Annotated in this window: 106 protein-coding genes, 10 tRNA genes and 1 pseudogene (1 of these 117 running past the window's edge); 63 read left to right on the top strand and 54 right to left on the bottom strand. The window is 52.9% G+C overall.

The window, feature by feature from the left end; all coding sequences use genetic code 11:
* The 6 genes from ACVXHP_RS00005 to asnB form a co-directional block, all read right to left on the bottom strand.
* Nucleotides 1-77: transfer RNA gene (locus ACVXHP_RS00005), tRNA-Met, on the bottom strand.
* A 21-nt stretch (nt 78-98) separates the two neighbouring features.
* Nucleotides 99-173, bottom strand: a tRNA-Gln gene (locus ACVXHP_RS00010).
* A 37-nt stretch (nt 174-210) separates the two neighbouring features.
* Nucleotides 211-285, bottom strand: a tRNA-Gln gene (locus ACVXHP_RS00015).
* 23 nt (nt 286-308) lie between these two features.
* A tRNA-Leu gene (locus ACVXHP_RS00020) sits at nt 309-393 on the bottom strand.
* Nucleotides 394-401: 8 nt separating this feature from the next.
* Nucleotides 402-478, bottom strand: a tRNA-Met gene (locus ACVXHP_RS00025).
* 223 nt (nt 479-701) lie between these two features.
* Nucleotides 702-2,366: an asparagine synthase B gene (gene asnB, locus ACVXHP_RS00030; RefSeq protein WP_316130203.1), complete on the bottom strand. Its 1,665-nt coding sequence runs from the start codon at nt 2,364-2,366 to the stop codon at nt 702-704.
* 39 nt (nt 2,367-2,405) lie between these two features.
* Here asnB and ACVXHP_RS00035 point away from each other — a divergent pair, with 39 nt between their 5' ends.
* Entirely contained in the window at nt 2,406-2,552 is a 147-nt protein-coding gene (locus ACVXHP_RS00035) for a peroxiredoxin (protein WP_316130204.1), read from the top strand.
* Nucleotides 2,553-2,617: 65 nt separating this feature from the next.
* Here the strand turns inward: ACVXHP_RS00035 and nagD are convergent, their stop codons facing one another.
* The 4 genes from nagD to nagB are packed head-to-tail and all read right to left on the bottom strand — an operon-like array spanning nt 2,618 to nt 6,666.
* Nucleotides 2,618-3,370, bottom strand: a complete 753-nt coding sequence (gene nagD / locus ACVXHP_RS00040; RefSeq protein WP_038638796.1) for a ribonucleotide monophosphatase NagD — start codon at nt 3,368-3,370, stop codon at nt 2,618-2,620.
* A 57-nt stretch (nt 3,371-3,427) separates the two neighbouring features.
* Nucleotides 3,428-4,648, bottom strand: a complete 1,221-nt coding sequence (nagC, locus tag ACVXHP_RS00045; protein ID WP_042309787.1) for a DNA-binding transcriptional regulator NagC — start codon at nt 4,646-4,648, stop codon at nt 3,428-3,430.
* 8 nt (nt 4,649-4,656) lie between these two features.
* On the bottom strand, nt 4,657-5,805 hold the full coding sequence (nagA, locus tag ACVXHP_RS00050) for an N-acetylglucosamine-6-phosphate deacetylase (RefSeq protein ID WP_200007332.1): 1,149 nt from the start codon (nt 5,803-5,805) through the stop codon (nt 4,657-4,659).
* A 60-nt stretch (nt 5,806-5,865) separates the two neighbouring features.
* Entirely contained in the window at nt 5,866-6,666 is an 801-nt protein-coding gene (gene nagB, locus ACVXHP_RS00055; protein WP_003022803.1) for a glucosamine-6-phosphate deaminase, read from the bottom strand.
* Nucleotides 6,667-7,008: 342 nt separating this feature from the next.
* On the opposite strand from nagB, the gene nagE reads away from it, so the two are divergent.
* The 4 genes from nagE (at nt 7,009) to chiQ (ending at nt 13,037) form a co-directional block, all read left to right on the top strand.
* A complete protein-coding gene (nagE, locus tag ACVXHP_RS00060) occupies nt 7,009-8,958 on the top strand; it encodes a PTS N-acetyl glucosamine transporter subunit IIABC (protein ID WP_165408252.1) in 1,950 nt (649 codons plus the stop codon).
* A gap of 187 nt (nt 8,959-9,145) precedes the next feature.
* Nucleotides 9,146-10,813, top strand: a complete 1,668-nt coding sequence (glnS, locus tag ACVXHP_RS00065; RefSeq protein ID WP_447570638.1) for a glutamine--tRNA ligase — start codon at nt 9,146-9,148, stop codon at nt 10,811-10,813.
* Between the two features lie 435 nt (nt 10,814-11,248).
* On the top strand, nt 11,249-12,655 hold the full coding sequence (gene chiP, locus ACVXHP_RS00070; RefSeq protein ID WP_038638807.1) for a chitoporin ChiP: 1,407 nt from the start codon (nt 11,249-11,251) through the stop codon (nt 12,653-12,655).
* Between the two features lie 49 nt (nt 12,656-12,704).
* Entirely contained in the window at nt 12,705-13,037 is a 333-nt protein-coding gene (chiQ, locus tag ACVXHP_RS00075) for a ChiQ/YbfN family lipoprotein (RefSeq protein ID WP_006685501.1), read from the top strand.
* A gap of 51 nt (nt 13,038-13,088) precedes the next feature.
* Here the strand turns inward: chiQ and tcuC are convergent, their stop codons facing one another.
* The 9 genes from tcuC to ybfF all read right to left on the bottom strand — a co-directional run bounded on the left by tcuC (nt 13,089) and on the right by ybfF (nt 20,731).
* A complete protein-coding gene (gene tcuC, locus ACVXHP_RS00080) occupies nt 13,089-14,384 on the bottom strand; it encodes an MFS transporter (RefSeq protein WP_304697020.1) in 1,296 nt (431 codons plus the stop codon).
* Nucleotides 14,385-14,437: 53 nt separating this feature from the next.
* Nucleotides 14,438-15,577 (bottom strand): tricarballylate utilization 4Fe-4S protein TcuB, encoded by a 1,140-nt coding sequence (gene tcuB, locus ACVXHP_RS00085; protein ID WP_447570639.1) that lies wholly within the window; start codon nt 15,575-15,577, stop codon nt 14,438-14,440.
* Nucleotides 15,564-16,967 (bottom strand): FAD-dependent tricarballylate dehydrogenase TcuA, encoded by a 1,404-nt coding sequence (tcuA, locus tag ACVXHP_RS00090; RefSeq protein ID WP_447570640.1) that lies wholly within the window; start codon nt 16,965-16,967, stop codon nt 15,564-15,566. The genes tcuB and tcuA overlap by 14 nt, the downstream gene beginning before the upstream one ends.
* 97 nt (nt 16,968-17,064) lie before the next feature.
* Entirely contained in the window at nt 17,065-17,991 is a 927-nt protein-coding gene (tcuR, locus tag ACVXHP_RS00095; protein WP_447570641.1) for a tricarballylate utilization LysR family transcriptional regulator TcuR, read from the bottom strand.
* Nucleotides 17,992-18,119: 128 nt separating this feature from the next.
* A complete protein-coding gene (gene fur, locus ACVXHP_RS00100; protein ID WP_200007314.1) occupies nt 18,120-18,566 on the bottom strand; it encodes a ferric iron uptake transcriptional regulator in 447 nt (148 codons plus the stop codon).
* The gene (locus ACVXHP_RS00105) at nt 18,559-18,645 is read right to left on the bottom strand and encodes a ryhB-regulated fur leader peptide (RefSeq protein ID WP_137349021.1); all 87 of its coding nucleotides are present in this window, start codon (nt 18,643-18,645) and stop codon (nt 18,559-18,561) included. Before ACVXHP_RS00105 ends, fur begins: the two co-directional genes overlap by 8 nt.
* A gap of 210 nt (nt 18,646-18,855) precedes the next feature.
* Complete coding sequence (gene fldA / locus ACVXHP_RS00110) at nt 18,856-19,386, bottom strand: flavodoxin FldA (protein ID WP_003022839.1); 531 nt, start codon at nt 19,384-19,386, stop codon at nt 18,856-18,858.
* Nucleotides 19,387-19,541: 155 nt separating this feature from the next.
* Complete coding sequence (gene ybfE / locus ACVXHP_RS00115; protein ID WP_304697027.1) at nt 19,542-19,829, bottom strand: LexA regulated protein; 288 nt, start codon at nt 19,827-19,829, stop codon at nt 19,542-19,544.
* Nucleotides 19,830-19,957: 128 nt separating this feature from the next.
* Entirely contained in the window at nt 19,958-20,731 is a 774-nt protein-coding gene (gene ybfF / locus ACVXHP_RS00120) for an esterase (RefSeq protein ID WP_304697028.1), read from the bottom strand.
* Nucleotides 20,732-20,924: 193 nt separating this feature from the next.
* On the opposite strand from ybfF, the gene seqA reads away from it, so the two are divergent.
* Together seqA and pgm are read left to right on the top strand one after the other, a co-directional pair.
* Complete coding sequence (seqA, locus tag ACVXHP_RS00125) at nt 20,925-21,467, top strand: replication initiation negative regulator SeqA (RefSeq protein ID WP_042309768.1); 543 nt, start codon at nt 20,925-20,927, stop codon at nt 21,465-21,467.
* 24 nt (nt 21,468-21,491) lie between these two features.
* Nucleotides 21,492-23,132, top strand: a complete 1,641-nt coding sequence (pgm, locus tag ACVXHP_RS00130; protein ID WP_447570642.1) for a phosphoglucomutase (alpha-D-glucose-1,6-bisphosphate-dependent) — start codon at nt 21,492-21,494, stop codon at nt 23,130-23,132.
* Nucleotides 23,133-23,225: 93 nt separating this feature from the next.
* Here the strand turns inward: pgm and kdpE are convergent, their stop codons facing one another.
* Genes kdpE through kdpF form a run of 6 tightly spaced genes read right to left on the bottom strand, consistent with a single transcriptional unit; the run spans nt 23,226 to nt 31,007 of the window.
* A complete protein-coding gene (gene kdpE / locus ACVXHP_RS00135; RefSeq protein WP_165408258.1) occupies nt 23,226-23,903 on the bottom strand; it encodes a two-component system response regulator KdpE in 678 nt (225 codons plus the stop codon).
* Complete coding sequence (kdpD, locus tag ACVXHP_RS00140; protein WP_042309756.1) at nt 23,900-26,584, bottom strand: two-component system sensor histidine kinase KdpD; 2,685 nt, start codon at nt 26,582-26,584, stop codon at nt 23,900-23,902. The genes kdpE and kdpD overlap by 4 nt, the downstream gene beginning before the upstream one ends.
* Before the next feature lie 10 nt (nt 26,585-26,594).
* On the bottom strand, nt 26,595-27,161 hold the full coding sequence (kdpC, locus tag ACVXHP_RS00145; protein ID WP_200007305.1) for a potassium-transporting ATPase subunit KdpC: 567 nt from the start codon (nt 27,159-27,161) through the stop codon (nt 26,595-26,597).
* An 8-nt stretch (nt 27,162-27,169) separates the two neighbouring features.
* Nucleotides 27,170-29,218 (bottom strand): potassium-transporting ATPase subunit KdpB, encoded by a 2,049-nt coding sequence (kdpB, locus tag ACVXHP_RS00150; RefSeq protein WP_304697032.1) that lies wholly within the window; start codon nt 29,216-29,218, stop codon nt 27,170-27,172.
* A gap of 20 nt (nt 29,219-29,238) precedes the next feature.
* Nucleotides 29,239-30,918: a potassium-transporting ATPase subunit KdpA gene (gene kdpA, locus ACVXHP_RS00155; protein ID WP_447570643.1), complete on the bottom strand. Its 1,680-nt coding sequence runs from the start codon at nt 30,916-30,918 to the stop codon at nt 29,239-29,241.
* Entirely contained in the window at nt 30,918-31,007 is a 90-nt protein-coding gene (gene kdpF / locus ACVXHP_RS00160; RefSeq protein WP_001670793.1) for a K(+)-transporting ATPase subunit F, read from the bottom strand. Before kdpF ends, kdpA begins: the two co-directional genes overlap by 1 nt.
* 308 nt (nt 31,008-31,315) lie before the next feature.
* Here kdpF and ACVXHP_RS00165 point away from each other — a divergent pair, with 308 nt between their 5' ends.
* From ACVXHP_RS00165 to ACVXHP_RS00180, 4 genes are all read left to right on the top strand, one after another.
* Entirely contained in the window at nt 31,316-31,522 is a 207-nt protein-coding gene (locus ACVXHP_RS00165; protein WP_447570644.1) for a YbfA family protein, read from the top strand.
* Nucleotides 31,523-31,611: 89 nt separating this feature from the next.
* Entirely contained in the window at nt 31,612-32,565 is a 954-nt protein-coding gene (locus ACVXHP_RS00170; RefSeq protein WP_447570645.1) for a YbgA family protein, read from the top strand.
* Between the two features lie 20 nt (nt 32,566-32,585).
* Nucleotides 32,586-34,004 carry a deoxyribodipyrimidine photo-lyase gene (gene phrB, locus ACVXHP_RS00175; protein ID WP_447570646.1) on the top strand — a complete coding sequence of 473 codons (1,419 nt, stop codon included), beginning with the start codon at nt 32,586-32,588 and terminating at the stop codon, nt 34,002-34,004.
* A gap of 159 nt (nt 34,005-34,163) precedes the next feature.
* Nucleotides 34,164-35,078 (top strand): Rpn family recombination-promoting nuclease/putative transposase, encoded by a 915-nt coding sequence (locus tag ACVXHP_RS00180; RefSeq protein ID WP_447570647.1) that lies wholly within the window; start codon nt 34,164-34,166, stop codon nt 35,076-35,078.
* A 50-nt stretch (nt 35,079-35,128) separates the two neighbouring features.
* Here the strand turns inward: ACVXHP_RS00180 and dtpD are convergent, their stop codons facing one another.
* Entirely contained in the window at nt 35,129-36,610 is a 1,482-nt protein-coding gene (dtpD, locus tag ACVXHP_RS00185; protein ID WP_137351020.1) for a dipeptide permease DtpD, read from the bottom strand.
* Nucleotides 36,611-36,899: 289 nt separating this feature from the next.
* On the opposite strand from dtpD, the gene ybgI reads away from it, so the two are divergent.
* Genes ybgI through nei form a run of 8 tightly spaced genes read left to right on the top strand, consistent with a single transcriptional unit; the run spans nt 36,900 to nt 43,193 of the window.
* Nucleotides 36,900-37,643: a radiation resistance protein YbgI gene (gene ybgI, locus ACVXHP_RS00190; protein WP_016152273.1), complete on the top strand. Its 744-nt coding sequence runs from the start codon at nt 36,900-36,902 to the stop codon at nt 37,641-37,643.
* Nucleotides 37,644-37,658: 15 nt separating this feature from the next.
* Nucleotides 37,659-38,315 carry a 5-oxoprolinase subunit PxpB gene (gene pxpB, locus ACVXHP_RS00195; protein ID WP_447570648.1) on the top strand — a complete coding sequence of 219 codons (657 nt, stop codon included), beginning with the start codon at nt 37,659-37,661 and terminating at the stop codon, nt 38,313-38,315.
* Complete coding sequence (gene pxpC / locus ACVXHP_RS00200; protein WP_447570649.1) at nt 38,309-39,241, top strand: 5-oxoprolinase subunit PxpC; 933 nt, start codon at nt 38,309-38,311, stop codon at nt 39,239-39,241. Before pxpB ends, pxpC begins: the two co-directional genes overlap by 7 nt.
* Nucleotides 39,231-39,965 carry a 5-oxoprolinase subunit PxpA gene (gene pxpA / locus ACVXHP_RS00205; protein ID WP_304697492.1) on the top strand — a complete coding sequence of 245 codons (735 nt, stop codon included), beginning with the start codon at nt 39,231-39,233 and terminating at the stop codon, nt 39,963-39,965. The genes pxpC and pxpA overlap by 11 nt, the downstream gene beginning before the upstream one ends.
* A gap of 53 nt (nt 39,966-40,018) precedes the next feature.
* Nucleotides 40,019-40,741, top strand: coding sequence for a DUF969 domain-containing protein (locus tag ACVXHP_RS00210; protein ID WP_023185317.1), 723 nt, complete (start codon nt 40,019-40,021; stop codon nt 40,739-40,741).
* A complete protein-coding gene (locus tag ACVXHP_RS00215; RefSeq protein WP_200007272.1) occupies nt 40,738-41,733 on the top strand; it encodes a DUF979 domain-containing protein in 996 nt (331 codons plus the stop codon). The genes ACVXHP_RS00210 and ACVXHP_RS00215 overlap by 4 nt, the downstream gene beginning before the upstream one ends.
* A gap of 9 nt (nt 41,734-41,742) precedes the next feature.
* On the top strand, nt 41,743-42,387 hold the full coding sequence (gene pcp / locus ACVXHP_RS00220) for a pyroglutamyl-peptidase I (protein ID WP_304697496.1): 645 nt from the start codon (nt 41,743-41,745) through the stop codon (nt 42,385-42,387).
* A gap of 14 nt (nt 42,388-42,401) precedes the next feature.
* Nucleotides 42,402-43,193, top strand: a complete 792-nt coding sequence (gene nei, locus ACVXHP_RS00225; RefSeq protein ID WP_200007266.1) for an endonuclease VIII — start codon at nt 42,402-42,404, stop codon at nt 43,191-43,193.
* Here nei and ACVXHP_RS00230 read toward each other — a convergent pair.
* From ACVXHP_RS00230 to ACVXHP_RS00240, 3 genes and pseudogenes are all read right to left on the bottom strand, one after another.
* Nucleotides 43,190-44,236 carry an AbrB family transcriptional regulator gene (locus ACVXHP_RS00230; protein WP_447570650.1) on the bottom strand — a complete coding sequence of 349 codons (1,047 nt, stop codon included), beginning with the start codon at nt 44,234-44,236 and terminating at the stop codon, nt 43,190-43,192. The genes nei and ACVXHP_RS00230 overlap by 4 nt on opposite strands.
* Before the next feature lie 174 nt (nt 44,237-44,410).
* Nucleotides 44,411-45,694 (bottom strand): citrate synthase, encoded by a 1,284-nt coding sequence (locus ACVXHP_RS00235; RefSeq protein ID WP_008784136.1) that lies wholly within the window; start codon nt 45,692-45,694, stop codon nt 44,411-44,413.
* Nucleotides 45,695-45,897: 203 nt separating this feature from the next.
* Nucleotides 45,898-46,008: pseudogene (locus ACVXHP_RS00240) on the bottom strand (hypothetical protein).
* Between the two features lie 383 nt (nt 46,009-46,391).
* Here ACVXHP_RS00240 and sdhC point away from each other — a divergent pair.
* From sdhC to ACVXHP_RS00285, 9 genes are all read left to right on the top strand, one after another.
* Entirely contained in the window at nt 46,392-46,796 is a 405-nt protein-coding gene (gene sdhC / locus ACVXHP_RS00245; protein WP_042309715.1) for a succinate dehydrogenase cytochrome b556 subunit, read from the top strand.
* Nucleotides 46,790-47,137: a succinate dehydrogenase membrane anchor subunit gene (gene sdhD, locus ACVXHP_RS00250; protein ID WP_316130761.1), complete on the top strand. Its 348-nt coding sequence runs from the start codon at nt 46,790-46,792 to the stop codon at nt 47,135-47,137. The genes sdhC and sdhD overlap by 7 nt, the downstream gene beginning before the upstream one ends.
* The gene (gene sdhA / locus ACVXHP_RS00255; protein ID WP_003022919.1) at nt 47,137-48,903 is read left to right on the top strand and encodes a succinate dehydrogenase flavoprotein subunit; all 1,767 of its coding nucleotides are present in this window, start codon (nt 47,137-47,139) and stop codon (nt 48,901-48,903) included. Before sdhD ends, sdhA begins: the two co-directional genes overlap by 1 nt.
* A 15-nt stretch (nt 48,904-48,918) precedes the next feature.
* Nucleotides 48,919-49,635, top strand: a complete 717-nt coding sequence (sdhB, locus tag ACVXHP_RS00260) for a succinate dehydrogenase iron-sulfur subunit SdhB (protein ID WP_447570651.1) — start codon at nt 48,919-48,921, stop codon at nt 49,633-49,635.
* Between the two features lie 266 nt (nt 49,636-49,901).
* On the top strand, nt 49,902-52,703 hold the full coding sequence (gene sucA / locus ACVXHP_RS00265; protein ID WP_151224956.1) for a 2-oxoglutarate dehydrogenase E1 component: 2,802 nt from the start codon (nt 49,902-49,904) through the stop codon (nt 52,701-52,703).
* A gap of 14 nt (nt 52,704-52,717) precedes the next feature.
* A complete protein-coding gene (gene odhB, locus ACVXHP_RS00270) occupies nt 52,718-53,941 on the top strand; it encodes a 2-oxoglutarate dehydrogenase complex dihydrolipoyllysine-residue succinyltransferase (protein WP_200007257.1) in 1,224 nt (407 codons plus the stop codon).
* A gap of 91 nt (nt 53,942-54,032) precedes the next feature.
* Nucleotides 54,033-55,199 (top strand): ADP-forming succinate--CoA ligase subunit beta, encoded by a 1,167-nt coding sequence (gene sucC / locus ACVXHP_RS00275; protein WP_038638897.1) that lies wholly within the window; start codon nt 54,033-54,035, stop codon nt 55,197-55,199.
* Nucleotides 55,199-56,068, top strand: coding sequence for a succinate--CoA ligase subunit alpha (sucD, locus tag ACVXHP_RS00280; protein ID WP_003022929.1), 870 nt, complete (start codon nt 55,199-55,201; stop codon nt 56,066-56,068). The genes sucC and sucD overlap by 1 nt, the downstream gene beginning before the upstream one ends.
* A gap of 226 nt (nt 56,069-56,294) precedes the next feature.
* Nucleotides 56,295-57,185, top strand: coding sequence for a PocR ligand-binding domain-containing protein (locus tag ACVXHP_RS00285; protein ID WP_447570652.1), 891 nt, complete (start codon nt 56,295-56,297; stop codon nt 57,183-57,185).
* Here ACVXHP_RS00285 and cobA read toward each other — a convergent pair.
* Complete coding sequence (cobA, locus tag ACVXHP_RS00290) at nt 57,164-57,952, bottom strand: uroporphyrinogen-III C-methyltransferase (RefSeq protein ID WP_447570653.1); 789 nt, start codon at nt 57,950-57,952, stop codon at nt 57,164-57,166. The genes ACVXHP_RS00285 and cobA overlap by 22 nt on opposite strands.
* Before the next feature lie 405 nt (nt 57,953-58,357).
* Between cobA and ACVXHP_RS00295 the strand changes: the two genes are divergently transcribed.
* Nucleotides 58,358-59,260 carry a LysR family transcriptional regulator gene (locus ACVXHP_RS00295; protein ID WP_200007246.1) on the top strand — a complete coding sequence of 301 codons (903 nt, stop codon included), beginning with the start codon at nt 58,358-58,360 and terminating at the stop codon, nt 59,258-59,260.
* An 82-nt stretch (nt 59,261-59,342) separates the two neighbouring features.
* Here the strand turns inward: ACVXHP_RS00295 and cobO are convergent, their stop codons facing one another.
* The 10 genes from cobO to glmS form a co-directional block, all read right to left on the bottom strand.
* On the bottom strand, nt 59,343-59,945 hold the full coding sequence (gene cobO, locus ACVXHP_RS00300) for a cob(I)yrinic acid a,c-diamide adenosyltransferase (protein ID WP_200007243.1): 603 nt from the start codon (nt 59,943-59,945) through the stop codon (nt 59,343-59,345).
* A gap of 9 nt (nt 59,946-59,954) precedes the next feature.
* Nucleotides 59,955-61,607 carry a class I fumarate hydratase gene (locus ACVXHP_RS00305; RefSeq protein WP_137349212.1) on the bottom strand — a complete coding sequence of 551 codons (1,653 nt, stop codon included), beginning with the start codon at nt 61,605-61,607 and terminating at the stop codon, nt 59,955-59,957.
* Nucleotides 61,608-61,669: 62 nt separating this feature from the next.
* Nucleotides 61,670-62,671: a glutaminase A gene (gene glsA, locus ACVXHP_RS00310; RefSeq protein WP_304697529.1), complete on the bottom strand. Its 1,002-nt coding sequence runs from the start codon at nt 62,669-62,671 to the stop codon at nt 61,670-61,672.
* 70 nt (nt 62,672-62,741) lie between these two features.
* Nucleotides 62,742-64,049 carry a dicarboxylate/amino acid:cation symporter gene (locus ACVXHP_RS00315; protein WP_200007237.1) on the bottom strand — a complete coding sequence of 436 codons (1,308 nt, stop codon included), beginning with the start codon at nt 64,047-64,049 and terminating at the stop codon, nt 62,742-62,744.
* Between the two features lie 168 nt (nt 64,050-64,217).
* A complete protein-coding gene (locus tag ACVXHP_RS00320) occupies nt 64,218-64,535 on the bottom strand; it encodes a DUF4387 domain-containing protein (protein WP_048212245.1) in 318 nt (105 codons plus the stop codon).
* A complete protein-coding gene (locus ACVXHP_RS00325) occupies nt 64,532-65,902 on the bottom strand; it encodes an acyclic terpene utilization AtuA family protein (RefSeq protein WP_200007234.1) in 1,371 nt (456 codons plus the stop codon). Before ACVXHP_RS00325 ends, ACVXHP_RS00320 begins: the two co-directional genes overlap by 4 nt.
* A gap of 3 nt (nt 65,903-65,905) precedes the next feature.
* Complete coding sequence (locus tag ACVXHP_RS00330) at nt 65,906-67,147, bottom strand: methylaspartate ammonia-lyase (RefSeq protein WP_200007232.1); 1,242 nt, start codon at nt 67,145-67,147, stop codon at nt 65,906-65,908.
* The gene (locus tag ACVXHP_RS00335; RefSeq protein WP_200007229.1) at nt 67,147-68,592 is read right to left on the bottom strand and encodes a methylaspartate mutase subunit E; all 1,446 of its coding nucleotides are present in this window, start codon (nt 68,590-68,592) and stop codon (nt 67,147-67,149) included. Before ACVXHP_RS00335 ends, ACVXHP_RS00330 begins: the two co-directional genes overlap by 1 nt.
* 18 nt (nt 68,593-68,610) lie before the next feature.
* Nucleotides 68,611-69,999, bottom strand: coding sequence for a methylaspartate mutase accessory protein GlmL (glmL, locus tag ACVXHP_RS00340; protein ID WP_200007225.1), 1,389 nt, complete (start codon nt 69,997-69,999; stop codon nt 68,611-68,613).
* Nucleotides 69,999-70,448 carry a methylaspartate mutase subunit S gene (glmS, locus tag ACVXHP_RS00345; protein WP_038638933.1) on the bottom strand — a complete coding sequence of 150 codons (450 nt, stop codon included), beginning with the start codon at nt 70,446-70,448 and terminating at the stop codon, nt 69,999-70,001. Before glmS ends, glmL begins: the two co-directional genes overlap by 1 nt.
* 98 nt (nt 70,449-70,546) lie before the next feature.
* On the opposite strand from glmS, the gene ACVXHP_RS00350 reads away from it, so the two are divergent.
* From ACVXHP_RS00350 to pnuC, 19 genes are all read left to right on the top strand, one after another.
* Complete coding sequence (locus ACVXHP_RS00350) at nt 70,547-70,681, top strand: hypothetical protein (RefSeq protein ID WP_447570654.1); 135 nt, start codon at nt 70,547-70,549, stop codon at nt 70,679-70,681.
* A 986-nt stretch (nt 70,682-71,667) separates the two neighbouring features.
* On the top strand, nt 71,668-73,236 hold the full coding sequence (gene cydA, locus ACVXHP_RS00355) for a cytochrome ubiquinol oxidase subunit I (RefSeq protein WP_016152309.1): 1,569 nt from the start codon (nt 71,668-71,670) through the stop codon (nt 73,234-73,236).
* 15 nt (nt 73,237-73,251) lie between these two features.
* On the top strand, nt 73,252-74,391 hold the full coding sequence (cydB, locus tag ACVXHP_RS00360; protein WP_447570655.1) for a cytochrome d ubiquinol oxidase subunit II: 1,140 nt from the start codon (nt 73,252-73,254) through the stop codon (nt 74,389-74,391).
* A gap of 14 nt (nt 74,392-74,405) precedes the next feature.
* The gene (gene cydX, locus ACVXHP_RS00365; protein WP_061381940.1) at nt 74,406-74,519 is read left to right on the top strand and encodes a cytochrome bd-I oxidase subunit CydX; all 114 of its coding nucleotides are present in this window, start codon (nt 74,406-74,408) and stop codon (nt 74,517-74,519) included.
* On the top strand, nt 74,519-74,812 hold the full coding sequence (ybgE, locus tag ACVXHP_RS00370) for a cyd operon protein YbgE (protein ID WP_200007222.1): 294 nt from the start codon (nt 74,519-74,521) through the stop codon (nt 74,810-74,812). The genes cydX and ybgE overlap by 1 nt, the downstream gene beginning before the upstream one ends.
* 275 nt (nt 74,813-75,087) lie before the next feature.
* Nucleotides 75,088-75,492, top strand: a complete 405-nt coding sequence (gene ybgC / locus ACVXHP_RS00375; protein WP_003831439.1) for a tol-pal system-associated acyl-CoA thioesterase — start codon at nt 75,088-75,090, stop codon at nt 75,490-75,492.
* Nucleotides 75,489-76,181: a Tol-Pal system protein TolQ gene (gene tolQ, locus ACVXHP_RS00380; protein WP_003022976.1), complete on the top strand. Its 693-nt coding sequence runs from the start codon at nt 75,489-75,491 to the stop codon at nt 76,179-76,181. Before ybgC ends, tolQ begins: the two co-directional genes overlap by 4 nt.
* Before the next feature lie 3 nt (nt 76,182-76,184).
* On the top strand, nt 76,185-76,613 hold the full coding sequence (gene tolR / locus ACVXHP_RS00385; protein ID WP_003022978.1) for a colicin uptake protein TolR: 429 nt from the start codon (nt 76,185-76,187) through the stop codon (nt 76,611-76,613).
* Between the two features lie 64 nt (nt 76,614-76,677).
* Nucleotides 76,678-77,934, top strand: a complete 1,257-nt coding sequence (gene tolA / locus ACVXHP_RS00390) for a cell envelope integrity protein TolA (protein WP_200007219.1) — start codon at nt 76,678-76,680, stop codon at nt 77,932-77,934.
* A 128-nt stretch (nt 77,935-78,062) separates the two neighbouring features.
* Nucleotides 78,063-79,355, top strand: a complete 1,293-nt coding sequence (gene tolB, locus ACVXHP_RS00395) for a Tol-Pal system beta propeller repeat protein TolB (RefSeq protein WP_038638949.1) — start codon at nt 78,063-78,065, stop codon at nt 79,353-79,355.
* 34 nt (nt 79,356-79,389) lie between these two features.
* Complete coding sequence (gene pal, locus ACVXHP_RS00400; protein WP_006685431.1) at nt 79,390-79,908, top strand: peptidoglycan-associated lipoprotein Pal; 519 nt, start codon at nt 79,390-79,392, stop codon at nt 79,906-79,908.
* A gap of 9 nt (nt 79,909-79,917) precedes the next feature.
* Nucleotides 79,918-80,706 (top strand): cell division protein CpoB, encoded by a 789-nt coding sequence (gene cpoB / locus ACVXHP_RS00405; RefSeq protein WP_447570656.1) that lies wholly within the window; start codon nt 79,918-79,920, stop codon nt 80,704-80,706.
* 165 nt (nt 80,707-80,871) lie between these two features.
* Nucleotides 80,872-80,947 (top strand) — tRNA-Lys (locus ACVXHP_RS00410).
* Nucleotides 80,948-81,084: 137 nt separating this feature from the next.
* Nucleotides 81,085-81,160, top strand: a tRNA-Val gene (locus tag ACVXHP_RS00415).
* Nucleotides 81,161-81,163: 3 nt separating this feature from the next.
* Nucleotides 81,164-81,239 (top strand) — tRNA-Lys (locus ACVXHP_RS00420).
* A gap of 45 nt (nt 81,240-81,284) precedes the next feature.
* A tRNA-Lys gene (locus ACVXHP_RS00425) sits at nt 81,285-81,360 on the top strand.
* A 33-nt stretch (nt 81,361-81,393) separates the two neighbouring features.
* Nucleotides 81,394-81,469: transfer RNA gene (locus tag ACVXHP_RS00430), tRNA-Lys, on the top strand.
* Nucleotides 81,470-81,749: 280 nt separating this feature from the next.
* Complete coding sequence (gene nadA / locus ACVXHP_RS00435; protein WP_447570657.1) at nt 81,750-82,793, top strand: quinolinate synthase NadA; 1,044 nt, start codon at nt 81,750-81,752, stop codon at nt 82,791-82,793.
* A 26-nt stretch (nt 82,794-82,819) separates the two neighbouring features.
* Nucleotides 82,820-83,539 carry a nicotinamide riboside transporter PnuC gene (gene pnuC, locus ACVXHP_RS00440; protein WP_447570658.1) on the top strand — a complete coding sequence of 240 codons (720 nt, stop codon included), beginning with the start codon at nt 82,820-82,822 and terminating at the stop codon, nt 83,537-83,539.
* On the opposite strand, the gene zitB is transcribed toward pnuC, so the two are convergent.
* Together zitB and ACVXHP_RS00450 are read right to left on the bottom strand one after the other, a co-directional pair.
* A complete protein-coding gene (zitB, locus tag ACVXHP_RS00445; RefSeq protein ID WP_304697546.1) occupies nt 83,536-84,477 on the bottom strand; it encodes a CDF family zinc transporter ZitB in 942 nt (313 codons plus the stop codon). The genes pnuC and zitB overlap by 4 nt on opposite strands.
* Nucleotides 84,478-84,590: 113 nt before the next feature.
* Nucleotides 84,591-84,965: a YbgS-like family protein gene (locus tag ACVXHP_RS00450; protein WP_447570659.1), complete on the bottom strand. Its 375-nt coding sequence runs from the start codon at nt 84,963-84,965 to the stop codon at nt 84,591-84,593.
* A gap of 316 nt (nt 84,966-85,281) precedes the next feature.
* Here ACVXHP_RS00450 and aroG point away from each other — a divergent pair, with 316 nt between their 5' ends.
* On the top strand, nt 85,282-86,334 hold the full coding sequence (gene aroG, locus ACVXHP_RS00455) for a 3-deoxy-7-phosphoheptulonate synthase AroG (RefSeq protein WP_137350192.1): 1,053 nt from the start codon (nt 85,282-85,284) through the stop codon (nt 86,332-86,334).
* Nucleotides 86,335-86,407: 73 nt separating this feature from the next.
* On the opposite strand, the gene gpmA is transcribed toward aroG, so the two are convergent.
* From gpmA to modE, 7 genes are all read right to left on the bottom strand, one after another.
* A complete protein-coding gene (gene gpmA, locus ACVXHP_RS00460; RefSeq protein ID WP_003022999.1) occupies nt 86,408-87,160 on the bottom strand; it encodes a 2,3-diphosphoglycerate-dependent phosphoglycerate mutase in 753 nt (250 codons plus the stop codon).
* 233 nt (nt 87,161-87,393) lie between these two features.
* Nucleotides 87,394-88,434, bottom strand: a complete 1,041-nt coding sequence (gene galM / locus ACVXHP_RS00465) for a galactose-1-epimerase (RefSeq protein ID WP_447570660.1) — start codon at nt 88,432-88,434, stop codon at nt 87,394-87,396.
* Entirely contained in the window at nt 88,428-89,576 is a 1,149-nt protein-coding gene (gene galK, locus ACVXHP_RS00470; RefSeq protein ID WP_200007205.1) for a galactokinase, read from the bottom strand. Before galK ends, galM begins: the two co-directional genes overlap by 7 nt.
* A gap of 3 nt (nt 89,577-89,579) precedes the next feature.
* Nucleotides 89,580-90,626 carry a galactose-1-phosphate uridylyltransferase gene (gene galT, locus ACVXHP_RS00475; RefSeq protein ID WP_447570661.1) on the bottom strand — a complete coding sequence of 349 codons (1,047 nt, stop codon included), beginning with the start codon at nt 90,624-90,626 and terminating at the stop codon, nt 89,580-89,582.
* Nucleotides 90,627-90,635: 9 nt separating this feature from the next.
* Nucleotides 90,636-91,652, bottom strand: a complete 1,017-nt coding sequence (gene galE / locus ACVXHP_RS00480) for a UDP-glucose 4-epimerase GalE (RefSeq protein WP_003831462.1) — start codon at nt 91,650-91,652, stop codon at nt 90,636-90,638.
* 217 nt (nt 91,653-91,869) lie between these two features.
* Complete coding sequence (gene modF / locus ACVXHP_RS00485; protein ID WP_316128705.1) at nt 91,870-93,342, bottom strand: molybdate ABC transporter ATP-binding protein ModF; 1,473 nt, start codon at nt 93,340-93,342, stop codon at nt 91,870-91,872.
* Nucleotides 93,343-93,409: 67 nt separating this feature from the next.
* On the bottom strand, nt 93,410-94,198 hold the full coding sequence (gene modE, locus ACVXHP_RS00490; RefSeq protein WP_200007196.1) for a molybdenum-dependent transcriptional regulator: 789 nt from the start codon (nt 94,196-94,198) through the stop codon (nt 93,410-93,412).
* 130 nt (nt 94,199-94,328) lie between these two features.
* On the opposite strand from modE, the gene ACVXHP_RS00495 reads away from it, so the two are divergent.
* From ACVXHP_RS00495 to modC, 4 genes are all read left to right on the top strand, one after another.
* A complete protein-coding gene (locus ACVXHP_RS00495; RefSeq protein ID WP_003023026.1) occupies nt 94,329-94,478 on the top strand; it encodes an AcrZ family multidrug efflux pump-associated protein in 150 nt (49 codons plus the stop codon).
* Between the two features lie 198 nt (nt 94,479-94,676).
* A complete protein-coding gene (modA, locus tag ACVXHP_RS00500) occupies nt 94,677-95,450 on the top strand; it encodes a molybdate ABC transporter substrate-binding protein (RefSeq protein WP_316128704.1) in 774 nt (257 codons plus the stop codon).
* Nucleotides 95,450-96,139 carry a molybdate ABC transporter permease subunit gene (modB, locus tag ACVXHP_RS00505; RefSeq protein ID WP_047025492.1) on the top strand — a complete coding sequence of 230 codons (690 nt, stop codon included), beginning with the start codon at nt 95,450-95,452 and terminating at the stop codon, nt 96,137-96,139. The genes modA and modB overlap by 1 nt, the downstream gene beginning before the upstream one ends.
* A gap of 2 nt (nt 96,140-96,141) precedes the next feature.
* Nucleotides 96,142-97,200 carry a molybdenum ABC transporter ATP-binding protein ModC gene (gene modC, locus ACVXHP_RS00510; protein ID WP_047025493.1) on the top strand — a complete coding sequence of 353 codons (1,059 nt, stop codon included), beginning with the start codon at nt 96,142-96,144 and terminating at the stop codon, nt 97,198-97,200.
* Here modC and ACVXHP_RS00515 read toward each other — a convergent pair whose 3' ends face one another.
* Nucleotides 97,201-98,019: a pyridoxal phosphatase gene (locus tag ACVXHP_RS00515; protein ID WP_316128703.1), complete on the bottom strand. Its 819-nt coding sequence runs from the start codon at nt 98,017-98,019 to the stop codon at nt 97,201-97,203.
* Between the two features lie 165 nt (nt 98,020-98,184).
* Here ACVXHP_RS00515 and pgl point away from each other — a divergent pair, with 165 nt between their 5' ends.
* The gene (gene pgl / locus ACVXHP_RS00520; RefSeq protein ID WP_316128702.1) at nt 98,185-99,180 is read left to right on the top strand and encodes a 6-phosphogluconolactonase; all 996 of its coding nucleotides are present in this window, start codon (nt 98,185-98,187) and stop codon (nt 99,178-99,180) included.
* A 58-nt stretch (nt 99,181-99,238) separates the two neighbouring features.
* Here pgl and ACVXHP_RS00525 read toward each other — a convergent pair whose 3' ends face one another.
* Nucleotides 99,239-100,189, bottom strand: a complete 951-nt coding sequence (locus ACVXHP_RS00525) for a LysR family transcriptional regulator (RefSeq protein ID WP_047025496.1) — start codon at nt 100,187-100,189, stop codon at nt 99,239-99,241.
* A gap of 178 nt (nt 100,190-100,367) precedes the next feature.
* Between ACVXHP_RS00525 and ACVXHP_RS00530 the strand changes: the two genes are divergently transcribed.
* The 3 genes from ACVXHP_RS00530 to ACVXHP_RS00540 all read left to right on the top strand — a co-directional run bounded on the left by ACVXHP_RS00530 (nt 100,368) and on the right by ACVXHP_RS00540 (nt 105,261).
* Complete coding sequence (locus ACVXHP_RS00530) at nt 100,368-101,420, top strand: 4-oxalomesaconate tautomerase (RefSeq protein ID WP_316128701.1); 1,053 nt, start codon at nt 100,368-100,370, stop codon at nt 101,418-101,420.
* Nucleotides 101,421-101,502: 82 nt separating this feature from the next.
* Nucleotides 101,503-102,936 carry an anion permease gene (locus tag ACVXHP_RS00535; RefSeq protein WP_047025498.1) on the top strand — a complete coding sequence of 478 codons (1,434 nt, stop codon included), beginning with the start codon at nt 101,503-101,505 and terminating at the stop codon, nt 102,934-102,936.
* Nucleotides 102,937-102,999: 63 nt separating this feature from the next.
* Nucleotides 103,000-105,261: a hydratase gene (locus tag ACVXHP_RS00540; RefSeq protein ID WP_316128700.1), complete on the top strand. Its 2,262-nt coding sequence runs from the start codon at nt 103,000-103,002 to the stop codon at nt 105,259-105,261.
* A 95-nt stretch (nt 105,262-105,356) separates the two neighbouring features.
* On the opposite strand, the gene ACVXHP_RS00545 is transcribed toward ACVXHP_RS00540, so the two are convergent.
* On the bottom strand, nt 105,357-106,640 hold the full coding sequence (locus ACVXHP_RS00545; RefSeq protein ID WP_316128699.1) for a putative acyl-CoA thioester hydrolase: 1,284 nt from the start codon (nt 106,638-106,640) through the stop codon (nt 105,357-105,359).
* Between the two features lie 224 nt (nt 106,641-106,864).
* Between ACVXHP_RS00545 and hutI the strand changes: the two genes are divergently transcribed.
* The 5 genes from hutI (at nt 106,865) to hutH (ending at nt 113,177) form a co-directional block, all read left to right on the top strand.
* A complete protein-coding gene (hutI, locus tag ACVXHP_RS00550; RefSeq protein WP_316128698.1) occupies nt 106,865-108,088 on the top strand; it encodes an imidazolonepropionase in 1,224 nt (407 codons plus the stop codon).
* On the top strand, nt 108,085-109,026 hold the full coding sequence (hutG, locus tag ACVXHP_RS00555; protein ID WP_316128697.1) for a formimidoylglutamase: 942 nt from the start codon (nt 108,085-108,087) through the stop codon (nt 109,024-109,026). Before hutI ends, hutG begins: the two co-directional genes overlap by 4 nt.
* An 86-nt stretch (nt 109,027-109,112) precedes the next feature.
* Nucleotides 109,113-109,832, top strand: a complete 720-nt coding sequence (locus ACVXHP_RS00560; RefSeq protein WP_047025502.1) for a histidine utilization repressor — start codon at nt 109,113-109,115, stop codon at nt 109,830-109,832.
* Between the two features lie 137 nt (nt 109,833-109,969).
* Nucleotides 109,970-111,655: a urocanate hydratase gene (hutU, locus tag ACVXHP_RS00565; protein ID WP_316128696.1), complete on the top strand. Its 1,686-nt coding sequence runs from the start codon at nt 109,970-109,972 to the stop codon at nt 111,653-111,655.
* Between the two features lies 1 nt (nt 111,656).
* The gene (gene hutH / locus ACVXHP_RS00570; RefSeq protein ID WP_200007168.1) at nt 111,657-113,177 is read left to right on the top strand and encodes a histidine ammonia-lyase; all 1,521 of its coding nucleotides are present in this window, start codon (nt 111,657-111,659) and stop codon (nt 113,175-113,177) included.
* 93 nt (nt 113,178-113,270) lie between these two features.
* Here hutH and ACVXHP_RS00575 read toward each other — a convergent pair whose 3' ends face one another.
* Nucleotides 113,271-113,747: a kinase inhibitor gene (locus ACVXHP_RS00575; protein ID WP_038639028.1), complete on the bottom strand. Its 477-nt coding sequence runs from the start codon at nt 113,745-113,747 to the stop codon at nt 113,271-113,273.
* 57 nt (nt 113,748-113,804) lie between these two features.
* On the bottom strand, nt 113,805-115,094 hold the full coding sequence (bioA, locus tag ACVXHP_RS00580; RefSeq protein ID WP_447570662.1) for an adenosylmethionine--8-amino-7-oxononanoate transaminase: 1,290 nt from the start codon (nt 115,092-115,094) through the stop codon (nt 113,805-113,807).
* A 76-nt stretch (nt 115,095-115,170) separates the two neighbouring features.
* On the opposite strand from bioA, the gene bioB reads away from it, so the two are divergent.
* Nucleotides 115,171-115,343 carry the start of a biotin synthase BioB gene (gene bioB / locus ACVXHP_RS00585; protein WP_042309634.1) on the top strand. It continues 868 nt past the right edge of the window, so 173 of the gene's 1,041 nt are visible here — the first part of the coding sequence; it begins with the start codon at nt 115,171-115,173; its stop codon lies beyond the right edge, outside the window.

Below are 115,343 nucleotides of genomic sequence, written 5' to 3' on the forward strand. Positions count from 1 at the left end.
TGGTGGCTACGACGGGATTCGAACCTGTGACCCCATCATTATGAGTGATGTGCTCTAACCAGCTGAGCTACGTAGCCTGATACTATCATATTCTTCGATGGCTGGGGTACCTGGATTCGAACCAGGGAATGCCGGTATCAAAAACCGGTGCCTTACCGCTTGGCGATACCCCAATGACCGTTGCGGTGAACCGCTATATCGAAGAAAAAATGGCTGGGGTACCTGGATTCGAACCAGGGAATGCCGGTATCAAAAACCGGTGCCTTACCGCTTGGCGATACCCCATCCGTGCAACGCTTACGGGTGAATGGTGCGGGAGGCGAGACTTGAACTCGCACACCTTGCGGCGCCAGAACCTAAATCTGGTGCGTCTACCAATTTCGCCACTCCCGCAAAAAAGATGGTGGCTACGACGGGATTCGAACCTGTGACCCCATCATTATGAGTGATGTGCTCTAACCAGCTGAGCTACGTAGCCATCTTTTTTTCGCGTAACCTTATCGGCGTTGCGGGGCGCATTATGCGTATTGAGCCTTGAAGCGTCAACCCCTTTTTCATTGAAAATAGCTGGAATGTGACTGTTTGGTTAGGTTGCGAACAGCATGGCGCAATATTCGGCAATTATTAGTTATTAATTGTTTTTTTGCACAGAAAACAGGCATAAAAAAAGAGCCCCGCAGGGCCCTTTTCTAAGGATTAACTTATTTATAAGCGGACTGATGCACGCCAACCGCACGACCAGAGGGATCGTTCATGGTTTTAAACGCTTCATCCCATTCAATCGCTTTGGCAGAAGAACAGGCTACAGATGGCCCGCCAGGCACACATTCCGCCGCGCTGGCAACCGGGAACAATTCTTCAAAAATCTCACGGTACAAATACGCTTCTTTAGACGATGGCGTGTTGTAAGGGAAACGGAAGCTGGCGGTTTCCAGTTGTTGGTCAGAAACTTGCTCAGCCGCCACCTCTTTCAAGGTATCAATCCAGCTGTAACCGACACCATCAGAGAACTGCTCTTTCTGACGCCATGCGACGCTGGCTGGCAGGTAAGATTCAAAACATTCGCGCAGAACATGTTTTTCCATTTTTCCGTTGCCGCACATTTTATCCTGCGGGTTGATGCGCATCGCCACATCAAGGAATTTCTTATCCAGGAAGGGTACGCGAGCTTCCACACCCCAGGCAGACATCGCTTTGTTGGCACGGGCGCAGTCGAACATGTGCAGCGCCTGCAGCTTACGCACGGTTTCTTCGTGCAGCTCTTTCGCGTCTGGTGCTTTGTGGAAATAGAGATAGCCGCCGAATACTTCGTCAGAGCCTTCACCCGACAGCACCATTTTAATGCCCATCGCTTTAATTTTACGCGACATTAAGTACATTGGCGTCGAGGCGCGGATCGTTGTGACATCGTAAGTTTCGATGTGATAAATCACGTCGCGGATAGCATCCAGACCTTCCTGCACGGTGAAGTGGATCTCATGGTGCACGGTACCCAGATGGTTCGCTACCTCTTGCGCTGCTTTCAGATCCGGTGCGCCTTCCAGGCCGACGGCGAAGGAGTGTAACTGCGGCCACCAGGCTTCGCTACGTTCCTGATCTTCAACACGGCGCGCCGCGTATTTTTTTGTAATCGCGGAAATGACGGAGGAATCCAGACCGCCGGACAGCAGTACACCGTAAGGCACATCTGACATCAGGTGGCTTTTCACGGCATCTTCCAGCGCCTGACGCAGCTCGTTTTTATCAGTCACGTTGTCTTTGACCGCATCGTATTCAAACCAGTCGCGCTGATAGTACTGACGAATTTCGCCGTCCTTACTCCACAAATAGCTACCGGCCGGGAATTCTTTGATCGTGCGGCATACCGGAACCAGGGCTTTCATTTCAGACGCAACGTAGAAATTACCGTGTTCGTCGTAACCCATATACAGCGGGATGATCCCGATATGATCGCGACCAATCAGATAAGCGTCCTGTTCGCTGTCGTACAGGGCAAAAGCAAACATGCCTTGCAGGTCATCCAGGAACTCTGGGCCTTTTTCCTGATACAGCGCGAGGATAACTTCGCAGTCTGAACCGGTCTGGAACTGATAGCGATCGCCGTATTCCGCGCGCAGCGCCTGATGGTTATAAATTTCACCGTTAACGGCCAGAATATGCGTTTTTTTCACGTTATACAGCGGCTGAGCGCCGGCGTTGACGTCGACGATGGACAGGCGTTCGTGCGCCAGAATGGCGTTATCACTGGCGTAAATACCTGACCAGTCCGGGCCGCGATGGCGCATCAGACGAGACAATTCCAGGGCTTTTTTACGCAGTTCAACTGTGTCAGTTTTAATATCGAATACGCCAAAAATAGAACACATAACCTTCTCCATTAACCTGTTGCGTGGTGCTTTTTATGTTTGCTTGATAAAGAAAATGCCGCAAAGCGGGAGAGGGCGCAAGCGAATTACGGTGCAGAAAATAAAAAACGCAATGGTCATTGCCGATTGATAAAAAAAGATTATGTAATGAGCGCTGTTATTGATGAATCAGCAGTGAAACGGTGATTTTATTGAATGGGTGTATTTTTCAGGCCGGATAACGTGCAGATGTTGTTATCCGGCGAAAGAGATTAAATGACGTCTATTTCAGCAACGGACGGGTAAATCCAGCTCGGTCTGAATGGCATGCTGTCGATGTCGTCAAGCGTTGAGACGCCAGACAATACCAGGATGGTTTCCAGACCGGCCTGGAAGCCCGCCAGAATATCGGTACGCAGGTTATCGCCAACGATAACGGTCTCTTCCGAGTGCGCCTGCATTTTGTTGAGCGCCGCGCGAATAATCCACGGGCTGGGTTTACCGACATAAAACGGCTTACGGCCAGAGATTTTCTCGATACCGGCGCACAGTGCACCGCAGGCGGGATAAAAACCGCGACCGTGGGTATCCGGGTTTGTGGCGATGAAACGCGCGCCGTTTGCGACAAAATATGCCGCTTTATGCATCATGTCCCAGTTATAGGAGCGTGTCTCGCCAACAATCACAAAATCGGGGTTAACGTCGGTAATGGTAAACCCGGCTTTATACAGTTCGTGAATTAATGCGCCTTCCCCTACCACGTAGGCCTTTTTCCCTTCCTGACGACGAAGAAAATCAGCGGTAGCCATGGCGGAAGTATAAAAGACGCTATCGGGGACATTCACACCCGCGGTGGCGAAGCGGTTTGCCAGATCTTGCCCGGTCTGTGAAGGATAGTTAGTCAGTAGAACTAACGGCAGGCCTTTTTCCAGGATCCCGGTCAGAAATTCTGCCGCACCCGGTACGGCAACATTGTCGTGCATCAGCACGCCGTCGATATCACAAATTACATTCTTAATGGTCATGAACAACCCAGGGAATTCGTTATGAGTATGAAAATAATCCACTACTATATGAGAGCATTAGTTTTCCAGCAAACGTTGCAGCAATGTCCCGTTGAGCATCGCACGCTTCACCAGCGCAAAGGCGCCAATGGCTGAACGGTGATCCAGCGTGGAACGCACCACCGGTAAATTGTGGCGAAACGCTTTCAACGCCTGCGTGTTGATACAGCTTTCTATTGCAGGCAGCAGCACTTTATCCGCCTCAGTAATTTCGCCTGCAATGACGATTTTTTGTGGGTTAAACAGGTTGATGGCGATGGCAATGGTTTTACCCAAGTGGCGACCAACGTGTTCAATGACTTCTGCCGCCAGGTTATCGCCTTTATTCGCCGCCTTACAGATAGCTTTAATGCTGCAATCATCCAGCGTGAGTCGGCTGGGATAACCCTGTTTCAGTAAATTTTGCACGCGGTGTTCAATAGACGCATTGGCGGCAATGGTTTCCAGACAGCCGAAGTTACCGCAGTGACAGCGCTCACCCAGCGGCTCTACCTGAATATGACCAATCTCCCCCACGTTGCCATTGCGACCGATAAAAATTCGGCCATTGGAAATAATACCCGCCCCGGTACCGCGGTGAACACGCACTAAAATGGAGTCTTCGCAATCCTGGCTTGCCCCGAAATAGTGCTCGGCCAGCGCCAGGCTGCGGATATCGTGACCGACAAAGCAGGTGACCTTAAAGCGTTTTTCGAGCGCTTCGACCAGCCCCCAGTTTTCGACCTGAATGTGCGGCATATAGCGGATGACGCCGCTTTCAGGATCAACCAGGCCGGGCAGGATGACGGAAATCGCAATCAACTCGCGGATTTTCCGCTGGCAGCTGTCAATAAAAGTGGCAATGGTGTTGAGCAGCGCATACTCCAGCGTTTCCTGGGTGCGCTCCGGGAGAGGGTAATGCTCTTCGGCGACCACTTTACTGCTCATATCATAGAGCGTGAGCGTGGTGTCGTGGCGGCCCAGACGTACGCCAATGGCGTGAAAATTGCGAGTTTCGGTGACGATAGAGATAGCGCGGCGGCCCCCGGTGGAGGCCTGCTGATCGACTTCTTTGATCAGCCCGCGTTCGATCAACTGACGCGTAATTTTGGTTACGCTGGCGGGGGCAAGCTGGCTTTGTTCGGCAATCTGAATGCGCGAGATTGGCCCATGCTGGTCAATCAGGCGATAAACCGCCGCGCTGTTAAGCTGTTTTACGAGATCAACATTACCTATTTGAGCTTGTCCGCCTGGTGTCATTCTTTCTCTTACTCAGTAACGACCTCGTTGCCATTAACGATGGTCTTGATGATTTTAAAGTCGTGCGTGAACGCAGTCAGGTTGGCTACTTTGCCTGGCGCGATGCTGCCGAGTCGTTTGTCGACGCCAATGGCGCGAGCAGGGTAGAGCGTTGCCATGCGTAAAACTTCGTCGAGCGCGATATTCGCATGTTCGACCAGATTGCGTACGCCTTCAATCATGGTTAATGATGAACCGCTCAATGTACCGTTCTCATCAACGCACAATCCATTCCGGTAGTATATTGTTTTACCAGCGAAAATGAACTGTTCAATATTTGCACCTGCCGGCGCGGTTGCGTCGGTGACCAGGCACAGCTTGTCGCCTTTCAGGCGCTTGGCGTTACGGATGTTAACGTAGTCAACATGCAGACCATCAGCGATGATACCGCAATAAATATCGGCTTCATCAAGAATAGCGCCCGCCAGGCCAGGTTCGCGGCCCGTTATATAAGGCATGGCATTAAACAGATGCGTCGCGAAGGTAATCCCTGCACGGAAGCCGATTTTGGCCTCTTTTACCGTCGCATTTGAGTGACCGGCGGAAACCACAATACCTGCATTTACCAGTTTGGTGATGACCTCTACCGGGACCATTTCTGGCGCCAGCGTGACTTTGGTTATCACGTCAGCATTATCGCACAGGAAATCCACCAACGCAGCGTCCGGTTGACGGACAAATCCCGGATTATGGGTTCCTTTTTTCACCAGATTCAGCCACGGACCTTCCAGATGAAGCCCTAATGCCTGATTCGGGTGCTTCGCCAGGTATTCACGCATGACGCGAACGCCTTGCTTCATCAGGTCGTCGCTGGTGGTGATAAGCGTAGGCAGATAGTTAGTGCAGCCTGATTTTTCATTGGCTTTCTGCATGATTTCCAGCGTTTCAACGGTCACGGCTTCTGCCGTATCGTTAAACTGTACGCCGCCGCAGCCGTTTAGCTGTACATCGATAAAACCGGGGGAAACAATGGCCCCATTCAGTGAGCGCTGTTCAATTCCTGACGGTAACTCAGCCAGTGGGCAAACGCTGTCAATCAGGCCATTGGCGACAACAATCGCATGGTCATCAAGAATTTCGTGACCGGTAAAGATCCGGCCCTGGGTTAAAGCATACATTCCGACCCCCGATTTCAAAAAATGCCGCCCTGCAACTTATCGACAGGGCGGAGACATCAATTACAGACCTTTAATATTTTCCGCTTCTAACTCGTTAAAGTATTTCAGCGTTTTCACTTTCAGTTCCATGGTGGAAGGCTCGTCGCACACCACAACGGCTTTTGGATGCAGCTGCAGACAGCTGATGGTCCACATGTGGTTAACGTTGCCTTCAACAGCGGCTTGCAGCGCCTGCGCCTTCTGGTGACCCAGTACCAGGATCATCACTTCTTCGGCATCCAACAGGGTGCCCACGCCAACGGTCAGGGCATACTTAGGCACCTGGCTTACGTCGCCGTCAAAGAAGCGTGAGTTAGCAACACGTGTGTCGTGAGTCAGCGTTTTGATGCGGGTACGGGAAGCCAAAGAGGAGGCTGGTTCGTTGAACGCGATGTGACCATCGTTGCCTACACCGCCCATAAACAGGTGGATTTTACCGTAAGAACGGATTTTTTCTTCATACTGACGGCATTCTGCATCAATATCCGGCGCGTTACCATTGAGGAGGTTGATGTTTTCTGCTGGAATATCAACGTGATCAAAGAAGTTGCGATGCATGAAGCTGTGATAGCTTTCCGGATGCTCTTTCGGCAGGCCAACATATTCGTCCATATTGAAAGTAACAACATGTTTGAAGCTCACCTGGCCCGCTTTGTGCATTTCTACCAATGCTTTATACGCTGTCAGCGGAGTACCGCCCGTCGGCAGGCCCAGAACGAACGGGCGATCTGCCGTTGGTTTGAACGCGTTAATACGGTTAACGATATGGCGAGCAGCCCATTTGCCGACTTGTTCAGCGGTATTCAGGGGAATCAGTCTCATTCTTCACCTCAAAAGTAAATGTAAGCAATTGGCGGATTGAGTCTCTGTGCAGTATTAAGCGTAACCTGGTTTTGCATCGGTAAGGATCAATCCGTTTCGATTTTTTGAATGATAAAATAAGTTTTCGTAGTTAGCCAGTGCAAGGGAGGGTTAATAACGATATTTGGTGACTGGAATCACAAAAAACACGCGTTTAATTTGCGATACGAATTAAATTTTCACACACTCTGAATGCAGATGAATGGTTAATATCGTCGATCCAGAATCTTGCTGTCAGGAATGGTCGCACAATAAAAATATGGCTTCAAAGAAGCCTAATCGGGGTCTCGTAGGGGGAATAAAATGAATATTTTAGGTTTTTTCCAGCGGCTGGGTAGGGCGTTACAGCTCCCCATCGCTGTGCTGCCAGTCGCGGCACTGTTGCTGCGATTCGGCCAACCAGATTTACTAAACGTACCTTTCATCGCGCAAGCGGGCGGGGCTATCTTCGATAACCTGGCGCTGATTTTCGCTATCGGTGTGGCTTCCAGCTGGTCAAAAGACAGCGCGGGTGCGGCAGCGCTGGCGGGTGCGGTCGGTTATTTTATATTGACCAAAGCAATGGTTACCATTAACCCGGCCATCAACATGGGTGTGCTGGCGGGTATCATCACCGGTCTGGTCGGCGGTGCGGTGTATAACCGTTGGTCTGGTATCAAACTGCCTGATTTCCTGAGCTTCTTTGGCGGCAAACGCTTCGTGCCGATCGCCACTGGCTTCTTCTGTCTGGTGCTGGCTGCTATCTTCGGCTACGTGTGGCCGCCGGTGCAGAACGCCATCCATGCGGGTGGTGAGTGGATCGTAGGCGCTGGCGCACTGGGTTCCGGTATCTTTGGTTTCATCAACCGTCTGCTGATCCCAACCGGTCTGCATCAGGTTCTGAACACCATCGCCTGGTTCCAGATTGGCGAATTCACTAACGCCGCTGGTACCGTATTCCACGGTGACATCAACCGCTTCTACGCGGGTGACGGCACTGCGGGTATGTTCATGTCTGGTTTCTTCCCGATCATGATGTTTGGTCTGCCGGGTGCGGCGCTGGCGATGTACTTCGCTGCTCCGAAAGCGCGTCGTCCGATGGTTGGCGGTATGCTGCTGTCTGTTGCGATCACCGCATTCCTGACCGGTGTTACCGAGCCGCTGGAATTCCTGTTCATGTTCCTGGCGCCATTGCTGTATCTCCTGCACGCACTGTTAACCGGTATCAGCCTGTTCGTTGCGACGCTGCTGGGGATCCACGCGGGCTTCTCCTTCTCCGCAGGTGCTATCGACTACGTGTTGATGTACAACCTGCCGGCAGCAAGTAAGAACGTCTGGATGCTGGTTGCGATGGGTCTGGTGTTCTTCGTTATCTACTTTGTGCTGTTCAGCGCGGTTATTCGTATGTTTAACCTGAAAACGCCGGGTCGCGAAGATAAAGAAGACGATATCGTTACAGAAGAAGCAAACAGCAACACTGAAGAAGGTCTGGCTCAACTGGCAACCAGCTACATCGCTGCGGTTGGTGGTACCGATAACCTGAAAGCAATTGATGCCTGTATCACCCGTCTGCGTCTGACCGTGGCTGACTCTGGTCGCGTAAACGATGCGATGTGTAAACGTTTAGGCGCATCGGGTGTCGTTAAGCTGAACAAACAAACAATCCAGGTCATCGTGGGTGCGAAAGCGGAATCCATCGGCGACGAAATGAAGAAAGTTGTGGCGCGTGGCCCGGTTGCGGCAGCGTCTGCAGAAAGTGCACCGGCAGCAGCGGCCCCGGTTGCAAAACCGCAGGCTGTAGCGAACGCAGTCACCGTTGAAGCGCTGGTTTCTCCGATTACCGGTGACGTTGTTGCGCTGGAGCAGGTTCCTGATGAAGCCTTCGCCAGCAAAGCAGTAGGCGACGGCGTGGCAGTGAAACCAACGGATAAAATCGTGGTTGCTCCGGCTGCGGGCACCATCGTGAAAATCTTCAACACTAACCATGCGTTCTGTCTGGAAACCGTTAAAGGCGCGGAAATCGTCGTCCATATGGGTATCGATACCGTAGCGCTGGAAGGTAAAGGCTTTAAGCGCCTGGTTGAAGAAGGTGCGGAAGTGACTGCGGGCCAACCGATTCTGGAAATGGATCTGGATTTCCTGAACGCCAATGCACGTTCCATGATTAGTCCGGTTGTGTGCAGCAACAGCGATGACTTCGGCGCTTTGGTCATTAAAGCCGAAGGTCATGTGGTTGCCGGTCAGACACCACTGTATGAAATTAAAGGTAAATAACTGCTCCTGAGTAAAGTGAGTTAAATGCCTTAAGCGGCGGGGGATATTCCTCCGCCGCTTTTTTTTGCAGCAAATACCCTCATATATCCTGTTGAAACACCTTTTTTGTGCAACTAATAGTTGTCTCCTGACGTCGCTTATAAGATCATGTTCCGTTATACGTTGTTTACGCTTTGAGGAATCCACGATGAGTGAGGCTGAAGCCCGCCCGAGTAACTTTATTCGTCAGATCATCGATGAAGATCTGGCCAGTGGTAAGCACACCACGATCCATACCCGTTTTCCGCCGGAGCCAAATGGCTATCTGCACATTGGCCACGCGAAATCCATTTGTCTGAACTTTGGCATTGCGCAAGATTACCAGGGCCAGTGCAACCTGCGTTTTGATGATACGAACCCGGTTAAAGAAGATATCGAGTACGTTGAGTCGATTAAAAACGACGTTGAATGGTTAGGTTTCCACTGGACTGGCGACATTCGCTACTCGTCGGATTACTTCGATCAGCTTCACGCCTATGCGGTAGAACTTATCAATAAAGGTCTGGCGTACGTTGACGAACTGTCAGCAGACGAAATCCGCGAATACCGCGGTACGCTGACTCAGCCGGGTAAAAACAGCCCATTCCGCGATCGCAGCGTCGAAGAGAACCTTGCGCTGTTCGAAAAAATGCGTACCGGTGGCTTTGAAGAAGGTAAAGCCTGCCTGCGCGCGAAAATCGACATGGCGTCGCCGTTTATCGTGATGCGCGATCCGGTGCTGTACCGTATTAAGTTCGCTGAACACCACCAGACCGGCAACAAGTGGTGCATCTACCCGATGTACGACTTTACCCACTGCATCAGCGATGCGCTGGAAGGCATTACGCATTCACTGTGTACGCTGGAGTTCCAGGATAACCGCCGTCTGTACGACTGGGTGCTGGACAACATCACCATCCCGGTTCACCCGCGTCAGTACGAATTCTCGCGCCTGAATCTGGAATATACCGTGATGTCCAAGCGCAAGCTGAACCTGCTGGTTACCGACAAGCACGTTGAAGGCTGGGACGATCCGCGTATGCCAACGATTTCTGGTCTGCGTCGTCGCGGTTATACCGCTGCCGCTATCCGTGAATTCTGCAAACGCATTGGTGTAACCAAGCAGGACAACACCATTGAGATCGCCTCGCTGGAATCCTGCATTCGTGAAGATCTGAATGAAAACGCGCCGCGCGCGATGGCGGTTATCGATCCGGTGAAACTGGTTATCGAAAACTACCCGCAGGGCGAGAGCGAAATGGTGACCATGCCTAATCATCCGAATAAACCGGAAATGGGCAGCCGTGAAGTGCCGTTTAGCGGTGAAATCTGGATCGATCGCGCTGACTTCCGCGAAGAAGCGAACAAGCAGTACAAGCGTCTGGTGATGGGTAAAGAAGTACGTCTGCGTAATGCTTACGTGATCAAGGCCGAGCGTGTAGAGAAAGATGCAGAAGGGAATATTACCACCATTTTCTGCACCTACGATGCCGACACTCTGAGCAAAGATCCGGCCGATGGTCGTAAAGTAAAAGGTGTTATTCACTGGGTCAGCGCGGCTCATGCGCTGCCGATTGAAATCCGCCTGTACGATCGTCTGTTTAGCGTACCAAACCCAGGTGCGGCAGAAGACTTCCTGTCCGTAATTAACCCAGAATCACTGGTGATTAAACACGGCTATGGCGAGCCATCGCTGCAGGCCGCGGTTGCAGGCAAAGCGTTCCAGTTTGAACGTGAAGGCTACTTCTGCCTCGACAGCCACTACGCGACTGCTGATAAGCTGGTGTTTAACCGCACCGTTGGTCTGCGCGATACGTGGGCTAAAGCGGGCGAATAAGCCGCAACGCATCCTGTCTAAACGCCGCTACATGCGGCGTTTTTTTTACGCCAAAAAACGTGTGCCAGGCTCCGTTTGCGGAGCGAATTAATTACATGTCTGTAATAATGAATTGGCTGAATGTTTTTACCTTTAAATAACTTACCTCAATATGGAATGGGCTGAAACCGATTTCATCCTTATGGAAAACAAGCGGTTTTTTCATTTTTTCAACGCTTTTTTATCTCCCGATGAAAATGTAACAGAAAGCAATGAAATATGTGCGGTTGCTCATACTATTACATACTCGTTACAGAAAGAGATTGATAATTCGCGTCGCGAAAAATAGTCTATTCATTGTAGTCACTGAGGTTTTCTTGGCGCTACTTTTTTAATTTTTGTTTTTTCGCTGACCGCTTTTATCGGCAGCATTTTTAAGTCAAAGAGGATTAACATATGCGTACGTTTAGTGGCAAACGTAGTACGCTGGCGCTGGCTATCGCCGGTATCACAGCAATGTCGGGTTTCGTTGTCGCTCCCCAGGCTCACGCCGAAGGTTTCATTGATGATTCCACTTTAACCGGCGGCATCTATTACTGGCAGCGTGAGCGTGACCGTAAAGATGTCACCGATCATGACAAATACAAAACCAACCTTTCTCACTCCACATGGAACGCCAACCTCGACTTCCAGTCCGGTTATGCGGCCGATATGTTTGGTATTGATATCGCAGCATTTACCGCGATTGAAATGAACGAAAGTAGCGAAAGCGGCCATCCAAACGAAATCGCATTCTCTTCAAAAAATAAAGGCTATGACGAAGATTACTCCGGCGATAAGAGCGGAATTAGCCTTTATAAAGCAGCAGCTAAATTTAAATACGGCCCAACCTGGGCGCGCGCCGGTTACATTCAACCAACCGGACAGACGCTATTGGCTCCGCACTGGAGCTTTATGCCAGGTACCTATCAGGGTGCCGAAGCCGGTGCCAACTTCGACTATGGTGATGCTGGCGCACTGAGCTTCTCCTATATGTGGGCCAACGAATATAAAGCGCCATGGCACACCGAAGTCGATAAATTCTATCAGGCCGATAAAAAGACCAGCGTAGATTACCTGCACTCAATTGGCGCGAAATATGACTTCAAAAATAACCTGTTGCTGGAAGCGGCATTTGGTCAGTCTGAAGGCTACGTCGATCAGTACTTCGCGAAAGCCAGCTACAAATTCGATTTAGGCGGGAACCCGTTTACCACCAGCTATCAGTTCTATGGCGCGCGAGACAAAGTTGATGATCGCACCGTGAACGATATTTATGACGGCACGGCCTGGCTGCAGGCGTTGACCTTCGGCTACAAAGTGGCGGAAGTGGTTGACCTGCGCCTGGAAGGGACCTGGGTTAAAGCGGACGGTCAACAGGGTTACTTCCTGCAGCGTATGACCCCGACCTACGCCTCATCCAACGGTCGCCTGGATATCTGGTGGGACAACCGTTCTGACTTCAACGCCAACGGCGAAAAGGCTGTCTTCTTCGGTGCAATGTATGACCTGAAGAACTGGAACCTGCCGGGTTGGGCAGTCGGTGCGTCCTACGTTTACGCCTGGGATGCCAAGCCATCTACCTGGCAGCTCAACCCGGATGCGTACTACGACAAAAACCGGACTATCGAAGAGTCTTCTTACAGCCTGGATGCGGTCTATACCCTGCAGGATGGTCGTGCGAAGGGCACTATGTTCAAACTGCACTTCACCCAATACGACAACCATTCAGACATTCCGAGCTGGGGCGGTGGTTACGGCAACATCTTCCAGGATGAACGCGACGTGAAGTTCATCGTTATTGCTCCGTTCACCATCTTCTAATGCCAACAGCGGCAGGCCTGGTGCCTGCCGCCTCGTTGAGGAAAGTGCTATGAAAAAACTGATACTCATCGCCGTTATGGCATCTGGGCTGGTGGCTTGTGCGCAATCCCCGTCACCTAAAGAAGACAGTCGCCTGAAAGAAGCTTACAGCGCGTGTATTAACACCGCGCAAGGATCGCCGGAGAAAATTGAAGCCTGCCAAAGCGTGCTGAATGTGTTGAAGAAAGAAAAGCAGCACCAGCAGTTTGCTAATGAAGAAAGCGTACGCGTACTGGATTATCAGCAGTGCATCCAGGCCACGCGCACGGGTAACGATCAGTCCGTTAATGCTGACTGCGATAAGGTCTGGCAGGAAATTCGTAGCAAGAACGCTGCGCAGTAATTCGAGAAAAGAAAATGACAACGGGCGGAGAATATTCCGCCCGTTTGCCTTTCAGAGCTTATGTTCCACTGGTTGATAGCCCCGGCTCAGTCGGACAAACAGCATTGCCGTGGCGGCGAGTCCGCACAGTGCTGCGCACATCAGCCACCATCCCGGAGAGCTTTTATCCCCGGTTAGCTGGACCAGCGCCGTGGATATGACTGGCGTCAGACCGCCAAAAATTGCCGTGGCAAGACTGAATGCCAGTGAAAAACCTACCGTACGGACATAGACAGGCATCACCTCGGTGAGTGCCGCGACCATTGCCCCGTTGTACATGCCAAAAAAGAACGAGAACCAAAGCAGGACCAGCGTCATGCGCATGAAGTCTGGCGCGGCGGTGAGCCAGTGCATTACCGGCCAGGTGGTGATCAGTGCCAGTACGGTAATCCCCATCAATACCGGACGACGACCAATTCGGTCAGAAATCGCCCCGCCAATCGGCAGCCAAATAAAGTTAGAAATACCGACCAGCATGGTGACTATCAGGCTATCGCGCGCGCTCAGGTGGAGTACGGCCCTGCCGTAGGTTGGGGTATAGACGGTAATAAAGTAAAACGTGGTGGTGGTCATCGCTACCAGTAGCGTACCCGCAGCGATCAGACGCCAGTTTTTGATGATCGTGGTGAAAATTTCCCTGGTGTCGGGACGGTGCGTACGTTGTAAAAATGCGTCTGTCTCCTGAAGCGAACGGCGCAGGACGAAGATCAACGGAATAATCATGCAACCAATAAAGAACGGAATGCGCCAGCCCCATTCAGATATCTCATCGTGCCCCAGCGTGGCGTTCAGAGCGTAGCCAATCAGCGCCGCTACCACAATGGCGACCTGTTGGCTGGCGGACTGCCAACTGGTGTAGAAACCTTTATTGCCAGGCGTGGCGATTTCAGAAAGATAAACCGAAACGCCTCCCAGCTCCACGCCCGCAGAGAATCCCTGCAATAACCGACCGACTAATACCAGCACAGGAGCCAGCAGGCCAATACTTTGATAACCGGGAACCAGGGCAATCAGCAGGGTCCCGCAGCCCATGATCGCCAGCGTCACCATCAGTCCTTTGCGGCGACCAATTCTGTCGATGTAAGCACCCAGCACGATTGCGCCAACGGGCCGCATTAAAAAACCCGAACCGAAAACCGCAAAGGTCAACATGAGCCCGGCAAATTCACTCTCCGCGGGGAAGAACGTCTTTGCGATATAGGTGGCGTAAAACCCGAACAGAAAAAAGTCGAACTGTTCGAGAAAATTACCGCTGGTTACCCGCAGTATTGCGCCGAAAGTTCCGGCGCGCGATGGTTGTTGTGTCATTGGGTTTGCTCCACTGTCTTATCATAATATTTATAGAGGTAAGAGTTTGCGGGTTAGTCGCCTGCGACCCCCGCCTGTTTGCCGCGCCGTTTCTCAATCGCCCACTTGAGTAAGGCTGCGCAGCGGTAAAATCCGTGGGCAAATTTTCCGTAAGGAATGGTCAGAAAAAGCGCCATGACCACGCCGAGATGAATGGCCAGTAAAATAGCCATCCATGAGGTGTCTCTTCCCACCAGCAGCGCCAGACCAGTCAGACTGGTCAGCAGCAGCAGCAAAATAAAACCGCGATCCATCGGTTTTTGCCGGGCGTCGCCATGCAGCGGTGAACGCTTAAGATTCAGCCATAGCAAGCCCGCCGGGCCGACAACCAGACCAATGCCGCCCAACGTGCCCAGCATCACCGGCACGCTGAAGAACGGGTAGGGCGCTTCTATACCTGCAAAGTAGTGATAGCCCGTTGCCACCACGGTGGCGGCAAAGCAGAGCATAAAACCGTAGAAGGTAAAGTGGTGGAAACGGCGGCGCATCAGGGTGAAAGCATCATCCGCTTCGTTACAACCTTTGCCGTGGCCACCATCGAGATATTTCAGCGTCAGCGCATCGTGTGAGGCTTCAGCAATCTCGGCGGAACGCGGCATACCCGGAGAGATCTCGCGCCAGAAGCGGATCACGCCGGCCATCAGCAAACCGATCGCCAGAATAAACACTGAACCAAACATCCATGCCAGCAGGTTATGCGGGAAAATTTGATAGAAATCCCCGGCCAGCGGAGGATGGAATAGTGAGCCTTTCAAACCTATAGCGAGGAGTAAAAACAGGATCAGACCGAAAACCAGCGCCAGCGTCACGGTGACGCCTGCGCGACGATAAAGCGCGCCAAAGGCGGCGGGTTGCGCGTAATGCTGATAGGTTTCGAGCCGGACTTCCGCCATCGCCTTCGGTACGTTGATGGCAAATTCATGAGGCGGGGCATACTGACATGCGTGCAGGCAAGCGCCGCAGTTATGGCACAAGTTTGCCAGGTAATTGATATCCGCTTTACCGAATTCCAGACGCTGCGTCATGGCCGGGAATACGGCGCAAAAACCTTCACAATAGCGACAGGCATTGCACACTTGCATCACACGTTCAACTTCAGCTTCCGGTTCGGTGATAATTTGCGCTTCGATGATCAGTTTCTCAAGCTGCTTCATGACGTGTCTCCTTACGTGCGGCCAGCGCGGCTTCTTTTCCGGCAATGCGACCAAAGGTCGTGCCGATCGACATCCCCACGCCTGCGGTGTAGCCCTTACCCAGCACGTTGCCCGCCATCATCTCTCCGGCGACAAACAGATTACGGCTTGGAAGCCCGGCAAAATGCACCGCGGCGTGTTCGTTCACTTTTAACCCAAGATAAGTGAAGGTGATCCCTGGCCGCAGGGCATAGCCGTAGTATGGAGGCTGGTCCAGCGGTCGCGCCCAGTGCGTTTTCGCGGGTAGCAAACCTTTGGTGGCGCAGTTATCCAGAACGGTGTGGTCGAACTGACCAGGCTGGCAGGCGTTGTTGTATTCCGTCACGGTGTGGGTAAAACGTTCGGCGTCCAGTCCTAACTGAAGGGCCAGCTCTGCCAACGTATTGGCCTGCGCGCCGGGAAAGACCGGAGGCATGAAGTGGCCGATAGCTTTACCATCGATGATGGAGTAGCCAATCTGCCCTGGCTGTTGCGCGACCAGACGCCCCCAGATGGCGTAGCGTTTCGGCCAGAAATCTTCGCCTTCATCATAAAAGCGCGCTGCGTCACGGTTTACCACTATGCCGAGCGAGACGCAGTCCACGCGGGTGCAAATTCCGCCATCATATAATGGTGCTCTGGCATCAATGGCCACGCAGTGTGACTGGGAGGGATCGCCGATAATGTCTGCTCCGGCATCCATCATAAATTTGAGCAGTACGCCCTGGTTAAAGCGCGTGCCGCGAATCAGGAAGTTATCCGCAGGCCACTCGCCGCGCTCGTTCTCTCCCCACGCTTCTCGCAGCCATTCGCGGTTTGACTCAAACCCGCCCGCGGCAAGCACGCAGGACTTAGCGGTGATGCGCTCTTCGCCTGCCAGCGCCGCCACGAACTCGCCATTACGCAGTTCAAGCGCCTGAACGGGAGTGTTATAGCGAATTTGAACGCCCAGCTTTTCTGCGCTGCGATAATAGGCATTCACCAGGGCCTTTCCACCGCCCATAAAAAAGGCGTTGGTTCGTGCCACGTGCAAAGCGCCAGAGAGCGGAGGCTGAAAGTTAACGCCGTGCTGGCGCATCCAGTCGCGGCATTGTGAAGAGGTACGGATCACCAGACGCGCCAGCGCTTCGTTGGTATTTCCTTCCGTGACGCGCCACAGATCTTGCCAGAATTCTTCTTCAGGATAGCTTTCCACCAGCACATCCTGCGGTGCGTCATGCATACAACGTAAATTACGTGTGTGTTGGGAGTTTCCCCCGCGCCATTCGCGGGGCGCCGCTTCGAGCAGGAGTACCGAAGCTCCTTGCTCCCGGGCGGTCAAGGCTGCACATAAGGCGGCATTGCCACCGCCAATCACCAGAACATCAACCATCGTATACTCCATTACCATTTAACTAATTGTTAAATTTGTAATTGAAATGTATACGCACAGGCTGTGTGGGCGCTATGACGTGACGCTAAACAGTGCTTTAGTTATTGTAAAGTGTAGCGCCAGGCCAGCTTCCGGCTTCCACCAACTGATGCATAACTTTCGTCAGCACCACACGGGCGGCGAGGCCTGCCGGGGTAAGTTCATCGTCAGAGAGGCTGACCAGAAAGTTAGGGCGGCTAAGTATCGGATTATGGACGCCGATCACTCTTAGGGTTTCTTTATCGAGATGCGAGATTGCCGCGCCAGGCTGAAGAGTGGCGCCAATGCCACTGCGCACGGCGCGCATCAGTAACGCCAGACCATCAATTTCGGTAGCGATCTCAATGTTCAGTGTGTGTTCCTGGCTGATGGCATCCAGCCTGCCGCGCAGACCGTGGCCCGGGCTTGGCATGATCAATGGAATATTTGCCAGTTGGGCAGGAGCAATATTGTCATCGACAATATCAGCCAGTAGGGCATGGGTCCCAATCAAAAACAGTCGCTCTTCAAGAATCGGTCTGGCGCTCCAGCGCAGGATCTTTTCTTTTTGAAACACGACAGCCAGATCAATCTGGCGGGTATTAATCATTCGTTCCAGGTTGCCAGAGAGACTTTCCACGACATGCAGGCGAACATCAGCATAGCTTTCCCGCATGGCGTGAATAAAAGGCATGCCGAGAACGGAAGCGGTACTGGGGGCCATACCGACGCTGACGTGTCCGGAAAGTCGGGCCTCGCGGGCGGCGAGGATTGCATCGTCTGCATGCCGGAGCGCCAGCTGCGCCTGGGAGTAAAAAGCCAGTCCGGCGCTGGTGGGCGTCACACCGCGCGAGGTGCGTTGTAGCAGGCGAATAGCAAGTTCATTTTCCAGACGCGTCATTTGCTGACTGAGCGCCGAAACGCCGATATTGAGATCGAGCGCCGCGCTACCCATGCTGCCGGTTTCTACAATACGCACAAAATAGCGTAGCTGGCGAAGTTCCATTTCAACTCTCCGGAAGGGCAATTGATTTTTACATTAAAGCAACATTGATGCAGAAGGAAGAGGGGGCTGGTCAAATTCAGCGCATAAAAAAAGCCAACCGGAAGGTTGGCTTTTCAGAAAGCGTCACATTATTTGCCGTCGTGCGCATGCTCATCTTCGCGGCAATCGCCTTCGGCGCAGTGGCCGTAAAGATAGAGGCTATGGTTGGTTAAGCGAATACCATGTTTAGCCGCAATCTCACGCTGACGCGCTTCAATGGATTCATCGCTGAACTCGACCACTTTGCCGCAGTCGAGGCAAATGAGGTGATCGTGGTGATGCTGTTGAGTTAGTTCGAAGACGGATTTACCACCTTCAAAATTATGGCGGGTCACGATACCGGCATCATCAAACTGGTTCAGCACACGATACACGGTCGCCAGACCAATTTCTTCACCCATATCGATCAGGCGTTTGTATAAGTCTTCCGCACTGACGTGATGGTTATCCGGTTCCTGAAGAACTTCCAGAATTTTTAAACGAGGAAGCGTTACTTTCAGGCCAGCCTTCTTTAATGCGGTATTATTGTCAGTCATGCGGAATCTGTCCTGTAGCTAAACGATTCACTTCATTAACAGAAGTGACAGAAATTGCACTTGAGAAATTGCATATCATTATAGAACTGCCATGGTTAAATGAAAACTGCAAGTCTCTGGCATATATTGTTAATCAAAACGTGGTATCGCCGACAAACACACTGCGCAACACCCGATTGGCATCCAGCCATTGTACAGGGTCACACGGAAAAGTTACAAATTTGTAGCAATTATTTTGATTGGTTTTATCTATTGATGCGGCGTAGATGACGATCTACGCCGCGCGAAATCAGGCATTGATGATTTCGTCGAGGTGCAGTTCTTCAGAGATCTGCTTAACCCATTTTTCTACGCGTTCTGCGGTCAACTCCGGCTGGCGATCTTCATCGATAGCCAGACCGACAAAGTGGTCGTCGTCAGCCAGTCCTTTGGACGCTTCAAAGTGATAACCCGCCGTTGGCCAGTGACCGACGATGGTGGCGCCGCGTGGCTCAATGATGTCGCGAATGGTGCCTAACGCATCGCAGAAATATTCTGCGTAATCTTCCTGGTCGCCGCAGCCGAACAATGCAACCAGTTTGCCGTTAAAATCAATGTCTTCGAGGGTAGGGAAGAAATCGTCCCAGTCACACTGCGCTTCACCGTAGTACCAGGTTGGAATCCCGAGCAGCAGAATGTCATACCCTTCCAGGTCTTCTTTGCTGCTTTTTGCAATGTCATGAACATCGGCAACGTCTTTACCAAGCTGTTTTTGAATCATTTTTGCGATGTTTTCGGTATTACCGGTGTCGCTGCCGAAAAAGATGCCAGTGATTGCCATGAGTAAAATAACCTCTTGAAACTTATTGAAATGGTGGTGGCGCATTGCCCACGGATAAGGGCAATCATAGCAGAACAGTCAGGCATGCGGAAACAGCAAACACGCGGGACTGCACTCTGTGCTACACGATTTATGATTTAGAGCAGAAATTCAGACTATGCCTGACCGCGCAATGTGGTGAGTTGGGTCATCAGCATCTCTTCGATGAGTTCACTGCGACTCATGTTGCGCGCCTCGGCCAGCTCGTTTAACGCGTCAACGGCATCAGCGTTCAGTTTCAGTTCGACACGCTTAAGCCCGCGAACTTTGTCACGTTTAAGCTGATTACGTTTATTTATACGTAACTGTTCATCACGCGAGAGCGGATTAGTTTTGGGTCGTCCCGGGCGACGCTCCTGCGCGAACAGATCTAATGTCGTACGGTCCGTTTGTTCTTTGGCCATGATCTTGGTGACTTCGGGGAAACAATCAGCCAGGCGTCTGCCCGGATGGATAGCGCGCCATAATACATCAGCAGGGGAGGCACGCCAACGCCCACGCGCGTAATCGCGCACGGACGCTGAGTTTTTAATCAGTTAGCCTGCTCGTGCAGATAACGACGGATGGCCCGCAGCACTGCTTCAGGTTTTTCCGCATGTACCCAGTGCCCCGCGCCTGCAATAACGTGCGCCCGAGCCTGCGGGAATTGTGCCAGCAACTGCTCGCGATACGCTTCGGTGACATAAGGGGAGTTACCGCCTGGGATAAACAATGCCGGGTGCTCCCACGCCGGGACGGTTTCCCAACCAACGATATGGGGATATTGATCCCACAATACGGGAACGTTAAAGCGCCACTCGCCGTCAACAAAGGATTTCAGCAGAAACTGGATGACACCTTCCTCTTGCAGATGCTGGCGCATGACGCTTGCCGCCTGCTGGCGCGAGGACGCTTGTGCATCGGTTACGGCATTGATTGCCGCAAAAATTTCATCGTGACGGCGCACATGATAGTCAACCGGCGCAATATCAATAGCCACCAGCCGCTCGATACGATCGGGGGCCAACGCGGTTAACGCCATGACGGCTTTTCCCCCCATCGAGTGACCAATAAAGATCGCTTTATCGATCTGTTGATCGTCCAGCGTATCCACCAGGTCTTGCGCCATGGCCGCATAATTCATCTCAGGCGATCGGGGCGAGAGGCCATGATTTCGCATATCAACCTGGATGATATCGTGATCGACCACCAGATCGCGTGCCAGGATCCCCAGGTTATCCAGACTGCCAAACAGACCGTGAACCAGGACGATGGGAGAATTATTGTGCAGGTTTTGCGCAGATTGCGCTCGGATATTCAATTTCATGGCAAAGTTCTTTTTTTCACACTCACGGGTTAGGGTATCATGTTGACCATTCTGCCACATGGCTGCAACAACTACGGTTACTCCGAGTTTTATCAGCCACCAGGCTTGACGCTATCCGCTGTTGGGATTTGCCTTTACACTACGTGTGTTAACCCAACAACTTGTATTCAGCTAAACACTGCACTGGATTAAGATGAAAACGATTGAAGTTGATGATGAACTCTATAGCTATATTGCCAGCCACACCAAGCATATCGGCGAGAGCGCATCCGACATTTTACGGCGTATGTTGAAATTTTCCGCCGCATCACAGCCTGTCACTCCGGTAGTAAAAGAAGTCCGCGCTGTGCAACCTGTCGTGGAAGCCAAGCCGGTTAACCCCGTAAAAGATAAAGTGCGCGCGATGCGTGAACTGCTGTTGTCCGATGAATATGCGGAACAGAAGAAAGCAGTAAATCGCTTTATGCTGGTGCTGTCTACACTCTATTCTCTGGATCAAAACGCGTTCGCCGAAGCTACGGATTCGTTGCATGGCCGTACGCGCGTTTATTTTGCAGCCGATGAACAGACGCTGCTGAAAAATGGTAATCAAACCAAACCGAAACACGTGCCAGGCACGCCGTACTGGGTGATCACCAATACCAATACCGGCCGTAAATGCAGCATGGTGGAGCACATCATGCAGTCAATGCAATTCCCTGCGGAATTGATTGAAAAGGTTTGCGGAACAATTTAATCCTTGCATTAGAAGGACCAGGCAATGGCAATCCACAACCGTGCAGGTCAACCTGCGCAACAGAGTGATTTGATTAACGTCGCCCAACTGACGGCACAGTACTATGTACTGAAACCAACGGCAGGGAACGCTGAGCACGCCGTCAAGTTCGGTACGTCCGGGCATCGCGGCAGTGCAGGTCGTCATAGTTTTAACGAGCCGCATATTCTGGCTATCGCCCAGGCGATTGCTGAAGAACGTGCGAAAAACGGGATTACTGGCCCGTGCTATGTGGGTAAGGATACCCACGCGCTGTCTGAACCGGCTTTTATCTCTGTGCTGGAAGTGCTGGCGGCGAATGGCGTTGACGTCATCGTGCAGGAAAACAACGGCTTTACGCCAACTCCTGCCGTGTCGAATGCCATCCTGGTCCACAACAAAAAAGGCGGCCCGCTGGCTGACGGTATTGTGATCACACCGTCCCACAACCCGCCGGAAGATGGTGGCATTAAATACAACCCGCCAAACGGTGGTCCGGCAGATACCAACGTCACCAAAGTGGTGGAGGACAGAGCTAACGCGCTGCTGGCTGACGGTCTGCAAGGCGTGAAGCGTATGTCGCTGGATGCCGCGCTGGCATCGGGTCATGTGAAAGAGCAGGACCTGGTTCAGCCGTTTGTTGAAGGACTGGCGGATATCGTCGACATGGCGGCGATCCAGAAAGCGGGTCTGACGCTGGGTGTCGATCCGTTGGGTGGTTCCGGTATCGAATACTGGAAGCGTATTGCCAAACACTACAACCTGAACCTGACTATCGTTAACGACCACGTTGATCAGACTTTCCGCTTTATGCATCTCGATAAAGACGGCGCAATCCGTATGGACTGCTCCTCCGAGTGCGCGATGGCGGGTCTGCTGGCGCTGCGTGACAAGTTTGATCTGGCCTTTGCCAACGATCCGGATTACGACCGTCACGGTATTGTGACTCCGGCCGGGTTGATGAACCCGAACCACTACCTGGCGGTGGCGATCAACTACCTGTTCCAGCATCGTCCGCAGTGGGGCAAAGATGTTGCCGTCGGTAAGACGCTGGTTTCCTCGGCAATGATTGACCGCGTGGTGAACGATCTGGGCCGTAAGCTGGTGGAAGTGCCGGTCGGTTTTAAATGGTTTGTTGATGGTCTGTTCGACGGCAGCTTTGGCTTTGGTGGTGAAGAGAGTGCGGGCGCATCTTTCCTGCGTTTCGACGGTACACCGTGGTCGACCGACAAAGACGGCATCATCATGTGCCTGCTGGCGGCAGAAATTACCGCTGTGACCGGTAAGAACCCACAACAACACTACAACGAACTGGCTGCTCGCTTCGGCGCGCCGAGCTACAACCGTTTGCAGGCGAGCGCGACCTCCGCGCAGAAAGCGGCGCTGTCTAAGCTGTCTCCGGAAATGGTAAGCGCCAGTACGCTGGCGGGCGATCCGATCACCGCACGTCTGACCGCAGCACCTGGCAATGGTGCTTCCATCGGCGGTCTGAAAGTGATGACTGACAACGGCTGGTTTGCCGCGCGTCCGTCAGGCACGGAAGACGCTTACAAGATCTACTGCGAAAGCTTCCTCGGTGAAGAACACCGCAAACAGATCGAAAAAGAAGCCGTTGAGATCGTCAGCGAAGTGTTGAAAAACGCGTAAACACTGGCCGGATAAGACGCTAGCGTCACTATCCGGCATGAATAAAAAAGCCGGATAGCATGTCTGCTGATCCGGCTTTTTTTTGACGAAGGCTTACGGCATAAACCGATAGCCGATCCCGGTTTCGGTCAAAAAATGACGTGGACGAGCCGGGTCCAGCTCCAGTTTCTGGCGCAGGTGTCCCATATAAATTCGCAGATAATGGCTGTGCTCAACGGCGTTCGGCCCCCAGACCTGGTTCAACAGCTGGCGTTGCGTCAGTACCTTCCCGGCATTATTCAGCAGTACCGCTAACAGGCGAAATTCAATCGGCGTCAGATGGATTTCCTCGTCACCACGGTGTACGAGGCGGGCGGCGAGATCCACTTTTACGTTGGAAAAATGCACCACCGGTTCGGGAGACGCGCCGCTGGCGTGGCGCCGCAATGCCACGCGCAATCGCGCCTGTAGCTCGCCAATACCAAAGGGTTTACTGAGATAGTCATCGGCACCGGCATCCAGTGCGGCGATTTTATCGCTCTCTTCGCTGCGGGCTGAAAGCACGATTACTGGAATTGCACTCCATTGTCGCAGGTCACGAATAAAATCAATGCCGTCGCCGTCTGGCAGGCCGAGATCGAGAATGATGAGATCGGGTTTTCGCGTGGCGGCTTCCAGTAGACCACGTTGCAGCGTTTCCGCTTCATACACACGTAGGCCATCGGCTTCCAACGCGGTGCGCAGAAAGCGGCGAATGGCCTGTTCATCTTCAACAATCAGAACGTTTGTCACATATCCTCATGAAAATCTTCTAGTTCAGGGGGGATTTCCTGGGGCAGTGTAACACGGAAACAGGCTCCTCCTTGGGCACGATTATGGGCTGAAATGGTACCGCCGTGCACGTCCACAATCGCCTGACAAATTGCCAGTCCCAATCCCACGCCGGGTACCGATGATTCTTTGTTTCCTCTGGAAAATTTGTCAAAAACACGCTGTTCCATACCCGACGGAATACCCGGTCCATTATCCCAGACGTCCAGTTGCAGGTGCTCGCCATTGACGCTGGCATCAATGCCGATTTGCGCCTGCGGACCCGCGTATTTTACGGCGTTCTCCAACAGATTAATTAACACCCGTTCAAAAAGCGGGCCATCGACATGGATCAGCGTCAACGGTTCGGGTAACGACAGATTAATCGGGGCGGAGAGTCCCGGCTCCAGCATCTGCAAGGCGCTACCCACCACCTCTTCCAGCGTTAACCACTCCTTCTTAAGATTAAAGCCGCCAGACTGAATTCGCGCCATATCTAACAGATTATTGACCAGCCGGGTGGTATTCAGCACGTGCTGGCGAATCTCACTGGCCTGGCGCGCATGCGGCGAACCTTCACTGGCCAGATCCAGCGTTAAAATCTCAGCCTGACCGAACAGCACCGTCAACGGCGTGCGCAAATCGTGGGACAGGGCGGCAAGCAGCGCATTGCGAATACTTTCACGCTCACTGGCAAACCGGGCCTGCTCTTCGCTGGCGGTCAGCGTCAGACGTTCAAGCGCACTGGCGACCAACAGGGTAAAAGTTTCCAGCAGACGTTGCTGCTCGGGGATCATCAACTGACGCAGATTTCCCGGTTCCACTACCAGTAGCCCATGCGTTTTATCGGCGCTTTTTAGCGGTAAAATTTGGTACGGGACTCCCGGTAAGGTATCCGTGCCCGCGCCAGCCGGTTGCCCTTTGTCAAAACTCCATTGGGCAATGGCATCGTCCCATGGCGTCATGCCCTGTTGATGGGTGAGGGGAGCCAGCTTACCGTGTTCATCAGGTAATAAAACCTGACTACGGGCCTGAAACGTTGAGGCGATAAACTGTTCACTGGTCGCGGCGATATCCTGCTGACTCCGGCCAACGGCTAACGCTTTCGACATCTCATACAGATGACGCGTACGTTGTTCCCGATAGCGCGCTACCCGCGCCTGATAACGGACGCCGGCGGTCAGATTACCGATAACCAGCCCGACCGTTAGCATTACGGTAAAAGTGAGCAGGTACTGGACGTCGGAAACGGCCAGCGTCCCACGCGGGGCAATAAAGAAGAGATCGAAGCTGGCGACGTTAATAAAGGTTGCCAGCACGGATGGCCAGCGTCCATAGAAGAGGGCGATAACCACCACCCCCAGCAAATAGAGCATTACCAGGTTAGCGGCATCAAAGGCCATCAGCCACTGCATCGCGATCAGCGTAATGATGGCGCATAGCGCGACGGCAACTACACAACCCTGAATTTGTACCCGCCATTTATCTTTAAAGGTGCGGCTATCCGTCGTGGGTAGCGTTGGGCGTGAAGGCGGTTCGTCCAGCGCGACAATCATCAAATCGAGATCCGGTGCGCGATGGGCCAGTTTGTCGGCAAAGGAATCGCTGCGCCACCAGCGACGCGTTGTCGGACGCCCGAGCACAATTTTTCCCAGATTATGCTCGCGGGCGTAGCGGATTACCGCTTTATCTTCAGCGGGATCGGAAAGCGTGGCGGTTTCCGCGCCCAGCTCCTGGGCTAATCGCAGGGCGCTTAAGATCGCGCGGCGCTGTTTTTCGGGGAGGCGGTGCAGCGCCGGCGTTTCGACATATACCGCATGCCAGACGCTACCGAGACGCGCCGCCAGGCGTGCTGCGGCGCGTACCAGTTTTTCGCTGCCGGTGTTGTGCCCAATGCACAGCAAAACGGCGTCGCGGGTATGCCAGACTTTCTCTTCCCCTGGACGCCCGCGCCAGGCGCGCATTTGATCGTCCACCCGATCGGCCGTACGGCGCAGGGCCAGCTCGCGCAGCGCGATCAAATTACCTTTGCGAAAGAAATGCTCGATGGCTCTTTCCGCCTGACCGGCGATATAGACCTTGCCTTCATTCAGGCGCTGGCGTAAATCATCGGGGGGAAGATCGACCAGCACCACATCGTCAGCGGCATCGAAAAAAGGATCGGGGACGGTTTCGCGAACCTGAATACCGGTGACGCCGCTGACCACATCATTGAGACTTTCCAGATGCTGCACGTTAACGGTGGTAAAGACGTCGATACCGGCTTCCAGCAGCTCTTCAATATCCTGCCAGCGCTTTGGATGGCGTGATCCTGGCGCATTACTGTGCGCCAGTTCATCCATTAAAATGAGCGCCGGACGGCGGGCCAGCGCGGCATCGAGGTCGAACTCGCTGATGTGACGACCATGACGCGCGTGTCGCTTTAGCGGCAGGATGCTGAGACCGTCCAGCAGCGCGGCGGTCTCTTTGCGTCCGTGGGTTTCCACCACGCCAATCAGCACATCTAACCCCTGCGCCCGCAGCCGCTGGGCTTCCGTTAGCATGGCCCAGGTTTTGCCAACGCCCGCGCAGGCACCGAAGAATATTTTTAGTTTTCCGCGGTGCGGGGCGGTGGTCTGCTCCAGCAGGCGATCGGGGTCGGGACGTAAGGGTTCGCTATGCATGTCCTTTTTCTCAGTGCTTATCCAGCGCTAAATTAAGTTCCACAAGGTTCACCACCGGCTGGCCGATAAAACTGACCAATGGTTTTTGCGTGTATTGTGCAACCAGGCGCGACACTTCTTCAACGCTGAGGTTGCGGGCCTGTGCCACGCGGGGAATTTGCCAGGCCACCGCGGCGGGCGTCAGGTTGTTATCCAGCCCGCTGGCCGACGCGGTTACCAGCTCTAGCGGAACGGCAGGATTAGCCTGTGGATTGGCAGCACGCAGCGCGGCAATCCGGCTTTGCAGCTGTTTATCCAGTTCCGGATTGCTGACGGCCAGGTTACTGCCGCCAGAAGCCATGGGATTATAGGGCATTTCCGCCGTCGCAGACGGACGCCCCTGAAAATAACCGGCGGCGGTAAAATGTTGCCCAATAAGCGCAGAGCCGCGAACAACCTGATCTTCGCGGATCAACGAGCCGTTTGCCTGATGGGGAAACCACCACTGCCCCAGCGCGGTGGTCAGCAGCGGGTAAGCCCCGCCGGTAATAAGCATCAGGAAAACCAATGTTGATAATGCAGGACGTAATCCACTCATCTGAAACCTCACACCAGACCCAGCAGGGTCAGCAGTAAATCAATCGCTTTAATACCAATAAATGGCACCACCAAACCGCCCAGACCGTAGATCCACAAATTGCGGCGCAACATTGCAGATGCGGATAACGGCTTGTAGCTGACGCCTTTAAGTGCCAGTGGGATCAGAAAAACGATTATCAGCGCATTAAAGATAACCGCACTGAGGATCGCTGAGTCCGGTGAATGCAGTCCCATTACGTTAAGTGCATTGAGCTGCGGATAGGTGGCGGCGAACGCGGCCGGGATAATGGCGAAATACTTTGCCACGTCGTTGGCGATACTGAAGGTGGTCAGCGAGCCGCGCGTCATCAGCATCTGTTTACCAATATGCACCACTTCAATCAGTTTGGTGGGGTTGGAATCAAGATCCACCATGTTGCCGGCTTCCTTCGCCGCCTGGGTCCCGGAGTTCATGGCGACCGCGACGTCCGCCTGCGCCAGTGCCGGGGCATCGTTGGTTCCGTCGCCGGTCATCGCCACCAGACGGCCTTCCGCCTGATACTGACGAATCAGCGCCAGCTTAGCTTCCGGCGTGGCCTCCGCTAAGAAATCATCTACCCCGGCTTCAGCGGCGATCGCGGCGGCGGTCAGGCGGTTATCGCCGGTGATCATCACCGTTTTGATGCCCATTTTGCGCAGTTGAGCAAAACGTTCTTTGATCCCGCCTTTCACAATATCTTTCAGGGCTATCACGCCCAGTACACGGGAGCCTTCGGCTACCACCAGCGGCGTAGCGCCAAGGCGAGCGACATTCTCCACCTTTTGCTCTACATCGGCGGGGAAGTGACCGCCGTTGGCTTCAACGTGACGACGAATAGCATCGACCGAACCTTTGCGGATCATACGGTTGTCGATGTTGATACCGCTCATCCGACTTTGCGCGGTAAATGGCACAAAGGTAGCGTGCAGCGATTGCACGTCGCGAATACGCAGATTAAAGCGCTGTTTTGCCAGAATCACGATGCTGCGACCTTCCGGCGTTTCATCGGCCAGCGATGAAAGCTGTGCGGCGTCGGCCAGCGTTTTTTCGTCCACGCCCTGGGCGGGCAGAAAATCTGAAGCCTGACGATTACCCAGCGTAATGGTGCCGGTTTTATCCAGCAGCAGGACGTCCACGTCACCTGCGGCTTCGACCGCACGTCCGCTGGTGGCAATGACGTTCGCGCCCAGCATACGGCTCATCCCGGCCACGCCAATGGCAGAAAGCAGACCGCCGATGGTGGTGGGGATCAGACAAACGAGCAGGGCAACCAGTACCGTGACGCTGACCGCGCTGCCACCCCAGGCGGAAAACGGCCACAGCGTGGCGGTCGCCAACAGAAAAACGATGGTCAGGGCAATCAGCAGGATCGTCAGGGCGATTTCGTTGGGGGTTTTACGCCGCTGCGCGCCTTCGACCATGGCGATCATCCGGTCGAGGAACGTTTCACCGGGATTTACGCTGCATTCTATTACCAGCCAGTCGGAGAGGATGCGAGTCCCGCCGGTGACCGAGGCAAAATCGCCACCGGATTCACGAATGACCGGTGCAGACTCACCGGTAATCGCGCTTTCGTCCACCGATGCGCCACCTTCGATCACCTCGCCGTCACACGGGATAATATCGCCAGCTTCCACCAGCACAATATCGCCTTTACGTAAATCATCGGCCGGGACGTGATCCATGGCCGCGCCGTATTTCGGTTCGCGAAGTTTGCGGGCAAAGGCGGTTTTTTTCACCCCTTTCAGGCTGTTCGCCTGTGCTTTACTACGTCCCTCAGCCAGCGCTTCGGCAAAGTTGGCGAACAGGACGGTGACCCATAGCCACAGACTTATCGCGCCGGTAAACCACGGATTGCCAGGCATATAACCTGTTGCCATCGCCAGCGTTAACAGCGTGGTCAGCAGACTGCCCAGCCAGACGAGAAACATCACCGGATTACGCCATTGGGTATGTGGGCTTAATTTTTTCACGGCATCCATCAGCGCTTGCGCGACCAGAGAAGGTTCGAACAGCGCCAGTTGCTTGCGACTCATAGTAATGTGCTCCGCATCACTCAGTGTAATGACAGGTATTCTGCGACCGGGCCAAGGGCCAGGGCAGGAACAAAGGTAAGAGCGCCAACCAGTAACACCGTACCGATTAACAACCCGACAAACAGCGCGCCGTGGGTGGGTAGCGTGCCTGGGCTTGCTGGCTGGATCTTCTTACTGACCAGCGACCCGGCAATAGCCATCACGGGAACGATCACGCCGAAGCGACCAAAGAACATGCACAGAGCTAGCAGGCAGTTCCAGAACGGGCTATTGGCGCTTAATCCGGCAAAGGCGCTACCGTTGTTGTTCGCGGCAGATGACACGGCATATAGCACTTCACTAAACCCATGCGGACCAGGGTTGAGCATGGCGCTGCGCCCGGCATCGGTCATCATTGCTATTGCTGTGCCGAGCAGGACCAGCGCAGGTGTGACCAAAATGGCCAGTGCGGTCATTTTCATTTCGCGCACGTCGATTTTCTTACCCAGATATTCCGGTGTTCGGCCAATCATCAGCCCGGCTATAAACACAGCCAGCAGCACGAACAGCAGCATGCCGTACAGACCTGAACCCACACCGCCAAAGACCACTTCGCCAATTTGCATCAGCCACATCGGCACCATTCCGCCGAGTGCGGTAAAGGAGTCATGCATCGCAATCACTGCGCCACAGGATGCCGCGGTTGTGACGACGGCAAACAAACTGCTGACCAGTACGCCAAAGCGGCTCTCTTTGCCTTCCATGTTGATATTGCTGTCGGCGCCTAACTGCATCAGATGTGGGTTACCCTGAACTTCGGCCCACATCACGACGGCTACGCAGATGACAAAAATGAGCGACATGGCCCATAACAGGGTCCGGCCCTGACGACGATCGCCCACCACCTCGCCAAAGGCAAAACACAGCGCGGTAGGAATCAAAAAGATCGCCAGCATCTGGACCAGATTGGTCAGCGCGGTTGGGTTTTCAAACGGATGGGCTGAGTTAGCGTTAAAGAAACCGCCCCCGTTAGTGCCGAGCATCTTAATCGCTTCCTGTGAAGCGACTGGTCCCATCGGCAGCAATTGTTTCACCCCTTCAAGCGTTGTGATGGGCTGATAGGGCAATACGTTTTGCAGCGCGCCTTGTTGAATAAAAAACAGGGCGATGAGCAGCGCAATCGGCACGAGGATCCACAGCGTAATGCGAACCAGATCGACCCAGGCATTACCCAGGGTATCCATGCTCTGGCGCGTGAAGGCACGAATCAGGGCAAAAATCACCGCAATCCCGGTCGCCGCGGACAGGAAGTTCTGCACGGTCAAGCCAGCCATCTGGCTGAAGTAGCTTAAGGTGGTTTCACCGGCATAGGATTGCCAGTTAGTATTAGTGACAAAACTCACCGCCGTGTTGAGCGCCAGATCCCATGAAAGCCCTGGTAGCTGCTGAGGATTCAGCGGCAGCAGGTTTTGCGCCATCAGCATCGAAAACAGGACCAGCAGGCCCAGCACATTGAGCGCGAGGATTGCCAGCAGATACTGCCGCCAGTTCATCTCCTGCTGCGAAATACCCAGACCACGCCAGAGCATACTCTCCACGCCAGCGAGGCCCGGCAGAGACGTATTATTGATGAGTCGGGCCAGCGCAAACCCCAGCGGTCTGGCGATGACAAACAGCGCCAGCAAGAAACTGGCAATGAGTAAAAATCCTTGAGCCGCCATCAGAACGCCTCCGCATTAATCAGGGCATACACAAGGTAACCTAATAATAAAAAGACCAGCACAATGCCGGTTATCACGCCTGCACTCACAGTGCACCTCCAGTGGCATAAATGTGATAACCAGAGCGTAGGTTTTTGCTTGCAAAGATTTCGCAAAAATCGGCGGGCAGGGTGTAAAAAAAGTATAAAAATGGCAAAGACCATTATTTAACTGATGATTAGTATTAATTTAACTTTTATGTAACTTAATTACAGATTTAAGCTAAATGGAGCATAAATAGATAAAAATAAGTGGTCGGATGAGTAGCAAAATTACACACAAGTCGGTATTATTTTCATCAGTTAACCAACTTTATTTTTCCGGTGCGATTCACCGAACAGTTATATGGGAGAGGATTATGGACTTTTATAAAGAATATCCAGCACACATTGTTTTCTTACGTCGTACCTTTGCCGTAATGGCGGGCGTACTGGCGCTGCCGGTCATGCTGTTCTGGAAAGACCGCGCCCGTTTTTACAGCTATCTGCATCGCGTCTGGTCTAAAACCAGTGATAAGCCGGTGTGGATGGAGCAGGCTGAAAAAGCCACCTGCGATTTCTACTGATAGCTAATAAATCCCCAAAAGCCGCTGATATCAGCGGCTTTTTTGTTGATGATAGCTACACTTATCTCAGGAATGAGAAAGGAGCGATCATGAGCGAGAAAATCCCTATTGGAATCAGTGCCTGTCTGTTGGGGGAGGCGGTTCGCTATGATGGTGGGCATAAGCGGCTGGCCTTTGCTGTGGAAGAACTGTCGCCGTGGGTCGCATTCGAACCCGTATGCCCTGAAATGGGTATCGGGTTACCGGTCCCGCGACCTGCGCTGCATCTGGTCAAAGAGGGCGAGGCTGTTTCCCTGCGTTTTAGTGATAAGCGCGAGGGTGATTTGACAGACGCCATGACGGCTTTTAGTCAGCGACAAAGCGATCGTCTGGAGCATTTGTGCGGCTATATAGTCTGTGCGAAATCACCCAGTTGCGGTATGGAACGGGTGCGAGTCTACGACGCGGAAGGCAAAAACAACCGTAAAGCCGGACGAGGGATCTTTACGTCTGTGCTGATGTCGACGTTACCCTGGCTTCCCGTGGAAGAGGACGGGCGTTTGCACGACCCGCAGATTCGGGAAAATTTTGTGGAGCGCATTTATGCCTTGCACGAGCTCAACGGAATCCGGCAGCAAGGGTTAACGCGTGGCGCATTAATCGATTATCACAGCCGTTACAAGCTATTGCTGTTGGCCCATTCCCAGCCTGACTATCGTGAACTCGGGCGTTTTGTCGCGGCGATTGGCGAATGGCAAGATTTGCAGGCCTATTTTGTCGAGTATCGCTTAAGGCTGATGAGTTTGCTGGCGCATCTTCCCTCCCGGCGCAACCATACCAACGTGCTGATGCATGTCCAGGGCTATTTCCGTACGCAATTAAATTCTCGTCAACGGCAGGAGCTGGCCTCTCTCATTGACGGGTATCGACGTGCGACTCAACCGCTGCTTGCGCCAATAACATTACTCAAACACTATATGGCGGAATATCCGGATGCTTATCTCTCCGGGCAGCGCTATTTCAATCCCTGGCCAGAGGCTCTGCGTTTGCGCTACGGGCGTTAAGTTTTTTCTTCAGGAGTGTTATGACCACCCATTTGGTCTGGTTTCGGCGTGATTTACGCCTGCACGACAACCTCGCGCTCGCAGCGGCTTGTCGGGATCGTTCTGCGCAGGTGCTGGCGTTATATATCGCTACCCCCGAGCAGTGGAAGGCCCACGATATGGCCCCGCGCCAGGCGGCTTTTACCTGCGCGCAGCTGAATGCGTTACAAACGGCGCTGGCAGAAAAAGGCATTCCTCTACTGTTTCATGAAGTGGCTGATTTTGCGGCCAGCGTGGACACCGTCAAAAGTGTTTGTCTGCAGCATGACGTCAGTCGATTATTTTATAACTATCAATATGAAATAAACGAACGACAGCGTGATGCAAACGTAGAAAAATCATTACCCCAGGTGGTGTGCGAAGGGTTTGATGACAGCGTGATCCTGCCTCCGGGGGCGGTGATGACCGGCAATCATGAGATGTATAAAGTGTTCACGCCGTTTAAAAATGCCTGGCTGAAGCGGATTAAAGACGGTATTCCAGAATGTGTGAGCGCGCCGAAAGTGAGGGACAGCGGTGCGCTCAGCACGTCGTTAAGCGCAATAACGCTGAGCTATCCGCAGCAAGATTTTGATGCGCAGAGGTTTGTGGCAGATGAAAAGTTGGCCATCGCGCAATTACGCCAGTTTTGCCAGCAGGCTGCGGGAAAATACGAGCAGCAGCGTGATTTTCCCGCGATTGACGGGACCAGTCGATTATCCGCAAGTCTGGCGACAGGTGGGTTATCGCCGCGCCAATGCCTGAACCGACTGCTTGCAGAGCAGCCGCAGGCGCTTGAGGGCGGGGCTGGCAGCGTCTGGCTGAACGAGCTTATCTGGCGTGAATTTTATCGCCATCTGATGACCTATCATCCGGCGCTGTGTCGGTATCAACCCTTTATCGGCTGGACCGATCGCGTGCAATGGCAGAATAACCCAGCGCATTTGCAGGCCTGGCAAGCGGGTAAAACGGGTTACCCGATTGTGGATGCGGCGATGCGCCAGCTCAACGCCACGGGCTGGATGCATAATCGTTTACGCATGATTACGGCCAGTTTTTTAGTGAAAGACCTGCTGATCGACTGGCGTAAAGGCGAGCAGTATTTCATGTCGAACCTGATTGATGGCGACCTGGCGGCCAATAACGGCGGCTGGCAGTGGGCTGCATCTACCGGTACCGATGCCGCACCCTATTTCCGCATATTTAACCCCACGACGCAGGGTGAAAAATTTGACCGTGACGGCGAGTTTATCCGCCAATGGGTACCAGAACTGCGTGACGTGCCGGGTAAAGCCATTCATGACCCGTGGCTGTGGGCGGAAAAAGCGCAGGTTACGCTTAACTATCCTCGCCCGATTGTCGATCATAAGCAGGCCAGACTGGCGACGCTGGCGGCATATGAGGCGGCGCGTAAGGGATAAGCGCGAGGTGGATTTTGCGTAATGCCTTCCAGCAGAATGAACATGTTGCAGCCGGGTGCTTTTAGCGCTGAAGCGTGCGCTCAGGACCGTGAATACTCTGCTGCATAAGTTTTCCCTCAGCAGTAAATTTCCGTCATCTGAATGAAAGTGACGGAACTAATGACAACGCCAACGACCCCTACACCGCACGATGCGGTGTTTAAAACGTTTCTACATCATCCCGAAACTGCACGGGATTTTCTCGACATTCACCTGCCAGCTGAACTGCGGATGCTTTGCGATTTGAACTCGCTGAAGCTGGAGTCAGAAAGCTTTATTGAAGAGGATTTACGTTCGCGCTACTCCGACGTGCTCTGGTCTTTGCACACACGCAACGGTGACGGTTATGTCTATGTGGTGATAGAGCATCAAAGTTCAGCCGAGCCGCATATGGCTTTTCGTCTGTTGCGTTATGCGATGGCGGCGATGCAGCGCCATCTTGACGCAGGGCACAAGGAACTGCCGCTGGTGATACCGATGCTGTTTTATCATGGCTGCCGAAGCCCCTATCCGTACTCATTGTGCTGGCTGGATGCCTTTGCCGACCCCGTGGCGGCAAGACAACTTTATTCCAGCGCATTTCCGTTGGTAGACATAACGGTGGTGCCCGATGACCAGATCATGGCCCACAGGCGAATGGCGCTGCTGGAACTCATGCAAAAACATATCCGTCAGCGGGATTTGATGGGGCTGGTAGAGCAACTGGCCACGCTGCTACTTACTGGATGCGCTAATGACACGCAATTACAGGCGATGTTTAATTACATCCTACGATCCGGCGATGAATCTCGCTTTAATGAATTTATGCAAGAGATGGCACAACGGATCCCCCAACACAAGGAGAGACTGATGACTATTGCAGAGCGGTTACGGTTAGATGGATTACAGGAAGGGTTACAGCAGGGATTACAGCAGGGTAAACAAGAGGCCGCATTACGTATAGCGCAAACCATGCTGGAGCAGGGAATAGATCGCGCAATGGTGCTACTGGTGACGGGGCTTACTGAAGAGGAACTCGCAGCAAGTCATGCATAATTGCCCGAAAAAACAGGCCCGAATCATATTACATCATCGGGCCTGTACACTCAGGACTCTACCGCTAACGCACGGTTTCTGAATTTCAGCGACTGGTACAGCCAAATCAGCAGCACCAGTACCACACAGGCCAGTGCACCCCAGGTGATTTCGCTAAAGACATCAATATAGGCATTGATGGAATAGTTGATGGCGCCGGCAGCGTCAAACGAACCTTGTGACGTCTGGTCGGCGATCACCCCAGCCAGGTAGTTGGCGATTGCGCCGGAAAGCAGCATATAAATGCCGGTTAATACGCCGGTTACACCGGGGATCTCAATGCGCGTAATTTGTGACATTGCCACCGGGTCGATAAACAGTTCGGCAAAGCCCATGACCGCCAGCCCTAATACCATCAGCGGCATGGAAGAGTGACCGTAAGCTGCCGACCAGCGGGCGCTTAAGGTCAGAATACAAAAACCAGCGCTCATTAAACCGAGACCAAGGGCAAATTTGCCCCAGATGCGTACGGTGCGATTGCCACCTACGCTCTCTTTGACCACCCATGCCAGCACGATACCGCACAGCATAACCGCAAAGGCGTTAACCGACTGGAACATCGCGGTGGGTACGGAATACCCCAGGATGTCGCGATTAACAAAGCGGTCGATATACAGGCTGATTGAGCTGCCGCCCTGTTGAGCAAAGGCCCAGAACAGCAGGCTAAAAAAGGTCAGCGTGACGATGAGCCCCAGCTCTTTGCGCTGCTTCTGCGTCTGCGCCTGGCGGTAAATCTTCGCCAGAACCGCCAGACCAATAACAGTGGCAACGATCAGGGCGTACACGGACCACTCTTTCCAGAACAAGACAGTAATCAGCAGTGGGGCGGCAACCAGCAGAACTAACAGCCAGGCCCAGTTTGGCAACATGTATTTTTTCGCGCGCAGGACGGCCTTGTTGACGCCGGTGGTATGGGCGAAATGGCGATTGCCACATAAGAAAATCACCAGCCCCGCCAGCATGCCGATAGCGGCCAGCGCAAAGCCCATTGCCCAGCTGTACTCCTCCTGCACGTAGCCGCAGGCTATCGGGGCAATGATTGAACCGATGTTGCCGGCAGCGTAGAGCAGAGAGAACCCACCGTCGCGACGCGGATCTTCAGGCTGGTACAGCTCACCCAGCAGGCAACTGACGTTGGATTTAAACAGACCGTAGCCACAGACGATAATCGCCAGTGATAAATAAAGGAATGCCGGAGCCATTTCGCTGGCACCCAACACCAGATGCCCCACCGCCATCAAAAATGCGCCGATCATCACCGCCATTCGGTTGCCGAGCACTTTATCTGCCAGATACCCCCCGAGGATGGGCGTGACGTAGACCAGCGAGCAGTAGGCGCTGAACAGTTCATAGGCGTGATTATCGTCGTACTTAAGCTGGTTAGTGAGATACAGGATCAGCAGCGCACGCATGCCGTAAAAACTGAAATATTCCCAAATTTGTAGCGCGACAACGTAATAAATCGCCCGCGGTTGAGATGCTTGTTTATTCATTGTTTTCTCGAAGTAAATGTCTCGCAACAGGCTGGATGTGCTGTGCGAGCGTGTTTCCTTAAAGTTGTAACTTTGATACAGATCTGATTATTTTTGCAATATGCTGTCTGATTGCATAAATATACATGAATTAGATCGCGTGGTGGTATGCAAATTACGTTCTACAGCGGTGTGATTGTTTCTTAATGTGTCAGTGAAATGACTATCGACGAACGTAGGCGAGGACGCTATTTTAACCTAAGCTACATTGCTGATTGGGCTGGCAGAATTTATAACGACGAGGACGATGATGAAAAACACCGAACTGGAACAACTGATCAACGACAAACTGAACAGCGCCGCCATTAGCGACTATGCGCCGAACGGTTTGCAGGTTGAGGGCAAAGAGACGGTGCATAAAATCGTGACTGGCGTGACCGCAAGCCAGGCGTTGCTGGACGAGGCGGTACGCCTGCAGGCGGATGCGGTCATCGTTCATCACGGTTATTTCTGGAAAGGCGAATCTCCGGTGATTCGCGGCATGAAGCGCCATCGTCTGAAAACGCTGTTGGAAAATGATATCAACCTGTATGGCTGGCACCTGCCGCTGGATGCCCACCCGGAACTGGGAAATAACGCGCAGCTTGCCGCGCTGTTGGGTATTACCGTGATGGGGGAGATTGAGCCGCTGGTGCCGTGGGGTGAACTCTCTATGCCGGTTCCGGGATTGGAGCTGGCATCGTGGATTGAAGCGCGTCTGGGCCGTAAACCGTTATGGTGCGGTGATACCGGGCCGGAAAAGGTGCAACGCGTCGCGTGGTGTACGGGGGGCGGTCAAAGCTTCATTGATAGCGCAGCCCGGTTTGGCGTCGATGCCTTTATCACCGGGGAAGTCTCAGAGCAAACCATTCACTCAGCCCGCGAACAGGGGCTGCATTTCTATGCTGCCGGTCATCATGCGACCGAACGCGGCGGGATTCGCGCATTAAGTGAATGGCTGAATGAAAACACCGATCTGGATGTCACTTTTATCGATATTCCTAATCCAGCGTAACAAAGAGGGACGAAAGTGCAGCGAGCGCGTTGTTATCTGTTAGGTGAGACTGCGGTAGTGCTTGAACTGGAGCCACCCATTACGCTGGCGTCTCAGAAACGTATCTGGCGACTGGCCCAGCGTCTGGTTGATGCTCCGAATGTGCGTGAGGCTATTCCGGGAATGAACAATATCACGGTGACCTTGCGCGACCCGCAAACGCTGGCGCTGGATGCGATTGAACGCCTGCAGCGCTGGTGGGAAGAGAGCGAAGCGCTGGAACCGGATTCGCGGTTTATTGAAATCCCCGTGACTTATGGCGGTGAGTTTGGCCCGGATCTGGCAGAGGTCGCCCGGCACAGTGGATTAAGCGACAAGCAGGTCGTTGAACTTCATGCGTCAGTCGACTATGTGGTGTGGTTTATCGGTTTTCAGCCAGGGTTCCCTTATCTCGGGAGCTTACCTGAACCATTGCATACCCCAAGACGGGCAGAGCCGCGTCTGCTTGTTCCGGCAGGTTCTGTAGGTATCGGTGGCTCTCAAACGGGGATCTATCCGCTTGCCACGCCCGGCGGATGGCAATTGATTGGGCGTACCCCCATGTCGTTATTTGATCCAAAACGAGAAGAACCGATCCTGTTACGCGCAGGCGATACCGTGCGTTTTGTCCCGCAGAAGGAGGGGATATGTTAAACGTTATTCGTGCGGGCATGTACACCTCGATCCAGGACGGCGGACGCCACAATTTTCGTCAATCCGGCATCAGCCACTGCGGCGCGCTGGATAAACCGGCGCTGAACGTTGCTAACCTGCTGGTGGGAAATGATGCGAATGCCGCTGCGCTGGAAATCACGCTGGGGCAACTGGTCGTGGAATTTGAAGCCGATGGTTGGTTTGCCCTGACCGGTGCCGGGTGCGAAGCGCATTTGGATCGTACTCCCGTGTGGAGCGGGTGGCGGCTGCCGGTGAAAGCGGGGCAGCGCCTGACGCTAAAACGTCCACATCATGGTATGCGTAGTTATCTGGCGGTAGCGGGCGGATTTGATGTACCGGAAGTGATGGGGTCGCGGAGTACCGATCTTAAAGTTGGTATTGGCGGGCTGGAAGGGCGTCTGCTGCGCGATGGCGATCGGCTGGCGATTGGGGCCTCTACCCGGCAATTTAGCGGGCCGCAGGGGGTAAAACAGCTGATGTGGGGAAACCGCATTCGTGCGCTGCCCGGGCCTGAGTATCAGGAGTTTGACGAGGTCTCGCAGGCGTCTTTCTGGCGTTCGCCGTGGCAGCTTAGCCCGCAAAGTAACCGGATGGGATATCGCCTGCAGGGGCAGCCGTTAACACGCATGACCGATCGCGAATTGCTGTCGCATGGCTTACTCCCCGGCGTGGTGCAGGTTCCGCATAATGGTCAACCGATCGTGCTGATGAATGATGCCCAGACGACGGGCGGCTATCCGCGCATCGCCTGCATCATTGAGGCGGATATGTATCATCTGGCGCAGATCCCGCTCGGTCAGCCGATACATTTTGTGCAGTGTTCGCTGGAGGAAGCGCTAAAGGCGCGCCACGATCAGCAGCGTTATCTGCAACAGTTAACATGGCGACTTAACAATGAAAATTGATCTCAACGCAGACCTCGGCGAGGGCTGTGCTAACGATGCAGCGCTGCTGCAACTGGTTTCGTCAGCGAATATCGCCTGTGGATTTCACGCCGGTGATGCGCAAACCATGCTTTCAAGCGTGCGCGAAGCGCTAAAAAATGGCGTCGCGGTAGGTGCACACCCGAGCTTTCCGGATCGGGAGAATTTTGGCCGTAGCGCCATGACTCTGCCTGTGGAAACAGTGTATGCGCAAACGCTGTATCAAATTGGCGCGCTGGCAGCCATTACGCATGCACAGGGCGGCGTGATGCGTCATGTGAAACCCCACGGTATGCTTTATAACCAGGCGGCAAAAGATCCGCAGCTGGCGGATGCGATTGCGAAAGCGGTGCATGCCTGCGATCCCTCGCTGGTTCTGGTGGGACTGGCGGGAAGCGAACTGATTCGTGCCGGAGAACATTATGGTCTGGTGACGCGTCAGGAGGTGTTTGCCGATCGGGGATATCAGGCTGACGGCAGTCTGGTTCCGCGTAGCCAGCCTGGCGCATTGATAGAGGATGAAGAGCAGGCGTTGGCGCAAACGTTAGAAATGGTGCAGTCCGGTAGAGTAAAAAGCCAGAACGGAACATGGGCGAACGTGACCGCCCAGACGGTATGCATTCATGGGGATGGCGAGCACGCACTCGCTTTTGCCCGTCGCTTGCGCAGCGCATTCGATGCATGCAATATTCAAATTAGCGCATAATTTTTTATATACAAAACAATAATATATTACACAACAACATAAGGGATTAAATTATGGGAGAGGCTATTTCTCTCTGGCCATTGACGGGGATCGCCGTCATTGTGGTCGGATTTCTTTTACGTTTTAACCCGGTACTGGTGGTCATTATTGCCGGGATCGTCACCGGACTGGCGGCGCATATGCCAATCGCTACCATTCTCGAAAAGCTGGGTGAGGGATTTCTCAACACCCGCAACCTGCCGTTTATCCTGCTGATCCCACTGGCGGTTATTGGCCTGCTGGAGCGTCACGGACTCAAAGAGCGCGCTCAGGCGTGGATTGCCAAAATCCGCAGCGCCACCAGCGGCCGTCTGCTTATTGTCTATCTGTTTATTCGTGAGGCGACCGCTGCCTTAGGGTTGACCAGCCTGGGGGGACATCCGCAGATGGTGCGTCCGCTGCTGGCGCCAATGGCGGAAGGGGCCGCTGAGAAAAACCACGGTGAGATACCGGGGGCGGTTCGTTATCGTCTGCGCGCCATGTCTGCCGCGACCGATAACGTCGGGCTGTTTTTCGGTGAAGATATCTTTGTAGCCTTCGGCGCGATCATATTCATGCACAACTTTATGCTGGAGTCAGGTGGGATCCAGACCGAACCGCTGCATATCGCCCTGTGGGGGATCCCGACGGCAATTTGCGCCTTCCTGATCCACGGCACGCGTCTGTGGCGGCTGGACAGTTATCTGCAGCGTGAAGTGGCGAAAGCGAATGCCGCAGCACAAGGAGAAGCGAAATGAATTTTCAGCAAAGCTATCTCTACTGGCTGGCAGGTGCGGTATTACTGATTGTGGCGCTGATGTCCTGGCGGGATAAAGCTAACCCGCGTCGCTTAACCACAGGCCTGTTTTGGGGCCTGTACGGCGTTCTCTTTCTGCTTGGCGACTGGACATACTCGCTGTTTGGCGATAAACGCGCGGTGCATATTGCCGTCGGCGTTGCGGTGGTGGTACTGGCCCTGATCGCCGGTTTCGGTGGCGTAAAGCTGGGAAGCTACCATCAACGGACGCCGCAACAGCGTGAAGAGAGCGCCAGTCGGTTGGGTAACCGCTTGTTTTTTCCGGCGCTGGCGATCCCGGTGGTAACAGTTATCGGTGTACTCATGTTCAACCATATTCCGGGCTTACAGGATGCGCTGTTTGGACCGGGTAATCACGCCACATTGGTGACGCTTTTCTCTATGACCGCAGGCTCGTTGATTGGTCTGGCGATGGCGATAAAAATGACCCATGAGCGGGTGCATCAGCCGATTCAGGAGGCACGCCGACTGCTGGACTCCATCGGTTGGGCATTCATCCTGCCGCAGATTCTGGCTACTCTCGGCCTGTTGTTCACTGCGGCGGGCGTCGGCAGCGGTATATCCTGGCTGACGCAAGAATACCTGGCGGTGGATAGCCGCTTTATCGCGGTGGCGGTGTACACCATTGGTATGGCCTTGTTGACGATGGTGATGGGCAATGCGTTTGCCGCTTTCCCGATTGTGACCGCTGGAATCGGTATTCCGATCCTCGTATTACAACACGGTGGTAATCCGGCGGTGATGGCAGCGATTGGTATGTTCTCCGGGTATTGCGGAACGTTGATGACGCCAATGGCGGCGAACTTCAATATTGTGCCTGCGGCGTTGCTGGAGCTACCGGACAAAAATGCGGTGATTAAAGCGCAGGTGCCAACGGGCATACTGCTGCTGTTGGTCAACGTATTCCTGATGTATTTCCTGATGTTCCTGTAAGGAGAAAGGATGAAAACAGTACTCATCACGGGATTTGAACCCTTTGGCGGCGAGTCAGTTAACCCTTCCTGGGAAGTGGTCTCGGGGCTCGACAATGCTATCATCGGCGGATGCCGGGTCGTTGCCCGCCAGTTGCCGTGCGTATTTGGCGAGTCTCTCGCCGTACTCAATGCCGCAATTGACGCATTGTCGCCATCGCTGGTGCTGGCGGTGGGTCAGGCGGGTGGCCGAACGGATATCACCGTGGAACGCGTGGCGATCAACGTTGACGATGCGCGGATTGCGGATAACCTTGGTCAACAGCCGATTGATGTACCGATTGTGGCCGATGGCCCTGCGGCGTGGTTTAGCACATTGCCGATCAAAGCGATGGTTGTCGCCATGCGCAACGCGGGAATTCCGGCCTCGGTTTCTCAGACGGCGGGCACCTTCGTGTGTAACCACGTGATGTATGGCCTGCTGCATAAATTGCGTGATGCTCCGGCAGTGAAGGGCGGTTTTATTCATATCCCTTATTTGCCGCAGCAGGCCGCACAGCATCCTGGGGCGCCAAGCATGGCGGCTGAAACGGTGCGGCGTGCGCTTGAGGTCGCGATTGCCACTGCATTGCAGGTGGATAGCGATATCGCTATGACGGGCGGCGCAACCCATTAACAAAGGACAGAATTATGCCTGAAGGCCCGGAGATCCGCCGTGCGGCGGATACCCTGGAGGCGGCAGTCAAAGGCAAACCCCTGACGGATGTCTGGTTTGCCTTTGAGCAGTTAAAACCGTATCAATCCCAACTGATCGGGCAGAGTATTACCCAGCTTGAAACGCGGGGTAAAGCTTTGCTGACCCATTTTTCCAATGGCCTGACACTGTACAGCCACAATCAGCTTTACGGCGTGTGGCGAGTGGTCGATACCGGCAACATGCCGCAAACCACGCGGGTGCTACGCGTCAGGCTGCAAACAGAGGATAAAACTATCCTGCTGTATAGCGCGTCTGACATCGAAATGCTGACGCCAGAGCAACTCACCACCCATCCATTTCTGCAACGGGTTGGACCGGATGTCCTGGATTTGCGTTTAACGCCTGCAGAGGTAAAAACGCGTCTGCTGTCACCCCGCTTTCGCAATCGCCAGTTTTCCGGTCTGTTGTTGGATCAGGCGTTTCTGGCGGGATTAGGTAACTATCTACGGGTAGAAATTCTCTGGCAGGTGGGGTTGACCGGTCAGCATAAAGCGTCACAGCTTAGCGATGAACGGTTGGATGCGCTGGCGCAAGCGTTGCTTGATATTCCTCGCCTGTCGTATAACACTCGTGGCCAGGTCGATGACAATAAGCACCACGGCGCGCTGTTTCGCTTTAAGGTCTTTCACCGGGACGGCGAAGCCTGTGAGCGCTGCGGTGGAATTATCGAGAAAACGACACTCTCTTCGCGACCCTTTTACTGGTGTCCGGGCTGCCAGCATTAGGTGGGCTGTCTTGGTGCATGCGCTGAAATAAAACGCGCCACTGCCGGACCGGTCAATAAAATACTGAACAACCGCAGGGTTTGCATCGCCATGATTAGCGCCATGTCGGCGTGGCTGCCTGCGGCAATTACCGCGACGGAATCCACTCCGCCAGGACTGGTCGCCAGATAGGCGGTGAGAAAGTCGATTTGCATGTAATGCGCCAGACCCCAGGCCATAGCGGCACAAATCGCCATCAGTGAAAAAATGGACAACAATATTTGCGGCAGGGGCCGTAGCGCCATCAAAAAAATCTGCTTGTCAAAGCCGAGGCCGATTTGCCAGCCAATCGCCATATAGGCTATCGCCAGTAGCCATTCCGGCAGTTCAATTACCATTACACCGCCTGCGTTCAGCAATGCACCCGCCAGCATGGGCAGCAACATCACGCCAGAGGGGATACGCAGTAAGCGCCCGGCTGTACCGGCAACAGCGGCCAGCAGGATGGTACTTAACAGATTAAGACTCAGCGGTGGAAACCAGACGATTTGCTGGCCGACCGTTTGCGCCTGTTCGCCCATGACTAGTCGGGTGACCAGCGCGGCAGCGCCGACCACCAGCAGTACGCGCAAGTACTGCATAAACGCTACCAGGCGGATATCAGCGCCATAATCCTGCGCCATCGCAACCATCGCGGCGGCCCCGCCAGGCGAGGAACCCCACGCGCCGGTGTTCCCCGGTAGATTGCTGTAGCGAACCAGCAGCCAGCCGATTACCGCGCTGCTAATCAGGGTTGCCAGCAGGATGACAATCACCATCGGCCAGTGTGCCGCAAGTGTCGTTAAAATGGAACCGGTGAGGTTTTGCGCAATCATGCAGCCGAGAATGGCCTGAGCGGCAAGAAATGTGCAGCGGGGAGGGTGCAGGGAGATCCCGCGCATACTGAAAATGATACCGACGATCATCGAGCCGAGCAGCAATGCGCCAGGAAGATGTATCAACAGAAAGAACAGGGAAAGAAGGAGTGATAGCAGAAATAGCAGGCTCCACTGCAAAACAGGCATCCCATGCTCCTGAGTGAAATGAGGAAGATCTCAGTAAATCATAGAGAAAACGTGATGAGAATAAAATAATGTGGGTCAAGAAAAAACAGGCCGGACAGAGGTATTAACACCCTGTCCGGCCTGGAAGATTCAAGGTAGTAGGCCGGACAGGCGAGAGCGCTATCCGGCAGACAATTAACGCTTAATATCAGACTTAAAATCGCGCTTGTCGTAGCCGGTATACAGCTGACGAGGACGGGCGATTTTCATGCCGTCGGTGTGCATTTCGTTCCAGTGTGCAATCCAGCCAACGGTACGCGCCATGGCGAAGATCACGGTGAACATGGAGGACGGAATGCCCATCGCTTTCAGAATGATGCCGGAGTAGAAGTCTACGTTCGGGTAGAGTTTCTTCTCGATGAAGTACGGGTCGTTGAGCGCAATGTGCTCAAGCTCCATCGCCACTTCCAGCAGATCATCTTTAGTGCCGAGTTCTTTCAGCACTTCATGGCAAGTTTCACGCATCACGGTGGCGCGCGGGTCATAGTTTTTGTAAACACGGTGACCAAAGCCCATCAGGCGGAAAGAATCATTCTTGTCTTTCGCGCGGCGAACAAATTCTGGAATGTGTTTAACCGAGCTGATTTCTTCCAGCATTTTCAGCGCAGCTTCGTTGGCGCCGCCGTGTGCCGGTCCCCACAGGGAAGCAATACCAGCCGCGATGCAGGCAAACGGGTTAGCCCCTGAAGAGCCTGCGGTACGCACGGTAGAGGTTGAGGCATTCTGTTCGTGGTCAGCGTGCAGGATCAGGATGCGGTCCATGGCGCGTTCCAGGATTGGATTGACTTCGTATTTTTCGCACGGCGTGGAGAACATCATGTTCAGGAAGTTACCGGCGTAGGAGAGATCATTACGCGGGTACACGAACGGTTGCCCGATGGAGTATTTGTAACACATCGCTGCCATGGTCGGCATTTTGGACAGCAGACGGAAGGCGGCGATTTCACGGTGACGCGCATTATTTACGTCCAGCGAATCGTGATAGAACGCAGCCAGTGCCCCGGTGACACCGCACATAACGGCCATCGGGTGGGAGTCGCGGCGGAAACCGTGGAACAGACGCGTGATCTGCTCGTGAATCATGGTATGGCGAGTGACCGTGGTTTTGAACTCGTCGTACTCTTCCTGCGTCGGTTTTTCACCGTACAGCAGGATATAACACACTTCCAGATAGTTGGACTCGGTCGCCAACTGGTCAATCGGGAAGCCGCGATGCAGCAAAATGCCTTCATCACCATCGATGAACGTAATTTTGGATTCGCAGGATGCGGTAGAGGTGAAACCTGGGTCAAAAGTAAACATCCCCTTTGAGCCAAGGCTACGAATATCAATAACGTCCTGACCGAGCGTACCTTTCAGCACATCCAGTTCAATAGCAGCGTCACCATTTAGAGTGAGTTTTGCTTTAGTATCAGCCATTTACGGTCTCCTTAGCGCCTTATTACTTAAGACTGCGGAAGTCAGACTTGTTTTCGATACATCAATCAACCGTTACCAGTTTTTTATTCGGCTCGCCGCTCTGCGATAGAGGCGAAAACCAGGGTACAGAGCAATGGGCGCTTGCAGGTAAATCAGTTAACTCATGGTGAAATAGTAACAAATCAACAACTTAGCAATCCGAATTATTTAACCTGTCTATCACTAATAACTGTCCTGAAGGTATTGGTCAATACTTCCACACTGTTACATAACTAAATCTCCGGTGAAAGAGTGACCCCATAACTTTTACGCATTATATGCTTTTTCTGGTGTCGTTTGTAACAACTTTGTTTAATGATTGTCAAATCAGATGATTAAAAATTAAAATAATGTTGTTATCGTGACCTATGTCACTGTTCGGGATAAAACCCGACAAACTATATGTAGGTTAATTGTAATGATTTTGTGAACGTCCTATACTGCCGCCAGGTCTCCGGAATACCCTGCAATCCCGAGCCAACCAGCGTTGTAACGTGTCGTTTTAGCAACTGGAAGCAGTGTTTTATATGACGCGTAGTTATAGTAAGGACGCTGTCTGACCCGCAAGCAGACCGGAGGAAGGAAATCCCGGCGTCTTTCAGACTACAGAAGTCATCATCTTCTGTGCCCGAAGTCCAAAGGGAATAATAAGAACAGCATGTGGGCGTTATTCATGATAAGAAATGTGAAAAAACAAAGACCTGTCAATCTGGATCTGCAAACGATCCGGTTCCCAATCACGGCGATAGCGTCCATTCTCCATCGCGTATCCGGAGTGATCACCTTCGTGGCGGTCGGGATTCTGTTGTGGTTATTGGGTACCAGCCTTTCCTCCCCTGAAGGTTTCCTCACGGCGTCATCCATTATGAATAACTTCTTCGTGGAGTTAATTATGTGGGGGATCCTGATTGCGCTGGCCTATCACGCCGTAATGGGCATTCGCCATCTGTTGATGGATTTTGGCTATATCGAAGAAACCCTCGAAGCAGGGACACGCTCCGCCAAAATTTGTTTCGTTATCATTGTCGTGCTTTCACTTCTCGCAGGAGTCCTCGTATGGTAAGCAACGCCTCCGCATTAGGACGCAACGGCGTACATGACTTCATTCTGGTCCGTGCTACCGCTATCGTTCTGACGTTATACATCATCTATATGGTCGGCTTCTTCGCCACCAGCGGCGAGTTGACCTTTGATGCCTGGAGCGGTTTTTTCTCATCGGCATTCACCAAAGTCTTCACCCTGCTGGCACTTTTTTCCATCTTGATTCATGCCTGGATTGGCATGTGGCAGGTGTTGACCGACTACGTTAAACCTCTGGCTGTACGCCTGATTCTGCAACTGGCTATCGTCGTTGCGCTGGTGGTTTACGTCATTTATGGATTTGTTGTGGTGTGGGGTGTGTAATGAAACTGCCAGTCAGAGAATTTGATGCTGTTGTGATTGGTGCCGGTGGCGCAGGTATGCGCGCGGCGCTGCAAATTTCCCAGAGCGGCCAGACCTGTGCGCTGCTCTCTAAAGTGTTTCCAACCCGTTCCCATACCGTATCCGCGCAGGGTGGCATCACCGTGGCGCTCGGTAATACCCATGAAGATAACTGGGAATGGCACATGTACGACACCGTGAAAGGGTCGGACTACATTGGTGACCAGGACGCAATTGAATATATGTGTAAAACCGGCCCGGAAGCGATTCTGGAGCTGGACCATATGGGCCTGCCGTTCTCTCGTCTCGATAATGGCACCATTTATCAACGTCCGTTTGGCGGCCAGTCGAAGAACTTTGGCGGCGAGCAGGCGGCACGTACCGCAGCAGCAGCAGACCGTACCGGCCACGCGCTACTGCACACCCTGTATCAGCAGAACCTGAAAAATCACACCACCATTTTCTCCGAGTGGTATGCACTGGACCTGGTGAAGAATGCTGATGGCGCGATTGTCGGTTGTACCGCGCTGTGCATTGAAACCGGTGAAGTGGTTTACTTTAAAGCCCGCGCTACCGTGCTGGCGACCGGCGGCGCAGGTCGTATTTATCAGTCCACGACCAACGCTCATATCAATACCGGTGACGGCGTCGGTATGGCTATCCGCGCTGGCGTGCCGGTGCAGGATATGGAAATGTGGCAGTTCCACCCGACCGGTATCGCCGGCGCAGGCGTGCTGGTTACAGAAGGCTGTCGTGGTGAAGGTGGCTACCTGCTGAACAAACACGGCGAGCGCTTTATGGAGCGTTATGCCCCGAATGCGAAAGACCTGGCGGGTCGTGACGTGGTGGCGCGTTCCATCATGATCGAAATCCGTGAAGGTCGCGGCTGCGACGGCCCATGGGGTCCGCACGCCAAGCTGAAACTCGATCATCTGGGTAAAGAAGTTCTGGAGTCCCGTCTGCCGGGTATCCTCGAACTGTCACGTACCTTTGCCCACGTTGACCCGGTGAAAGAGCCGATCCCGGTAATTCCTACCTGCCACTATATGATGGGCGGTATCCCGACCAAAGTAACCGGTCAGGCGCTGACCGTGAACGAGCAGGGCGAAGATGTGGTGATTCCGGGGCTGTTTGCGGTAGGCGAAATCGCCTGCGTATCGGTTCACGGCGCCAACCGTCTGGGCGGCAACTCGCTGCTGGATCTGGTGGTCTTTGGTCGTGCGGTGGGCCTGCATCTGCAGGAATCTATAGCCGAGCAGGGCGACCTTCTGGATGCGACAGAAGATGAGATCGATGCTTCTCTGGCCCGTCTGAATCGCTGGAACGGCAACCGTAACGGCGAAGATCCGGTCGCCATTCGCAAAGCGCTGCAGGAATGTATGCAGCATAACTTCTCGGTATTCCGCGAAGGCGACGCGATGGCGAAAGGACTGGAAGAGCTGAAAGCGATTCGCGAGCGTCTGAAAAATGCCCGTCTGGATGATACCTCCAGTGAATTTAACACCCAGCGCGTTGAGTGTCTGGAGCTGGATAACCTGATGGAAACCGCGTACGCCACCGCAGTCTCTGCAAACTTCCGTACCGAAAGCCGTGGCGCGCATAGCCGCTTCGACTTCCCGGAACGTGATGATGAAAACTGGCTGTGCCATTCCCTGTACCTGCCAGAGTCGGAATCCATGACGCGACGTCAAGTCAATATGGAACCGAAGCTGCGCCCGGCATTCCCGCCGAAGATTCGTACTTATTAATGCGGAGACAGGACAATGAAACTCGAGTTTTCAGTTTATCGCTATAACCCGGATGTTGACGATGCTCCGCGCATGCAGAATTACACCCTGGAAGCGGAAGAAGGGCGCGACATGATGCTGCTGGATGCATTGATGCAGCTGAAAGAAAAAGATCCAAGCCTGTCGTTTCGTCGCTCCTGCCGTGAAGGGGTCTGCGGCTCCGACGGTCTGAACATGAACGGCAAAAATGGACTGGCCTGTATCACACCTATTTCTGCGCTGAATCAGCCGGGCAAGAAAATTGTCATTCGCCCGCTGCCGGGTTTACCGGTTGTGCGCGATTTGGTGGTAGACATGGGGCAATTCTACGCACAGTATGAGAAGATTAAGCCTTACTTGTTGAATAATGGGAAAAATCCACCGGCTCGCGAGCATTTACAAATGCCAGAGCAGCGTGAGAAGCTCGATGGGCTGTATGAATGTATTTTGTGCGCATGCTGCTCAACGTCCTGCCCATCATTCTGGTGGAACCCGGATAAGTTCATCGGTCCGGCAGGTCTGCTGGCTGCGTATCGCTTCCTGATTGACAGCCGCGATACCGAGACCGACAGCCGCCTGGAAGGTTTAAGTGACGCTTTCAGCGTATTCCGCTGTCACAGCATCATGAACTGCGTCAGCGTATGTCCTAAGGGGCTGAACCCGACGCGCGCCATTGGCCATATTAAGTCGATGCTGCTCAAGCGTAGTGCGTAAGTTGTTGTAGTGGGTGCCGGATGGCGACGTAAACGTCTTATCCGGCCTACAGGTACCATCCCGTAGGCCTGATAAGTGAAGCGCCATCAGGCAAATCGTTAATGCAGGAAACCTCTAAAAACTGCCACATGATTAGACAGTTTTTAAAGGTTCCTTAGCGGACGCAGATGACACGACAGTCCGCAACAAGTGAACCCCGGCACGCACATCGGTGTGCGTGGTAGTATCCACGGCGAAGTAAGCATACAAATGCTTAAGGGATCACGATGCAGAACAGCGCTTTGAAAGCCTGGTTGGACTCTTCTTACCTCTCTGGCTCGAACCAGAGCTGGATAGAACAGCTCTATGAAGACTTCTTAACCGACCCTGACTCGGTAGATGCTAACTGGCGTTCGACGTTCCAGCAGTTACCTGGCACCGGAGTCAAACCGGATCAACTCCACTCAAAAACACGTGATTATTTCCGTCGACAGGCGTTGATTACCCCACGTTACTCTTCTTCTATTTCCGACCCTGATGCCAATGTGAAGCAGGTTAAAGTCCTGCAGCTCATTAACGCCTACCGTTTCCGCGGCCATCAACATGCGAATCTCGATCCGCTGGGACTGTGGCAACAAGAAAATGTGGCCGATCTGGATCCATCTTTCCACGATCTCACCGACGCTGATTTCCAGGAAAGCTTTAACGTAGGTTCTTTTGCCGGCGGCAAAGACACCATGAAGCTGAGCGACCTGGTTGTTGCGCTGAAACAAACCTACTGCGGCCCGATTGGCGCCGAGTATATGCACATCACCAGCACCGAAGAAAAACGCTGGCTTCAACAGCGCATCGAGTCTGGCCGCGCCGCGTTTAGTAGCGAAGAGAAAAAACGCTTCCTCAGCGAACTGACCGCAGCTGAAGGTCTGGAGCGTTATCTGGGCGCGAAGTTCCCGGGTGCGAAACGTTTCTCGCTGGAAGGCGGTGATGCGTTAATCCCGATGCTGAAAGAGATGATTCGCCACGCAGGTAACAGCGGTACGCGTGAAGTGGTGCTGGGCATGGCGCACCGTGGTCGTCTGAACGTTCTGGTGAACGTACTGGGCAAAAAGCCGCAGGATCTGTTCGACGAATTCGCGGGCAAACACAAAGAACATCTCGGCACTGGCGACGTGAAGTACCACATGGGCTTCTCATCGGATATCGAAACCGAAGGCGGTCTGGTACACCTGGCGCTGGCGTTTAACCCGTCGCACCTGGAAATTGTTAGCCCGGTGGTTATCGGTTCCGTCCGTGCGCGTCTGGATCGTCTGGACGAGCCGAGCAGCAATAAAGTCCTGCCTATCACCATTCATGGCGATGCGGCAGTCACCGGACAGGGCGTGGTTCAGGAAACCCTGAACATGTCAAAAGCGCGTGGTTACGAAGTGGGCGGTACCGTTCGCATCGTTATTAACAACCAGGTGGGTTTCACTACCTCTAACCCGTTGGATGCGCGTTCTACCCCGTACTGCACCGACATCGGCAAGATGGTTCAGGCGCCGATTTTCCACGTCAATGCGGATGACCCGGAAGCGGTCGCTTTCGTGACGCGCCTGGCGCTGGACTTCCGTAATACCTTCAAACGCGATGTCTTCATCGATCTGGTGTGCTACCGCCGTCACGGCCACAACGAAGCCGACGAGCCGAGCGCAACCCAGCCGCTGATGTATCAGAAAATCAAAAAGCATCCGACCCCGCGCAAAATCTACGCTGACAAGCTGGAAGCGGATAAAGTCGCCACGCTGGAAGATGCGACCGAAATGGTCAACCTGTATCGCGATGCGTTGGATGCTGGCGAGTGTGTAGTGAAAGAGTGGCGCCCTATGAACATGCACTCCTTCACCTGGTCGCCATACCTCAACCATGAATGGGACGAAAGCTACCCGAACAAAGTTGAGATGAAGCGTTTGCAGGAGCTGGCTAAACGCATCAGCACCGTCCCTGAAGCGGTTGAAATGCAGTCGCGCGTTGCCAAAATTTACGGCGATCGCCAGGCCATGGCCGCAGGCGAGAAGCTGTTCGACTGGGGTGGCGCAGAGAATCTGGCTTACGCCACGCTGGTTGACGAAGGCATTCCGGTTCGTCTGTCGGGCGAGGACTCCGGTCGCGGAACCTTCTTCCACCGTCACGCGGTCATTCATAACCAGGCGAACGGTTCAACCTACACCCCGCTGCAGCATGTGCATAACGGCCAGGGCACGTTCCGCGTATGGGACTCCGTACTGTCTGAAGAAGCAGTGCTGGCGTTTGAATACGGTTATGCCACGGCAGAACCGCGCACGCTGACCATCTGGGAAGCACAGTTCGGTGACTTCGCCAACGGTGCTCAAGTCGTCATCGACCAGTTCATCTCTTCTGGCGAGCAGAAATGGGGCCGTATGTGCGGTCTGGTGATGCTGCTGCCGCACGGCTACGAAGGCCAGGGTCCGGAGCACTCCTCCGCGCGTCTGGAACGTTATCTGCAACTTTGCGCTGAGCAAAACATGCAGGTTTGCGTCCCGTCCACCCCGGCACAGGTATACCACATGCTGCGTCGTCAGGCGCTGCGCGGTATGCGCCGTCCGCTGGTGGTGATGTCACCGAAGTCGCTGCTGCGTCATCCGCTGGCGGTGTCTACGCTGGACGAACTGGCAAATGGCACCTTCCTGCCGGCCATTGGTGAAGTCGATGAACTTGATCCGAAAGGCGTGAAGCGTGTCGTGATGTGTTCTGGTAAGGTTTATTACGACCTGCTGGAGCAACGCCGCAAGAACGACCAAAAAGATGTTGCCATTGTGCGCATCGAACAGCTCTATCCGTTCCCGCATAAAGCGGTGCAGGAAGCGCTGAAACCATTTGCTCACGTACATGATTTTGTCTGGTGCCAGGAAGAGCCGCTCAACCAGGGCGCATGGTACTGCAGTCAGCATCATTTCCGTGAAGTGATTCCATTTGGGTCCGCTCTGCGTTATGCAGGTCGCCCGGCCTCTGCCTCTCCGGCAGTAGGGTATATGTCCGTTCACCAGAAACAGCAACAAGATCTGGTTAATGACGCGCTGAACGTCGATTAAATAAAGGATAAATAATGAGTAGCGTAGATATTCTTGTTCCCGACCTGCCTGAATCCGTAGCGGATGCAACGGTTGCAACCTGGCACAAAAAACCGGGCGATGCAGTACGTCGTGATGAAGTACTGGTAGAAATCGAAACTGACAAAGTGGTACTGGAAGTACCGGCATCAGCGGACGGTATCCTTGATGCGGTTCTGGAAGATGAAGGAACAACCGTTACCTCTCGCCAGATCCTCGGTCGCCTGCGTGAAGGCAACAGCGCGGGTAAAGAGACCAGCGCCAAGTCTGAAGAGAAAGATTCTACTCCGGCACAGCGCCAGCAGGCGTCGCTTGCTGAGCAGAACAACGATGCCCTGAGCCCGGCGATCCGTCGCCTGCTCGGTGAACATAACCTCGAAGCCAGCGCCATCAAAGGCACTGGCGTCGGTGGCCGCATCACCCGTGAAGATGTTGAAAAGCATCTGGCCAAAGCGCCGGCAGCAAAATCCGAAGCCAAAGCGCCAGCAGCCGCGCCTGCGCCTCAGCCTCAACTGGGTGCGCGTGGCGAAAAACGTGTGCCAATGACCCGTCTGCGCAAACGCGTAGCCGAGCGTCTGCTGGAAGCGAAAAACTCCACCGCCATGCTGACGACGTTCAACGAAGTCAACATGAAGCCGATTATGGACCTGCGTAAGCAATACGGTGATGCGTTCGAAAAACGTCACGGTATCCGTCTGGGCTTTATGTCGTTCTACGTGAAAGCGGTGGTTGAAGCGCTGAAACGCTATCCGGAAGTCAACGCCTCTATCGATGGCGATGACGTGGTGTACCACAACTACTTTGATGTCAGCATGGCGGTCTCCACGCCGCGCGGCCTGGTAACGCCGGTCCTGCGTGATGTGGATCTGCTGGGTATGGCTGACATTGAGAAGAACATTAAAGAGCTGGCAGTAAAAGGTCGCGACGGCAAGTTGACGGTTGAAGATCTGACGGGCGGTAACTTCACCATCACTAACGGCGGTGTGTTCGGTTCCCTGATGTCTACGCCGATTATCAACCCACCGCAGAGCGCCATCCTGGGTATGCATGCCATTAAAGATCGTCCGATGGCGGTAGACGGCAAGGTTGAAATTCTGCCGATGATGTATCTGGCGCTGTCTTATGACCACCGTCTGATCGATGGTCGTGAGTCAGTAGGCTTCCTGGTAACCATTAAAGAGTTGCTGGAAGATCCAACGCGTCTGCTGCTGGACGTGTAACGATAAAGAGTATCACCTGCCCCGTAGGTCTGGACGCCTTATCAGGCCTACGGGTAAAAGATAACGATTACCTGAAGGATGGACAGAACACATGAACTTACATGAATATCAGGCAAAACAACTTTTTGCCCGCTATGGCTTACCGGCACCGGTGGGTTATGCCTGTAATACTCCGCGTGAAGCTGAAGAAGCCGCATCTAAAATCGGCGCAGGCCCGTGGGTAGTGAAATGTCAGGTTCACGCTGGTGGCCGTGGTAAAGCGGGCGGTGTGAAGGTTGTTAACAGCAAAGAAGACATTCGCGCTTTTGCTGAGCACTGGCTGGGGAAACGTCTGGTGACTTACCAGACAGACGCTAATGGCCAACCGGTAAATCAGATTCTGGTTGAAGCGGCGACCGATATCGGTAAAGAACTTTACCTCGGCGCAGTGGTAGACCGTAGTTCCCGTCGCGTGGTCTTTATGGCCTCTACCGAAGGCGGCGTGGAAATTGAAAAAGTGGCGGAAGAAACCCCGCACCTGATCCACAAAGTGGCGCTGGATCCGCTGGCAGGTCCGATGCCTTACCAGGGGCGCGAGCTGGCGTTCAAACTGGGTCTGGAAGGGAAACAGGTTCAGCAGTTCACCAAGATCTTCATGGGTCTGGCAACTATCTTCCTGGAGCGCGATCTGGCGCTGATCGAAATCAACCCGCTGGTGGTGACCAAGCAGGGCGACCTGATCTGCCTCGACGGCAAACTGGGCGCTGACGGCAACGCGCTGTTCCGCCAGGCTGACCTGCGCGAAATGCGCGACCAGTCGCAGGAAGATCCGCGTGAAGCGCAGGCGGCACAGTGGGAACTGAACTACGTTGCGCTGGACGGCAACATCGGCTGCATGGTTAACGGCGCGGGCCTGGCAATGGGCACCATGGACATCGTTAAGCTGCACGGCGGCGAACCGGCTAACTTCCTCGACGTGGGCGGCGGCGCGACTAAAGAGCGCGTGACCGAAGCGTTCAAAATCATCCTCTCCGATGACAATGTAAAAGCCGTACTGGTTAACATCTTCGGCGGTATCGTACGCTGCGACCTGATCGCTGACGGTATCATCGGCGCGGTAGCGGAAGTGGGCGTTAATGTACCGGTTGTCGTTCGTCTGGAAGGCAACAACGCCGAACTCGGCGCGAAAAAACTGGCTGATAGCGGCCTGAATATTATTGCAGCGAAAAGTCTGACGGATGCAGCTCAGCAGGTTGTTGCCGCAGTGGAGGGAAAATAATGTCAGTTTTAATTAATAAAGATACCAAGGTTATCTGCCAGGGCTTCACCGGTAGCCAGGGGACATTCCACTCCGAACAGGCGATTGCTTACGGTACGCAAATGGTTGGCGGTGTAACGCCAGGTAAAGGCGGCACTACTCACCTGGGTCTGCCGGTGTTCAACACCGTGCGTGAAGCGGTAGAAGCAACTGGCGCAACCGCCACCGTTATCTACGTTCCGGCACCGTTCTGCAAAGACTCCATTCTGGAAGCGATCGACGCAGGCATCAAACTGATTATCACCATCACCGAAGGTATCCCGACGCTGGATATGCTGACCGTGAAGGTGAAGCTGGACGAAGCGGGCGTACGCATGATCGGCCCGAACTGCCCAGGCGTGATCACCCCGGGCGAATGCAAAATCGGCATTATGCCGGGCCACATTCACAAACCGGGCAAAGTGGGTATCGTTTCCCGTTCCGGTACGCTGACCTATGAAGCGGTTAAGCAGACCACCGACTACGGTTTCGGCCAGTCCACCTGTGTCGGCATCGGCGGCGACCCGATTCCGGGCTCTAACTTCATCGACATTCTGAAGCTGTTCCAGGAAGATCCGCAGACTGAAGCGATCGTGATGATCGGCGAGATCGGCGGTAGCGCGGAAGAAGAAGCGGCGGCGTACATTAAAGATCACGTCACCAAGCCGGTTGTCGGTTATATCGCGGGCGTCACCGCGCCGAAAGGCAAACGTATGGGCCACGCCGGTGCGATCATCGCCGGTGGTAAAGGTACCGCAGACGAGAAATTCGCGGCTCTGGAAGCTGCTGGCGTGAAAACCGTTCGCAGCCTGGCCGATATCGGCGAAGCGCTGAAAACCGTTATTAAGTAAGAAGTAAAAAAACAGCCCTGACTATCTGCATGGTCAAGGGCTGGTTCCGTTTCGACATGGTTGGCCATCTGATGATGGCCTTTTTTATTTTCTGCCGTCTACTCTCTTGCGATTCGATCATAATCATATTCATAAATGAGATTATTTTTTGCGGTCAGCATCATTCTTTCTCGCGGTTAAATTCTGCATATTACCGGCTTTAATATCATGAGAGCCGGAGGATAGCGTGCTGCTGAAAATCCAGAATGACTATTTACACAGTTTTTTCTCGATAGCCGAAGTATTCTCCCGTGCGACCGGGTTAGCCACGGTCGTGATTGATATTCACGGCAAGGCACTGTCGGATTATCATAATTTTAATTCATTCTGCACATTAATGCGGGCGAATGAACGGTATCGTGCAGGTTGCGAAAAATGCGATAAGCAGTGTGCTTTTGCGGGGTTAAAACAGCTTAAGCCCAGGATACTCACCTGTCATGCAGGGTTAAGTTTGTTTTCGATGCCCATAATTGATGAAGGGCATCTTTATGGTTTTATTGTTTGCGGACAGGTCCGGTCAAAGTATCAGGAATATAAAACTATCGTTATTGATAATAAATATTCATGGATGGATGACCCGAAAATAAAGGCCGAATGGGGTCAGGTAGCGGTAGTAGATAATAATACGCTGGTGGCGTCGGCTAATTTGTTAAGTTTTATTGTTGATAATTTTGAGCAAGCGCCACAATCCGATCAGATATCAGCCCCGCCGACCAGCTACGTTCGTCATTATTTCACTGAACCTTCTCGCCATGAGAAAAAGCTTCTGGCGGCACTGCGTTATATTGATGAAAATCTGTATGGTGAGTTATCCCTGGAATCCGTCGCGGCACATGTGTGCTTAAGTGCGAACTATTTCAGCCGATTTTTTAAGAAGCGGCAGGGCGTTAATTTTAAAACCTGGGTGAATCAGAAAAAAATGCAAAAAGCGGGGGAGTTGTTGCACGATCCCGTGCACTCAATAGACAGCATTGCCCGGAAACTTCAATACGCGCAAACCAGCTACTTTTGCCGCGTTTTCAGGGCGGCGCATCAAACGTCGCCCCAGTCTTTTCGTCATGCCAGACTTTCGCAGTAAAGGTCTTCTGGCAAGGTGAGGGCTTCGGGTATAAAAGAGAGTCGATCGCTCAGGGTCACCACCCCACCAATAACGATCAGCGCAGGCGGAGCAATGTTAGCTTCCTGCGCTTTGCTCAGTAATGAACCAAGCGTACAGGTTAGTCGGCGTTGATTCTCCCGGGTGGCGGACATAATGAGCGCGGCGGGTGTATCTGCTGATTTACCGCCCATCAACAGCTCTTCGCAAATAAACGCCAGATTGGCAATACCCATGACGATAACCAGCGTGCCATTTAGCTTCGCCAGTTGACGCCAGTCCTGCTGCTGGTTGCCTTCCCGCGTATGGCCTGTCACCACGTGAAAACCGGAGGCGAAATCGCGATGCGTCACCGGGATCCCGGCATAGGTCAGGCCGCCAATGGTAGAACTGATACCCGGCACAACTTCAAATGGGATACCCGTTTCAACAAGATCCTCAACTTCTTCGGCCCCACGACCAAACACATAAGGATCGCCCCCTTTCAGGCGTACGATGTTGCTATGTGTTTGGGCATACTGGACCAGTAATGCGTTAATTTCATCCTGAGGAACACAATGAAAGCCTGGATTTTTGCCGACATTGATAAGCAGGCAATCAGGTAATGCCCATTCCAAAATTTTAGGATTGACCAGCCGATCGTAAATAATGACATCAGCCTGTTTAATGCACATCATCGCTTTGAGGGTGAGCAATGAAATATCACCGGGACCTGCTCCAACGAGCCAGACCTTTCCGAAAGTTTTCACATTGTGTCCTTTATCACGTCTAACAAAAAAAGGCAGAAACTACATCAAGGAATGATTAAAAGCAGTCGTTTGCCCGTAAGTTATAACGTGAAATTATCTAAAATTATTGCATGGATAATATTGATTAATCTCGCAAAGTTTTTTCTGCAATAAACAAGTTAACTTGAAAAATTATTAAGAACTTATTGGCACTATTTGCATAGGTTTAACCTTATTTAAATTGTGTTTATTGTTGTGCTTGAGTATTATTGGTTAATATTTATCCGCCATCAGTATGAGTAAATCATGGATTGGATCAATGACATCAATGGATGAAATAAAATATAACTCTCGATGCTTATCTGGGTGTCTTGAATTATTTTTTATAAATTAAACTATTTTTGTACGCTGCATATGGAAGAGGTTATGAGAGGAAAAATACCGAAGACGGAGTTGCTGGTAACTTTTGAAGTTGTTGCGCGTCACGAAAGTTATACCCGGGCTGCTGAAGAGCTGGCTTTAACACAAAGTGCTGTTTTCCGCCAGGTGAATGCATTGGAGGATTTTCTAAATACCTCGCTATTTAATCATGCCAAGAAACGCATTTTTTTAAATGCGGCAGGTAAACATTATTTAAGTATCGTTAAAGAAACGTTAAATAAACTCGAGCGAGATACGACGACGATAATGACCTGGCAGCCGACGGTGCAGGTTATTGAGCTGGCGGTGAATCCGACATTCAGCACGCATTGGCTGATCCCGAACCTGCGCGAGTTCAATAAACTCAATCCGGATATTATCGTCAATATCCATTCGCTGGCGAATATTGGTGATTTTCTCAATCGGGAGTATGACGCGGCAATCATGCGTGAAGATTTCTACTCACCGTGGTCGTGCGTAGAGTACCTGTTTGAAGAGGAAATCTTGCCGGTATGCAGCCGCTGCTTGCTGGCCGAACCGGATCGGAAACTGGCGGTCGAGGAGTTGCTGAACGAATTCCCGCTTTTGCACCAAAGCACGCGTATCAAAGGCTGGCAGGAATGGTTTGCGCTGTCCGATGTCAGCAGCCCACTGGTCAATAAAGGTCCAAGATTTGATCTGTTGTCGATGCTGATTGCGGCGGTTCGCTCTAATTTGGGCGTGGCATTGCTTCCTCGTTTTGCCATTCAGCACGATCTGGACAGCGGTGATATGGTCATTCCTTGCGATGTCCCGATGCGTACCGGGAACCGTTTCATCATGACGTGGCGTGAAGAGAAAGCGGAATCTGTGCATTTACAGATCTTCCGGGACTGGCTGCTGAATAAATCTGTGGTATCGCCTGCCTGATGGTACCGTGCGACTTGTCAGGCCTGCAAAGAACGGTAGGCCGGATAAGACGCCAGCGCGTCGTTATCCGGCAAAAGAAGAGTTACCAGTCGATTCCCACCTGCGCCTGAATACCGCTGTCAAACGCGTGCTTGACCGGGCGCATTTCGCTGACCGTATCGGCCAGTTCCAGCAACAGTGCGTGGCATCCGCGTCCGGTGACGATAACACTTTGTCCGACAGGGCGATTTTCGATGGCGCTGAGAACCTCCTGGGTATCCAGATAGTGGTAAGCCAGCATGTAAGTCAGTTCATCCAGCACCACCAGATCGTAATGCGCATCAGCCAGCATGCGCTTACTTTCTTGCCAGACTACCGTTGCCGCCTCGATATCCGCTTGCCGGTTTTGGGTTTCCCAGGTAAATCCGGTGCCCATAATATGGAATTCAACGCCGAGCGGTTGCAGGGTGTTGTACTCGCCATTATCCCACTGACCTTTGATAAACTGCGCGATGCCAACGGTTTTTCCGTGACCAACCGCGCGCGTTGCCGTGCCAAAGGCTGCGGTGGATTTCCCTTTACCGTTGCCGGTAAAGACAATCAGGATCCCTTTCTTCTCCGTTGCCGCCGCCACGCGGGTATCAACCTGTTCTTTCAGTTTCTGCTGACGTTGGCGGTGTCTGTCATTATTGGCTCGCGCTTCCATCATGTCTCCTTAATGTCCTGCCGGACAGGTTGCACAGCGATGCTGCTGCTCAAACTGGCTAAAGAAGTTATTACCTTTATCGTCGACTAACACGAAGGCCGGCATATTTTTAACTTCCATCATCCAGACTGCTTCCATTCCCAGTTCGGGATATTCCAGGCAGTGCAGGCTTTTAACGTACTGCTGTGCAAGCAGGGCCGCGGCACCGCCAATGCTGCCGAGGCTAAATCCACCGTGTTTGTGGCAGGCGTCAGTGACCTGCTGACTACGGTTACCCTTGGTGAGCATAATGAGACTGCCGCCTTGTGCCTGGAAAGCATCGACATACCCATCCATGCGCCCGCCGGTGGTGGGACCCATTGAACCACAGGCCTGATTTTCCGGCGTTTTGGCGGGACCCGCGTAATAAACGATATGTTTTTTCATGTATTCCGGCATCGGTTCACCGTTATCCAGGCGCGCTTTGATGTTAGCGTGGGCAATATCACGGGCGACAACAATTGGGCCACTTAACGACAAACGAGTACCGATAGGCAGAGCGGACAGGTCGTGCAGAATCTCGCGTAGCGGGCGGTTGAGATCCAGCTGTACGGTTTGGGCGCCATTTTCTACCCGCTGAGAATCAGGAATGAATTTGCCCGGGTTATGCTCCAGCTTCTCCAGCCAGATTCCGTGTTTGTTAATTTTAGCCTTAATGTTGCGGTCGGCTGAGCAGGAGAGGGCCATCGCGATAGGACAAGAACCCCCGTGACGCGGCAGGCGGATCACGCGGATATCGTGGGCAAAGTACTTGCCGCCAAACTGCGCGCCGATACCAAACTCGCGGCTGGCATTGAGCAACTCGGCTTCCAGGGCCGTATCACGGAACGCCTGACCCAGTTCGTTTCCGCTGGTGGGCAGGTTGTCGTAATACTTAGTTGACGCCAGCTTGGCGACTTTCAGCGTCTGGTCGGCAGATAAGCCTCCAACGACGAAAGCGATGTGATACGGCGGGCAGGCGGCTGTGCCCAGTGATTTCATTTTTTCGATCAGAAAGGCGGTGAGCTTTTCCGGCTGCAGAATGGATTTTGTTTCCTGGAACAGCGCCGCTTTGTTGGCCGAGCCGCCGCCTTTATTGACGAACAGGAAACGGTATTCATTACCGGGCGTGGCGCTGATATCGATTTGTGCCGGCAGGTTAGTCTGAGTATTGACCTCGGTATACATGTCCAGCGGGGCATTTTGTGAATAACGCAGGTTGTTTTCGGTGAAGGTGGTATACACGCCTTTGCTTAACGCTTCTGCGTCATCGCCGCCGGTCCAGACATGCTGACCTTTGCAGGCCACAATCGTTGCCGTTCCGGTATCCTGACAGTTAGGCAGCACGCCTTTGGCCGAAACTTCAGCATTGCGCAGCAGCTGCAATGCAACATACTTATCGTTACCGCTGGCCTGTGGATCGTGCAGAATGCTGGCGATCTGTTTCAAATGTCCGGCGCGCAGGAAGAATGAAGCCTCATAAAATGCCTGCTGTGCTAATAAAGTTAACGCTTCTGGCGCAACCTTAATCACTTCCTCTCCGTCTAACTCCGAAACTGTAACATGCTGATTACTCAGTAATTCATATTCGGTACTATCTTTACCCTGAACAAAGAGTTCCTGCCAGACAAATGGTTTAGACATGTTTACTTCTCACCTCTTCGTGTTGTTTGCCGGATAAGCGAAGCGCCATCCGGCATAGAGTTTTATTTTGCTAAAAAGACATTCGCTTCGGTCGCTTCGGCGACATATTCGATCGTTTTCTGGGCACGAACGCTGTTACCGGCTTCATCCAGCGGTGGGGAATAGACGGCTATCGCATATTCGCCAGGCACAACGGCAACCATCCCGCCGCCGACGCCGCTTTTCGCCGGGATGCCTACGGTGTACAGCCACTTACCACTACCGTCGTACAATCCGGCAATGGCCATTTCTGCCAGTACCTGCGGGACATACTTTTCATTCAGCAATTGCTTGCCGTTAAACGGTGATTTGCCTTTGTTGGCGAGTACCGCGCCCATTTTGGCCAGTTGCTCAACGGTGATATCGACTGAGCACTGACGGGTATAAATTTCGACAGCGTCGTCTGTGTTGCCATAGAAGCTGTTATAGGATTCCATCAGCTTCGCCAACGCCTGGTTGTGCTGGTTGGTTTCCATCTCGGATTTGAAAACCGGCTCGTTCACGGTGAGTGTGGCATCGGCCCAGACGTTCAGGTTGTCGAGGATTTTGTTCCAGCGATCGGTTTTATCTTTGGCTTCGATCAGGCTAACGGTGCTCATCGCCCCGGCGTTTACCAGCGGGTTTTCCGGTGCGCCTTTAGTCAACTCCACCGCTAAACCAGAATTGAATGGCATGCCGGTGGCATTGGCCCCGAGTTTATCCAGGACTACCTGAGGGCCATGCTGTTCCATGGCGAGCGCCAGGGTGAAGACTTTACTCAGGGATTCCATTGGGAAGGGTTTGTTAACATCGCCCACCTGATAGATCTTGCCGTCCACCGTGGCAATGGTGATGGCGAAATTTTTCGGGCTGTAGGTCGCCAGGGCAGGAATGTAGTCGGCGACTTTGCCATCGTTGTTACTTTTATATTTCTGATGAGCCTGGTCGATGATCTTTGCGTAATCCGGCGTGGTTTGCGCGAATGAGGTGGCGCAAAACAAGAGGCTGAAAGAAAAGAGACTCACGCCAAGAAGGGTTTTATTCATGGTGTAATCCTGTTGGTGTGTTCATCATCGTGCCGGATAAGCGCGAGCGCCATCCGGCAATAGTGTTGTGTCAGGACATCGCAACTTCTGACGGTTCGGTCACCGGACGTTCTTGTTCCGGTGTCTTCACTGGCGCAGTCCCGCGACAGCCCTGGCCGAAGTGTTCGCCTTCCCAACGACCCACAATGGCAGCGCCCATGGCGTTACTCATGACGTTGGTAGCAGAGCGGCCCATATCGAGGAACGGATCCACACCCATCAGCAGGATCAGACCGGCTTCCGGAATGTTGAACTGGTTCAGGGTGGCGGCGATAACCACCATTGATGCACGCGGTACGCCCGCCATCCCTTTCGAGGTCAGCATCAGGATCAGTAGCATGGTGATTTGCTCACCCATGCTCAGTTCGATGTTGCACGCCTGGGCAATAAATACGGTGGCAAAAGAGCAGTACGCCATCGAGCCGACCAGGTTAAAGGAGTAACCGATAGGCAGAACAAAGCTGGCGATTTTTGAGGAAACGCCGAATTTTTCCAGCTTATCCAGCGTGCCTGGGAAAGCGGCTTCAGAGCTGGAGGTGGTGAAGGCCAACAGTGCAGGTTCGAGGATGGATTTCGTTAAACGCGCGATGCACGGCCCGACGATCATGGTGGACAGGCCGATCAGGATCGCCCACAGCATACCCAGCGTCAGGTAGAACTCACCCATAAAGATCCCGGCGCTGACCATCACACCCAGACCACGTTCGGCAATCAAACCTGAAATAGCGGCGAAAACGGTCAGTGGCGCAAACAGCATGACGTAGCCCGTCAGCTTCAGCATCACGTGTACCAGTGAATCCAGAACCTTCACGATAGGCTCGGCTTTTTCACCAATCGCAGCCAGGCTGCAACCGAGGAAAATTGAGAAGACGACGATCTGCAGAATTTCGTTACGTGCCATCGCATCAACAATACTGGTTGGTACTGCGTGCGAGATAAATACTTTCAGCGTGAACGGCTCAGACTTAACGGCGGCAACAGCGCCAGCGTCATGCGGAACAAAGTTGATGCCAGCGCCTGGCTGGAAGATATTAACGATAACCAGGCCCAGCGCGATTGACAGCAGTGAGGCACAAATAAACAGGAAGAAGGTTTTCGAAAATATACGTCCCAGCGTTTTGGCATCGCCCATTTTGGCAATACCCACAACCAGAGTTGAAATAACCAATGGCGCGATAATCATTTTCACCATGCGTAAGAATATGGTGGTGAAAATGGAAATATCTGCTGCATAAGATTTTGCCGTTTCAGCCGCAACCATATTATTTATGGCCACCCCGGCAATCATGCCGAGTATCAGGCCTAATATGATCATCTTCGTTAAACTTATTTTCTTCATGTGTACTCCATCGGATAAAGGCTGGTAATTGGAATTATGTAGGGTGGCATGCGCCTGAACCTGGACAGCAGCTCAGACGCACGCCTGTTGTGACCAACCGCATGAATAATTCGAAGCACTGTGATACAGCTGAATTCTGTGCTCCAATGGTTGTTATTGTGTTTTGTATTACAAGTCGAACTCAATACTTAATAATGGCGCGTGTTGCTGCGCACCATAAACATCATTGTCACCGACATTGCCGGAGATAATATCGCGCGGCATGACAATTTTTACGGCATTCGCCGGGTCAAACCAGACAATATTATGAATAAAGTCAGGCTCAACGTTATATAAACCGGCAATAAGCTGTGGCGTTAATTGTTCTGAACGCTTCACTCGCTGATAATCTTCACGGGTTTTAAATAAAATATCTAAAACCAGTTCGTACGGTCCGGCGTTTTTGGAACGAATGACTTGCGCCAGTGAACAAATTGAGTGTTTCATGCCTGAACTCCTTCTGGCGTCACCTGTTCAATGTGGAAATCAAAACGCAGCGCATCGCTCGCTTCAATCAGGTGATAGATCGAGAACTCATACACTGGTCCACTCTGAATATCGGATGGCGAGAACGGGAAGGCGAGGTTGCCTGCGGTCGCAATGCGATTTTCATAGCCGTAGTGCAGCAGGGTAGAGCGCACCAGCGAGCAAACGCTGTTGGCGATATCCTGCGTCGGCGCGACGACGTCCAGTAAAATCCCCAGCTCATGACCGGCGGTTTTCATCGGTTCATGGTTGCCCATCACACCGTTCTTACCGTACAGATGGAAGGTCATACGGATACTGTCGTCATTCAGCGAGAGGTTACGCTTAACGCTGGCCTGTACCTCTTCGAGAATGGCGTCAATTCCGGCAATCATGATCGGGTCGCGCGTTCCGGCGATGGTCAGGCAGCGGAAGCCAACCTGGCGTGCGCCTTCCAGTTTCAACGCATACGGCGTTTCTTCATGACGCGAACCGCTGACATACACTTCGCCGTCGTTAACCTGGGTGAAGGTGCATGCTTTCAGGTTCAGCACACCGCCCGGCCCTGGCAGGAAGTACGGATCGGACTTCTCATACAGGGTGTGCGCCGCCGCGGAAGTTTCTGTGAACTTACGCTTGGGATTGAACGCCTTCAGCGTAAAGCCGTTGTCGTCAATAATCCCCATCGCACAATCTGAGCCAGAGCCTGGGGTGGCGGCAATGGCGGCACACTCAAGGATCTTACCGCAATGAAGCGCCAGACCTTCATCAAAGCCCTGCATAATCGGCAGCGCGGCGAAGCAGGCCGGATCGTAAGCACGTCCGCCCAGTACCACCTGCGCACCGGCTTTCAGCGCACGCTGGAAAGGCTCGACGCCCATCTGCGCGACAATGTAGGTGCTGTCTTCAATTGCCTCGTGAGTCAGTTCAGGCACAAAATCGAGCGCGGTGATTTTGCCGTTATCCAGCGCCTGATGAACGATTTCTTTGTCGACATCAGACGGGATGAGCGCCATGGAGAAGGACAGTTTTTCCTCCTGGGCAATCTCATGGATTATCTGGCGACACCACTCCAGATGCGGAGCGGCACCTGAACCACCGGCCGTGCCAATCACTACCGGGATGTTGTTCTTAACGCCTGCCACGATCATATAGCGCAGATCGCGTTTCACACCGGCTCTGTCGGTAAACGGTTTACCCGCCCCCAGGTAGTGGGGGCCTGGATCGGAGGAACCTGCGTCAACAGCAATAAGATCCGGTGACTCTTCCATGGCTTTACGAAAACTTTCTTCCGGGAAGCCATAACCCAGGATAGCCGTAGGCGATAAGATCTTAAATGTGCGTGCCATCTCTTAATCCTTAGTTTGCAACAGCGCGATGGTGCGGTTCATTTCGTTAAACACGATGTTGAGACCTTCATCGAAGCCCATACCTGGTTTGACCAACATGCGCATAGGACGCGCGGCCAGCGCGACGTGTACGCAGGTGCGAGCACTGATTTCCGTTTCGTTACAGGTACCGCCCTGATAGGCTTCCATCGCGTGTTTGTTGCAATACAGCACCGCATCAACGATGTTATGAATACCGCCCAGATCTGGGGTTTTGATCTGCACCATGTGGCAACTGCCCGCGTCGGTGAAGTCCACGATGTCCTGATAGGTGTTACACCACTCATCCGCAACGATTTTCACGCCGGAACCCAGACGGGTCAGCTCTTTGGTAATGGCGGTTAACATGCGGATCTGATCCGGCTTGTTACCGGCATCCACCGGACCTTCAATGTACAGCGGCAGGCCCTGAGCTTCCGGTTCCAGGCTGGCGATGTATTCAGCGCAGCGCACCGGATCCATATCGAAGATCAGACCGATAGTGCCATAGACATCAATGTGCAGCGTCGGGTGATAACGCTCGCTGGTGCGCAGGCTTAAGATGCGATTAGACAACCAGCGCACATACTCACGCAGTTTTTCACCTTTAAAGCCCAGCTTCTCTTCCACGTTGTTGATCAACGCATGCGGCAGAACGTCCACGCCTTTGAGGATCATCTTGTCGACGGCGATATAACGGTCATCACCGCTCTGACCAAATAATGGAATGGCTTCCGGGACGCACGGCAGTTGCCACTCGTCGCACACCACTTCAGTTTTCAGACGACCGGTCGCCAGTGCGGCCGCGTCGAGCAGCGCCTGAGACAGACCATAGCGGACTGCGGTATGCAGCAGATGGCCGTCGATACGCAACTGATCAAAGAAGCGGGCATTTGGCAAGAAGGCATCCACGTCACGGCCTTCCAGCAGCGGTTTAATGTGATCGTTGAGGAACGGAATGAAGTTTTCAGCCAGGAACAGTGGGTCACGACCGCCTGCGCCTGAATATTGCACCGCTGCACAATCGCCTACCGCTACTGCGCCGTTTTCCAGAACCAACTGTACAGAAACGCATTCACCCGCCTGGCGAACAGAGGTAAAGCCAGGCGTTACCGGATCGCCGGTATAGATAAACCCGTCATGACCGGCACCGTTTTTGATGGCCTGCTGATCGTCAAAATAAAATGAGGAGTAGCCAGCGGTGAAAAGGGCCTGTTTAATTTTCATTATGGTCTTCCTATTAATTTACTGTGGGATACGGCGTTGATGTCATCAATGACCATCTGGAAAGAAGGTTTGCGGCCTTCGAAATGGGCGCGCTCTGCGACGTAGTCATGGTGCAGGGCGAGAATATCTTTCGGCAGCGGAACGGCGCCGGCTTCGAGAATACGGATGGCGCCTGTGTTATCGCGCACCGGCAGGATCTTCCCGGCGTTACAGGCGGCAGGGGCGAAAGGCACATCCAGCACGCCTGCTTCAAAGGCCAGCACCGTACCGCGCGCAATGTCGCCATTGCCGAGTTCAAAGACTTTTTTCAGCACCGCGCGGACTTCGCTCTTGATCAGCTCGACTTCCTGTTCCACGGCTGCGCACTGCGGGAATTTCTGGTCGCTGACCATGTTGAGCATCTGGCGTGACGCTTTAAGGCCTTGAGCGTTAGCGGCCGCTGTTGGGATACCGAACGCTTCGTGCGGGCTTTTGGTGATCACTTTTGTTGCGCCCGACATACCGGCAACCGCTGCACCCCAGGCGATAACAGAGAAGGCTTTCGCTTCATCTTCCGGGAAGCCGCCCATCCACTGGTGGAAAACGGTGCTCAGTTCATAATCGTCGAAGCCGTGGTTATGGAAGTATTCGTGGGACAGCTCACGCAGCGCCTGAATAGCGGCGATATCCTGCGTCAGGCTACCAACCTGACCATAGCCGACGGTGATTGACTTCACGCCCTGTTCCAGCGCCAGCAGACCTTCAATAATCGCCACCGAATGGGACATAAACGGTGGGATCAGGGTGCCGGTCAACGGACCAAACGGTTCGCGGTTGATGCGAATACCGTTCTCTTCATACAGACCCATCAGACGATCGCAGTACTGCCAGTCGCGGATGGATTTTTCCAGGGTGACGCGTTTGGCGTAAGGGATGTTGTAAGAGATACCGCCGCCTTCGTAGCTGGTAAAGCCACTGGCCATGGCGATTTCTGCCAGCAGACGCGCATCCGGCGTCCCGTGGCGAACCTGGATCGGTTTTTCCAGTGACTCAGTCATACGGCGGCAGGCAGCAACCCCGTGATTGACGACCGGTAAACCATTCAGCTTGGAAGTACCCGCTTCGATGGATTTCTGGATCCCGACAGCGGCTTCTTCATAGCGGTTCAAACGGGTATAGGCATCGATAGTACTTGGCAGAAGATCGCACTCTTCCTGCAACGTTTTGAGCAATGCAATATGCTCGTCCATTAGTGCAACGCCTGCGCGCGGCTGACTCAGGGTTTTACCTTCCTGATCGGCCTTCAGCAGGGCGAGGGAAAAGCGCTTCTTGTCTGGAATTGATTGCTGGTATTTCACGCCATCTTCGAAGTTCTCAACGTCTTTGCCGGTTTCCCAGGTTTGCAACACCTGATGCCTTTCGGTCATGAATTCGTCATGGGTCAATTTTTTATTTCGAAGTTCCATTCGTAGCTGCCTTAAGTTTTATAGGGTTAAACACTGAATGCTGGTGCGAGCAGCGGCTTGCGGGTACAGCCTGGCGACGTTTGCCAGTAGAGGGAGCAGGCCATTTGAATCGCGGTAATACTCAAACTGGTTCGGTAACAGAATTCTTTTACCCTGGTCGTCCAGCTCCCTGTATTTGAGCCAGTTATGGATATCGAACTGGCTGGCGCGAGAGAGCCATCCACCTGAACCGACGACTTTGCGTACGGTGGTGAGATCGCGACCCATCTGTAAATCCACGTTACCCACGCAGGTGCAAACCTGCTTTTTAGTGCCCGCGTGGCGCTCAGCGGCATAGCCCACGCATAAACCTGCCAGCAGAGTGTCGAAATATTTCTCCTCCTCGCTGAGTGGCAGGTAATCCGGCTGCCCAACCAAATGACGCAGGTAGCGGTAAAACGCTTCCTCGCGCTGCGGCTGTTGGGCGAAGATGACTTTCACCATATCCTGCGTACTTTCTCCCACCACGACGGCGGAAACGCGCATTCCCAGGTCGCCTTCAACGGTACGTTTGACGAAAGGCTCTGGAACACCATGCAGGACGGTATCGGGGGAGAGGGTATTCGCGCTGGCCGAATAGACATCCGTGGTGGCTCCGCCCATATCAATCAGCATGAATTCCTTCCATGCACTGTCGTAATCGCTAATGGCTTTGACTAACTCATATACCGTCCATGGCGTCGGCATTGGCTCTTCGCCTGTTTCACCGACAATGACGTCCAGACCTTTGCCTTTCACAATGCGCGACAAAAACACATCGCAAATCGCCTGGCGCGCGGCAAACGGATTCGGGTGATCGAGGTCAGGCAGAATGTTGTCTACCGTGGTCAGATCCTTGTGCCCGAGAATCGTTTGTATTTCGTCCTGAATGTCCCGGTTTCCTGCGTAGATAATGGCGCAATCCAGCTTCGAGTCTGCCAGCGCACGCGCATTCGCCAGACCGTAGCTTTCTTCTCCACCGTCTGTACCGCCGGTAAATAACAGGATGTCCGGTGGTGATGATTCCAGCTCCTGTATGTCATGACGGTTCAGCTTGTACGAATAATATTGCGCGATTTTCGCTCCTGCCGAATGGGCGGTAACTTTTGCCGATTCCAGCGTAATGGAAGGCACCAGCCCCATCGCTGCAACGGCGAGTCCACCCTTGGCCGAGGAGGAGTATTTCAACTGCACTTCACCACTTTTCAGTAACGGGCGAGCATCGGCAACATTCAGCACCTGATTCAGGCTGGCAAAAAAACCGTCTGCCAGATGATGTGTGGTGGTTGGGGTCAGGACATGGTTTACCAGGGTTAACTCCTCGCCTTCATGGGCGAAGAGGGCTGCCTTGGTCCAGGTCGAGCCGATATCGACAGAAACTGTTTGCATCAGATAGCCTCTTCCAGGCAACGCTGTTCGAGGCCATTGTGTTGGTGAATATCATTGGCGATAAGCGCGCAGACATCTTCCAGATCGTGGCTGGGGGCGAAGACGCGATTAAATCCCATCTCTTTAAACTTCACTTCCACATCGGCGAAGTCATGTTTGCCTACAACCAGGTTGCCGCCGACGTACAGCAGAATGTCACCGAGTCCGCGTTCGATGCAGCGTTCACGTAACCCGAGGCAGTCAATGTCACCATGACCGTAGATGGAGGACACCACGATGGCATCAGCGCCTGTTTCAATCGCGGCATCAATATATTCATCCTGGCTCACCATCACCCCGAGGTTGATTACGTGAAAATCATGCGCAGTAAAAACGCGATCCAGAACTTTATTGCCTACTGCATGGCAGTCAGCACCGATAACGCCAATAACAAGTGTAGATTTTTTCATGGGTAATCCTCTGTAGGGCTGATGGTCAATAAGTGAAAATTCTTTTCTAATATTCAGAGCTTGGATTGTGACAACCTTTTAATAGGGTTGGAGTTTCTGTGGAAGAGAAAAAGGAAGCAATTGATCTATTTTCAAAATATCCTGATAAAAATGATTGTTATATTGCATTCTTAAAAAATGTGTTTTTAATCATGTTGTTACGTCGTGGTTTGTGTGCTGGTTTTAATCTTTAAGAAAATCGCGTAATAAATAACTTGCCATGTTTGTGATCAAAATCTTATTTTGTTGTGCGCATCATTCAGGTCATGCTTTTAATAATTTCATAAAATCTCCTCACTAAATAAGTTGTGAACCATCTAACGGTTTTTTATTTATTAATCTTATATGTCACAATTATTTCTTTGTTAAATTTAGGATAAAAATGATAATGAATTGTTTTTGTCATATTTAATCTTTGCCACAGAAGCGAAGAAGTGGCGTGAACGATAACTTACGGTGATGATAAAAGTGACAGGCGGACGTTCTGCGCCAGAACGTTTAATACAATGCGTTGGTCAACGGAGAGCGTTTTCGCTTCCAGTTGAGATAGTTACATCTCGGTGTTAATTATAAGTAAAAATAAAATGAATAAATTGTATGAAATAACTATTCCACACCTTGCTAAACAAAAAACTGTGAGCTACCCAGCAATAGTGACTCTTTATCTGCTATCAATTTTGTCTGCCTGAGCGGTTAAAAGACCGTGTAGATTTAAATAAATATTCTATCATTTGTAGTAACGACAAATACTCATTGAAAAACATGTTGTTAACATAGTGTTCACTAGTCACCTTAGTGTTAAACACCATTAACAACAAAATTGAAAATTGATTTAAATCAAAGTTTAAAACTTGGAAAACCACACCAAAAGAGGTTAAATTGCCGCAGATCAAATTGGTCTGAAAGTGATAAATTAGCTATAAATTGATCACTATCGAAAAATGCAAATTTGTCTCGATAAAAACCTGTTTATTGTAAGGATTTTACGGCGTAATATAATTGCGGGATCAATTTGAGTGTTTTATTAACATGTTTGTAACCTTTCATCATTGTCTTTTCTTCAACTGAGAAGAATGAACAGCGGCGGAAGGAAGCAGATAAATTTGTATTGGGGCATGCGTGTGACCCTTTCTAACGGGGTTCACTCTCGGAGTCTTCATGCGATGAGCAAGGAGTCATGATGTTAGATATAGTCGAACTGTCGCGCTTACAGTTTGCCTTGACCGCGATGTACCACTTCCTGTTTGTGCCACTGACGCTCGGTATGGCGTTCCTGCTGGCCATTATGGAAACGGTCTACGTCCTTTCCGGCAAACAGATTTATAAAGATATGACCAAGTTCTGGGGCAAGTTGTTTGGTATCAACTTCGCTCTGGGTGTGGCAACCGGTCTGACCATGGAGTTCCAGTTCGGGACTAACTGGTCTTACTATTCCCACTATGTAGGGGATATTTTCGGTGCGCCGCTGGCTATCGAAGGTTTGATGGCCTTCTTCCTCGAATCCACCTTTGTAGGTCTGTTCTTCTTCGGCTGGGACCGTTTGGGTAAAGTCCAGCATATGTGCGTCACCTGGCTGGTGGCCCTGGGTTCTAACCTGTCCGCACTGTGGATTCTGGTTGCTAACGGCTGGATGCAAAACCCAATCGCGGCGGATTTCAACTTCGAAACCATGCGTATGGAGATGCTGAGCTTCTCCGAACTGGTGCTCAACCCGGTTGCTCAGGTGAAATTTGTTCACACTGTGGCATCGGGTTATGTTTGCGGCGCGATGTTCGTTCTGGGTATCAGCTCCTACTATATGCTGCGCGGTCGTGACTTCGCGTTTGCTAAACGTTCTTTTGCTATCGCTGCCAGTTTTGGTATGGCTGCTATCCTCTCCGTTATTGTTCTGGGTGATGAATCCGGTTACGAAATGGGCGACGTGCAGAAAACCAAACTCGCTGCCATCGAAGCAGAATGGGAAACTCAGCCTGCACCGGCTTCCTTTACGCTGTTCGGTATTCCTGATCAGGATGCGCAGGAAAACCATTTTGCGATTCAAATTCCTTATGCGCTGGGCATCATTGCCACCCGCTCTGTTGATACACCGGTTATCGGTCTGAAAGACCTGATGGTGCAGCACGAAGAGCGTATCCGTAACGGGATGAAAGCGTATCAACTGCTGGAAGAGCTGCGTGCCGGTACAACCGATCAGGCCGTTCGTGACCAGTTCAACAGCATGAAGAAAGATCTGGGTTACGGTCTGCTGCTGAAACGCTATACGGATAACGTCACCGACGCGACCGAAGCGCAAATTCAACAGGCAACGAAAGATTCTATTCCTCGCGTTGCGCCGTTGTACTTCGCTTTCCGTATCATGGTGGCGTGCGGCATTCTGATGCTGGCTATCATCGCAGTGTCCTTCTGGACCGTGATTCGTAACCGTATCGGTGAGAAAAAATGGCTGCTGCGCACCGCGCTGTATGCGATTCCGTTACCGTGGATTGCTATTGAATCCGGTTGGTTTGTCGCAGAGTACGGCCGTCAACCGTGGGCGATTGGTGAAGTGTTACCGACTGCCGTGGCGAACTCTTCACTGACCGCTGGCGACCTCATCTTCTCGATGCTGTTGATTTGCGGCCTGTATACCCTGTTCCTGGTCGCTGAACTGTATCTGATGTTCAAGTTCGCACGCCTTGGTCCGAGTAGCCTGAAAACCGGTCGTTATCACTACGAGCAGTCCACTGTGACTTCTCAGCCGGCACGCTAAGACAGGAGTCGTCAAATGATCGATTATGAAGTATTGCGTTTTATCTGGTGGCTACTGGTTGGCATTCTGCTGATTGGTTTTGCGGTCACTGATGGCTTCGACATGGGGGTGGGCATGCTCACCCGTTTCCTCGGTCGTAATGATACCGAGCGTCGAATTATGATTAACTCCATCGCCCCACACTGGGACGGTAACCAGGTTTGGCTCATCACCGCGGGTGGCGCACTGTTTGCTGCCTGGCCGATGGTGTATGCCGCTGCGTTCTCCGGCTTCTATGTGGCGATGATCCTGGTACTGGCGTCGTTGTTTTTCCGTCCGGTCGGTTTTGATTACCGCTCTAAGATTGAAGACATGCGCTGGCGCAATATGTGGGACTGGGGCATCTTCATTGGTAGCTTCGTTCCGCCGCTGGTTATTGGTGTGGCGTTCGGCAACCTGCTGCAAGGGGTTCCGTTCCATGTTGATGAATATATGCGTCTGTACTACACCGGTAACTTCTTCCAACTGCTGAATCCGTTTGGTCTGCTGGCAGGTATCGTGAGCGTAGGGATGATCATCACTCAGGGCGCAACCTATCTGCAGATGCGTACGGTAGGTGAACTGCATCTGCGCGCACGTGCAACGTCACAGGTTGCTGCGCTGGTGACTCTGGTCTGCTTCGCGCTGGCGGGTGTGTGGGTGATTTACGGTATTGACGGTTATGTTGTGACCTCTGCACTGGATCATCACGCTGCCTCTAACCCGCTGACTAAAGAAGTGGCGCGCGTAGCTGGCGCATGGATGGTGAACTTTAATAATGCACCTGTCCTGTGGCTGGTTCCTGCGCTGGGCGTCGTTCTGCCGCTGTTGACCATCCTGACTTCTCGTATGGAGAAAGGAGCATGGGCATTCGTCTTCTCTTCACTGACGTTAGCCTGCATCATCCTGACTGCCGGTATCGCAATGTTCCCGTTTGTGATGCCATCCAGCACCATGATGAACGCAAGTCTGACTATGTGGGATGCCACCTCCAGCCAGCGCACATTGAACCTGATGACCTGGGTCGCGGCGGTGTTTGTACCGATAATTCTGTTGTACACCAGCTGGTGTTACTGGAAGATGTTCGGTCGCATCACTAAAGAAGATATTGAAAGTAATACCCACTCTCTGTACTAAGTAAGGAGCTAAATATGTGGTATTTCGCATGGATTTTGGGAACGCTTCTTGCCTGTGCATTTGGGATAATCACAGCCCTGGCGCTTGAGCACGTTGAATCAGGCAAAGCCGGACAAGAAGAAAGCTGATGACCAAGCTTATCGCGATGGTATATGCGGTAATGGACAAGCGCCCCTTGCGGGCGCTTTCCTTTGTGCTGGCAATCGTGTTGGCTGGCTGCATATTCTGGGACCCGTCACGTTTCGCGGCCAAAACCAGTGAGCTTGAAATCTGGCATGGTTTTCTACTGATGTGGGCTGTCTGCGCTGGCATCATTCACGGCGTTGGCTTCCGTCCTCGCGCGGTGCACTGGCAGGGCATTTTCTGCCCGCTGATCGCGGATATCGTCCTCGTTGTTGGTCTGATTTTCTTCTTCTTTTGAATAAGAAACATCCTTAAATATTTATGGGCTTGCATAAGCCCATAATTTTTTACTCTCCGTTTACTTTCCCCCATTCCAAAGCACCATTCCCGCGCGTATAGTAGCGAAGTTTGAAAGCACTAACCTTTTGTTGCATTACCGGGATGTACAGTGAAGACAGCGCGATATACAACGACATTCTTGAAGCATCGCGGCGGCAAAAACGCGAGTCACCAGGCGCTTACCAGGGTAAGCAACGGGTGTGAGTGGACGAAGCCAACAAAGAGGCAGTAAGAATGAATAAGTATATGTTTCGATGGCCGGTTCGTGTCTACTATGAAGACACCGATGCCGGTGGGGTGGTTTACCACGCCAGCTACGTCGCTTTTTATGAAAGAGCACGCACAGAGATGCTGCGTCATCATCACTTCAGTCAGCAGGTGCTGCTGGCAGAGCGCGTAGCCTTTGTGGTGCGCAAGATGACTCTTGAGTATTTTGCGCCTGCGCGGCTCGACGATATGCTCGAAGTCCAAACCGAAATTACGTCAATGCGTGGCACCTCATTGGTTTTCACGCAACGCATTGTCAACGCAGAGAACACCGTGCTGAATGAAGCCGAAGTTCTGATTGTTTGCGTTGATCCACTCAAAATGAAGCCTCGTGCGCTTCCCAAGTCTATTGTCGCGGAGTTTAAGCAGTGACTGACATGAATATCCTTGATTTGTTCCTGAAGGCAAGCCTTCTGGTTAAACTTATCATGTTGATTTTGATTGGTTTCTCAATCGCATCCTGGGCCATTATTATCCAGCGGACCCGTATTCTGAATGCCGCTTCACGTGAAGCAGAAGCATTTGAAGACAAGTTCTGGTCTGGTATTGAGTTGTCACGCCTGTATCAGGAAAGTCAGGGGCGTCGTGATAATTTGGCGGGGTCGGAACAAATTTTCTATAGCGGATTCAAAGAATTTGCGCGTTTGCACAGGGCAAATAGCCATGCGCCGGAAGCGGTCGTTGAGGGGGCATCTCGTGCGATGCGAATCTCGATGAACCGTGAACTGGAAACGCTGGAAACGCATATTCCATTCCTCGGCACCGTCGGCTCCATCAGCCCGTATATCGGTCTGTTCGGTACCGTTTGGGGGATCATGCACGCGTTTATCGCGCTGGGCGCGGTAAAACAGGCAACGCTGCAAATGGTCGCACCGGGTATCGCGGAAGCGCTGATTGCAACGGCTATCGGTCTGTTTGCGGCAATCCCGGCGGTTATGGCTTACAACCGACTGAATCAGCGCGTGAACAAGCTGGAGCTGAATTACGACAACTTTATGGAAGAGTTCACCGCGATTCTGCACCGCCAGGCGTTTACCGTTAGCGAGAGCAACAAGGGGTAAGCCATGGCCAGAACGCGTGGACGAGGTCGTCGCGAACTTAAGTCCGAAATCAATATTGTACCGCTGCTCGACGTACTGTTGGTGCTGCTGCTGATCTTTATGGCAACCGCGCCGATCATTACCCAGAGTGTGGAAGTCGATCTGCCGGATGCGACCGAATCGCAAGCCGTCAGCAGTAACGACGAACCGCCGGTCATTATTGAAGTTTCCGGCATTGGGCAATACAGCGTGGTGGTTGAAAAAGATCGTATGGATCAACTGCCGCCGGAGCAGGTTATCGCGGAAGCGAAAAGCCGCCTGCAGACCAATCCGAAAACGGTCTTTTTAATCGGTGGTGCGAAAGACGTGCCTTATGATGAAATAATTAAAGCGCTGAACTTGTTACACAGTGCAGGCGTAAAATCGGTTGGCTTGATGACGCAGCCAATCTGATGTCTGCGTATTGCTGGCTTGAAAGATAGCGCGTAACAGGCGAACAGTTTTTTGGGAACCGAGAGTGTCAAAGGCAACCGAACAAAACGACAAGCTCAAAAGGGCGATAATTATTTCAGCGGTGCTGCATGTCATTTTATTTGCAGCGCTGATCTGGAGTTCGTTCGATGAGCACATTGATGCTTCAGCCGGCGGCGGTGGCGGTTCGTCCATCGACGCCGTTATGGTTGATCCTGGCGCCGTTGTGCAACAGTACGACAGGCAGCAGCAACAGCAGGCAAGTGCGAAACGTGCAGAAGAGCAGCGTGAAAAACAGGCGCAGCAGCAAGCTGAGGAACTTCGCGAGAAGCAGGCGGCTGAGCAAGAGCGCCTGAAGCAGCTGGAAAAAGAACGTTTAGCCGCGCAGGAAAAAGTGCGTGAGCAGGCGGAACAGCAGAAACAGGCTGAAGCTGCCGCCGCGAAAGCGCAAGAGCAACAGAAACAGGCTGAAGAAGCTGCGGCGAAGGCTGCTGCAGACGCGAAGGCCAAGGCGGATGCGCAGGCGAAACAAGCGGCAGATGCCGCGAAGAAAGCCGCTGCGGACGCACAGAAAAAAGCTGAGGCTGAAGCCGCTAAAGCCGCCGCTGATGCGAAGAAAGTTGCCGAAGCACAAGCAGCTAAGGCTGCCGCAGACGCCGCGAAGAAAGCCCAGGCTGAAGCCGCTAAGCAAGCTGCAGCAGAAAAAGCTGCCGCCGAAAAAGCAGAAAAAGCCGCTGCCGCCAAAGCTGCTGCCGCTGAAAAAGCGGCGGCTGATAAGAAAGCCGCTGCGGAAAAAGCCGCTGCAGACAAGAAAGCTGCTGCCGATAAAGCTGCTGCTGATAAGAAAGCCGCGGCAGATAAAGCCGCTGCAGCGAAAAAAGCGGCTGCTGAGAAGGCCGCTGCTGCCTCGGGCGTTGATGACCTGTTGGGTGACTTAAGCTCCGGTAAGAATGCGCCGAAATCAGGTGGTGGAGCGAAAGGAAACGGTCAACCGGCGAAAGATAGTGGTACAAGTGGTGCAAATGGCGGCGCATCTGGCGCTGACATCAGTGCTTACGCCTCTCAAATTCGTAATGCGATCCAGAGCCGTCTGTATGGTGCTGATTTGTACGCGGGTAAATCTTGCGTACTACATATTAAGTTAGCTCCCGATGGTCTGTTACTGGATGTGACCGAAGAGGGCGGCGATCCGGCATTGTGCCAGGCTGCGCTGACGGCTGCGAAAACAGCCAGAATTCCTAAACCGCCTAGCCAGGCTGTTTATGAAAAAGTAAAAGATGCCAAACTGGACTTTAAACTGTAATAACAACCCCTGAGAAATCGGGGGAAACAGTCTAAGGTTGAGACAGAGTTCTGGTAGTTTTGTGTATTTGAGTTTGTTAACATTCTGCTAAATTATCGTGGGCGTTCCGTCCAGATAAGGGAGATATGATGAAGCAGGCATTACGAGTAGCATTTGGTTTTCTGATGCTGTGGGCAGCAGTGCTGCATGCAGAAGTACGTATCGAGATCACCCAGGGGGTGGACTCGGCACGCCCGATTGGCGTTGTCCCATTCCAGTGGGCAGGGCCGGGTGCTGCACCTGAAGATATCGGTGGTATCGTAGGCGCTGACCTGCGTAACAGCGGTAAATTTAACCCATTAGACCGTTCTCGTCTGCCACAGCAGCCGGGCACCGCGGCGGAAGTTCAACCTGCTGCATGGTCTGCGCTGGGTATTGATGCCGTCGTGGTCGGGCAGGTAACGCCGAATCCGGATGGTTCCTACAGCGTGGCTTATCAGCTGGTTGATACCGGCGGTGCGCCGGGTACCGTACTGGCGCAGAACACCTATAAAGTGAACAAGCAATGGCTGCGTTATGCAGGTCATACTGCCAGTGATGAAGTGTTTGAAAAACTGACCGGTATTAAGGGCGCATTCCGTACCCGTATCGCGTATGTTGTTCAGACCAACGGCGGTCAGTTCCCGTACGAATTACGCGTATCCGACTACGATGGCTACAACCAGTTCGTGGTACACCGTTCTCCGCAGCCGCTGATGTCTCCGGCGTGGTCACCGGACGGTTCTAAACTGGCTTACGTGACCTTCGAAAGCGGCCGTTCTGCGCTGGTTATTCAGACGTTGTCTAACGGCGCTGTTCGTCAGGTTGCTTCTTTCCCGCGTCACAACGGCGCACCTGCGTTTTCTCCGGATGGCAGCAAACTGGCGTTTGCCCTGTCTAAAACCGGTAGCCTGAACCTGTACGTCATGGACATTGGTTCTGGTCAAATCCGTCAGGTGACGGATGGTCGCAGCAACAACACGGAACCAACCTGGTTCCCGGACAGCCAGAATCTGGCCTTTACGTCTGACCAGGCCGGTCGTCCGCAGGTATACAAAGTTAATGTCAACGGCGGTGCTCCGCAGCGTATTACCTGGGAAGGTTCGCAAAACCAGGATGCGGATGTGAGCAGCGACGGTAAATTTATGGTAATGGTAAGCTCGGCTAACGGTCAGCAACACATTGCCAAACAAGATCTGGTAGCGGGTGGCGTACAAGTTCTGTCGTCAACGTTCCTGGACGAAACGCCAAGTCTGGCACCTAACGGCACTATGGTAATCTACAGCTCTTCTCAGGGGATGGGATCCGTGCTGAATTTGGTTTCTACAGATGGGCGTTTCAAAGCGCGTCTTCCGGCAACTGATGGTCAGGTTAAATTCCCTGCCTGGTCGCCGTATCTGTGATAATAAATAATTGATTAATAAAGGAATCATTGAAATGCAACTGAACAAAGTGCTGAAAGGGCTGATGATTGCTCTGCCTGTTATGGCTATTGCGGCGTGTTCTTCTAACAAGAACGCCAGCAATGACGGCAGCGAAGGCATGCTGGGTGCCGGCACTGGTATGGATGCAAACGGCAGCGGCAACATGTCTTCTGAAGAGCAAGCGCGTCTTCAGATGCAGCAGCTGCAGCAGAACAACATCGTTTACTTCGATCTGGACAAGTACGATATCCGTTCTGACTTCGCTGCAATGCTGGATGCTCACGCTAACTTCCTGCGTAGCAACCCGTCTTACAAAGTCACCGTAGAAGGTCATGCGGACGAACGTGGTACTCCTGAGTACAACATTTCCCTGGGTGAGCGTCGTGCAAACGCCGTTAAGATGTACCTGCAGGGTAAAGGCGTTTCTGCTGACCAGATCTCCATCGTTTCTTACGGTAAAGAAAAACCTGCAGTACTGGGTCATGACGAAGCGGCTTACTCCAAAAACCGTCGTGCCGTACTGGTTTACTAAGAGAATTGCATGAGCAGTAACTTCAGACATCATTTAATGAGTCTGTCGTTACTGGTTGGCATAGCGGCCCCCTGGGCCGCTTTTGCTCAGGCGCCAATCAGTAGTGTCGGCTCAGGCTCGGTCGAAGACCGCGTCACTCAACTCGAGCGTATTTCTAACGCTCACAGTCAGCTTTTAACCCAACTCCAGCAACAACTCTCCGATAATCAGTCCGATATCGATTCCCTGCGTGGTCAAATTCAGGAAAATCAGTATCAACTGAATCAGGTTGTTGAACGTCAGAAGCAGATATTGCTGCAGATGAATAATCTTGGCAGCGGTAGCGCGCCTGCGGCGCAGTCTGCGGCTGGGGATCAGAGCGGGGCGACGACCCCTACGCCTGATGCGGGGGCTGCGGCAACGTCAGGGGCTCCGGCGCAAACTGGCGATGCGAATACCGATTACAATGCAGCAATCGCCCTGGTGCAGGATAAATCCCGCCAGGATGACGCGATTGAAGCATTTCAGAACTTCATCAAAAAGTACCCGGATTCTACTTACCTGCCAAATGCCAATTATTGGCTGGGTCAGTTGAATTACAACAAGGGTAAAAAAGATGATGCCGCGTTCTATTTCGCTTCGGTAGTTAAAAACTTCCCGAAATCACCTAAGGCTGCAGACGCGATGTATAAAGTCGGCGTCATCATGCAGGACAAGGGTGACACAGCAAAAGCTAAAGCCGTTTATCAGCAGGTTATCACTAAATATCCTGGCACTGATGGCGCGAAACAAGCCCAAAAACGTCTTGGCGCAATGTAATGCACACCATGCGACCAGAAATCGTGTTATTTCTGGTCGCGTCGTGTGATTCCTAAGCAGTTGAGTTATTTACCTCGAAATTTTTGTTGCGCTAAAATCTGAAATCAGTAATATATGCCGCCGTTGCCAAGGGATATCAAACAGCCTGAAAGCGGCGAAAAAAGTGGGTCGTTAGCTCAGTTGGTAGAGCAGTTGACTTTTAATCAATTGGTCGCAGGTTCGAATCCTGCACGACCCACCAATCGTTCTGGTGGAACGCGATAGTAAAACGTGAAGGATAACGTTGCGCAAGCAACGGCCCGTAGGGCGAGACGAAGTCGAGTCATCCTGCACGACCCACCACTAACTCAGTTAGTAAGTAGTATCCAGCGTAGTATCGGGTGATTAGCTCAGCTGGGAGAGCACCTCCCTTACAAGGAGGGGGTCGGCGGTTCGATCCCGTCATCACCCACCACTCGGGGCGTTAGCTCAGTTGGTAGAGCAGTTGACTTTTAATCAATTGGTCGCAGGTTCGAATCCTGCACGCCCCACCAATTTATTGGTGGCACCGAGTGAAAATTTTCAGGTTATACCCGAGCGGGTCGTTAGCTCAGTTGGTAGAGCAGTTGACTTTTAATCAATTGGTCGCAGGTTCGAATCCTGCACGACCCACCATCCTGAAAGTATAAAGAAGTAAACCGCCATATGGGGGCGTTAGCTCAGTTGGTAGAGCAGTTGACTTTTAATCAATTGGTCGCAGGTTCGAATCCTGCACGCCCCACCAGTGTAAAAAGGCGCCCTAAAGGCGCCTTTTTGCTATCTGCGATATGGAAGATTCGAACCTGCTTACCTGATGCACTTCGCTTATCAGTCCTACAGACGCATTGCTCGCGTAGGCCGGATAAGACGCCAGTCGCCATCCGGCACTCATCACACGCAATTATTGTGACTTTTCTGCGCTAATCCGCTATCTTGTTTAGCATATAAAACAAATCAAACCGAATATGGCGTTCATCACGCTTTTAATCGGTTATTTCGTTAAGCCAGTAAAACGAGAAAGCAAGATGAGCGTGATATTTGATCCCGAAGCTGCAATTTATCCGTTTCCGCCGAAGCCAGCACCGCTGAGTGCGGATGAAAAACAATTTTACCGTGAAAAAATCAAGCGCCTGCTGAAAGAGCGTGATGCTGTTATGGTCGCGCACTATTACACCGATCCTGAAATCCAACAGTTGGCCGAAGAGACCGGCGGCTGTATTTCTGATTCTCTGGAGATGGCGCGGTTCGGCTCAAAACATCCCGCTTCTACGCTGTTGGTTGCGGGCGTGAGGTTTATGGGAGAAACCGCCAAAATTCTCAGCCCGGAAAAGACCATCCTGATGCCAACCCTGGAGGCGGAATGTTCATTAGATCTGGGTTGTCCGATTGACGCGTTCAGCGCATTTTGCGACGCGCATCCGGACCGCACCGTGGTGGTTTACGCCAATACCTCAGCGGCAGTTAAAGCGCGTGCCGATTGGGTTGTGACCTCCAGTATTGCGGTTGAACTTATTGAGCATCTTGATAGTTTAGGTGAAAAAATCATCTGGGCCCCGGACAGACATCTGGGCAACTACGTGCAAAAACAGACCGGTGCAGATGTGCTCTGTTGGCAGGGAGCCTGTATCGTCCACGACGAGTTTAAAACCCAGGCATTAACGCGTATGAAGGGGCTTTACCCCGATGCCGCCGTGCTGGTGCACCCGGAGTCCCCTCAGTCCATCGTTGATATGGCCGATGCGGTCGGGTCAACCAGCCAGTTAATCAACGCAGCTAAATCGTTACCGCATCAGCAGCTGATAGTCGCGACAGACCGGGGTATTTTTTACAAAATGCAGCAAGCGGTTCCGGATAAAGAGTTGCTTGAAGCGCCAACGGCGGGCGAAGGGGCAACCTGTCGCAGCTGCGCGCATTGTCCGTGGATGGCGATGAACGGCCTCAAGGCGATTGCTGAGGGGCTGGAGCAGGGGGGAGCGGCTCATGAAATACATGTAGATGCGGCGCTGCGAGAAGGTGCATTGCTGCCGTTAAACCGCATGTTGGAATTTGCGGCTACACTTCGAGCTTAATTAATTTATTTGCTCTGGGGGAAAAGATGGACTTTTTTAGCACGCAGAACATTCTGGTACATATTCCGATTGGTGCGGGCGGTTACGATCTGTCGTGGATCGAAGCCGTGGGGACGATCGCCGGGTTATTGTGTATTGGCCTGGCGAGCCTTGAGAAAATCAGTAATTATTTTTTCGGGCTGATAAACGTCACGCTGTTTGCGATTATCTTCTTTCAGATCCAGCTCTATGCCAGCCTGTTGCTGCAGGTTTTCTTTTTTGCCGCGAATATCTACGGCTGGTATGCCTGGTCCCGGCAAACCAACCAGCATGAGGCTGAACTGAAAATACGCTGGTTGCCGTTACCGAAAGCGATCGGTTGGTTGGCTGCTTGCGTGGTGGCGATTGGCCTGATGTCAGTCTATATCGATCCGGTGTTTGCATTTTTGACACGTATTGCCGTGAACATTATGCAGGGGCTGGGATTAGGCGTGGCGGCTCCAGAGTTGCAACCCGATGCATTCCCGTTCTGGGATTCCTGCATGATGGTGTTGTCGATTGTGGCGATGATCCTGATGACGCGCAAATACGTTGAAAACTGGTTGCTGTGGGTGATCATTAACGTCATTAGCGTAGCGATCTTTGCCCTGCAAGGCGTATATGCCATGTCGCTGGAATATATGATCCTGACGGTTATCGCCCTGAACGGCAGCAGGATGTGGATTAACAGCGCGCGTGAGCGGGGTTCCCACGCGCTGTCCCATTAATGGTGATGATGTGCATGGCCGGACACGCCCTGATACAGGTGGCAGTCCGGCCCATTGCACGGCTGATATTCCATCTGGATCGTTGCGTGTTCAATCTGGTAGTGATGAATCAGGAAATGTTGAATACGCTCCAGCAGCGCGTCGTGATCGTGCGGCGGGACCACCTGCACATGCAGCGTCATGACCGGTTTTTCACCGACCATCCAGACGTGTACATGATGCACATTGCGAACTTCGGGGATATCCCGGCTGAGATGGCGCTGCAATGCGGCAATATCCAAGGTAAGCGGAGCGCCTTCCAGTAATTCATTTACGCTATCTTTCAATAACCGCCAGGCGCTACGCAGTACCAGTACGGAAACCAGAATCGAGAGAATCGGGTCCGCTGGCGTCCAGCCCGTCCAGATAATAATCAGCGCAGCGATGATTGCCCCAACCGAGCCGAGCAAATCGCCCATTACGTGGAGCGCTGCGGCGCGGACGTTAAGGTTTTTCTCTTCACTGCCGCGATGTAAAACCCAAAAAGCGAGCACGTTCGCCAGTAAACCTGCGACAGCAATGATCATCATCATGCCGCCCGCTACGGGACGTGGCGTATGGAAGCGCTCAATCGCCTCCCAGACGATTAAAATGGTGATTACAACCAATGCGATAGCGTTAACAAACGCGGCTAATGTTGTGAGTCTCAGCCAGCCGAAAGTGTGCCGTATCGTGGGCGGGCGCCTGGAAAACTGGACCGCCAACAGCGCAAACAGGAGCGCTGCGGCATCTGTGAGCATATGTCCGGCATCGGCCAGTAACGCCAGCGAGCCTGAAAGTATCCCACCCACCACTTCAACCAGCATAAATCCGGCTGTGATGCAGAATGCGAAAAGCAGTCTGCGGGCATTATTGTCCTTAGGTTGCTCAGGAGAAGTATGAGTATGTGAGTGCGCCATTATGCCATCCCTTTGTTATTCTCACCTTTACTGTAAGTCATGATACCGTTTTTGGGATGATAAAATTAAAAAGGAGAGCTATTGCTCTCCCGTTATTAGCTTTATTTTCAGCGTTACTGGGTAGTACCGTCAGTTTTGGTGTCGGTATCATTATTGATGCCGTTTCCGGTTTCAACTTTCTTATTGACATCCGGGCAGCGTCCGTCCTTACACATGGTGTTTTTATGCACCTCGTCTTTGGTCATTCCTTCATGGTTCATTGATGAACCGTCCGGATGCAACATCGTGCCACCCGAATTCACGTTATTGTTGTCGACATTATTTGGCGCAACGTTTTCGCGTGCGTCTGGCGCGACCTGACCTGCATCTGCCGCGGAATTAGCCTGGCCGTTATTCGACTGCGTGTTGGTGTCAGCTGCCAGTGCCGCGCCGCTGGCGAGGCTGAGTGTGGCCGTCAAAAAGAGTGAAGTCAGCTTTGTCATATGCATATTATGCTCCTGTTATGATAGAGATGTCGGATAACGTCTTCCAACAGTGCATGTGCCAATACATCAGCAGGACGTGGTTAAAAGTTTTGCTATAAAAATTAAAACCAGCATAGAATCTTGAAATATATGAAAATTTAAGCTGTTGCAGTTATAAATTGTAGTCTGGATCTCTTTTTTCGCTACTTTATTGCGTTTTTTTGGCCTATTCCAGGATTAATCCGTCCAAAGTGTAAAACCCCGTTTACACTTTATGACTGAAGATATAGATTGGAGGGATTGCATTCATTTATATAAGTATGGCAACGCTGGAATAATCATGAATTATCAGAACGACGATTTACGCATTAAAGAGATCAACGAATTATTACCCCCGGTCGCACTGCTGGAAAAATTCCCCGCTACTGAAAATGCCGCCAATACGGTGGCGCATGCCCGTAAGGCGATTCATAAAATTCTTAAAGGCAGTGACGATCGTCTGCTGGTGGTGATAGGGCCGTGTTCTATTCATGATCCGGCAGCGGCTAAAGAGTATGCCGCTCGTTTGCTGGCGCTACGTGAAGAGTTAAAAGGCGAACTTGAAATCGTCATGCGCGTCTATTTTGAAAAACCGCGTACTACCGTAGGCTGGAAAGGACTTATCAACGATCCGCACATGGATAACAGCTTCCAGATCAACGACGGTCTGCGCATCGCCCGTAAACTGCTGCTGGATATCAACGACAGCGGTTTGCCGGCCGCAGGCGAGTTCCTGGATATGATCACCCCACAATATCTTGCCGATCTCATGAGCTGGGGCGCAATTGGCGCCCGTACCACAGAGTCTCAGGTACACCGTGAATTGGCGTCAGGTTTGTCCTGCCCGGTTGGTTTTAAAAACGGTACTGATGGCACCATCAAAGTCGCCATTGATGCAATCAATGCTGCCGGGGCACCGCATTGCTTCCTGTCTGTAACTAAATGGGGCCATTCAGCGATTGTGAATACCAGCGGTAATGGTGATTGCCATATCATTCTGCGCGGCGGCAAAGAGCCGAACTACAGCGCTCAACACGTTGCCGACGTGAAAGACGGTCTGGTCAAAGCGGGGCTTTCTCCGCAGGTGATGATCGACTTTAGCCATGCCAACTCCAGCAAGCAGTTCAAAAAGCAGATGGATGTTGCGAAAGACGTTTGTGGGCAGGTTGCCGGTGGTGAAAAAGCAATTATTGGTGTGATGATTGAAAGCCATCTGGTTGAAGGTAATCAGAACCCGGATAGCGGTGAACCACTGACCTATGGCAAGAGCATTACCGATGCCTGCATTGGCTGGGAAGATACCGATGCGGTGTTACGCCAGTTGGCGGAAGCGGTAAAAGCGCGCCGCGGGTAAGGCAGCGCCGCCATCCGACAATAAAAGAAGCGTGGAGCATTCCACGCTTTTTTCGTTTGACCGGGGATGAAAATTACTTCGCTTTACCCTGGTTAGCAACGGCTGCGGCTTTGGCCGCGATCTCGTCAGCGTTACCCAGATAGTAGTGTTTGATCGGCTTAAAGTTTTCGTCAAACTCATACACCAGCGGTACACCGGTCGGGATGTTCAGTTCGAGGATCTCATCTTCGCCCATGTTATCCAGGTATTTCACCAGCGCACGCAGGGAGTTGCCGTGAGCGGCGATAATCACGCGCTCTCCGCTTTTCATACGCGGCAGAATGGTTTCGTTCCAGTAAGGAATCACGCGATCGATGGTCAGCGCCAGGCTTTCGGTGACCGGCAGCTCTTTGTCAGTCAGTTTGGCATAACGCGGATCGTGACCCGGATAACGCTCGTCATCTTTAGTCAGTTCCGGTGGGGTGACCGCAAAGCCACGGCGCCATTGCTTAACCTGCTCGTCACCGTATTTTTCAGCGGTTTCTGCTTTGTTCAGACCCTGTAGCGCGCCGTAATGACGTTCGTTCAGTTTCCAGGATTTCTCAACCGGCAGCCAGGCCTGATCCAGTTCGTCCAGTACGTTCCATAGGGTATGGATGGCACGTTTCAGCACAGAGGTGTAGGCAAAATCGAAGCTATAGCCTTCCTCTTTCAGCAGTTTACCGGCCGCTTTTGCTTCACCAACGCCTTTCTCGGACAGATCAACGTCATACCAACCGGTAAAACGGTTTTCGTTGTTCCACTGACTTTCACCGTGACGTACCAGAACCAGCTTAGTTACAGCCATACACTCACTCCTATCAATCATATTTAATGATAATAATTCTCATTATATTGCCGTAATGAGTCAGCGGCAATGCTTACGCATAACCATAGCGAAAATAGCGCCACAGTGTAAGGTTCTTGTGAAATCAAGGTTGCGATTTTGTCTTCGGATGGTGGGCTTTTGAGCGGGTTTGCAGCGGAAAACAAACAACAGGCCCGATAAACTTACGCTATCGGGCCTGTCAGGATGAACTGTCAGGCAGGAATAAACTGATATTCCGTCACGCTGGCATACTCTTCACCCGGGCGCAGGAAGCAGTCCGGCTGTGGCCATTCTGGATGGTTCGGGCTGTCCGGCAGAAATTCACTTTCCAGCGCCAGACCTTGCCAGTCTTCGTAGGCCTCCGGCCCACGCGAAGGCGTACCGCCAAGGAAGTTCCCTGAGTAAAACTGCAATGCCGGGGCCGAGGTGTAAACCACCATCTGCAGTTTTTCATCCTGAGACCAAACATGAGCCGCCGGAGTACGCGCATTGCCTTGTGCCTGGAGCAGGAAGGCGTGATCGTAACCTTTTACTTTGCGCTGATCGTCATCGGCCAGAAATTCGCTGGCGATGATTTTCGGGGAACGGAAATCAAAAGTGCTTCCGGCGACGGATTTCAGCCCGTCATGCGGGATACCCATTTCGTCTACGGGTAAATACTCGCCCGCCAGAATTTGCAGCTTGTGCTGGCGCACATCCGTTTTGTCACCATCGAGATTAAAATAGACATGATTCGTCAAATTTACCGGGCAGGGCTTATCAACCGTGGCACGGTAGGTTATCGAAATCCGATTATCGTCAGTCAGGCGATACTGCGCGGTGGCGCAAAGATTACCAGGGAAACCCTGGTCGCCATCGTCAGACGTTAAGGCAAACAGCACCTGACGGTCATTCTGATTCACTATCTGCCAGCGACGTTTGTCGAAACCGTTCGGTCCGCCGTGCAGTTGGTTATCACCCTGGCTTGGCAACAATTCAATGGTTGCGCCGTCAAAGGTATAGCGGCTGTTGGCGATACGGTTAGCGTAGCGGCCAATGGATGCCCCCAGAAACGCAGCCTGTTCCGGGTATTGCTCCGGACTGGCGCAACCGAGCAGGGCTTCGCGCACGCTACCATCGCTAAGTGGAATACGCGCAGAGAGCAGCGTTGCGCCCCAGTCCATGAGCGTGACCACCATCCCTGCGTCGTTACGCAGGGTAAGCAGGCGGAACGGCTGACCGTCGGGCGCCATTACGGGAATTTCGTTTAACATTGTCCGGCTCCTTGTGAAGGTTTACAGACGTAAAATGTTTCTTTAATACCGGTTTTGGCTTCGTACTGTTCGGCGACAGCCTGCTGCACGGCAGGCACCAGATCTTGCGGGATCAGCGCCACAATACAGCCCCCGAAGCCGCCGCCAGTCATGCGCACACCACCTTTATCGCCGATGGTTGCTTTGACAATCTCAACCAGCGTATCAATTTGCGGCACGGTAATTTCAAAGTCATCGCGCATTGAAGCGTGAGATTCTGCCATCAGTTGACCCATGCGTAGCAGGTCGCCTTTTTCCAGCGCCTGCGCGGCTTCAACGGTACGCGCATTTTCCGTGATCACGTGACGAACGCGTTTGGCAACAATCGGATCCAGTTCGTGGGCGACAGCGTTAAAGGTTTCAAAGCTGACATCACGCAGCGCAGGTTGTTGGAAGAAACGCGCCCCGGTTTCACACTGTTCGCGACGGGTGTTGTATTCACTCCCCACCAACGTGCGTTTAAAATTACTGTTGATGATCACCACCGCCACGCCCTCAGGCATGGAAACGGCTTTGGTCCCCAGCGTACGGCAGTCGATCAGCAGCGCATGATCTTTCTTGCCAAGCGCAGAGATCAACTGATCCATAATGCCGCAGTTACAGCCGACAAACTGGTTTTCAGCTTCCTGGCCGTTCAGGGCAATCTGCGCCCCGTCGAGCGGCAGATGATAAAGCTGCTGGAACACGGTGCCGACTGCTACTTCCAGCGAAGCTGAAGAGCTTAAACCTGCGCCCTGAGGCACATTACCGCTGATCACCAGATCCGCGCCGCCAAAGCCGTTATTACGCTTTTGCAGATGCTTCACCACGCCACGCACGTAGTTTGACCACTGCTGGCTGTCATGGGCGATAATTGGCGCGTCCAGAGAGAACTCGTCCATTTGATTATCGTAGTCAGCCGCGATAACGCGAACTTTTCTGTCATCGCGTGTCGCACAACTAATCACGGTTTGATAGTCGATAGCGCAGGGCAGAACGAAGCCGTCGTTATAATCGGTATGTTCGCCAATCAGGTTTACACGACCCGGTGCCTGAATAGTATGGGTGGCAGGGTAGCCAAATGTTTCAGCAAACAGAGATTGTGTTTTTTCTTTCAGACTCATTATTTAAACTCCGGATTCGCGAAAATGGATGTCGCTGACCGCACGCAGTCGTTCAGCCGCTTGTTCTGCCGTCAGGTCGCGCTGGGTTTCCGCCAGCATTTCGTAACCGACCATAAATTTGCGCACGGTCGCGGAACGCAGCAGCGGTGGATAAAAGTGTGCGTGCAACTGCCAGTGTTGGTTTTCTTCACCGTTAAACGGTGCGCCGTGCCAGCCCATGGAGTAGGGGAATGAGCACTGGAACAGGTTGTCGTAACGACTGGTCAGTTTTTTCAACGCCAGCGCCAGGTCAGCGCGCTGTTCGTCGGTCAAATCGGTGATACGCAGGACATGCGCTTTTGGCAGCAGCAGCGTTTCGAACGGCCATGCTGCCCAGTAGGGCACGATTGCCAGCCAGTGCTCGGTTTCAACGACCGTCCGGCTACCGTCCGCCAGCTCACGCTGGACGTAATCAAGGAGCATCGGCGCGCCCTGTTCGCTGAAGTACGCTTTTTGCAGGCGATCTTCACGTTCGGCTTCGTTGGGCAGAAAGCTATTGGCCCAAATCTGTCCGTGCGGGTGGGGGTTCGAACACCCCATTGCCGCGCCTTTATTCTCAAAAACCTGCACCCAGGGGTAGGTTTTGCCTAAATCTGCCGTCTGTTCCTGCCACGTTTTCACGATTTCTGTTAGCGCAGGCACGCTGAGTTCCGGCAGCGTTTTGCTGTGATCGGGCGAAAAGCAAATCACGCGGCTTGTACCGCGCGCGCTCTGACAGCGCATTAACGGATCGTGGCTGTCCGGTGCGTCCGGGGTATCGGACATTAGCGCTGCAAAGTCGTTAGTAAAAACATAGGTCCCGGTGTAATCCGGGTTTTTATCGCCGGTAACGCGGGTATTACCTGCACACAGGAAGCAGTCCGGGTCATGTGCGGGCAGAACCTGCTTAGACGGTGTTTCCTGTGCCCCTTGCCAGGGGCGTTTTGCACGATGCGGTGAGACGAGGATCCACTGCCCGGTGAGCGGGTTAAAACGACGGTGTGGATGGTCGACAGGATTGAATTGCGTCATGATTGATCCTTAATCCGAATATCCCTGCGGATGGCGTGACTGCCAGTGCCAGGTGTCTTGCGCCATTTCATCCAGAGTGCGCGTTACGCGCCAGTTGAGCTCGCGATCGGCTTTGCTGGCATCTGCCCAGTAGGCCGGAAGATCGCCATCACGACGCGGGGCAAAATGGTAATTCACCGGTTTACCGCAGGCTTTACTGAAGGCGTTGACCACATCCAGCACGCTGCTGCCAATGCCGGCTCCGAGGTTGTAAATATGCACGCCCTGTTTGCCTGCCAGTTTTTCCATCGCGGCGACGTGGCCATCTGCGAGATCCATGACGTGGATATAGTCGCGAACGCCGGTGCCATCTTCGGTTGGGTAGTCGTTGCCAAATATGGCGAGGGACTCGCGGCGGCCAACGGCAACCTGTGCGATGTAAGGCATCAGGTTGTTTGGAATACCTTGCGGGTCTTCACCCATATCGCCTGACGGATGCGCGCCAACCGGGTTGAAGTAGCGCAGTAAGGCGATACTCCAGTCGGGCTGTGCTTTTTGCAGATCGGTCAGGATCTGTTCAACCATCAGCTTACTTTTGCCATACGGGCTTTGTGGTGTGCCGGTGGGGAAACTTTCAACGTAAGGAATTTGCGGCTGATCGCCATAGACGGTCGCGGAGGAGCTGAAAATGAAGTTTTTCACGTTAGCTGCGCGCATGGCATTCACCAGACGCAGCGTCCCGTTGACGTTGTTGTCATAGTATTCCAGCGGCTTGGCAACGGACTCGCCAACGGCTTTTAGCCCGGCAAAATGGATGACGGTGTCAATGGCATGATCGTGCAGAATTTCGGTTATCAGCGCTTCGTTACGGATGTCTCCTTCCACGAAGGTCGGATGCTTGCCGCCTAAACGCTCAATGACGGGCAGAACGCTGCGCTTGCTGTTGCAGAGGTTATCCAGGATCACCACCTCGTGACCGTTTTTCAGCAACTGCACGCAAGTGTGGCTTCCTATGTAACCGCTACCACCTGTAACCAATACTCTCATAATTCGCTCCGTTAAGCCTATGGTATGCAATAACCATAGCATAACAAAGATGCGAAAAGTGTGACATGGAATAAATTAGTGGAATCGTTTACACCATGAGATTTTCACGAGTTTGCATGGGTTTTTTTATTTTAAATCATTGGGTTAAGTTGTTGTCCCGGAGTTTATCTGAAAAAAATGCAGAAAAAAGGGCGTGTTAAACGCCCTCGAATGAAAATTAACGCAGAGAGGTTTGTCGATAGGCGTAGATATCGCCCTCGGGCACAAACTCCAGTCGATGGGTGATGCAGGCTGGAGCGTCTTCAGCGTGGTGGGAGACAAACAGCAGTTGGGTTTCGCCCTCACCGATCAGCACATCGACAAACCGACGAATCAGTTGGCGATTAAGCGGGTCCAGACCTTGCAAAGGCTCGTCAAGGATCAACAACGTTGGGTGTTTAACCAGCGCACGAACAATCAACGCCAGCCGTTGCTGCCCCCAGGAGAGACTGTGGAACGGCGCATCCGCGGTACGTTTATCCATACCCAGAATATCTAACCACTGTTGGACCAGTTTGTGCTGCCTGTCGGAGACGGCCTGATAGATGCCGATTGAATCAAAGTAGCCGGAGAGGATAACGTTGCGTACCGTCGTACTGACCCGGTAATCCAGATGTAGGCTACTGCTGACGTAGCCGATGTGTTTTTTAATATCCCAGATAGTCTCACCGCTACCCCGGCGGCGACCAAACAGCGTTAAATCGTTGCTGTAACCCTGGGGGTGATCGCCGGTGATTAAACTCAGTAGGGTGGATTTTCCCGCACCGTTGGGGCCGACGATTTGCCAGTGTTCCCCCGGATTTACCCGCCAGCTCAGATGATGCAGGATAGGACGATCGTTATACGAGACGGTACCATCATTAAGCACAATACGCGGCTCGTTATCGGACAGCATGCGACGGACCGAAGGCTCATCTGGCTCGGGTAACTGAATACCTTCCAGGCGCTCACTATGGGCAAGTTGAGCGACTAATGCCTGTTGCAGAAGGTCTGCTTTTGCACCGGTTTCCGTCAACGTGCAATCGGCAAGTACACCGGCAAACTGCACGAACTCGGGGATCTCATCAAAGCGGTTAAGCACCAGTACCAGCGTAAAACCTGCCTGGTGCAGCTCAGCGAGCAGTTCTGCTAACTGGCGACGGGACGCCACGTCCAGCCCGTCAAAAGGCTCATCAAGGATCAGTAAATCCGGGGCAGACATTAATGCCTGACAAAGCAGGGTCTTACGTGTTTCACCGGTGGAAAGGTATTTGAAACGCCTGTTGAGCAGGGCGGAAATGCCAAACTGCTGCGCCAGCGCAGCGCAACGCATAGGATCGTTGACCTCATCCTGAATGATTTCAGCGGTGGTGCGCCCGGTGTCATCTTCACCGGGACTGAGAAGGTCGGTGTTGTTTCGCTGCCACTCGTCGCTGACCAGCTTTTGTAGCTGCTCGAAGGAGAGCCGGGTAATACGCGTGAACTGACAGTGTCGCTCGCCTTTCAGTAGCGGTAATTCTCCTGCCAGCGCACGGGCCAGCGCGGATTTCCCGCTGCCGTTAGAGCCAACAAATGCCCAGCTATCACCCGCGTTTAGCGTCAACGCATCTAACTGGAGCGTTTTTGTGTCGCTAAGACGAAACGTGCCTTGCGAAATTTGCAACGATGACATTTTGTATCCCATTATTTGCAGCGATGAATAACAGGGATACGTGTTCTTCAGGCTGATGTCAATCAACTCAGCACAGCGTCGCAATAATCACTTTGTCAGCATTAAAATATGCTGTGGCGTTAGTACCTTCAGCTAAAGCTTGAGTCTGCTCCACTGGCAACGTCGCACACAGCGTCTGGCCGTCTGGCAACGTCATTAACACCTCACACTGTTCTGCGCCGCGTTCGATATGACTAATCATGCCATGCAACTGATTATCGGCGGCCTGAGCGATAGCATCGTCCTGGGTGATCCCCACCCACGGTGCTTTCAACAGAATTAATACTTCTTTACCTTCCTCAAGACCCAAACGCTCACCGCTTTGCGCAGTAATCGCCACCTTCAGACGCGTTTCGCCATCGGCCAACAGGACGTCGACATGCTGTTGAACCTGATCGTGGTCGCGAGCGGTAATCGTGCCAAACCATTGGTTACGGGCGCTGGTTTGCAGTGAAAAGCGGGAAATGGCTGCCAGCAGGCTATTGAGCGGCAGCGCATCGTCATCGCTCAACACATCAAACGCTTTTTGCTGAATTTGTGCGAGTAAATCATACAGTTGGATAAGACGCTGGCCGTAACGCGTCAACACCGCGCCGCCGCCGCCTTTACCGCCAGTGGCGCGCTCAACCAGCGTCTGCTCACTGAGTTGGTTCATTTCGTTAATCGCATCCCAGGCGCTTTTATAACTGATACCTGCATCCTTCGCGCCCTGACTGATGGAACCGGAAAGCGCAATGTGCTTAAGCAGAGAAATGCGACGGGGATCGGCAAACAGTTTTTGCTGAAGTTTCAGCGTAAGAAGGATTTCGGCCTGCATCACAAGCTCCTGGCAAAAAAGGGTATTGTGACGGAAAACCGCGTGCGCGCAAAGCCAACCGCACAAAAGGGGAGTGCTTTTCTGTGTTATGTGGTTAGAATACAACTAAGGACTATATCTGGAGTTGACCATGTTAGAGTTATTGAAAAGTCTGGTATTCGCCGTAATCATGGTACCTGTGGTGATGGCCATCATTCTGGGTCTGATTTACGGACTGGGTGAAGTGTTCAACATTTTCTCCGGTATCGGTCAGAAAGACCAGTCCAGACAGAATCATTGATTCCCCAAACGCCCGCTCAGTCGGGCGTTTATATTTTTGCCTTTCAGCCCGTTATCTCTGCCAACTGTTTCTCAAGATCCTGCTTCTCCTGCCGATATTTTCATGGTGTAACCTCTAATTGGTATTAATAACCGCTGGGAAAATCCTGACTTAACCGTTATATTTGCGCGTACATAACGAAACTCAAAGGAGCTACAGATGGCACGCACATGGTTACGCTTGTTTGCAGGGGCGACGCTTTCTCTTTCTGTCGCAGGACAAGCATTGGCGGATGAAGGGAAAATCACGGTATTCGCAGCGGCTTCGCTCACCAACGCGATGCAGGATATTGCGACGCAATACAAAAAAGAGAAGAACGTTGACGTCGTCTCCTCTTTTGCCTCTTCTTCTACGCTGGCGCGTCAGATTGAAGCGGGCGCGCCTGCTGACCTGTTTATTTCTGCCGATCAGAAATGGATGGATTATGCGGTCGACAAAAAATCGATTGATACCGCCACGCGTGAAACGCTGTTAGGGAACAGTCTGGTGGTTGTGGCGCCGAAAGCCAGCGCCCAGAAAGACGTTACTATCGACAGTAACACCAACTGGACCCGTCTGCTGAATGGTGGCCGTCTGGCTGTCGGCGATCCGGAACATGTTCCGGCAGGCATTTATGCCAAGGAAGCACTGCAAAAATTGGGCGCATGGGATACCCTTGCCCCAAAACTGGCACCTGCGGAAGACGTACGCGGTGCGTTGGCGCTGGTTGAACGTAATGAAGCGCCGCTGGGCATCGTCTATGGTTCCGATGCTGTCGCCAGCAAAGGCGTCAAGGTTGTCGCGACCTTCCCGGAAGATTCACACCAAAAAGTGGAATACCCTATCGCAATTGTTGATGGGCATAAAAACGCAACGGTCAGCGCGTTCTATGATTACCTGAAAGGACCGCAGGCTGCTGAAATCTTTAAACGTTATGGATTTACGACCAAGTAATGATACTGACCGATCCTGAATGGCAGGCCGTCATACTGAGCCTGAAAGTTTCTTCCCTGGCCGTGCTGTTTAGTCTGCCGTTTGGGATCTTCTTTGCCTGGCTGCTTGTGCGCTGCAAGTTCCCGGGCAAAGCGCTGCTCGACAGCGTTTTGCATTTGCCGTTGGTGCTGCCGCCAGTGGTGGTGGGGTATCTGCTGTTGGTCGCCATGGGGCGGCGCGGATTTATCGGCGAGCGGCTGTATGACTGGTTTGGCATCACCTTTGCCTTTAGCTGGCGCGGTGCGGTGCTGGCCGCGGCGGTGATGTCTTTCCCTCTTATGGTACGGGCAATTCGTCTGGCGCTGGAAGGCGTCGACGTCAAGCTGGAGCAGGCGGCCCGAACGCTGGGCGCCGGGCGCTGGCGCGTATTCATGACAATTACCTTACCGCTGATGCTGCCCGGCATTATTGTCGGGACGGTACTGGCGTTCGCGCGTTCCCTCGGGGAATTCGGCGCAACGATTACCTTTGTCTCCAATATTCCTGGCGAAACCCGCACCATCCCCTCGGCGATGTATACCCTGATCCAAACGCCTGGCGGCGAAAGCGCAGCGGCAAGGTTATGCATTATTTCTATTGTGTTGGCGCTGATTTCACTGCTGATTTCGGAATGGCTGGCGCGTATTAGCCGTGAGCGGACGGGGCGATAAGCATGCTGGAACTTAACTTCTCCCAGACGCTGGGAACCCATTGCCTGACGCTCAACGAAACGCTGCCTGCCAGTGGGATTACGGCTATTTTTGGTGTCTCCGGCGCGGGGAAAACCTCGCTGATTAACGCTATCAGCGGCCTGACACAGCCGCAGTCCGGACGTATTGTACTTAACGGTCGGGTGCTAAACGATGTCGAGAAGGGTATTTGCTTAACCCCTGAAAAGCGTCGGGTGGGCTATGTATTCCAGGATGCGCGTCTGTTTCCTCATTATAAGGTGCGCGGTAACCTGCGTTACGGGATGGCGAAAAGCATGGCCGGGCAGTTTGATAAGCTGGTGGCGCTGCTGGGCATTGAACCGCTGCTCGATCGCCTACCGGGAAGCCTTTCTGGCGGCGAAAAACAGCGCGTTGCCATTGGTCGGGCGCTGCTTACCGCGCCAGAGCTATTGCTGCTTGATGAACCGTTAGCCTCACTGGATATTCCGCGCAAACGCGAACTGTTGCCTTATCTGCAACGCCTGGCGCGCGAAATTAATATCCCGATGCTGTATGTCAGCCACTCGCTTGATGAGATTTTGCACCTGGCAGACAAAGTGATGGTGCTGGAAAACGGGCAGGTCAAAGCATTTGGTTCGCTGGAGGATGTCTGGGGGAGTAGCGTAATGCACCCCTGGTTGCCGAAAGAGCAGCAGAGCAGCATTCTGAAAGTCAGCGTGCTGGAACATCATCCTCACTATGCGATGACCGCGCTGGCGCTGGGCGATCAGCATCTGTGGGTCAACAAGCTTGAGCAGCCGCTGCAATCCGTGCTGCGCATTCGCATTCAGGCGTCTGATGTTTCGCTGGTACTCCAACCGCCGCAGCAGACCAGTATTCGTAACATACTGCGTGCGAAGGTCGCCCAGTGCTATGACGATAACGGTCAGGTGGAAGTGCAGCTTGAGGTGGGCGGGAAAACGCTGTGGGCGAGGATAAGCCCGTGGGCCAGGGATGAGCTTGGCATCAAACCTGGCCTGTGGCTATACGCGCAAATTAAGAGCGTGTCGATCACCGCCTGATTACAGCAGGTGGGTGTAGATAAACTTCGCAATGCTGTCGGTGGTGTTGTCACCAATCACGATGTTGGCGCGGGCTTTGACCGCGTCATCAGCGTTACCCATCGCCACGCCGGTGCCTGCGGCTTCCAGCATGCTGATATCGTTAAAGTTGTCGCCAAAGGCGATCACATTTTCCATTGACCCGCCCTGCGCTGCAATCCACTGGCTAAGGCGTCGCCCTTTGCTGTTACCTTTACGGGCAATGTCGACCTGATCGTGCCAGGACCATTCACACTCCAGCCCCAGTTGTTGTTCAACGTCTTTACCAAACTGCAGCAGTTTTGGAATATCCTCGTCGGTCAGGGCAAATTTCCACACGGCGTTGACGTCATGCGCGGCCTGCGCCAGCGAAGGAACCTGGGTGAAGGTTGGGCGTTGTTCCGGCGGCAGCGTTTGCGCCCAGTTAGCGGTACGCACCACATGCCCGGTCGGACGCTCATACAGCATGGCCTCGTCAACATACATCAGTCCATGAATCTGATGTTCATCCAGCATTTCGATGAGCTGCAATGCCTGGTCAACCGGAAGCGGATCGGATTCCAGTACCTTTTTTGCATGATAATCATACAAGTAAGTGCCGTTGCAGCAAATTGCAGGTGTATCCAGCGCCAGTGCCTGATAAAAAGGATGAATAGCAACGTGATGGCGACCTGTGACAATGATAAGTTGGTAGCCTGCTTCTCTGGCGCGTGAGAGCGCTTCAAGAGAGGATGGCAACAAGGTTTTTTTCGGGGTCAGCAAGGTACCGTCTAAATCCAGGGCAATCACGCGTGCGGTCATAGGTTTTTCCAGATTAAGGTTGAGAATTGTGTCTGCTGGAATGGTACACCGAGACGGGGGCCGGACAAAATTCTGAGTCTTAATTAAGCATTCACCGTTAAAAGCGTCTACCTTAGGCGTGTGTCAGGCAATTGCAGCCACCTGCCAACAAGCAAAGGAGTATTCATGAAACAAACCGTTTATACCGCCAGTCCTGAGAGTCAGCAAATCCATGTCTGGAGCCTGAATCACGACGGTTCTTTGACGCTGACCCAGGTGGTTGATGTGCCGGGTCAGGTACAGCCGATGGTCGTCAGCCCGGATAAGCGCTATCTCTATGTCGGTGTGCGCCCGGAGTTTCGTGTTCTGGCATATCGTATTGCGCCTGATGACGGTGCGCTGACCTTCGTTGCGGAGTCTGCGCTGCCGGGTAGCCCGACGCATATATCTACCGATCATCAGGGCCGTTTTGTGTTTGTCGGCTCCTATAATGCGGGCAGCGTGAGCGTCACGCGTCTGGAAGATGGGCTGCCGGTGGAACTAGTAGATGCGGTTGAAGGTCTTGACGGCTGCCACTCGGCCAACATCTCTCCGGATAACCGCATTCTGTGGGTCCCGGCGTTGAAGCAGGATCGTATCTGTCTGTTTGATGTCAGCGATGATGGCCATCTGATCGCTCAGGAGCCAGCAGAAGTGACCACCGTGGAAGGTGCGGGTCCGCGTCATATGGTGTTCCATCCGAATAAGCAATACGCCTATTGCGTGAATGAGCTGAACAGTTCTGTTGACGTCTGGGAGCTGAAAGATCCGCACGGCAAAATTGAATGCGTGCAGACGCTGGATATGATGCCTGCTGATTTCTCCGATACCCGTTGGGCGGCAGATATTCATATTACGCCAGATGGTCGTCACCTGTATGCCTGCGATCGTACCGCCAGTCTGATTACGGTGTTTAGCGTCTCAGAAGACGGAAGCGTGCTGACGAAAGAAGGCTTCCAGCCGACCGAAACGCAACCGCGCGGTTTTAATATTGACCACAGCGGTAAATACCTGATCGCCGCCGGACAAAAATCTCATCACATCGCGGTGTACGAGATCGCAGGTGCCCAAGGACTGCTGACTAAAAAAGGCCGCTATGCGGTAGGCCAGGGCCCGATGTGGGTGGTGGTTAACGCGTACTAAAAACGCGCGGGATGATAAGCGATCCGCAATCCTTTGCAGGTTGCGGATTTTTTTATGCTTATTTAAGCCGCGGTACACTTTCCTGAAGTTCGGCAACAGATTTCCAAAGACTATCTTTGTGGTCAGCCCATAAATTAAGCAGCAGGGAGAAAAAGCGTTCAGCGGGCGGTGAGAGAACCGCATCTTTTCGGCGGATAACTCCCATAGTGCGTCTGATGACCGGTTCAATCAGCGGGATCCCTATCAGCGTGGGATGCGGCGTCTGTGGCATTGCAAGTCCCGGTAACGCGGAAACGCCGAGCCCGGCCTCAACCAGCCCCAGTGACGTCGACAAATGGCGAACCTCATAGAACCAATCCAATTTCCATGGCTTATCGGCCAAATGTTGTTCAATCAGCAATCGGTTACCGCTTGAGGATCGAACGCCTATCAATTTGTAATTCAGCAATTCTTCCCACTCAACCAACTGCTTACTGGCGAGCGGATGATCGCGCCGACAGGCCAGAACAAACGGTTCATTAACCAGAGGCGTGAACTCGATAGAGGAATTTGTGATGTTGTTCATGTTTATTCCAAAATCAGCCTCGTTACACAGTACGGATTCCATACAATTATTCGTGCCTTGTTCAATAATTCGCACTTTGATGTTGGGATACCGTTCATTAAATTTGCCTATCGCTAACGGTAAAAAATAGAATACCGCGGTGGGAATACAAGACAATGTCACCATTCCGTGATGATGAGTATTTATTTCACTAATGTTAAATATAGTTTCATCTAACGCGCTGATTAATTTCCTGGCTTCAGGTAATAACATTTCCCCCGCTTTTGTTAATGTTACTTTGCGAGTTGTTCTTTCAAAGAGCTGAGTATGTAAATACTCTTCCATTTTTTTTATTCTGCGCGTTAATGCAGGTTGCGTAATATTAAGTAAGTTTGCAGCCTTGTTAAAAGAATCGGATTCTGCCAGCGTGACGAATGCCTTCATGCTCGATAGCTCGTGTTTCATTCTGACTCCGGACAATATCAGGGGGATCCCCTACCGTTGATGAATGTACCCAGTGTATCTGCTTTTTTTAAGTCTCATTAATAAAAATAAATCATTAATCTCGCAAACAAAGTCATTAGCCACCTTTTTCATGGCGTGTAACCCTATTCTTAGTGGAATAATATATGAGAGCATTGTTATGAAAAAAATACCTTGCGTTATGATGCGCGGAGGCACTTCCCGAGGCGCATTTTTATTAGCACAAGATCTCCCGGAAGACGAAAAACAGCGTGATAAAGTATTGGTTGGAATTATGGGTTCCGGTAATGCGTTAGAAATTGACGGCATTGGCGGTGGCAATCCGTTAACCAGTAAAGTAGCCATTGTTAGCCGTTCAAACGATCCTGGTGCTGATATCGATTATTTATTTGCGCAGGTGCTGGTACATGAGCAACGGGTTGATACCACGCCGAACTGTGGCAATATGCTTTCCGCCGTTGGCGCGTTTGCTATTGAAAAGGGGCTGATTGCAGCTTCCGCGCCGACCACCCGCGTGCGTATTCGCAATGTGAACACCAACACCTTTATCGAAGCTGATATCCAGACACCGCACGGTGTTGTTGAGTATGAAGGAACCGCAAGAATTGATGGTGTACCGGGAACATCCGCCCCTATTGCGCTGACGTTTCTCAATGCCGCGGGCTCGAAAACTGGACATATTTTCCCGACGGGCCAGCAGATCGATTATATCGACTCCGTTCCTGTTACCTGTATGGATATGGCGACGCCAGTGGTAATTATCCCTGCCGAATATCTGGGGAAAACCGGATATGAGTTACCGGAAAATTTGGATGCAGACAGCGAATTATTATCGCGTATTGAATCTATTCGTTTACAGGCTGGTAAGGCGATGGGGCTGGGTGATGTCAGTAATAAGGTGATCCCAAAACCCATTCTCATTTCTGCGGCGCGAAATGGCGGCGCAATTAATGTTCGTTATTTTATGCCGCACTCATGCCATAAAGCACTGGCGATTACCGGGGCGATAGCTATCGCCAGCAGTTGTGCCATTAACGGTACTGTCACGCGTCAGGTAACGGCAGGGGCACAGTATGGAAATATCACTATCGAACATCCTGGCGGCGTTCTTGATATTTATTTAACGAATGAGGGCGACGAACCTTCTACCATCCGGGCGTCGGTTATTCGTACCGCCAGAAAAATTTTCGCTGGTGACGTTTATCTTCCCTGACAGCATTGACCTCATTTTGCTGTGATTACGGAAAATCGAGAAACATTCTGTATGACCTGTACAGATTATCCAGGATTCAAAAATGAACGTTAAGTCATTATGGAAGCTAATATTAATATTAGTCATCCCCTGTATTATAGGATTTATTCCTGCGCCAGCGGGATTAAGTGAACTGGCATGGGTGCTGTTTGGTATTTATCTTGCCGCCATTGTCGGACTGGTGATCAAGCCTTTTCCTGAACCCGTCGTGTTATTAATTGCTGTTGCCGCGTCAATGGTGGTTGTCGGCAATTTAGGCCACGGGGTACTGAAAACCAGCAGTGTGTTGAGCGGCTATGCTTCCGGCACCACATGGTTGGTTTTCTCGGCGTTTACCTTAAGCGCCGCTTTTGTGACGACGGGGTTGGGCAAGCGCATTGCTTATATCCTGATCGGTAAAATAGGCAATACCACGCTTGGTCTTGGCTATGTGACCGTATTTCTTGACCTGGTATTGGCCCCGGCCACACCGTCAAATACCGCACGAGCAGGAGGAATCGTATTACCCATCATCAATAGCGTGGCGGTGGCGTTGGGTTCTGAACCAGACAAAAGCCCACGACGTGTAGGCCACTATCTGATGATGACGGTCTATATGGTGACCAAAACAACCAGCTATATGTTTTTTACCGCGATGGCAGGCAATATTCTGGCATTGAAAATGATCAATGATATCTGCCACTTGCAACTGAGTTGGGGCGGGTGGGCGCTTGCTGCGAGTTTGCCAGGCCTGGTTATGCTGCTGGCGACGCCGTTAGTCATCTATTTTATGTATCCACCTGAAATTAAAAAGGTTGATAACAAAACTATCGCCAAGGCCGGGCTTGAGGATTTGGGGCCCATGAAGGTGCGAGAAAAAATGCTGCTGGGCATTTTTGTTCTCGCGCTATTGGGATGGATCTTCAGTAAAACGCTCGGCGTTGATGAATCAACGGTGGCTATTGTCGTAATGGGTATGATGCTCTTGTTAGGTGTCGTAACTTGGGATGATGTCGTTAAAAATAAGGGTGGCTGGAATACCTTAATCTGGTACGGCGGTATTATCGGCTTAAGTTCATTATTATCAAAAGTGAAGTTTTTTGACTGGTTAGCTGAACTCTTCAAAAATAACCTCGACTTTGGCAATCATGGCAACGTTGCGTTCTTTGTTATTCTCTTTTTGAGTATTATCGTTCGTTATTTCTTTGCCTCAGGCAGCGCGTATATTGTGGCGATGATGCCGGTGTTTGCCATGCTGGCGAATGTCTCTGGCGCACCGCTGATGTTAACCGCGCTGGCATTACTCTTCTCTAACTCGTATGGCGGAATGGTCACCCATTATGGTGGCGCTGCTGGACCGGTCATTTTTGGTGTCGGATATAACGATATCAAATCGTGGTGGCTGGTTGGTGCAATGCTGACATTCTTAACGTTCCTGGTCCATATTACGCTGGGGATCTGGTGGTGGAATATGTTGATTGGCTGGAACCTGGTCTAATTAAATTACATCGTTCATTGGTTGTCTGTGCTCTGTTCAGAGCACAGCAATGTGGAGTATCTAATGATTAAACTTTATGAGAAAGGAATTTACCTCTCCGGTAATAATGAAATTATCGCTGAGGAAAACTTATCTGAACATATCTGCAAAGAAGAGGCGAAAAAAGGAACTATCGCGTGGTCGATTCTTTCTGCGCATAATACTTCCGCAGACATGAAAAAACTTAAAATTAAATTTGATTCATTGACCTCACACGATATTACTTTTGTCGGTATTATTCAGACGGCAAAAGCCTCGGGGATGGCGCGTTTTCCGCTGCCGTATGTACTGACTAACTGCCATAACTCATTGTGTGCTGTAGGCGGAACCATCAACGGCGACGATCATATGTTTGGTCTGTCAGCAGCCCAGCGTTATGGCGGTATCTTTGTACCGCCACATATTGCCGTCATCCATCAATATATGCGTGAAATGATGGCGGGTGGCGGAAAAATGATCCTCGGCTCAGACAGCCATACGCGTTATGGCGCATTAGGCACAATGGCTGTGGGAGAAGGGGGCGGGGAGCTGGTCAAACAGCTGTTAAACGATACCTGGGATATTGATTATCCCGGCGTGGTTGCTGTTTATCTGACCGGTAAGCCTGCAGCGGGCGTAGGCCCACAGGATGTCGCATTAGCGATTATCGGCGCAGTGTTTAAAAATGGCTACGTCAAAAATAAAGTCATGGAGTTTGTCGGCCCTGGCATCAGTCATCTCTCAACGGATTTCCGTAACAGTGTGGATGTGATGACCACCGAAACCACCTGCCTGAGCTCCGTCTGGCAAACGGATGACGAGACTCGCAGTTGGCTGGCATTACATGGCCGTGAACAAGATTATTGCCAGCTCACCCCGCAGCCAATGGCCTGGTATGATGGTTGTATTTATGTTGACCTGAGTGCGATTAAACCGATGATCGCGCTGCCCTTCCATCCAAGTAATGTCTATGAGATTGCTACGCTTAATGAAAATCTGACTGATATTCTGCGCGAGATCGAAATTGAATCTGCGCGTATTGCACAGGGTAAAGCCAGCCTGTCGTTGTTGGATAAAGTGGAAAATGGTCGATTAAAAGTACAGCAGGGGATCATTGCCGGATGCTCGGGCGGTAACTATGAAAACGTCATTGCTGCGGCGCAGGCATTACGCGGTCAATCCTGCGGCAGCGATGCTTTCTCGCTGGCCGTCTATCCCTCGTCACAGCCGGTGTTTATGGATTTAGCACAGAAAGGGGTCGTTGCGGATCTGCTCGGCGCAGGTGCCATCATCAGAACCGCTTTCTGCGGTCCCTGCTTCGGCGCGGGCGACACGCCAATCAACAACGGGCTTAGCATCCGCCATACCACACGTAACTTCCCTAACCGTGAAGGTTCGAAACCGGGCAATGGGCAAATGTCCGCCGTTGCGCTGATGGATGCGCGTTCGATAGCGGCGACGGCGGCCAGGGGGGGATACCTCACCGCCGCGACCGAACTGGACTGCTGGGATAAGGTGCCGGACTATGCGTTTAACCCTGCGCCTTATAAAAGCCGCGTTTATCAGGGGTATGTCAAAGGGGCCACGCAGCAGCCGTTAATTTATGGCCCCAATATCAAAGACTGGCCGGAAATGGGGGCGCTTACGCAAAATATTCTGCTGAAAGTGGCCTCAAAGATCCTTGATGACGTGACGACGACGGATGAGCTGATACCGTCCGGAGAAACCTCTTCATATCGCTCTAATCCTTTGGGACTGGCTGAATTTACGCTTTCCCGACGCGATCCCGGGTATGTGGCGAGAAGTAAAGCCACTGCCGAGCTGGAAAAAAGGCGCCTCGCAGGTGATGTTAGCGAGCTGGCGCCAGTCTTCGAACGCATCCGACAGATTGCTGGTCACGAAAATGTGCAACCGCTGGACACTGAGATTGGCAGCATGATTTATGCCGTGAAGCCTGGGGATGGTTCCGCACGCGAGCAGGCGGCAAGCTGTCAGCGAGTGATTGGCGGTTTGGCGAATATCGCCCAGGAATATGCCACTAAGCGTTACCGCTCTAATGTGATCAACTGGGGTATGTTGCCGTTACAAATGGCCGAGAAACCAACTTTTGAGGTCGGGGACTACATCTACATTCCTGGTATTTGCCACGCGTTGGATCAATGCAGTGACGCGATCAAAGCGTACGTCCTTCATGATGATGGTGCGGTGAGTGAAATCAGTTTGTATATGGAAAGTCTGACCGCAGAAGAGCGTGAAATTATTAAGGCGGGGAGTTTGATTAACTTTAACAAAGCGCGTTTGGCGTAAAGCGACCTGTAGGCCGGATGGCGGTTTTCTCCGCCCTCCGGCACATTGCCCGGTAGCGCAAATTTGCATACCGGGCCTACAGAAGGGGATGACGTTTACTGCTTAGGCTCTGCAACCACTTTGCTACCAATACCGCGGTTGTTGTATTCCCACATGCGGTTGAAGTTAGTGTCGTTCAGGTTGCGCTGGATTTCGCCTTTATCATCTTCCGCCCCGGTATTACCGGTAAAGGGATGTTTCGAGATAACACTGTCAGCCCACGGTTTCGCCATGTTAAAGCCTTCGTTAATCACGCTGTCGCGAATAACCACCTGTCCATTGGTGTTAGAATCAACATCCAGCGAGCGGCCTAGCTGCGCCACGCCATCACCACTTGCCGTGAAGCGGCTATTGATAGCCAGGAAACCGTAGTAGATGTTTGACAGGGTAGCCGGTGCAAACACGTACGCTTCCTGCTGGGTACGGGAGTTCACTACGCGGAAATCGGTGTTATCGAATACCACCGCGCCACGACCGGACACGATATCCACATCGCCTTCAATGTAGCTGTTGGTCACCAGCGTACGCGGCTGACGATCGTTTTCCAGACGGTTTTGTACGCCGCTGTTGGTTACGAAGAAGGTGTTCTGGCGACCCAGGATGTTGACCTTGTTAATCTGCACTTTATCGCCATCGGTACGCAGTGCGACTGCCGGATGGTTACCTGCATCAACGCTATCACCGAGGTTATTTTCGATGGTCAGGTTCTGCAATTGCAGACCGTTATTTTGCGTCCAAACGACCGCCGAACACATCACGCCAATATTCGTGCCGCGCTTGCTCTGGCAATTATCAAACATATACCACGCAGGTTTACCCGGCATATATTTACCGCCCGGATTCACCGTACGACGCCAGTCAGCGGTGCTCATATCACCGTCAATGGCCTGGCCAATTTTAACATCCAGCGGTTTTTCACCAGTACCGTAAAGCGTCAGGCTTCCTGTCGCTGCCGGGATATAGACCGTGCCCTGATATTCGCCCGGCATGATCGCGATGTACTGACGTTTGTTGGTACGTTTGATGATTGCCGCATCAACCGCGGCCTGAATGCTGGTATGCGTCACGCCCTGGGTGCCTGCCGGGCCAACGACAAAGTCAGGCTGCGCGGGCAAAGTAATAGCAGAGGGGCTCCACGGCGCGGTGTTTGGCGTCAGCGCGGAAAAATAGTGCGCGGCGACGAAGTTTTTCGCTTCATTGGCCGACAGAATCGGGCGCGAAGCGGTGCCTGGCGCGGTCTGATCGGAAGGAATTTGATCGGGCGGTGTAGAGCTACAGGCGGTCAGCGTCACGCCAAAAGCCATTGCCAGCGCCAGACGGGAAACTGATGATATGTTCACAGGTTGCTCCGGGCTTTGAAAGTTATCCATTGAAGCCTGCTTTTTTATACTAAGTTGAGCGAAACGGGAAGGTTAAAAGGTAAAAAGTTCTTTTTTATCGCCCTAATGCCCGGCGCGGAGAGACCTTATATCACAAATAGATAACAATTATGGTCCTTCAGGTTGACAACATCCGCGGAATCAAAAATAAATGTCTATACAACCTATGACAAGTGGTGAGTCGAATGCAGCAATTCTTCCCTGATGATGTCATCTGGCGCAATGTTCGCCTGGCGACCATGGATCCTGAACGTGATAACCCGTATGGGCTGGTGGATGGGCATGCGTTGATCGTCCGCCAGGGTAAGATTCGCGCTATCGTGCCGGAGTCTTCTTTATACCTCACGCATGACAATACCTTTGACATGCAGGGCCGGCTGGTGACGCCTGGCCTGATTGACTGCCATACCCACCTGGTATTTGGCGGGAATCGCGCAGGTGAATGGGAGCAGCGGCTTAACGGTGTTTCTTACCAGCAGATAAGCGCCCAGGGGGGCGGTATTAATGCCACCGTGTCGGCGACCCGTAGCGCCACTGATGAACAACTTCTTCATATAGCGCATCAGCGCATGGAGCGGTTGATCAAAGAAGGCGTTACGCTACTGGAAATAAAGTCTGGTTATGGTCTGGATTTGCAGACAGAAGAGAAAATTTTACGGGTCGTGGCAGCGCTGGCGGCGGAAAACACCGTCGAAATAAGCCCGACGCTGTTGGCCGCGCATGCTACCCCGGCGGAATACCGGGGCGATCCTGACGGCTATATTACGCTGGTGTGCGAGACTATTTTGCCGCAGCTGTGGGAACAAGGGCTGTTCGAGACCGTCGATCTGTTCTGCGAAAGCGTCGGTTTTACGCTGGCGCAGAGTGAGCGGGTATTTCAGGCCGCACAGGCGCTGGGCATCCCGGTCAAAGCGCATGTTGAACAACTGTCATTGCTCGGCGGCGCTCAACTGGTGAGCCGCTACCACGGTTTATCCGCCGATCATATTGAATATCTTGATGAAGCGGGCGTGGCGGCGATGAGCCAAAGCGGTACGGTTGGAGTGTTGTTGCCCGGCGCTTTCTATTTCCTCAAAGAGCAACAGCGTCCGCCGGTAGAGTTGTTACGGCAATATCAGGTACCGATGGCGGTGGCGACGGACTTCAACCCTGGCACCAGTCCGTTTATCAGTCTGCACTGGGCGATGAACATGGCTTGCGTCCAGTTTGGCTTAACGCCGGAAGAAGCGTGGGCTGGCGTCACCCGTCATGCGGCCCGGGCGCTGGGCCGTCGTGCCACTCACGGTCAATTGAAGGCCGGATTTGTGGCCGATTTTGTGGTGTGGGATGCCGAACTCCCGGTCGAGATCCTCTATGAGCCTGGGCGTAACCCGCTCTACCAACGTGTATTCAAAGGACAACCTGCATGACTAACTGGCAACCTGCTTCTCCTGCGCTATGGCAGGGGCGAGATGACCGCGCCGAGTCGCCGACTGCGCTGCGCCTGTTTCAGACCATTACTCTGAGTCCGGCGTTTTCCCCGGAAATGTACTCTGAGCAGATAGCACTGCTTGGTTTTGCCTGTGATGAAGGCGTTAAACGTAATCAGGGGCGTACGGGAGCGGCGGGAGCGCCAGACGCGCTACGTAAAGCGCTGGCGAATTTAGCCAGTCACGACGGGCATCAGCGGCTGGTGGATCTGGGAAATATTGTGGCGCAGGCCCCCGATCTTGAGGGCGCGCAGCAGGCGCTACGCAAGGCGGTACAGCGCTGTCAGCAGGAGAATATGCGTACCCTGGTACTGGGGGGAGGACACGAAACCGCGTTTGCGCATGGCGCTGGCGTGCTGGATGCGTTCCCGCAGGCAAAAGTGGGAATCATCAATTTCGACGCGCATCTCGATTTGCGTCATGCCGAACAGGCCACATCCGGTACGCCGTTTCGTCAGTTAGCGCACCTTTGCGATGAACAGCAGCGCGGATTTCACTATGCCTGTATCGGCGTCAATCGGGCGGCGAATACCCAGGCGCTGTGGGATGAAGCGCAGCGGCTCGGTGTCACCGTGGTGGAAGATTTGCACTGTGAGTCGGCACAAGCCCAGCTGGCGCAGTTTGCCTCTGGCGTGGATGTCATCTATCTGACTATCGACCTTGACGTGCTGCCGGTTTGGGAAATGCCCGCGGTGTCAGCGCCCGCCGCGCTGGGCATACCGTTGGCGACGCTGTTGGGGCTGATTGAACCCCTTTGTCGTAGCGGTAAACTGCAGGCGGTGGATATGGTTGAATTTAATCCACGCTTTGACGATGATGGCAGAGCGGCACGCGTTGCGGCGCGGTTAGGCTGGCAAATCGCGCACTGGTGGCACTGACATGCCTGAGAGCGTTACGCTTATCAGGTTCGGGTAATGCCTGTAAACTGTACCCAACTACATTTCAGCTTAAGGAAGGCACACGCATGCTCCCATCCCGTTCTGCTCCAGCCCCTTTTTACGAAAAGGTAAAACAGGAGATCAGCGAAAAAATTGCCAGCGGTATCTGGCAAGCTCACGATCGTATCCCGTCTGAGGCAGAGCTGGTGGCACAGTATGGTTTTAGCCGAATGACCATCAATCGGGCGCTGCGTGAGTTAACGGATGAGGGGTTGCTGGTACGTTTGCAGGGGGTGGGGACGTTTGTCGCCGAGCCAAAAGGTCAGTCTGCGCTGTTTGAAATTCGCAGCATTGCGGATGAAATCAACGCACGTCAGCATCAGCACCGCTGTGAGGTTCTGACGCTGGAAAGAACCCAAGCCAATGCGCAGCAGGCTTTGGTGTTAAACGTGAAAGAAGGCACCGCCATTTTTCACTCCATCATGGTGCACTACGAGAACGATTTGCCGGTACAAATTGAAGATCGCTGTGTGAATGCGGAGATTGTGCCGGAGTATCTGGCGCAGGATTACAGCCAGACCACGCCTCACGCTTACCTGTCGCTGATTGCCCCTCTAACGGAAGGGGAGCACATTGTTGAAGCGGTACGTGCCAGTGCCGAAGAGTGCGCGCTGCTGAATATCAAAGAACACGATCCCTGCTTGCTGATCCGCCGCAAAACCTGGTCCGCGTCATCCATTGTCTCTCATGCCCGTTTGTTGTTTCCGGGTTCCCGCTATCGCTTGCAAGGACGGTTTATGTCCTGATGTCGGGATATCAAAACCGTGATTGCTGACGCAATATAATAAAAATGTATCTTAATTGTTAAAATCACCCTTGCGGCAGCTTGTATAGACAAGTATATGTTACTTATTTATCCGACGTTCGCGAGGAGTTTTCTGTCATGTCCCATAGCAAATATCGTCAGCAGGATATTCGTGCCCCGCGTGGCACTACCTTAACGGCCAAAAGCTGGCTGACCGAAGCGCCGCTGCGCATGTTAATGAACAACCTGGATCCTGATGTGGCGGAAAATCCGCATGAGCTGGTGGTGTACGGCGGGATTGGCCGCGCCGCGCGTGACTGGGAATGTTACGACGCCATCGTCAATGCGCTGACGCAACTGGAGAGCGATGAGACCCTGCTGGTCCAGTCGGGTAAACCGGTCGGTGTGTTCAAAACCCATGACAATGCCCCGCGCGTACTGATTGCTAACTCCAACCTGGTTCCGCACTGGGCAACCTGGGAACATTTTAACGAGCTGGATGCTAAAGGACTGGCGATGTACGGTCAGATGACCGCCGGGAGCTGGATCTACATCGGCAGCCAGGGCATCGTGCAGGGGACGTATGAAACCTTCGTTGAGGCCGGGCGTCAGCATTATCAGGGTAACCTGAGCGGACGCTGGGTGTTAACCGCCGGGCTGGGCGGCATGGGCGGGGCGCAGCCGTTAGCCGCTACGCTGGCGGGCGCATGCTCGCTGAATATTGAATGTCAGCAAAGCCGCATTGATTTCCGTCTGCGTACCCGTTACGTGGACGAGCAGGCGACATCGCTGGACGATGCGCTGGCGCGTATCGATAAATACACCCGCGAGGGTAAAGCGGTTTCCATTGCGCTGTGCGCGAACGCCGCCGACGTTGTGCCGGAGCTGGTGAAACGTGGTGTGCGCCCGGATATGGTGACCGACCAGACCAGCGCCCACGATCCGCTGCATGGTTATCTGCCGTCCGGCTGGCGCTGGGAAGAGTACCAGGCGAAAGCGGTGTCCGATCCGCAGGGCACGGTGCTGGCGGCGAAACGCTCAATGGCAACGCATGTCGAAGCGATGCTGGCGTTTAGCAAAATGGGCGTACCGACGTTTGATTACGGCAATAACATTCGCCAGATGGCCAAAGAAATGGGCGTGGAAAACGCCTTTGATTTCCCCGGCTTTGTGCCAGCGTATATTCGACCGCTGTTCTGTCGTGGTATTGGCCCGTTCCGCTGGGTGGCGCTTTCCGGCGATCCGCAGGATATTTATAAAACCGATGCCAAAGTGAAAGAGATCGTGGCTGACGATCAACATCTGCATCACTGGCTGGATATGGCGCGTGAGCGGATTAACTTCCAGGGCTTACCGGCGCGTATCTGCTGGGTCGGCCTGGAATGGCGACAGAAGCTGGGGCTGGCGTTTAATGAAATGGTGCGCAGTGGCGAAGTGTCCGCGCCAATTGTTATTGGTCGTGACCATCTGGACTCCGGCTCCGTTGCCAGCCCGAATCGCGAAACCGAAGCCATGCGCGACGGGTCTGACGCCGTATCCGACTGGCCGCTGCTAAATGCGCTGCTTAACACCGCCAGCGGCGCGACCTGGGTGTCACTGCATCACGGTGGAGGGGTAGGAATGGGGTTCTCCCAGCATGCCGGGATGGTCATTGTTTGTGATGGCACCGATGAAGCCGCTGCGCGTATCGCCCGGGTATTGCATAACGATCCGGCTACCGGGGTGATGCGCCACGCTGACGCCGGATATGATATTGCGGTGGAATGCGCCGTCGAAGAAGGGCTGAATTTGCCGATGATTGCTGCGACGCAGGGGAAACGCTGAGATGAATACCATGACATTAACGCCGGGACAACTGAGCTTTGCACAACTCCGTGACATCTGGCAGCAACCGGTCCAACTAAGCCTTGATGCCAGTGCGATTGACGCCATTAACGCAAGCGTCGCCTGCGTCAATAACATTGTCGCTGAAGGCCGTACGGCATACGGTATTAATACCGGTTTTGGCCTGCTGGCCCAGACTCGTATCGCCACAGAAGATTTGCAGAATTTACAGCGCTCGTTGGTGCTTTCCCATGCGGCAGGCGTCGGCGAGGCGCTGGACGACGCGATGGTGCGTCTGATTATGGTGCTGAAAATCAACAGCCTGGCGCGCGGTTTTTCCGGTATTCGCCTGAGCGTGATTGAAGCGCTGATTGCGCTGGTGAATGCCGAAGTGTATCCGCTGATCCCGGCGAAAGGCTCAGTGGGGGCATCGGGTGACCTGGCGCCGCTGGCGCACATGTCTTTGACGCTGCTGGGCGAAGGGAAGGCGCGCTGGCAGGGGGAATGGCTCCCGGCGACCGAAGCGCTGAAAAAGGCCGGGCTGGAGCCGATAACGCTGGAAGCGAAAGAAGGGCTGGCGCTGCTCAACGGCACCCAGGCTTCGACGGCCTTTGCGCTGCGTGGACTCATTGAAGCTCAGGAACTGTTTGCGTCGGCGACGGTGTGCGGGGCGCTGACTACCGAAGCCGTGCTAGGCTCTCGTCGTCCGTTTGATGCGCGGATTCATGCCGCGCGAGGACAACGCGGACAGATTGACGCCGCGGCGCTGTACCGCCATGTGTTGACTGATTCCAGCGCGCTTTCGCAGTCGCATCATAACTGTGAAAAAGTGCAGGATCCGTATTCTCTGCGCTGTCAGCCGCAGGTGATGGGGGCATGTCTGACGCAAATGCGCCAGGTGATGGATGTTCTGCTGGTGGAAGCCAACGCGGTTTCCGACAACCCGTTGGTGTTTGCCGAAGAAGGCGATGTGATTTCCGGCGGCAACTTCCATGCTGAACCCGTGGCAATGGCGGCGGATAACCTGGCGCTGGCGATTGCGGAAATTGGGGCGTTATCGGAGCGACGCATTGCGTTAATGATGGATAAACACATGTCGCAACTGCCGCCTTTCCTGGTGAAAAATGGCGGAGTTAACTCCGGCTTTATGATTGCTCAAGTCACGGCTGCCGCGCTGGCGAGCGAGAACAAAGCGCTGGCGCATCCGCACAGCGTAGACAGCTTACCGACGTCCGCCAATCAGGAGGATCATGTGTCTATGGCCCCAGCGGCGGGTCGCAGGCTGTGGGAGATGGCGGCGAATACGCGCGGCGTGATTGCCGTGGAGTGGCTGGCGGCGTGTCAGGGAATCGATCTACGTGAAGGGTTAACCTCAAGTCCATTGCTGGAGCAGGCGCGCCAGGCGTTACGTGAGCAGGTTGCCCACTATACGCAGGATCGCTTTTTCGCCCCGGATATTGAGTCCGCGACCGAACTGTTAGCGCAAGGAACGTTGCTGAAATTGCTGCCTGATTTTCTCTAATACCCTGCCGGATGCGCTGTCGCTTATCCGGCCTACAAAAACAGGAAACCCGTAGGCCGGATGAGGCGAAGCCGACATCCGGCACAACAGAACTTAGCTAAACATTGCGGTAATTGAGGCGCTGGCGAGCGAGTGGAAGTGAACGTTAAAGCCAACCATCGCCCCGCTGGCGTCTTCATCGACATCAATACGCTCTACATCCAATGCATGAACCGTAAAGATATAGCGATGGGTTTCCCCCTTCGGCGGCGCTGCGCCGCCATAACCCGCTTTACCAAAATCCGTACGGGTCTGAATCACCCCATCCGGCAGTGCAACCAGCCCGGAGCCGAATCCTTGCGTGAGAACGCGGGTATCCGCAGGCAGATTTACGACTACCCAGTGCCACCAGCCGGAGCCGGTGGGCGCATCAGGATCGTAACAGGTCACGACAAAGCTTTTCGTCCCGGCGGGCACATCATCCCATGCAAGATGCGGGGAAATATTATCCCCGTCATATCCCATGCCGTTAAAGACGTGGCGATGCCCAAGCTTCTCCCCATCACGCAGATCGTTACTGATTAGTTTCATACTGACTCCTCTCGTTAGCCAAAAAGTGTAGCCAGAAACCGTAGAGCTTACCGCTGATTAATCGCTAAAAAATGTTGCATGGCGCACAGCCTCATTGACGGCCTGAGTCAGGCGGCGCAACTGCTCGGGCTGAATAATGTACGGCGGCATCAGATAGATCAGCTTGCCAAACGGTCGTACCCACACGCCCTGCTCGACAAAGAACTTCTGTAGCGCCGCCATATTTACCGCCTGGGTGGTTTCTATCACGCCGATGGCGCCGAGCACGCGTACGTCGGCGACCCAGTTAGAGTTCGCCGCCGGGGCCAGTTCTTCACGCAACTGCGCTTCAATGGCCGCAACCTGCGAACGCCACTCGCCGGTATTGAGAAGCGACAGGCTGGCGGAGGCGACGGCACAAGCCAGCGGATTGCCCATGAAGGTCGGACCGTGCATGAAGCAGCCCGCTTCGCCGTTGCTGATGGTTTCTGCGACCAGGCGGGTAGTCAGGGTCGCGGAAAGGGTCATCGTTCCGCCGGTTAACGCTTTGCCGAGGCACAAAATATCCGGCGTAATATCGGCGTGCTCACAGGCAAACAGCTTGCCGGTGCGGCCAAATCCGGTGGCAATCTCATCGGCAATCAGCAGGATGCCTTCCCGGTCGCACATCTTACGGATACGCTTTAACCACTCAGGATGGTACATGCGCATGCCGCCAGCGCCCTGCACAATTGGCTCGAGGATCACCGCCGCAATCTCGTGACGATGCGCGGCCATCAGGCGGGCAAAAGGCACCATGTCCAGTTCGTCCCACTCGCCGCCCATGCGGCTTTGCGGCGCAGGCGCAAACAGGTTTTCCGGCAGATACCCTTTCCACAGACTGTGCATTGAGTTGTCAGGATCGCAGACCGACATCGCGCCGAAGGTATCGCCGTGATAGCCGTTACGAAATGTCAGGAAACGCTGACGAGATTCCCCTTTGGCGTGCCAGTATTGCAGCGCCATTTTCATCGCCACTTCCACGGCGACCGAACCTGAATCCGCGAGAAAAACGCACTCCAGCGCTTCGGGCGTCATGTCCACCAGTTGGCGACACAGCGTGATGGCCGGGGCATGGGTAATGCCGCCAAACATCACATGCGACATGGCGTCAATCTGCGTTTTCATTGCGGTGTTCAACTGCGGATGATTGTAACCATGGATCGCCGCCCACCAGGATGACATCCCGTCAATGAGCCGCTCGCCGTTGGCTAAAATCAGTTCGCAACCTTCGGCCCGCGCCACCGGATACACCGGCAACGGGGAGGTCATGGAGGTGTAAGGGTGCCAGATATGGCGTTGGTCAAACGCAAGATCGTCCGTTGTCATAATCGACTTGTAAACCAAATTAAAAAGATTTAGGTTTACGAGTCTACACCAAACTAACAACGAAACGTATACCAATATGGCTCATTCTTCTCGCTGGACAATGTCGCAAGTCACCGAATTATTTGAAAAACCACTGTTGGATCTGCTGTTTGAAGCGCAACAGGTTCATCGTCAGCACTTCGATCCGCAGCAGGTACAGGTCAGTACGCTGTTGTCAATTAAGACCGGCGCCTGCCCGGAAGACTGCAA

The sequence above is a fragment of the Citrobacter freundii complex sp. 2025EL-00176 genome, assembly GCF_053309355.1.

Bases quoted from the DNA above. Each gene is read 5' to 3' on its own strand.
- asnB (WP_316130203.1), bottom strand. From the start codon at position 2,366: ATGTGTTCTATTTTTGGCGTATTCGATATTAAAACTGACACAGTTGAA.
- nagD (WP_038638796.1), bottom strand. From the start codon at position 3,370: ATGACCATTAAGAATGTAATTTGTGATATCGACGGCGTGCTGATGCAC.
- nagC (WP_042309787.1), bottom strand. From the start codon at position 4,648: ATGACACCAGGCGGACAAGCTCAAATAGGTAATGTTGATCTCGTAAAA.
- nagA (WP_200007332.1), bottom strand. From the start codon at position 5,805: ATGTATGCTTTAACCCAGGGCCGGATCTTTACCGGTCACGAAATTCTT.
- nagB (WP_003022803.1), bottom strand. From the start codon at position 6,666: ATGAGACTGATTCCCCTGAATACCGCTGAACAAGTCGGCAAATGGGCT.
- nagE (WP_165408252.1), top strand. From the start codon at position 7,009: ATGAATATTTTAGGTTTTTTCCAGCGGCTGGGTAGGGCGTTACAGCTC.
- glnS (WP_447570638.1), top strand. From the start codon at position 9,146: ATGAGTGAGGCTGAAGCCCGCCCGAGTAACTTTATTCGTCAGATCATC.
- chiP (WP_038638807.1), top strand. From the start codon at position 11,249: ATGCGTACGTTTAGTGGCAAACGTAGTACGCTGGCGCTGGCTATCGCC.
- chiQ (WP_006685501.1), top strand. From the start codon at position 12,705: ATGAAAAAACTGATACTCATCGCCGTTATGGCATCTGGGCTGGTGGCT.
- tcuC (WP_304697020.1), bottom strand. From the start codon at position 14,384: ATGACACAACAACCATCGCGCGCCGGAACTTTCGGCGCAATACTGCGG.
- tcuB (WP_447570639.1), bottom strand. From the start codon at position 15,577: ATGAAGCAGCTTGAGAAACTGATCATCGAAGCGCAAATTATCACCGAA.
- tcuA (WP_447570640.1), bottom strand. From the start codon at position 16,967: ATGGTTGATGTTCTGGTGATTGGCGGTGGCAATGCCGCCTTATGTGCA.
- tcuR (WP_447570641.1), bottom strand. From the start codon at position 17,991: ATGGAACTTCGCCAGCTACGCTATTTTGTGCGTATTGTAGAAACCGGC.
- fur (WP_200007314.1), bottom strand. From the start codon at position 18,566: ATGACTGACAATAATACCGCATTAAAGAAGGCTGGCCTGAAAGTAACG.
- ACVXHP_RS00105 (WP_137349021.1), bottom strand. From the start codon at position 18,645: ATGATATGCAATTTCTCAAGTGCAATTTCTGTCACTTCTGTTAATGAA.
- fldA (WP_003022839.1), bottom strand. From the start codon at position 19,386: ATGGCAATCACTGGCATCTTTTTCGGCAGCGACACCGGTAATACCGAA.
- ybfE (WP_304697027.1), bottom strand. From the start codon at position 19,829: ATGGCCAAAGAACAAACGGACCGTACGACATTAGATCTGTTCGCGCAG.
- ybfF (WP_304697028.1), bottom strand. From the start codon at position 20,731: ATGAAATTGAATATCCGAGCGCAATCTGCGCAAAACCTGCACAATAAT.
- seqA (WP_042309768.1), top strand. From the start codon at position 20,925: ATGAAAACGATTGAAGTTGATGATGAACTCTATAGCTATATTGCCAGC.
- pgm (WP_447570642.1), top strand. From the start codon at position 21,492: ATGGCAATCCACAACCGTGCAGGTCAACCTGCGCAACAGAGTGATTTG.
- kdpD (WP_042309756.1), bottom strand. From the start codon at position 26,584: ATGCATAGCGAACCCTTACGTCCCGACCCCGATCGCCTGCTGGAGCAG.
- kdpC (WP_200007305.1), bottom strand. From the start codon at position 27,161: ATGAGTGGATTACGTCCTGCATTATCAACATTGGTTTTCCTGATGCTT.
- kdpB (WP_304697032.1), bottom strand. From the start codon at position 29,218: ATGAGTCGCAAGCAACTGGCGCTGTTCGAACCTTCTCTGGTCGCGCAA.
- kdpA (WP_447570643.1), bottom strand. From the start codon at position 30,918: ATGGCGGCTCAAGGATTTTTACTCATTGCCAGTTTCTTGCTGGCGCTG.
- ACVXHP_RS00165 (WP_447570644.1), top strand. From the start codon at position 31,316: ATGGACTTTTATAAAGAATATCCAGCACACATTGTTTTCTTACGTCGT.
- ACVXHP_RS00170 (WP_447570645.1), top strand. From the start codon at position 31,612: ATGAGCGAGAAAATCCCTATTGGAATCAGTGCCTGTCTGTTGGGGGAG.
- phrB (WP_447570646.1), top strand. From the start codon at position 32,586: ATGACCACCCATTTGGTCTGGTTTCGGCGTGATTTACGCCTGCACGAC.
- ACVXHP_RS00180 (WP_447570647.1), top strand. From the start codon at position 34,164: ATGACAACGCCAACGACCCCTACACCGCACGATGCGGTGTTTAAAACG.
- dtpD (WP_137351020.1), bottom strand. From the start codon at position 36,610: ATGAATAAACAAGCATCTCAACCGCGGGCGATTTATTACGTTGTCGCG.
- ybgI (WP_016152273.1), top strand. From the start codon at position 36,900: ATGAAAAACACCGAACTGGAACAACTGATCAACGACAAACTGAACAGC.
- pxpC (WP_447570649.1), top strand. From the start codon at position 38,309: ATGTTAAACGTTATTCGTGCGGGCATGTACACCTCGATCCAGGACGGC.
- pxpA (WP_304697492.1), top strand. From the start codon at position 39,231: ATGAAAATTGATCTCAACGCAGACCTCGGCGAGGGCTGTGCTAACGAT.
- ACVXHP_RS00210 (WP_023185317.1), top strand. From the start codon at position 40,019: ATGGGAGAGGCTATTTCTCTCTGGCCATTGACGGGGATCGCCGTCATT.
- ACVXHP_RS00215 (WP_200007272.1), top strand. From the start codon at position 40,738: ATGAATTTTCAGCAAAGCTATCTCTACTGGCTGGCAGGTGCGGTATTA.
- pcp (WP_304697496.1), top strand. From the start codon at position 41,743: ATGAAAACAGTACTCATCACGGGATTTGAACCCTTTGGCGGCGAGTCA.
- nei (WP_200007266.1), top strand. From the start codon at position 42,402: ATGCCTGAAGGCCCGGAGATCCGCCGTGCGGCGGATACCCTGGAGGCG.
- ACVXHP_RS00230 (WP_447570650.1), bottom strand. From the start codon at position 44,236: ATGCCTGTTTTGCAGTGGAGCCTGCTATTTCTGCTATCACTCCTTCTT.
- ACVXHP_RS00235 (WP_008784136.1), bottom strand. From the start codon at position 45,694: ATGGCTGATACTAAAGCAAAACTCACTCTAAATGGTGACGCTGCTATT.
- sdhC (WP_042309715.1), top strand. From the start codon at position 46,392: ATGTGGGCGTTATTCATGATAAGAAATGTGAAAAAACAAAGACCTGTC.
- sdhD (WP_316130761.1), top strand. From the start codon at position 46,790: ATGGTAAGCAACGCCTCCGCATTAGGACGCAACGGCGTACATGACTTC.
- sdhA (WP_003022919.1), top strand. From the start codon at position 47,137: ATGAAACTGCCAGTCAGAGAATTTGATGCTGTTGTGATTGGTGCCGGT.
- sdhB (WP_447570651.1), top strand. From the start codon at position 48,919: ATGAAACTCGAGTTTTCAGTTTATCGCTATAACCCGGATGTTGACGAT.
- sucA (WP_151224956.1), top strand. From the start codon at position 49,902: ATGCAGAACAGCGCTTTGAAAGCCTGGTTGGACTCTTCTTACCTCTCT.
- odhB (WP_200007257.1), top strand. From the start codon at position 52,718: ATGAGTAGCGTAGATATTCTTGTTCCCGACCTGCCTGAATCCGTAGCG.
- sucC (WP_038638897.1), top strand. From the start codon at position 54,033: ATGAACTTACATGAATATCAGGCAAAACAACTTTTTGCCCGCTATGGC.
- sucD (WP_003022929.1), top strand. From the start codon at position 55,199: ATGTCAGTTTTAATTAATAAAGATACCAAGGTTATCTGCCAGGGCTTC.
- ACVXHP_RS00295 (WP_200007246.1), top strand. From the start codon at position 58,358: ATGAGAGGAAAAATACCGAAGACGGAGTTGCTGGTAACTTTTGAAGTT.
- cobO (WP_200007243.1), bottom strand. From the start codon at position 59,945: ATGGAAGCGCGAGCCAATAATGACAGACACCGCCAACGTCAGCAGAAA.
- ACVXHP_RS00305 (WP_137349212.1), bottom strand. From the start codon at position 61,607: ATGTCTAAACCATTTGTCTGGCAGGAACTCTTTGTTCAGGGTAAAGAT.
- glsA (WP_304697529.1), bottom strand. From the start codon at position 62,671: ATGAATAAAACCCTTCTTGGCGTGAGTCTCTTTTCTTTCAGCCTCTTG.
- ACVXHP_RS00315 (WP_200007237.1), bottom strand. From the start codon at position 64,049: ATGAAGAAAATAAGTTTAACGAAGATGATCATATTAGGCCTGATACTC.
- ACVXHP_RS00320 (WP_048212245.1), bottom strand. From the start codon at position 64,535: ATGAAACACTCAATTTGTTCACTGGCGCAAGTCATTCGTTCCAAAAAC.
- ACVXHP_RS00325 (WP_200007234.1), bottom strand. From the start codon at position 65,902: ATGGCACGCACATTTAAGATCTTATCGCCTACGGCTATCCTGGGTTAT.
- ACVXHP_RS00330 (WP_200007232.1), bottom strand. From the start codon at position 67,147: ATGAAAATTAAACAGGCCCTTTTCACCGCTGGCTACTCCTCATTTTAT.
- ACVXHP_RS00335 (WP_200007229.1), bottom strand. From the start codon at position 68,592: ATGGAACTTCGAAATAAAAAATTGACCCATGACGAATTCATGACCGAA.
- glmL (WP_200007225.1), bottom strand. From the start codon at position 69,999: ATGCAAACAGTTTCTGTCGATATCGGCTCGACCTGGACCAAGGCAGCC.
- glmS (WP_038638933.1), bottom strand. From the start codon at position 70,448: ATGAAAAAATCTACACTTGTTATTGGCGTTATCGGTGCTGACTGCCAT.
- cydA (WP_016152309.1), top strand. From the start codon at position 71,668: ATGTTAGATATAGTCGAACTGTCGCGCTTACAGTTTGCCTTGACCGCG.
- cydB (WP_447570655.1), top strand. From the start codon at position 73,252: ATGATCGATTATGAAGTATTGCGTTTTATCTGGTGGCTACTGGTTGGC.
- cydX (WP_061381940.1), top strand. From the start codon at position 74,406: ATGTGGTATTTCGCATGGATTTTGGGAACGCTTCTTGCCTGTGCATTT.
- ybgE (WP_200007222.1), top strand. From the start codon at position 74,519: ATGACCAAGCTTATCGCGATGGTATATGCGGTAATGGACAAGCGCCCC.
- ybgC (WP_003831439.1), top strand. From the start codon at position 75,088: ATGAATAAGTATATGTTTCGATGGCCGGTTCGTGTCTACTATGAAGAC.
- tolR (WP_003022978.1), top strand. From the start codon at position 76,185: ATGGCCAGAACGCGTGGACGAGGTCGTCGCGAACTTAAGTCCGAAATC.
- tolB (WP_038638949.1), top strand. From the start codon at position 78,063: ATGAAGCAGGCATTACGAGTAGCATTTGGTTTTCTGATGCTGTGGGCA.
- pal (WP_006685431.1), top strand. From the start codon at position 79,390: ATGCAACTGAACAAAGTGCTGAAAGGGCTGATGATTGCTCTGCCTGTT.
- cpoB (WP_447570656.1), top strand. From the start codon at position 79,918: ATGAGCAGTAACTTCAGACATCATTTAATGAGTCTGTCGTTACTGGTT.
- nadA (WP_447570657.1), top strand. From the start codon at position 81,750: ATGAGCGTGATATTTGATCCCGAAGCTGCAATTTATCCGTTTCCGCCG.
- pnuC (WP_447570658.1), top strand. From the start codon at position 82,820: ATGGACTTTTTTAGCACGCAGAACATTCTGGTACATATTCCGATTGGT.
- zitB (WP_304697546.1), bottom strand. From the start codon at position 84,477: ATGGCGCACTCACATACTCATACTTCTCCTGAGCAACCTAAGGACAAT.
- ACVXHP_RS00450 (WP_447570659.1), bottom strand. From the start codon at position 84,965: ATGCATATGACAAAGCTGACTTCACTCTTTTTGACGGCCACACTCAGC.
- aroG (WP_137350192.1), top strand. From the start codon at position 85,282: ATGAATTATCAGAACGACGATTTACGCATTAAAGAGATCAACGAATTA.
- gpmA (WP_003022999.1), bottom strand. From the start codon at position 87,160: ATGGCTGTAACTAAGCTGGTTCTGGTACGTCACGGTGAAAGTCAGTGG.
- galM (WP_447570660.1), bottom strand. From the start codon at position 88,434: ATGTTAAACGAAATTCCCGTAATGGCGCCCGACGGTCAGCCGTTCCGC.
- galK (WP_200007205.1), bottom strand. From the start codon at position 89,576: ATGAGTCTGAAAGAAAAAACACAATCTCTGTTTGCTGAAACATTTGGC.
- galT (WP_447570661.1), bottom strand. From the start codon at position 90,626: ATGACGCAATTCAATCCTGTCGACCATCCACACCGTCGTTTTAACCCG.
- galE (WP_003831462.1), bottom strand. From the start codon at position 91,652: ATGAGAGTATTGGTTACAGGTGGTAGCGGTTACATAGGAAGCCACACT.
- modF (WP_316128705.1), bottom strand. From the start codon at position 93,342: ATGTCATCGTTGCAAATTTCGCAAGGCACGTTTCGTCTTAGCGACACA.
- modE (WP_200007196.1), bottom strand. From the start codon at position 94,198: ATGCAGGCCGAAATCCTTCTTACGCTGAAACTTCAGCAAAAACTGTTT.
- ACVXHP_RS00495 (WP_003023026.1), top strand. From the start codon at position 94,329: ATGTTAGAGTTATTGAAAAGTCTGGTATTCGCCGTAATCATGGTACCT.
- modA (WP_316128704.1), top strand. From the start codon at position 94,677: ATGGCACGCACATGGTTACGCTTGTTTGCAGGGGCGACGCTTTCTCTT.
- modB (WP_047025492.1), top strand. From the start codon at position 95,450: ATGATACTGACCGATCCTGAATGGCAGGCCGTCATACTGAGCCTGAAA.
- modC (WP_047025493.1), top strand. From the start codon at position 96,142: ATGCTGGAACTTAACTTCTCCCAGACGCTGGGAACCCATTGCCTGACG.
- ACVXHP_RS00515 (WP_316128703.1), bottom strand. From the start codon at position 98,019: ATGACCGCACGCGTGATTGCCCTGGATTTAGACGGTACCTTGCTGACC.
- pgl (WP_316128702.1), top strand. From the start codon at position 98,185: ATGAAACAAACCGTTTATACCGCCAGTCCTGAGAGTCAGCAAATCCAT.
- ACVXHP_RS00525 (WP_047025496.1), bottom strand. From the start codon at position 100,189: ATGAAACACGAGCTATCGAGCATGAAGGCATTCGTCACGCTGGCAGAA.
- ACVXHP_RS00530 (WP_316128701.1), top strand. From the start codon at position 100,368: ATGAAAAAAATACCTTGCGTTATGATGCGCGGAGGCACTTCCCGAGGC.
- ACVXHP_RS00535 (WP_047025498.1), top strand. From the start codon at position 101,503: ATGAACGTTAAGTCATTATGGAAGCTAATATTAATATTAGTCATCCCC.
- ACVXHP_RS00540 (WP_316128700.1), top strand. From the start codon at position 103,000: ATGATTAAACTTTATGAGAAAGGAATTTACCTCTCCGGTAATAATGAA.
- hutI (WP_316128698.1), top strand. From the start codon at position 106,865: ATGCAGCAATTCTTCCCTGATGATGTCATCTGGCGCAATGTTCGCCTG.
- hutG (WP_316128697.1), top strand. From the start codon at position 108,085: ATGACTAACTGGCAACCTGCTTCTCCTGCGCTATGGCAGGGGCGAGAT.
- ACVXHP_RS00560 (WP_047025502.1), top strand. From the start codon at position 109,113: ATGCTCCCATCCCGTTCTGCTCCAGCCCCTTTTTACGAAAAGGTAAAA.
- hutU (WP_316128696.1), top strand. From the start codon at position 109,970: ATGTCCCATAGCAAATATCGTCAGCAGGATATTCGTGCCCCGCGTGGC.
- hutH (WP_200007168.1), top strand. From the start codon at position 111,657: ATGAATACCATGACATTAACGCCGGGACAACTGAGCTTTGCACAACTC.
- ACVXHP_RS00575 (WP_038639028.1), bottom strand. From the start codon at position 113,747: ATGAAACTAATCAGTAACGATCTGCGTGATGGGGAGAAGCTTGGGCAT.
- bioA (WP_447570662.1), bottom strand. From the start codon at position 115,094: ATGACAACGGACGATCTTGCGTTTGACCAACGCCATATCTGGCACCCT.